At 60.5% G+C, this 113,706-nt stretch carries 103 protein-coding genes and 1 pseudogene (2 of these 104 cut by a window edge); 39 read left to right on the plus strand and 65 right to left on the minus strand.

What is annotated here, in order from left to right; genetic code table 11:
• Both IHQ43_RS14055 and IHQ43_RS14060 read left to right on the plus strand, forming a co-directional pair.
• Window positions 1-1,450, plus strand: partial view of a putative bifunctional diguanylate cyclase/phosphodiesterase gene (locus tag IHQ43_RS14055; RefSeq protein WP_192564851.1) — the 3' portion only. 632 nt of this gene lie to the left of the window's left edge; the window shows 1,450 of its 2,082 coding nt (coding positions 633-2,082); the start codon falls outside the window, past its left edge; its stop codon occupies window positions 1,448-1,450.
• An 85-nt stretch (window positions 1,451-1,535) separates the two neighbouring features.
• Window positions 1,536-2,282, plus strand: a complete 747-nt coding sequence (locus IHQ43_RS14060) for an SDR family oxidoreductase (RefSeq protein ID WP_192564852.1) — start codon at window positions 1,536-1,538, stop codon at window positions 2,280-2,282.
• A 149-nt stretch (window positions 2,283-2,431) separates the two neighbouring features.
• Here IHQ43_RS14060 and mapR read toward each other — a convergent pair whose 3' ends face one another.
• From mapR to IHQ43_RS14075, 3 genes are all read right to left on the minus strand, one after another.
• Complete coding sequence (gene mapR, locus IHQ43_RS14065) at window positions 2,432-3,841, minus strand: GntR family transcriptional regulator MpaR (protein ID WP_039772397.1); 1,410 nt, start codon at window positions 3,839-3,841, stop codon at window positions 2,432-2,434.
• Window positions 3,842-3,973: 132 nt separating this feature from the next.
• On the minus strand, window positions 3,974-5,404 hold the full coding sequence (gene ccoG / locus IHQ43_RS14070; protein WP_192564853.1) for a cytochrome c oxidase accessory protein CcoG: 1,431 nt from the start codon (window positions 5,402-5,404) through the stop codon (window positions 3,974-3,976).
• A gap of 195 nt (window positions 5,405-5,599) precedes the next feature.
• On the minus strand, window positions 5,600-5,848 hold the full coding sequence (locus IHQ43_RS14075) for a DUF3203 family protein (RefSeq protein WP_192564854.1): 249 nt from the start codon (window positions 5,846-5,848) through the stop codon (window positions 5,600-5,602).
• 123 nt (window positions 5,849-5,971) lie between these two features.
• Here IHQ43_RS14075 and IHQ43_RS14080 point away from each other — a divergent pair, with 123 nt between their 5' ends.
• Entirely contained in the window at window positions 5,972-6,478 is a 507-nt protein-coding gene (locus IHQ43_RS14080; protein ID WP_192564855.1) for an MgtC/SapB family protein, read from the plus strand.
• Here the strand turns inward: IHQ43_RS14080 and IHQ43_RS14085 are convergent, their stop codons facing one another.
• On the minus strand, window positions 6,479-6,637 hold the full coding sequence (locus IHQ43_RS14085; protein ID WP_173861372.1) for a hypothetical protein: 159 nt from the start codon (window positions 6,635-6,637) through the stop codon (window positions 6,479-6,481).
• Between the two features lie 218 nt (window positions 6,638-6,855).
• Here IHQ43_RS14085 and IHQ43_RS14090 point away from each other — a divergent pair, with 218 nt between their 5' ends.
• From IHQ43_RS14090 to glgB, 3 genes are all read left to right on the plus strand, one after another.
• The gene (locus IHQ43_RS14090) at window positions 6,856-8,853 is read left to right on the plus strand and encodes an alpha-1,4-glucan--maltose-1-phosphate maltosyltransferase (protein ID WP_192564856.1); all 1,998 of its coding nucleotides are present in this window, start codon (window positions 6,856-6,858) and stop codon (window positions 8,851-8,853) included.
• A gap of 183 nt (window positions 8,854-9,036) precedes the next feature.
• Entirely contained in the window at window positions 9,037-12,378 is a 3,342-nt protein-coding gene (treS, locus tag IHQ43_RS14095) for a maltose alpha-D-glucosyltransferase (RefSeq protein WP_192564857.1), read from the plus strand.
• Between the two features lie 2 nt (window positions 12,379-12,380).
• Window positions 12,381-14,612: a 1,4-alpha-glucan branching protein GlgB gene (gene glgB, locus IHQ43_RS14100; RefSeq protein ID WP_192564858.1), complete on the plus strand. Its 2,232-nt coding sequence runs from the start codon at window positions 12,381-12,383 to the stop codon at window positions 14,610-14,612.
• 139 nt (window positions 14,613-14,751) lie between these two features.
• Here glgB and IHQ43_RS14105 read toward each other — a convergent pair whose 3' ends face one another.
• From IHQ43_RS14105 to IHQ43_RS14195, 19 genes are all read right to left on the minus strand, one after another.
• Window positions 14,752-15,822 carry an autotransporter outer membrane beta-barrel domain-containing protein gene (locus tag IHQ43_RS14105; protein WP_192564859.1) on the minus strand — a complete coding sequence of 357 codons (1,071 nt, stop codon included), beginning with the start codon at window positions 15,820-15,822 and terminating at the stop codon, window positions 14,752-14,754.
• A 390-nt stretch (window positions 15,823-16,212) separates the two neighbouring features.
• The gene (locus IHQ43_RS14110; RefSeq protein ID WP_192564860.1) at window positions 16,213-16,995 is read right to left on the minus strand and encodes an endonuclease/exonuclease/phosphatase family protein; all 783 of its coding nucleotides are present in this window, start codon (window positions 16,993-16,995) and stop codon (window positions 16,213-16,215) included.
• A gap of 288 nt (window positions 16,996-17,283) precedes the next feature.
• Window positions 17,284-17,685, minus strand: coding sequence for a hypothetical protein (locus tag IHQ43_RS14115; RefSeq protein WP_192564861.1), 402 nt, complete (start codon window positions 17,683-17,685; stop codon window positions 17,284-17,286).
• Between the two features lie 266 nt (window positions 17,686-17,951).
• Window positions 17,952-18,710 carry a PIG-L deacetylase family protein gene (locus IHQ43_RS14120; protein ID WP_192564862.1) on the minus strand — a complete coding sequence of 253 codons (759 nt, stop codon included), beginning with the start codon at window positions 18,708-18,710 and terminating at the stop codon, window positions 17,952-17,954.
• Between the two features lie 183 nt (window positions 18,711-18,893).
• Window positions 18,894-19,553, minus strand: a complete 660-nt coding sequence (locus IHQ43_RS14125; RefSeq protein WP_192564863.1) for a glycosyltransferase family 2 protein — start codon at window positions 19,551-19,553, stop codon at window positions 18,894-18,896.
• Complete coding sequence (locus IHQ43_RS14130) at window positions 19,550-20,149, minus strand: class I SAM-dependent methyltransferase (protein WP_192564864.1); 600 nt, start codon at window positions 20,147-20,149, stop codon at window positions 19,550-19,552. The genes IHQ43_RS14125 and IHQ43_RS14130 overlap by 4 nt, the downstream gene beginning before the upstream one ends.
• Window positions 20,146-20,904, minus strand: coding sequence for a PIG-L deacetylase family protein (locus IHQ43_RS14135; protein ID WP_192564865.1), 759 nt, complete (start codon window positions 20,902-20,904; stop codon window positions 20,146-20,148). The genes IHQ43_RS14130 and IHQ43_RS14135 overlap by 4 nt, the downstream gene beginning before the upstream one ends.
• A complete protein-coding gene (locus tag IHQ43_RS14140) occupies window positions 20,901-21,899 on the minus strand; it encodes an acyl-CoA dehydrogenase family protein (RefSeq protein ID WP_192564866.1) in 999 nt (332 codons plus the stop codon). The genes IHQ43_RS14135 and IHQ43_RS14140 overlap by 4 nt, the downstream gene beginning before the upstream one ends.
• 1 nt (window position 21,900) lies before the next feature.
• Window positions 21,901-24,060 carry a glycogen debranching protein GlgX gene (gene glgX, locus IHQ43_RS14145; RefSeq protein ID WP_192564867.1) on the minus strand — a complete coding sequence of 720 codons (2,160 nt, stop codon included), beginning with the start codon at window positions 24,058-24,060 and terminating at the stop codon, window positions 21,901-21,903.
• A gap of 217 nt (window positions 24,061-24,277) precedes the next feature.
• The gene (locus IHQ43_RS14150; protein WP_192564868.1) at window positions 24,278-24,610 is read right to left on the minus strand and encodes a DUF2934 domain-containing protein; all 333 of its coding nucleotides are present in this window, start codon (window positions 24,608-24,610) and stop codon (window positions 24,278-24,280) included.
• A 29-nt stretch (window positions 24,611-24,639) separates the two neighbouring features.
• The gene (locus tag IHQ43_RS14155) at window positions 24,640-27,414 is read right to left on the minus strand and encodes a malto-oligosyltrehalose synthase (RefSeq protein WP_192564869.1); all 2,775 of its coding nucleotides are present in this window, start codon (window positions 27,412-27,414) and stop codon (window positions 24,640-24,642) included.
• Window positions 27,411-29,489, minus strand: a complete 2,079-nt coding sequence (malQ, locus tag IHQ43_RS14160; RefSeq protein ID WP_192564870.1) for a 4-alpha-glucanotransferase — start codon at window positions 29,487-29,489, stop codon at window positions 27,411-27,413. The genes IHQ43_RS14155 and malQ overlap by 4 nt, the downstream gene beginning before the upstream one ends.
• Window positions 29,486-31,288: a malto-oligosyltrehalose trehalohydrolase gene (gene treZ, locus IHQ43_RS14165; protein ID WP_192564871.1), complete on the minus strand. Its 1,803-nt coding sequence runs from the start codon at window positions 31,286-31,288 to the stop codon at window positions 29,486-29,488. The genes malQ and treZ overlap by 4 nt, the downstream gene beginning before the upstream one ends.
• Before the next feature lie 18 nt (window positions 31,289-31,306).
• Window positions 31,307-32,893, minus strand: a complete 1,587-nt coding sequence (gene glgA, locus IHQ43_RS14170; protein ID WP_192564872.1) for a glycogen synthase GlgA — start codon at window positions 32,891-32,893, stop codon at window positions 31,307-31,309.
• Between the two features lie 527 nt (window positions 32,894-33,420).
• Entirely contained in the window at window positions 33,421-34,374 is a 954-nt protein-coding gene (locus IHQ43_RS14175; protein WP_192564873.1) for a D-2-hydroxyacid dehydrogenase family protein, read from the minus strand.
• Between the two features lie 13 nt (window positions 34,375-34,387).
• Window positions 34,388-35,413, minus strand: a complete 1,026-nt coding sequence (locus IHQ43_RS14180) for an alpha/beta fold hydrolase (RefSeq protein ID WP_192564874.1) — start codon at window positions 35,411-35,413, stop codon at window positions 34,388-34,390.
• An 85-nt stretch (window positions 35,414-35,498) separates the two neighbouring features.
• Window positions 35,499-35,933, minus strand: a complete 435-nt coding sequence (locus IHQ43_RS14185; RefSeq protein WP_192564875.1) for a YqaA family protein — start codon at window positions 35,931-35,933, stop codon at window positions 35,499-35,501.
• On the minus strand, window positions 35,933-36,379 hold the full coding sequence (locus tag IHQ43_RS14190) for a DUF411 domain-containing protein (RefSeq protein WP_192564876.1): 447 nt from the start codon (window positions 36,377-36,379) through the stop codon (window positions 35,933-35,935). Before IHQ43_RS14190 ends, IHQ43_RS14185 begins: the two co-directional genes overlap by 1 nt.
• Before the next feature lie 164 nt (window positions 36,380-36,543).
• On the minus strand, window positions 36,544-38,535 hold the full coding sequence (locus IHQ43_RS14195; protein ID WP_192564877.1) for a methyl-accepting chemotaxis protein: 1,992 nt from the start codon (window positions 38,533-38,535) through the stop codon (window positions 36,544-36,546).
• A gap of 382 nt (window positions 38,536-38,917) precedes the next feature.
• On the opposite strand from IHQ43_RS14195, the gene IHQ43_RS14200 reads away from it, so the two are divergent.
• Entirely contained in the window at window positions 38,918-39,451 is a 534-nt protein-coding gene (locus IHQ43_RS14200; RefSeq protein WP_192564878.1) for a hypothetical protein, read from the plus strand.
• 40 nt (window positions 39,452-39,491) lie between these two features.
• Here IHQ43_RS14200 and IHQ43_RS14205 read toward each other — a convergent pair whose 3' ends face one another.
• The 6 genes from IHQ43_RS14205 to IHQ43_RS14230 all read right to left on the minus strand — a co-directional run bounded on the left by IHQ43_RS14205 (window position 39,492) and on the right by IHQ43_RS14230 (window position 46,913).
• Window positions 39,492-40,394 carry a GNAT family N-acetyltransferase gene (locus IHQ43_RS14205; protein ID WP_192564879.1) on the minus strand — a complete coding sequence of 301 codons (903 nt, stop codon included), beginning with the start codon at window positions 40,392-40,394 and terminating at the stop codon, window positions 39,492-39,494.
• Window positions 40,394-41,683, minus strand: coding sequence for a phenylacetate--CoA ligase family protein (locus IHQ43_RS14210; RefSeq protein ID WP_192564880.1), 1,290 nt, complete (start codon window positions 41,681-41,683; stop codon window positions 40,394-40,396). Before IHQ43_RS14210 ends, IHQ43_RS14205 begins: the two co-directional genes overlap by 1 nt.
• A 17-nt stretch (window positions 41,684-41,700) precedes the next feature.
• Window positions 41,701-44,118, minus strand: coding sequence for an aldehyde dehydrogenase family protein (locus IHQ43_RS14215; RefSeq protein WP_192564881.1), 2,418 nt, complete (start codon window positions 44,116-44,118; stop codon window positions 41,701-41,703).
• A gap of 1 nt (window position 44,119) precedes the next feature.
• On the minus strand, window positions 44,120-45,250 hold the full coding sequence (locus IHQ43_RS14220; protein ID WP_192564882.1) for a LuxE/PaaK family acyltransferase: 1,131 nt from the start codon (window positions 45,248-45,250) through the stop codon (window positions 44,120-44,122).
• The gene (locus IHQ43_RS14225; protein WP_192564883.1) at window positions 45,250-46,509 is read right to left on the minus strand and encodes an MFS transporter; all 1,260 of its coding nucleotides are present in this window, start codon (window positions 46,507-46,509) and stop codon (window positions 45,250-45,252) included. Before IHQ43_RS14225 ends, IHQ43_RS14220 begins: the two co-directional genes overlap by 1 nt.
• 263 nt (window positions 46,510-46,772) lie before the next feature.
• Window positions 46,773-46,913, minus strand: coding sequence for a hypothetical protein (locus tag IHQ43_RS14230; protein WP_178081266.1), 141 nt, complete (start codon window positions 46,911-46,913; stop codon window positions 46,773-46,775).
• A 157-nt stretch (window positions 46,914-47,070) separates the two neighbouring features.
• On the opposite strand from IHQ43_RS14230, the gene IHQ43_RS14235 reads away from it, so the two are divergent.
• Window positions 47,071-47,259 carry a hypothetical protein gene (locus IHQ43_RS14235; protein WP_039768149.1) on the plus strand — a complete coding sequence of 63 codons (189 nt, stop codon included), beginning with the start codon at window positions 47,071-47,073 and terminating at the stop codon, window positions 47,257-47,259.
• Between the two features lie 18 nt (window positions 47,260-47,277).
• On the opposite strand, the gene IHQ43_RS14240 is transcribed toward IHQ43_RS14235, so the two are convergent.
• Window positions 47,278-47,655 carry a fe2+ zn2+ uptake regulation protein gene (locus tag IHQ43_RS14240; RefSeq protein WP_192564884.1) on the minus strand — a complete coding sequence of 126 codons (378 nt, stop codon included), beginning with the start codon at window positions 47,653-47,655 and terminating at the stop codon, window positions 47,278-47,280.
• A 294-nt stretch (window positions 47,656-47,949) separates the two neighbouring features.
• Here IHQ43_RS14240 and pvdQ point away from each other — a divergent pair, with 294 nt between their 5' ends.
• Window positions 47,950-50,286, plus strand: a complete 2,337-nt coding sequence (gene pvdQ / locus IHQ43_RS14245; protein WP_192564885.1) for a bifunctional acylase PvdQ — start codon at window positions 47,950-47,952, stop codon at window positions 50,284-50,286.
• A 64-nt stretch (window positions 50,287-50,350) separates the two neighbouring features.
• On the opposite strand, the gene IHQ43_RS14250 is transcribed toward pvdQ, so the two are convergent.
• Window positions 50,351-51,352 (minus strand): FecR family protein, encoded by a 1,002-nt coding sequence (locus tag IHQ43_RS14250; RefSeq protein WP_192564886.1) that lies wholly within the window; start codon window positions 51,350-51,352, stop codon window positions 50,351-50,353.
• 154 nt (window positions 51,353-51,506) lie between these two features.
• On the opposite strand from IHQ43_RS14250, the gene IHQ43_RS14255 reads away from it, so the two are divergent.
• Entirely contained in the window at window positions 51,507-51,776 is a 270-nt protein-coding gene (locus IHQ43_RS14255; RefSeq protein ID WP_192564887.1) for a PepSY domain-containing protein, read from the plus strand.
• 59 nt (window positions 51,777-51,835) lie between these two features.
• Here IHQ43_RS14255 and IHQ43_RS14260 read toward each other — a convergent pair whose 3' ends face one another.
• Window positions 51,836-55,675: a dermonecrotic toxin domain-containing protein gene (locus IHQ43_RS14260; RefSeq protein ID WP_244142271.1), complete on the minus strand. Its 3,840-nt coding sequence runs from the start codon at window positions 55,673-55,675 to the stop codon at window positions 51,836-51,838.
• 9 nt (window positions 55,676-55,684) lie between these two features.
• Here IHQ43_RS14260 and IHQ43_RS29585 point away from each other — a divergent pair, with 9 nt between their 5' ends.
• From IHQ43_RS29585 to IHQ43_RS14265, 3 genes are all read left to right on the plus strand, one after another.
• Window positions 55,685-56,191 (plus strand): hypothetical protein, encoded by a 507-nt coding sequence (locus tag IHQ43_RS29585; protein ID WP_244142272.1) that lies wholly within the window; start codon window positions 55,685-55,687, stop codon window positions 56,189-56,191.
• 21 nt (window positions 56,192-56,212) lie between these two features.
• Complete coding sequence (locus IHQ43_RS29590; protein WP_244142273.1) at window positions 56,213-56,566, plus strand: hypothetical protein; 354 nt, start codon at window positions 56,213-56,215, stop codon at window positions 56,564-56,566.
• 251 nt (window positions 56,567-56,817) lie between these two features.
• On the plus strand, window positions 56,818-57,849 hold the full coding sequence (locus IHQ43_RS14265; protein ID WP_192564889.1) for an Ldh family oxidoreductase: 1,032 nt from the start codon (window positions 56,818-56,820) through the stop codon (window positions 57,847-57,849).
• 55 nt (window positions 57,850-57,904) lie between these two features.
• Here the strand turns inward: IHQ43_RS14265 and IHQ43_RS14270 are convergent, their stop codons facing one another.
• Entirely contained in the window at window positions 57,905-58,222 is a 318-nt protein-coding gene (locus tag IHQ43_RS14270; RefSeq protein WP_007957537.1) for an ElaB/YgaM/YqjD family protein, read from the minus strand.
• A 153-nt stretch (window positions 58,223-58,375) separates the two neighbouring features.
• Here IHQ43_RS14270 and IHQ43_RS14275 point away from each other — a divergent pair, with 153 nt between their 5' ends.
• Complete coding sequence (locus IHQ43_RS14275; RefSeq protein WP_007957535.1) at window positions 58,376-58,630, plus strand: hypothetical protein; 255 nt, start codon at window positions 58,376-58,378, stop codon at window positions 58,628-58,630.
• Here the strand turns inward: IHQ43_RS14275 and IHQ43_RS14280 are convergent, their stop codons facing one another.
• The gene (locus IHQ43_RS14280; RefSeq protein WP_192564890.1) at window positions 58,631-59,545 is read right to left on the minus strand and encodes a LysR family transcriptional regulator; all 915 of its coding nucleotides are present in this window, start codon (window positions 59,543-59,545) and stop codon (window positions 58,631-58,633) included.
• A gap of 84 nt (window positions 59,546-59,629) precedes the next feature.
• Here IHQ43_RS14280 and IHQ43_RS14285 point away from each other — a divergent pair, with 84 nt between their 5' ends.
• Window positions 59,630-60,553, plus strand: a complete 924-nt coding sequence (locus IHQ43_RS14285; RefSeq protein ID WP_192564891.1) for a carbon-nitrogen hydrolase family protein — start codon at window positions 59,630-59,632, stop codon at window positions 60,551-60,553.
• Between the two features lie 106 nt (window positions 60,554-60,659).
• Here the strand turns inward: IHQ43_RS14285 and IHQ43_RS14290 are convergent, their stop codons facing one another.
• From IHQ43_RS14290 to IHQ43_RS14300, 3 genes are all read right to left on the minus strand, one after another.
• Complete coding sequence (locus IHQ43_RS14290; RefSeq protein WP_115077842.1) at window positions 60,660-61,133, minus strand: LEA/WHy family protein; 474 nt, start codon at window positions 61,131-61,133, stop codon at window positions 60,660-60,662.
• Window positions 61,134-61,202: 69 nt separating this feature from the next.
• Complete coding sequence (locus IHQ43_RS14295) at window positions 61,203-62,669, minus strand: nucleobase:cation symporter-2 family protein (RefSeq protein ID WP_192564892.1); 1,467 nt, start codon at window positions 62,667-62,669, stop codon at window positions 61,203-61,205.
• A 140-nt stretch (window positions 62,670-62,809) separates the two neighbouring features.
• Complete coding sequence (locus IHQ43_RS14300) at window positions 62,810-63,709, minus strand: LysR family transcriptional regulator (protein ID WP_192564893.1); 900 nt, start codon at window positions 63,707-63,709, stop codon at window positions 62,810-62,812.
• Window positions 63,710-63,808: 99 nt separating this feature from the next.
• On the opposite strand from IHQ43_RS14300, the gene IHQ43_RS14305 reads away from it, so the two are divergent.
• The 7 genes from IHQ43_RS14305 (at window position 63,809) to IHQ43_RS14335 (ending at window position 69,421) form a co-directional block, all read left to right on the plus strand.
• A complete protein-coding gene (locus IHQ43_RS14305; protein WP_192564894.1) occupies window positions 63,809-64,900 on the plus strand; it encodes a polyamine ABC transporter substrate-binding protein in 1,092 nt (363 codons plus the stop codon).
• Between the two features lie 26 nt (window positions 64,901-64,926).
• The gene (gene speB / locus IHQ43_RS14310) at window positions 64,927-65,886 is read left to right on the plus strand and encodes an agmatinase (protein WP_192564895.1); all 960 of its coding nucleotides are present in this window, start codon (window positions 64,927-64,929) and stop codon (window positions 65,884-65,886) included.
• Between the two features lie 88 nt (window positions 65,887-65,974).
• The gene (locus IHQ43_RS14315; RefSeq protein ID WP_192564896.1) at window positions 65,975-66,691 is read left to right on the plus strand and encodes a helix-turn-helix transcriptional regulator; all 717 of its coding nucleotides are present in this window, start codon (window positions 65,975-65,977) and stop codon (window positions 66,689-66,691) included.
• Window positions 66,692-66,742: 51 nt separating this feature from the next.
• Entirely contained in the window at window positions 66,743-67,084 is a 342-nt protein-coding gene (locus IHQ43_RS14320; protein WP_007957516.1) for a nuclear transport factor 2 family protein, read from the plus strand.
• Window positions 67,085-67,106: 22 nt separating this feature from the next.
• Window positions 67,107-68,225 (plus strand): cell division protein ZapE, encoded by a 1,119-nt coding sequence (gene zapE, locus IHQ43_RS14325; protein ID WP_192564897.1) that lies wholly within the window; start codon window positions 67,107-67,109, stop codon window positions 68,223-68,225.
• 18 nt (window positions 68,226-68,243) lie between these two features.
• Complete coding sequence (locus IHQ43_RS14330) at window positions 68,244-68,825, plus strand: DinB family protein (protein WP_192564898.1); 582 nt, start codon at window positions 68,244-68,246, stop codon at window positions 68,823-68,825.
• Between the two features lie 98 nt (window positions 68,826-68,923).
• Window positions 68,924-69,421 carry a GNAT family N-acetyltransferase gene (locus IHQ43_RS14335; protein ID WP_192564899.1) on the plus strand — a complete coding sequence of 166 codons (498 nt, stop codon included), beginning with the start codon at window positions 68,924-68,926 and terminating at the stop codon, window positions 69,419-69,421.
• Between the two features lie 83 nt (window positions 69,422-69,504).
• On the opposite strand, the gene IHQ43_RS14340 is transcribed toward IHQ43_RS14335, so the two are convergent.
• From IHQ43_RS14340 to IHQ43_RS14355, 4 genes are all read right to left on the minus strand, one after another.
• Window positions 69,505-69,711, minus strand: coding sequence for a hypothetical protein (locus tag IHQ43_RS14340; RefSeq protein ID WP_007957512.1), 207 nt, complete (start codon window positions 69,709-69,711; stop codon window positions 69,505-69,507).
• A 184-nt stretch (window positions 69,712-69,895) separates the two neighbouring features.
• A complete protein-coding gene (locus IHQ43_RS14345; RefSeq protein WP_192564900.1) occupies window positions 69,896-72,142 on the minus strand; it encodes a TonB-dependent siderophore receptor in 2,247 nt (748 codons plus the stop codon).
• Between the two features lie 145 nt (window positions 72,143-72,287).
• Window positions 72,288-74,039 (minus strand): phosphoethanolamine transferase CptA, encoded by a 1,752-nt coding sequence (locus IHQ43_RS14350; RefSeq protein WP_192564901.1) that lies wholly within the window; start codon window positions 74,037-74,039, stop codon window positions 72,288-72,290.
• Between the two features lie 213 nt (window positions 74,040-74,252).
• Window positions 74,253-74,435 carry a DUF6026 family protein gene (locus IHQ43_RS14355; protein WP_007957508.1) on the minus strand — a complete coding sequence of 61 codons (183 nt, stop codon included), beginning with the start codon at window positions 74,433-74,435 and terminating at the stop codon, window positions 74,253-74,255.
• A 272-nt stretch (window positions 74,436-74,707) separates the two neighbouring features.
• Between IHQ43_RS14355 and gnd the strand changes: the two genes are divergently transcribed.
• From gnd to IHQ43_RS14370, 3 genes are read left to right on the plus strand one after another with little or no spacing between them, the layout of a single operon-like run.
• Window positions 74,708-75,688 (plus strand): phosphogluconate dehydrogenase (NAD(+)-dependent, decarboxylating), encoded by a 981-nt coding sequence (gene gnd, locus IHQ43_RS14360; RefSeq protein WP_085708172.1) that lies wholly within the window; start codon window positions 74,708-74,710, stop codon window positions 75,686-75,688.
• Window positions 75,685-77,208: a glucose-6-phosphate dehydrogenase gene (zwf, locus tag IHQ43_RS14365; RefSeq protein ID WP_192564902.1), complete on the plus strand. Its 1,524-nt coding sequence runs from the start codon at window positions 75,685-75,687 to the stop codon at window positions 77,206-77,208. The genes gnd and zwf overlap by 4 nt, the downstream gene beginning before the upstream one ends.
• Window positions 77,205-78,008, plus strand: coding sequence for an HAD family hydrolase (locus IHQ43_RS14370; protein ID WP_192564903.1), 804 nt, complete (start codon window positions 77,205-77,207; stop codon window positions 78,006-78,008). Before zwf ends, IHQ43_RS14370 begins: the two co-directional genes overlap by 4 nt.
• 44 nt (window positions 78,009-78,052) lie before the next feature.
• Here IHQ43_RS14370 and nhaB read toward each other — a convergent pair whose 3' ends face one another.
• The 3 genes from nhaB to IHQ43_RS14385 all read right to left on the minus strand — a co-directional run bounded on the left by nhaB (window position 78,053) and on the right by IHQ43_RS14385 (window position 81,470).
• Window positions 78,053-79,555 (minus strand): sodium/proton antiporter NhaB, encoded by a 1,503-nt coding sequence (gene nhaB, locus IHQ43_RS14375; RefSeq protein ID WP_192564904.1) that lies wholly within the window; start codon window positions 79,553-79,555, stop codon window positions 78,053-78,055.
• 74 nt (window positions 79,556-79,629) lie between these two features.
• Window positions 79,630-80,919 (minus strand): NHL repeat-containing protein, encoded by a 1,290-nt coding sequence (locus IHQ43_RS14380; RefSeq protein ID WP_192564905.1) that lies wholly within the window; start codon window positions 80,917-80,919, stop codon window positions 79,630-79,632.
• Window positions 80,920-81,203: 284 nt separating this feature from the next.
• Entirely contained in the window at window positions 81,204-81,470 is a 267-nt protein-coding gene (locus IHQ43_RS14385) for a hypothetical protein (protein ID WP_085683766.1), read from the minus strand.
• 344 nt (window positions 81,471-81,814) lie between these two features.
• Between IHQ43_RS14385 and IHQ43_RS14390 the strand changes: the two genes are divergently transcribed.
• Window positions 81,815-83,140 (plus strand): sigma-54 dependent transcriptional regulator, encoded by a 1,326-nt coding sequence (locus tag IHQ43_RS14390; protein WP_192564906.1) that lies wholly within the window; start codon window positions 81,815-81,817, stop codon window positions 83,138-83,140.
• An 82-nt stretch (window positions 83,141-83,222) separates the two neighbouring features.
• Here the strand turns inward: IHQ43_RS14390 and IHQ43_RS14395 are convergent, their stop codons facing one another.
• The 9 genes from IHQ43_RS14395 to IHQ43_RS14435 all read right to left on the minus strand — a co-directional run bounded on the left by IHQ43_RS14395 (window position 83,223) and on the right by IHQ43_RS14435 (window position 91,373).
• The gene (locus tag IHQ43_RS14395; RefSeq protein ID WP_192564907.1) at window positions 83,223-84,527 is read right to left on the minus strand and encodes a hypothetical protein; all 1,305 of its coding nucleotides are present in this window, start codon (window positions 84,525-84,527) and stop codon (window positions 83,223-83,225) included.
• A 45-nt stretch (window positions 84,528-84,572) separates the two neighbouring features.
• On the minus strand, window positions 84,573-85,319 hold the full coding sequence (locus IHQ43_RS14400; protein ID WP_192564908.1) for a hypothetical protein: 747 nt from the start codon (window positions 85,317-85,319) through the stop codon (window positions 84,573-84,575).
• A 43-nt stretch (window positions 85,320-85,362) separates the two neighbouring features.
• Entirely contained in the window at window positions 85,363-86,043 is a 681-nt protein-coding gene (locus IHQ43_RS14405) for a C39 family peptidase (RefSeq protein ID WP_007957477.1), read from the minus strand.
• Between the two features lie 63 nt (window positions 86,044-86,106).
• Complete coding sequence (locus IHQ43_RS14410) at window positions 86,107-87,123, minus strand: heme utilization protein (RefSeq protein WP_192564909.1); 1,017 nt, start codon at window positions 87,121-87,123, stop codon at window positions 86,107-86,109.
• 71 nt (window positions 87,124-87,194) lie between these two features.
• On the minus strand, window positions 87,195-87,767 hold the full coding sequence (locus IHQ43_RS14415; RefSeq protein ID WP_192564910.1) for an adhesin: 573 nt from the start codon (window positions 87,765-87,767) through the stop codon (window positions 87,195-87,197).
• Complete coding sequence (locus tag IHQ43_RS14420; protein ID WP_192564911.1) at window positions 87,768-88,217, minus strand: hypothetical protein; 450 nt, start codon at window positions 88,215-88,217, stop codon at window positions 87,768-87,770.
• Window positions 88,218-88,573: 356 nt separating this feature from the next.
• The gene (locus IHQ43_RS14425; RefSeq protein ID WP_192564912.1) at window positions 88,574-89,098 is read right to left on the minus strand and encodes an AAA family ATPase; all 525 of its coding nucleotides are present in this window, start codon (window positions 89,096-89,098) and stop codon (window positions 88,574-88,576) included.
• Window positions 89,095-89,658, minus strand: a complete 564-nt coding sequence (gene pnuC, locus IHQ43_RS14430; protein WP_192564913.1) for a nicotinamide riboside transporter PnuC — start codon at window positions 89,656-89,658, stop codon at window positions 89,095-89,097. Before pnuC ends, IHQ43_RS14425 begins: the two co-directional genes overlap by 4 nt.
• Window positions 89,659-89,738: 80 nt before the next feature.
• On the minus strand, window positions 89,739-91,373 hold the full coding sequence (locus IHQ43_RS14435) for a methyl-accepting chemotaxis protein (RefSeq protein WP_192564914.1): 1,635 nt from the start codon (window positions 91,371-91,373) through the stop codon (window positions 89,739-89,741).
• Between the two features lie 304 nt (window positions 91,374-91,677).
• Here IHQ43_RS14435 and IHQ43_RS14440 point away from each other — a divergent pair, with 304 nt between their 5' ends.
• A complete protein-coding gene (locus tag IHQ43_RS14440; RefSeq protein WP_192564915.1) occupies window positions 91,678-92,508 on the plus strand; it encodes an undecaprenyl-diphosphate phosphatase in 831 nt (276 codons plus the stop codon).
• Entirely contained in the window at window positions 92,505-92,933 is a 429-nt protein-coding gene (locus tag IHQ43_RS14445; protein WP_039768201.1) for a DUF1294 domain-containing protein, read from the plus strand. The genes IHQ43_RS14440 and IHQ43_RS14445 overlap by 4 nt, the downstream gene beginning before the upstream one ends.
• On the opposite strand, the gene IHQ43_RS14450 is transcribed toward IHQ43_RS14445, so the two are convergent.
• Both IHQ43_RS14450 and IHQ43_RS14455 read right to left on the minus strand, forming a co-directional pair.
• Window positions 92,930-93,289: an MmcQ/YjbR family DNA-binding protein gene (locus tag IHQ43_RS14450; RefSeq protein WP_064381756.1), complete on the minus strand. Its 360-nt coding sequence runs from the start codon at window positions 93,287-93,289 to the stop codon at window positions 92,930-92,932. The genes IHQ43_RS14445 and IHQ43_RS14450 overlap by 4 nt on opposite strands.
• On the minus strand, window positions 93,286-94,194 hold the full coding sequence (locus IHQ43_RS14455) for a LysR substrate-binding domain-containing protein (protein ID WP_127798053.1): 909 nt from the start codon (window positions 94,192-94,194) through the stop codon (window positions 93,286-93,288). The genes IHQ43_RS14450 and IHQ43_RS14455 overlap by 4 nt, the downstream gene beginning before the upstream one ends.
• 127 nt (window positions 94,195-94,321) lie before the next feature.
• Here IHQ43_RS14455 and IHQ43_RS14460 point away from each other — a divergent pair, with 127 nt between their 5' ends.
• Window positions 94,322-94,933, plus strand: coding sequence for an FMN-dependent NADH-azoreductase (locus IHQ43_RS14460; protein ID WP_192564916.1), 612 nt, complete (start codon window positions 94,322-94,324; stop codon window positions 94,931-94,933).
• Window positions 94,934-95,168: 235 nt separating this feature from the next.
• Window positions 95,169-96,206, plus strand: a complete 1,038-nt coding sequence (locus IHQ43_RS14465; protein WP_192564917.1) for an alpha/beta hydrolase family protein — start codon at window positions 95,169-95,171, stop codon at window positions 96,204-96,206.
• Window positions 96,207-96,210: 4 nt separating this feature from the next.
• On the opposite strand, the gene IHQ43_RS14470 is transcribed toward IHQ43_RS14465, so the two are convergent.
• Together IHQ43_RS14470 and IHQ43_RS14475 are read right to left on the minus strand one after the other, a co-directional pair.
• Window positions 96,211-97,398 carry an MFS transporter gene (locus IHQ43_RS14470; RefSeq protein WP_192564918.1) on the minus strand — a complete coding sequence of 396 codons (1,188 nt, stop codon included), beginning with the start codon at window positions 97,396-97,398 and terminating at the stop codon, window positions 96,211-96,213.
• Window positions 97,399-97,663: 265 nt separating this feature from the next.
• Entirely contained in the window at window positions 97,664-99,250 is a 1,587-nt protein-coding gene (locus IHQ43_RS14475; protein WP_039768209.1) for an ABC-F family ATPase, read from the minus strand.
• A gap of 390 nt (window positions 99,251-99,640) precedes the next feature.
• On the opposite strand from IHQ43_RS14475, the gene lpxO reads away from it, so the two are divergent.
• On the plus strand, window positions 99,641-100,540 hold the full coding sequence (lpxO, locus tag IHQ43_RS14480; RefSeq protein ID WP_192564919.1) for a lipid A hydroxylase LpxO: 900 nt from the start codon (window positions 99,641-99,643) through the stop codon (window positions 100,538-100,540).
• A gap of 42 nt (window positions 100,541-100,582) precedes the next feature.
• Here the strand turns inward: lpxO and ku are convergent, their stop codons facing one another.
• The gene (gene ku, locus IHQ43_RS14485; RefSeq protein WP_192564920.1) at window positions 100,583-101,443 is read right to left on the minus strand and encodes a non-homologous end joining protein Ku; all 861 of its coding nucleotides are present in this window, start codon (window positions 101,441-101,443) and stop codon (window positions 100,583-100,585) included.
• 206 nt (window positions 101,444-101,649) lie between these two features.
• Between ku and IHQ43_RS14490 the strand changes: the two genes are divergently transcribed.
• On the plus strand, window positions 101,650-101,991 hold the full coding sequence (locus IHQ43_RS14490) for a hypothetical protein (RefSeq protein ID WP_192564921.1): 342 nt from the start codon (window positions 101,650-101,652) through the stop codon (window positions 101,989-101,991).
• Between the two features lie 50 nt (window positions 101,992-102,041).
• Window positions 102,042-103,187: a PQQ-dependent sugar dehydrogenase gene (locus tag IHQ43_RS14495; RefSeq protein WP_192564922.1), complete on the plus strand. Its 1,146-nt coding sequence runs from the start codon at window positions 102,042-102,044 to the stop codon at window positions 103,185-103,187.
• Here IHQ43_RS14495 and IHQ43_RS14500 read toward each other — a convergent pair.
• Entirely contained in the window at window positions 103,180-104,280 is a 1,101-nt protein-coding gene (locus IHQ43_RS14500; RefSeq protein WP_192564923.1) for a GNAT family N-acetyltransferase/peptidase C39 family protein, read from the minus strand. The two genes, IHQ43_RS14495 and IHQ43_RS14500, sit on opposite strands and share 8 nt — an antisense overlap.
• 92 nt (window positions 104,281-104,372) lie before the next feature.
• Between IHQ43_RS14500 and IHQ43_RS14505 the strand changes: the two genes are divergently transcribed.
• The 3 genes and pseudogenes from IHQ43_RS14505 to ilvA all read left to right on the plus strand — a co-directional run.
• Entirely contained in the window at window positions 104,373-105,947 is a 1,575-nt protein-coding gene (locus IHQ43_RS14505) for a RimK family protein (protein ID WP_244142274.1), read from the plus strand.
• A 7-nt stretch (window positions 105,948-105,954) separates the two neighbouring features.
• Complete coding sequence (locus IHQ43_RS14510) at window positions 105,955-106,878, plus strand: magnesium transporter CorA family protein (protein ID WP_192564924.1); 924 nt, start codon at window positions 105,955-105,957, stop codon at window positions 106,876-106,878.
• Window positions 106,879-107,081: 203 nt separating this feature from the next.
• A pseudogene (gene ilvA / locus IHQ43_RS14515) lies at window positions 107,082-108,071 on the plus strand (threonine ammonia-lyase, biosynthetic); the annotation flags it as partial.
• A 26-nt stretch (window positions 108,072-108,097) separates the two neighbouring features.
• Here the strand turns inward: ilvA and eco are convergent.
• Window positions 108,098-108,583 (minus strand): serine protease inhibitor ecotin, encoded by a 486-nt coding sequence (gene eco, locus IHQ43_RS14520; protein WP_192564926.1) that lies wholly within the window; start codon window positions 108,581-108,583, stop codon window positions 108,098-108,100.
• 371 nt (window positions 108,584-108,954) lie between these two features.
• On the opposite strand from eco, the gene IHQ43_RS14525 reads away from it, so the two are divergent.
• On the plus strand, window positions 108,955-109,221 hold the full coding sequence (locus IHQ43_RS14525; RefSeq protein WP_192564927.1) for a DUF1652 domain-containing protein: 267 nt from the start codon (window positions 108,955-108,957) through the stop codon (window positions 109,219-109,221).
• Here the strand turns inward: IHQ43_RS14525 and IHQ43_RS14530 are convergent.
• The gene (locus tag IHQ43_RS14530; RefSeq protein WP_011334037.1) at window positions 109,218-109,616 is read right to left on the minus strand and encodes a hypothetical protein; all 399 of its coding nucleotides are present in this window, start codon (window positions 109,614-109,616) and stop codon (window positions 109,218-109,220) included. The two genes, IHQ43_RS14525 and IHQ43_RS14530, sit on opposite strands and share 4 nt — an antisense overlap.
• A gap of 90 nt (window positions 109,617-109,706) precedes the next feature.
• The gene (locus tag IHQ43_RS14535; protein ID WP_192564928.1) at window positions 109,707-109,967 is read right to left on the minus strand and encodes a DUF2790 domain-containing protein; all 261 of its coding nucleotides are present in this window, start codon (window positions 109,965-109,967) and stop codon (window positions 109,707-109,709) included.
• Here IHQ43_RS14535 and IHQ43_RS14540 point away from each other — a divergent pair.
• On the plus strand, window positions 109,960-110,097 hold the full coding sequence (locus IHQ43_RS14540; protein WP_192564929.1) for a hypothetical protein: 138 nt from the start codon (window positions 109,960-109,962) through the stop codon (window positions 110,095-110,097). The genes IHQ43_RS14535 and IHQ43_RS14540 overlap by 8 nt on opposite strands.
• A gap of 354 nt (window positions 110,098-110,451) precedes the next feature.
• Here IHQ43_RS14540 and IHQ43_RS14545 read toward each other — a convergent pair whose 3' ends face one another.
• On the minus strand, window positions 110,452-111,702 hold the full coding sequence (locus tag IHQ43_RS14545; RefSeq protein ID WP_192564930.1) for an IS256 family transposase: 1,251 nt from the start codon (window positions 111,700-111,702) through the stop codon (window positions 110,452-110,454).
• A gap of 130 nt (window positions 111,703-111,832) precedes the next feature.
• Between IHQ43_RS14545 and IHQ43_RS14550 the strand changes: the two genes are divergently transcribed.
• Window positions 111,833-112,129 (plus strand): hypothetical protein, encoded by a 297-nt coding sequence (locus tag IHQ43_RS14550; protein WP_025109577.1) that lies wholly within the window; start codon window positions 111,833-111,835, stop codon window positions 112,127-112,129.
• A gap of 38 nt (window positions 112,130-112,167) precedes the next feature.
• Here the strand turns inward: IHQ43_RS14550 and IHQ43_RS14555 are convergent, their stop codons facing one another.
• Both IHQ43_RS14555 and IHQ43_RS14560 read right to left on the minus strand, forming a co-directional pair.
• The gene (locus IHQ43_RS14555; protein ID WP_192564931.1) at window positions 112,168-112,680 is read right to left on the minus strand and encodes a DUF3304 domain-containing protein; all 513 of its coding nucleotides are present in this window, start codon (window positions 112,678-112,680) and stop codon (window positions 112,168-112,170) included.
• A 51-nt stretch (window positions 112,681-112,731) separates the two neighbouring features.
• Window positions 112,732-113,706, minus strand: the 3' portion of a protein-coding gene (locus tag IHQ43_RS14560) for a phospholipase effector Tle1 domain-containing protein (protein ID WP_064596413.1). 852 nt of this gene lie beyond the right edge of the window; only the last 975 of its 1,827 coding nucleotides appear in the window; the start codon falls outside the window, past its right edge; its stop codon occupies window positions 112,732-112,734.

Here is a 113,706-nt window from a genome sequence, read left to right on the forward strand (position 1 = left end):
GAACGGCAACGGGCTGGACAATCTGGTACTGATCACCACGCTGGCGGTGCTGGCCATCGCGCTATTGACCTCGATTCTCGACGCCCGTCTCGAAGCCCGTACCGCCGATCTGGCCCATTCGTTGACCGTCGCCAACCGCGAGCTCACCCAACTGGCTCTGCACGACACCCTGACCGGCCTGCCGAACCGCATGTTGCTGGACGACCGGATCAATCAGGCGATGAAAAAGGTCAACGAACAGGGCGGCTGTTTTGCGCTGATGTTCATCGACCTGGACGGCTTCAAGCCGGTCAACGACGCTTTCGGTCACCACATGGGCGACCAGTTGCTGCGCGAAGTGGCGGTGCGCCTGCGTGAAGACTTGCGCAGCCTGGATACCCTGGCGCGGATCGGCGGCGATGAGTTTGTCCTGCTGGTACGCCTGACCGAGCCCAACGATGCGCTGGGTCTGGCGGCGCGTCAGGTCGGCTTGATCGCGCAGTCGTTCCGGGTGGCCGAGCACGACCTGCAGATTTCCGCCAGCGTCGGCATCGCCCTGTACCCCGGCAACGGTGAGAACGCCCAGGAACTGCTGATGAACGCCGACGCCGCGATGTACCACGCCAAGGGCGGCGGCAAGAACGGTTACAGCTTCTTCGACGTTTCGATGAACAGCAACGCCCGCAAGCAATTGCAACTGTTGCAGGACCTGCGGGCAGCACTGGAGCACAGCGAGTTTTGCCTGCATTACCAACCCAAATTCCATGCCGCTGACGGTCACCCGGTCGGTGCCGAAGCGTTGCTGCGCTGGGAACATCCGGTCCACGGCATGCTGATGCCAGACAAATTCATCGATCTGGCGGAGAAGACCGGGCTGATCATTCCGATTGGTGAATGGGTGCTCAACGAAGCCTGCCGGCAGATGCGCGAGTGGTACGTGCTGGGCTACACCGACTGGCGGATCGCGGTGAACCTGTCGGCGTTGCAGTTCTGCCACGCAGGGCTGGTACGCAGCGTGGCCAAGGCGCTGGCCACCCACCATTTACCGGCCAACAGCCTGACCCTGGAAATCACCGAAACCACCGCCATGAGCGACGCCGATGCGAGCATGACGGTGTTGCAGGAACTGTCCGACATGGGCGTCGACCTGTCCATCGACGACTTTGGCACCGGTTATTCAAGCCTGATGTACCTCAAGCGCCTGCCGGCCAACGAGCTGAAGATTGATCGCGGTTTCGTTCGCGATCTGGAACACGACAGCGACGACGCCGCCATCGTCTCGGCGATCGTCGCCCTCGGTCAGGCTCTGGGTTTGCGCATCGTGGCTGAAGGCGTGGAAACCGGCGTGCAGCAAGACTTCCTCACGCAACTGGGCTGCGATTCGTTGCAAGGTTATCTGCTCGGTCACCCGATGCCGGCGGATCGGTTCCTGCAGGACATCGTATGCGGCAAACAATTGGCGGTGAGCTGAGTCGCTAATCGCAGGTCATGCAAAACCCTGCGATGACGGTTATTCTTGCCCCGACTGTTACGTGTGCATCGGGGGAAAAGCCAGCATGGATAAAGTCATTGTGATCACCGGCGGCGGTCGTGGAATCGGCGCCGCCACCGCGTTGTTGGCTGCCGAGCAAGGCTACCGGATCTGCATCAATTACCAGTCTGACGAACAGGCGGCTCATCACGTACTCGACCAGATCCGTGAGCGCGGCGCCACGGCCATCGCCGTCCGGGCCGACGTCAGTATCGAAGACGAAGTGATTGCGCTGTTTCACCGGGTCGACACCGAACTGGGTCGCGTCACTGCACTGGTGAACAACGCCGGCACCGTGGGGCAAAAATCCCGGGTCGACGAAATGTCCGAGTTCCGCATCCTCAAAATCATGAAAACCAACGTTTTGGCGCCGATCCTCTGCGCCAAGCACGCAATCCTGCGCATGTCGCCCAAACACGGCGGGCAGGGTGGCAGCATCGTCAACGTCTCTTCGGTCGCCGCGCGGCTGGGATCGCCTAACGAATACGTCGACTACGCGGCGTCCAAAGGCGCCCTCGACACGTTCACCATCGGTTTGTCCAAGGAAGTGGCGGGCGAGGGGATTCGGGTGAATGCAGTGCGTCCGGGTTACATCTATACCGATTTCCATGCGTTGAGCGGCGATCCGGATCGGGTCAGCAAGCTGGAGTCGGCGATTCCGATGGCTCGGGGCGGGCGGCCGGATGAAGTGGCGGAGGCGATTGTGTGGTTGTTGTCGGACAAGGCTTCGTATGCGACGGGGACTTTCGTCGATCTCGGCGGCGGGCGCTAATCCTCAGGACTTGCATTGCCTGAACTGGCCCCATCGCGAGCAAGCTCGCTCCCACAGTGATTTGTGTTGGCCACAGTCTTTGTGAACGACATCGGATTCTGTGGGAGCGAGCTTGCTCGCGAAGGGGTCAATGCAGAGTCATTAGTCTGTCAGAACGACCGCACTATCCGCCCCAACGTCTCCATCGCTTTCTCCGCGTCCTCGGTCCACGGGCTGCCGTAGTTCAACCGGATGCAATTCCTGAATCGCTGGGTCGGCGAAAATATCGGCCCCGGCGCAATGCTGATGCCCTGCGCCAGCGCCATCTGAAACAACTTCAACGAATCCATCTGCGGTGGCAGCTCCAGCCACAGGAAGTAGCCGCCGGCCGGTTGGCTGACGCGGGTCTGCGCCGGGAAATAACGGGCGATGGCGGCGAGCATCGCGCTTTGCTGTTCTTCCAGGGCGTAGCGCAGTTTGCGCAGGTGGCGGTCGTAGCCGCCGTGTTGCAGGTAGTCGGCAATGGCCGCTTGCGCGGGCATCGAGGCGCACAGCGAGGTCATCAGTTTCAGTCGTTCGATTTTCTGCGCGTAGCGGCCGGCGGCCACCCAGCCAATGCGGTAACCGGGGGCCAGGCTTTTGGCGAACGAGCCGCAATGCATCACCAGACCTTCGGTGTCGAAGGCCTTGGCCGGTTTCGGCGCCTGCTGGCCGTAATAGAGTTCGGCGTAGACGTCATCTTCGATCAGCGGCACCTGATGCTGTTTCAGCAGTTCCACCAGTTCCTGTTTCTTGGCCTCGGGCATGGTCGCGCCCATCGGGTTCTGGAAGCTGGTCATGCACCAGCAGGCCTTGATCGGGTGTCGCTCGAGCGTTTGGGCGAGCACGCCGAGGTCGATGCCGTCGCGCGGGTGCACGGGGATTTCCACGGCTTTGAGTTTCAGGCGCTCCAGCACTTGCAGGCTGGCGTAGAACGCCGGGGCTTCGATGGCGACCAGATCGCCCGGTTCGGTCACCGCTTGCAGGCACAGGTTCAGCGCTTCGAGGGCGCCGTTGGTGATCAGCAGTTCTTCCATCGGCAGCATCAGGCCGCCGACCATGTAGCGCAGGGCGATCTGCCGACGCAGTTGCGGATTGCCCGGCGACATGTCGGTGACCACCATGCGCGGGTCCATTTCCCGGGCGGCGCTGGCCAGTGAGCGGGACAGGCGTTGCAGCGGGAACAGGGTCGGGCTGGGAAACGCCGAGCCGAACGGCACGGTGCTCGGGTCCTTGATTGATTCCAGTACCGAAAACACCAGTTCGCTGACGTCGACCTTGGTGGACTCGTTGACCTGGCTGCTGATCACCGGCTCCGAGAACGGGCTCGGGGCGTGGGTGTTGACGAAGTAGCCGGAGCGCGGCCGTGCACGGATCAGGCCGCGACGTTCCAGCAGGTAATAGGCCTGGAACACCGTGGACGGGCTGACGCCGTAGGTCTGGCTCGCGTAGCGCACCGATGGCACCCGTTGACCGGGGCCGAGGACGCCGGAGCGGATCAGTTCAGCGATGTCGTCGGCGAATTTTTCGTAGCGTTTCATCTTGGGTCCGGATTGATTTCATTCTGATAGACCGTTTCGCCTTCATTCGCGAGCAAGCTCGCTCCCACAGTTGATCGCATTCCCCTGTGGGAGCGAGCTTGCTCGCGAATGGCTGCGCCGCAGTCTAAGGGATCAGCGATTCATCGGCGCAACAAACCGGCTCTTCGCCACGCTATAAACCTCGGGCTCATCACTGTCGGCAATCTTGAAGCTCAAGGTCTGCGAACTGCTGGCTGCACGTTCGGTGGTCATCGCCACCGACACCGGCACGTCGACGATCTCGCCCGGCGCCAGGCTCAGCTCGGTCTTGCCTTGCAGCTGGAAGCCGTCGCCGTCCACCAGTGTCAGGTTGTAATCCTGACGCTGCTGGGTCTTGTTGATGACCTTGAGGGTGTAGATGTTTTCAATCTGGCCCTGACCGTTCTCACGGAACAGGCCACGGTCCTTGGTCACGTCCAGCGACACCATCGGCCGCTCAACCAACGCGAGGGCGAGGGCGCCGATCATCACCACCAGCACCGCGACGTAGCCGATCAATCTCGGGCGCAGCAAATGCGTCTTGCCGCCCTGCAACTCACGCTCGGAGGTATAGCGGATCAGGCCACGGGCGTAATTCATCTTGTCCATGATCGAGTCGCAGGCGTCGATGCACGCCGCGCAGCCGATGCATTCCATTTGCAGGCCGTCGCGGATGTCGATGCCGGTCGGACAGACCTGCACGCACAACTGGCAGTCGATGCAATCGCCGAGGCCGGCTTCGGCCGGTTTTACTTCGCGTTTGCGCGGGCCACGGTTTTCGCCACGGGCCACGTCATAGGAAATCGCCAGGGTGTCCTTGTCGAACATCACGCTCTGGAACCGCGCATACGGGCACATGTGCATGCACACCGCTTCACGCAGCCAGCCGGCGTTGATGTAGGTCGCGGCGGTGAAGAACAGCACCCAGAACAGGCTGACACCACCGATCTGCAGAGTCAGCAGCTCCTCGGCCAGCGGCCGGATCGGGGTGAAGTAGCCGACGAAGGTCAAACCGGTCAGCACGCTGATCGCCAGCCACAGCGTGTGCTTGGCCGCACGTCGTGCCAGTTTGTTCAGGCTCCAGGGCGCCGCTTGCAGCTTGATCCGCTGGTTGCGTTCGCCTTCGGTGATCTTCTCGCACCACATGAAGATCCATGTCCACGAACTCTGCGGACAGGTGTAGCCACACCAGACCCGGCCGGCGAACACGGTAATGGCGAACAGGCCGAACGCGGCGATGATCAGCAGCGCCGACAGCAGAATGAAATCCTGCGGCCAGAAGGTCGCGCCAAAGATATGGAACTTGCTTTCGGAAAGGTCCCAGAGCACCGCCTGACGCCCGCCCCAGTTCAGCCACACCGTGCCGAAGAACAGCAGAAACAGAAACCCCGCGCCGCTCATGCGCAAGGTGCGGAACAGGCCGGTGAAGCTGCGGGTGAAGATCTGGTTGTCGCTGGTGGCGTGTTTCGCCTTCATTGGGCGCGCCGGTACTTTTTTTATCTGGGGAGATGCTTCTACGGTTCGGACGGGGATTCGTTCGCTCATGGTCGTTCGCTCATCAGCCTCCATCAGGCCAGGGAACTATGAGCGCCGATCTGTTTGCATAACAGACTCAGGTATTTCAATAAAAAGCGTATCAGATGGGTATCGCACCAGTGCCTGCGACAACTTGAAGCAGCTCGCAGGCCAAGGCGCAGACGCCTATCCCAGACGTCTGCGCCGGTTCTTGATCGAGGTCAGTCAAATCACCGAATCACTCTCATCGGCCTTCAGGTGTTTACGTCCATCCCGGGCGCCTGCGACGGTCAATGCGTCAGCTTCGGCTTCGGTGACGTAGATGCGCCGTCCCTCCACTTCGACGAACGACATGGATTTTTCGCTATCTGTTCTGACTTCCAGGGTGTCGCAGATCCGAATCTCTTCACCATTTTCAACGGTGAAAAAACAGACTTTCGATTCCGGATTGCTTTCATCGATACGAAGGGGCATGGGGCTGTCCTTTTTTCACGGGGGATCTGAACCGTTAGGGCCCGCGCTTGGCCGATCGTTCTACGCAACCGATTAATGGTCGGCGCTGTCCACCCTCTATCGCCCCTTCACAAGGACTGCACGATGAACGCCTGGTGGCATGAAGTGTGGGAAACCCTGCAAGCCGAATTCGCCGATATCGGCGATGCATCGCAACTGACGCGGATCACCGTGCGTCTGTTGATGGCGGCGATATTGGGCGGGATTCTCGGGTTCGAGCGTGAGCACAAAGGCAAGGCCGCCGGGGTGCGAACGCACATGCTGGTAGCTCTCGGCGCGGCGCTGTTTGTACTGGTGCCGCAATTGTCCGGGTCCCAGGCCGATGCCATGAGCCGGGTGGTGCAGGGGGTGATTGCCGGGATCGGTTTTCTCGGTGCCGGGACCATCCTGAAAAATCATGAAGGCGACGAAGGCCATGTCAAAGGCCTGACTACCGCCGCCGGCCTGTGGATGACTGCCGCCATCGGCGTCGCGGCCGGGTTGGGCCGCGAGGCGACGGCGCTGCTCAGTACGTTGTTGGCGTTGGGGATTTTCAACGTGATGCCAAGGATCGTGAAAATCTTTGAAAAAGATCACGACGACCCTAATTGATCAGACGATCACCGGCGGCATCGTCGTCGGCGGTTCCTCTTTGGGTGGTGGCGTGGTGCCAGGCGGTTCCTGTTCGGGGATCGGCTGCGGCTCGGTCTCGGGCAGGACCGGTTTGTCGATGTTCGGATCAGGGGTTTCGGCGGGAATCGGAATACTCATCGGGTGAACCTCCGTGTGGCACTTGGCGTGGGAAGTGCTTAAGTGGGTTGACCACTTCACTGCGAAATCGATCCGATTTTGTGGCGGGACAAATCCCTGTGAACTTTTTCCGGCGACGGCTGCTCGGAACCTGAGAGAGTTCATCACCGGGCGCAGGCCCGGCCGTGACCGCCAAACAGGCAAACGAGCGTCCTTGGGGCGTTAAGGAGAGATGCTCAATGACTGCTGAAAAACCCTCCGAACTGAGCTACAACCCGCACATACCGCTGTCGCAGGCCCTGCTGCTGCCGCGCATCGTCATTGAAGACACCGCACCGACCCTCGAAGGCGGACAGTTTGCGGTCAAGGCAATTGCCGGCCGGGAGATCGTAGTCACCAGCAAGGTGTTCGCCGACGGTCACGACAAACTGGCGGTACGCATCCGCTGGCGCGAAGAGGGCGATGAAACCTGGCAGACCGAAGTCATGACCGATCAGGGCAACAACGGCTGGCGCGGTGTGTTTCAGCCGCTGCGCATGGGCCGTTATCTGTTCCTGATCGAAGCGTGGATCGATCAGTTCGCCAGTTTTCAGTACGAACTGGAGAAAAAACACACCGCCGCCGTCCCGGTCAGTCTCGAGCTGCAAGAAGGGCGCACCATGGTGCAGCAGGCCGCCGAGCGCAGCGAAGGTCAGCTCAGCGAACAACTGGCCGGCTTGCATCACGAATTGTCCGGCCTGCTCGAAACCGAGCAGGTCGCGTTGTTTCTGCACTCGCGCAGTGCGCAACTGATGGCCGAGGCCGATCACCGCGCCTATCTGAGCCTCAGCCCGGAATTCCCGGTGGACGTCGAACGCGAACTGGCGGAATTCGCCAGTTGGTATGAACTGTTTCCCCGCTCGATCACCGACGATCCCGCCCGCCACGGCACTTTCAATGACGTGCACTCGCGCCTGCCGATGATTCAGGACATGGGCTTCGACGTGTTGTACTTCACGCCGATCCACCCGATTGGCCGCAGCCACCGCAAGGGCCGCAACAATTCCCTGACCGCCGGCCCGGACGATCCCGGCAGCCCGTATGCGATCGGCAGCGAGGAGGGCGGCCACGAAGCGATTCACTCGCAGCTCGGCACCCGCGAGGACTTCCGTCGGCTGGTGTCAGCCGCCGCTGACCATGGTCTGGAAATCGCCCTCGATTTCGCCATCCAGTGTTCCCAGGATCACCCTTGGCTCAAGCAGCATCCGGGCTGGTTCAACTGGCGGCCGGACGGCACGATCAAATACGCGGAGAACCCGCCGAAGAAATATCAGGACATCGTCAATGTCGATTTCTATGCGCCGGAAGCGATTCCGAGCCTGTGGGTCGAGTTGCGCGACATCGTGGTTGGCTGGGTGCAGGAGGGCGTGAAGATCTTTCGCGTCGACAACCCGCACACCAAGCCGCTGCCGTTCTGGCAATGGCTGATCGCCGATGTGCGCACGCTGTACCCGGAAGTGATCTTCCTTGCTGAAGCCTTCACTACGCCGGCGATGATGGCGCGGTTGGGCAAGGTCGGTTACACCCAGAGCTACACCTATTTCACCTGGCGCAACACCAAGGCCGAACTGGCGACCTACTTCAGCGAGCTCAATGAATCGCCGTGGCGCGAGTGCTACCGGCCGAATTTCTTCGTCAACACCCCGGACATCAACCCGGCTTTCCTGCATGAGTCGGGGCGTCCCGGTTTTCTCATCCGCGCGGCGCTGGCGACCATGGGTTCTGGCTTGTGGGGCATGTATTCGGGGTTCGAACTGTGCGAGTCGGCGCCGGTGCCGGGCAAGGAGGAATACCTCGATTCCGAGAAGTACGAGATCCGCGTCCGCGACTTCAACCAGCCCGGCAACATCATTGCCGAGATCGCCCAGCTCAACCGCATCCGCCGCCAGAACCCGGCGCTGCACAGCCATCTGGGCCTGAAGATCTACAACGCCTGGAACGACAACATTCTGTATTTCGGCAAGCGCAGCGCGGACGGCAGCAACTTCATTCTGGTGGCCGTCAGCCTCGATCCGCATAACGTGCAGGAGGCGAATTTCGAGTTGCCGTTGTGGGAAATGGGCCTGCCGGACGATGCCACTACCCATGGCGAAGACCTGATGAACGGCCATCGCTGGGACTGGCACGGCAAGTACCAGTTCATGCGGATCGACCCGGCATATCAGCCGTTCGGAATCTGGCGCATTACCTCTTCCTGATCGGTTCCTGATCGTTCCCACGCTCTGCGTGGGAATGCATACCGGGACGCTCCGCGTCCCAAAGCGGACGCAGAGCGCCCATGGCGGCATTCCCACGCGGACGGTTCGACGCCTCGACGTGGGAACGATCAGCGATCAGTGATCTGCGCAGGGCGCCCTTATTGAATTGAACAGGAGTTTCACATGGCGAAGAAACCCAAGGCAGCCACCTTCATCAAGGACCCGCTCTGGTACAAGGACGCGGTCATCTATCAAGTTCACGTCAAATCCTTTTTCGACTCCAACAATGACGGGATCGGCGACTTTCCCGGCCTGATCGCCAAACTCGACTACATCGCCGAACTCGGCGTCAACACCATCTGGCTGTTGCCGTTCTACCCCTCGCCACGCCGCGACGATGGTTATGACATCGCCGAATACCGGGGCGTACACAGCGATTACGGGACGATGGCTGACGCCAAGCGTTTTATTGCCGAGGCGCATAAACGTGGGTTGAGGGTGATTACCGAACTGGTCATCAACCACACCTCCGACCAGCACCCGTGGTTCCAGCGGGCGCGCAAGGCCAAGCCCGGTTCGGCGGCGCGGGACTTCTATGTGTGGTCGGATGACGACCAGAAATACGACGGCACCCGGATCATTTTTCTCGACACCGAAAAGTCCAACTGGACCTGGGACCCGGTGGCCGGCCAGTACTTCTGGCACCGTTTCTATTCGCACCAGCCGGACCTGAACTTCGACAACCCGCAAGTCATGAAAGCCGTGCTGTCGGTGATGCGTTACTGGCTGGACATGGGCATCGACGGCCTGCGGCTGGACGCGATTCCGTATCTGATCGAACGCGACGGCACCAACAACGAAAACCTCCCGGAAACCCACGACGTCCTCAAGCAGATCCGCGCCGAGATCGACGCCAATTACCCGGATCGCATGCTGCTGGCCGAAGCCAACCAATGGCCGGAAGACACCCAGCTGTACTTCGGCGACACCGACGCCGAGGGCGTGAATGGCGACGAATGCCACATGGCTTTCCACTTTCCGCTGATGCCGCGCATGTACATGGCGCTGGCCCAGGAAGATCGCTTCCCGATCACCGACATCCTGCGCCAGACCCCGGAAATTCCCGCCAACTGCCAATGGGCGATCTTCCTGCGCAACCACGATGAATTGACGCTGGAAATGGTCACCGACAAGGAACGCGACTACCTCTGGAATTACTACGCCGCCGACCGTCGCGCGCGGATCAACCTTGGCATTCGTCGGCGTCTGGCGCCGTTGATGGAGCGCGACCGCCGCCGCATCGAACTGCTTAACAGTCTGCTGCTGTCGATGCCCGGCACGCCGACCCTGTATTACGGCGATGAGATCGGCATGGGCGACAACATCTACCTCGGCGACCGCGACGGCGTGCGCACGCCCATGCAATGGTCAATCGACCGCAACGGCGGATTTTCCCGCGCCGATCCGGCCAGTCTGGTGCTGCCGCCGATCATGGACCCGCAATACGGCTATCAGTCGGTCAACGTCGAAACCCAGGCTGGCGATCCGCATTCGCTGCTGAACTGGACCCGGCGCCTGCTGACCGTGCGCAAGCAATCCAAGGCGTTCGGTCGCGGCACTTTGAAAATGCTGTCGCCGGCCAACCGCCGGGTTCTGGCCTACACCCGTGAATACACCGGCCCGGACGGCAAGCACGAAACCATTCTGTGCGTGGCCAACGTGTCTCGCAGCGCGCAAGCGGTGGAGCTCGACTTGTCGGCCTACGTCGGCATGGTGCCGGTGGAGATGCTCGGCGGTAACGCGTTCCCGCCCATCGGCCAGTTGAGTTTTCTGCTGACCTTGCCGCCCTACGGTTTCTACTGGTTCGGCCTGGCGGCGGAAAACCAGATGCCGAGCTGGCACGTCGAGCCGGCGCAGAGCCTGCCGGACTTCACCACGCTGGTGCTGAAAAAACGCATGGAAGAATTGCTCGAGGCGCCGTCCCGAGCCACGCTCGAACAGGCGATCCTGCCGAACTGGCTGCAGAACCGCCGCTGGTTCGCCGGCAAGGACGCTGCCATCGACCAGGTGAAACTGGCCTATGGCGTGCGCTTCGGCGATGCCCAGCATCCGGTGCTGTTCAGCGAAATCGAAGTGCAGAGCGGCGGGCAGACCAGTCGCTATCAACTGCCATTCGGCTTCATTGCCGAAGACCAGGTCGGGCCGGCATTGCCTCAGCAACTGGCCCTGGCGCGGGTGCGCCGGGTTCGTCAGGTCGGGTTGATCACCGATGCTTTCAGTCTTGAAGCGTTTATTCGCGCGGTGCTGCAAGGCATGCAGGGCGGTGCGGTGCTGGAATCCAGTGAGGGCGAAATCCGTTTCGAGGCAACGTCGCAACTTGAAAAACTCGGCCTGGGCGCGGAGTCCGAAGTGCGCTATCTGTCTGCCGAGCAATCCAACAGTTCGGTGGTGATCGGCAACAGTCTGGTGCTCAAGCTGATCCGCAAAGTCGCTTCCGGCGTACACCCGGAACTGGAGATGAGCGCTTACCTGACCGCTGCCGGATTTGCCAATATCTCTCCGCTGCTCGGTTCGGTGATTCGCCGTGACGGCAAGGGCGAAGACAACCTGCTGATGATTGCCCAAGGCTATCTGAGCAATCAGGGCGATGCCTGGGAATGGACGCAGAACAACCTCGAGCGGGCGTTGCGCGATGAGCTGGCGGACGCCATGTCCGAGCAGGCGCAACACTACAACGCCCTGGGTGAGCTGAAGGATTTTGCCGGCATGCTCGGCCAGCGTCTGGGGGAAATGCATCAGGTGCTGGCAGCGCCGAGCGACAACAAGGACTTCGCGCCGCAGGTCAGTTCGGCCAAGGATGCGCAGGCGACCGGCAAGGACGTCGGGGCGCAGGTCGAGCACGCACTGAAACTGCTCAAGCAGCATCAGGGCGAACTCGATGCAGCGGATCAGAAGCTGGTCGGTCGCTTGCTCGACAACAGGAAAACCATCCTCGCCCACGTGCAGGACCTGGCCAGGCAGTCCGCTGGCGGGCTGCGGATCCGCGTTCACGGCGATCTGCACCTGGGGCAGGTGCTGGTGATCAAGGGCGACGCATACCTGATCGACTTCGAAGGCGAGCCGGCGCGGCCACTGGCCGAGCGCCGAGGCAAGCACAGCCCGTACAAGGATGTCAGCGGTGTGCTGCGTTCCTTCGACTATGCCGCCGCCATGGCCCTGAATGTGCACAACGTCGACAACAGTCCCGAAGCCGAAACCGCGCGCCGGCGTGTCACGGAACGTTACCTGCGTGAAGCCCGGGAAGCATTTCTCCAGGCATATCGCCAAGCGGCAGCTAGTCTTGATCATGCCTGGCAAGATCCTGAAGGTGCCAACGCCGCACTGGCGTTGTTCGGTCTGGAGAAAGCGGCCTACGAAGTGGCCTATGAAGCCGAAAATCGCCCCACCTGGCTGCCCGTGCCGCTGCACGGTCTGTATGGGTTATTGACGGGGCTCAAACCCTTTTCCGATCTTGGTGGAGAGTAGTCATGAGTTTCTCGAACAAGGAACAGGGTCACGCTAATGAAAGATTGCTGCCCAAGGCGAAGGACATCGATGCCTTGGTGCGCGCGGAACACCACGACCCGTTTTCCATTCTGGGCCCCCACGGCGATGGCGCCGGCGGGCAGTTCATCCGGGCGTATCTGCCTGGCGCGTTGAACGTTTCGGTGCTGGACAAAAACAGTGGCGAAGAGCTCGGTCCGCTGGAAGCCACGGAAACGCCGGGGCTGTTTGTCGGCCATTTCGACGACGCACGGCCGTATCTGTTGCGCACCCGCTGGGCCGGTGGCGAACAGGTCGCGGAAGATCCTTACAGCTTCGGCCAGCTGCTCGGTGAGATGGACTTGTACCTGTTCGCCGAGGGCAATCACCGCGACCTCAGCAGTTGCCTCGGTGCGCAGCTGAAAACCGTCGATGGCATCGATGGTGTGCGCTTTGCCGTGTGGGCACCCAATGCCCGACGCGTTTCGGTAGTCGGCGATTTCAACGTCTGGGACGGGCGACGGCATCCAATGCGGTTGCGGCATCCGTCGGGCGTGTGGGAGTTGTTCATTCCGCGCCTGCAGGCGGGGGAACTGTACAAGTACGAAATTCTTGGCGCTCACGGCATTCTGCCGCTCAAGGCCGACCCGATGGCGCTGGCCACCAGCCTGCCGCCGGACACCGCGTCCAAAGTCGCCTCGCCGCTGCAGATCGACTGGCAGGATCAGGACTGGATGAGCAGCCGACGCGAGCGCCAGCAGCACAATGCACCGCTGTCGATCTATGAGCTGCACGCCGGTTCCTGGCAGTGCGAACTCGACGATCTCGGCGAAGTGGCCCGCCAGTACACCTGGCCGGAGCTGGCAGAGCGTTTGATTCCGTATGTGAAGGAACTGGGTTTCACCCACATCGAACTGATGCCGATCATGGAGCACCCGTTCGGCGGTTCCTGGGGTTATCAGTTGCTGTCGCAATTCGCCCCGAGCGCCCGTTACGGCACGCCGGACGAGTTCGCGGCGTTCATCAACGCCTGCCATCAGGCTGATATCGGGGTGATTCTCGACTGGGTGCCGGCGCATTTTCCGACCGATACCCATGGTCTGGCGCAGTTCGACGGCACGGCGCTGTATGAGTACGGCAACCCGCAAGAAGGTTTTCATCAGGATTGGGACACGCTGATCTACAACCTGGGCCGCACCGAAGTGCACGGCTACATGCTGGCCTCGGCGCTGCACTGGTTGAAGCATTTCCACGTCGACGGGCTGCGGGTCGATGCGGTCGCATCGATGCTGTATCGCGACTATTCGCGCAAGGCCGGCGAGTGGGTGCCGAACCGTCATGGCGGCCGGGAAAACCTGGAAGCTATCGACTTCCTGCGCCACTTGAACGACGTGGTGGCGCTGGAAGCACCGGGCGCGCTGGTGATCGCCGAGGAATCCACAGCCTGGCCGGGCGTCAGCCAGAGCACCCAGCAGGGCGGTCTCGGCTTTGCCTATAAATGGAACATGGGCTGGATGCACGATTCGCTGCATTACATTCAGCAGGATCCGGTGTACCGCGCTCATCACCACAACGAGCTGAGCTTTGGTCTGGTTTACGCCTGGTCCGAGCGTTTCATCCTGCCGATTTCCCACGACGAAGTGGTGCACGGCAAGCATTCGCTGATCGACAAGATGCCCGGCGACCGCTGGCAGAAATTCGCCAACCTGCGGGCCTATCTGAGCTTCATGTGGACCCATCCGGGCAAGAAGCTGCTGTTCATGGGCTGCGAGTTCGGTCAGTGGCGCGAGTGGAATCACGACCAGCAACTGGACTGGTATCTGCTGCAGTATTCGGAACACAAGGGCGTGCAGAAACTGGTCGGCGACCTGAATCGGCTCTACCGCGAAGAACCGGCGCTGCATGAGCAGGACGATGCGCCGCAAGGGTTTCAGTGGCTGATTGGCGACGATGCGATCAACAGCGTTTACGCCTGGCTGCGCTGGAGCAAGGACGGAACGCCGGTGCTGGTGGTGGCCAACTTCACGCCGGTGCCGCGCCAGTCGTACCGTGTCGGCGTGCCGTTTGCCGGGCGCTGGAGGGAATTGCTCAACAGTGACGCCGACACGTATGCCGGCTCCAATTATGGCAATGGTGGTGGGGCGTTCACCGAAGAGGTGGCCAGCCATGGGCAGGCGTTGTCACTGGAACTGAACCTGCCGCCGTTGGCGGTGTTGATCCTTAAACCCGAAGCCTGACCCCCTACGCAAGATCGTTCCCACGCTCCGCGTGGGAATGCCTCAAGGGACGCTCCGCGTTCCAGCTCTGGAAGGGACGCGGAGCGTCCCGGGCTGCATTCCCACGCAGAGCGTGGGAACGATCATCTGAGGCTCGTCCTTACCAGCGCATCCGGATGCCGAGGCTGCCAATCAACCCGTTCAGGTCGTTGTCGTCCACGTCGCTGCTGTAGTCGGCGCTCACGTACAGGCTGACCGTCGGCGTCATTTTTGCCACCAGCCCCAGTCCGACTTCCACGGTCGAGGATTTGCGACTACTGCTGATCTTGTCCACCTGATCCAGCGTCACCGTGTTGCCGGTGTACACCGTGTGCCACAAGTTCGTGCGCACGTAGGGTTCGACCGGCAAGCCGTTCAGATCGTAGCTACCTTTCAAGCGCGCACCGACCCGGCCGCTCCACGATGAAATATCACTGGAAGAAGCGTTGCCCGAACCGGCATAGGGCGTGTCCAGAGTGATGCGCTGGTTGATCAATTGCGCCTGCGGTTCAACCACCCAGTTTTCCCCCAGACCGATCGGAAAACCACCTTCCACCGACAACGTCATCGCGCTGCCTTCGGTGGCCAGGCGTGCACCTTGTTCGTTACGGCTGAAACCGCTGACCCGACCGCCACTGGCCGACAGATCGACGTGCCAGCCCTGCGGGCCGATCAGGCTGTAGTAAGCGCCCAGGCTCTGGCCTTGCAGGTTGAGGGTGTCGGTGGTCGGGTCGGCGAGGGCGCGGCTGGTGATCAGTCCGTTGCCATTGGCCTTGATCTGATTGATCCCGCCGATCAGGCCGACCTGCTGGGTGTGGCCGCTGCTGCTTTTCAGGGTCAGTACGGCGGGGCCCTTGAAGTCGCCGGTTCCGGGCGTGGCGAAGCCCGGGCTGAGGACGTCGGTTTGCGCCTGGCGGGACGTCTGTCCGTAGAGTTGATCCCAGGCCGAGGGGGCGAGGTCTTCGGTGATCAGGTTTGTTCCGCGCAGATCCGGTTGCGGGCTCAGGCGTTGCGGGCCTGGGGTCACGATCGTGGCGGGAAGGGTCATCACGGGAATGTCCTGGCGATACCAGGGTGTCGCCTCGTCCGCCACAGGACCTGCCTGCGCCTCCATGGACGAGCACAGCAAGATAGAACTTGAAACAGTGCAAAACGTGACTTTGATCTCTTGTGAGGTGAGTGAAGTTTTCATGGAGTTCTACCTTGCTATCGCACGCGGTATCTCGCCTTGGCGTCTCTCCTACCCCGAACGAGGGGCGACCGAATGGAGCGTGGCGAACCCGTGGACGCTCGTCTTGACGAGTGACCTGAGGCTCGCCCCGAGTAATGTTTCCGGGGGTAGTAAGGTAGAGCTAAGAAGACCCGAGCCGTTGCGTCAAGAAATTGAACGATGAGTGGTAGGGCCAAAACGGATGATGCAACGTTATGTTTTTGCGCATTTATCTAAGTTCTTGTTTGTAGGGCCAATCACTGCGAAAGCCGTGAGGCAGAGATGTATTGCAGCCGACAGTCGGTCCGCGGAACCGCGAAAGCTGACCGGTTCCGCATCGCTTGGTGGGTGAAGACAGCTGTCAGTATCGCGTTACAAATGCACCTCGACCGCCAGCGGCAGATGATCCGAGAGATGCGTCCACGGTTTGTTGCCGAGGATCTGCGGGTCGTGGCTGCTGGCATTGCGCAGGTAGATCCGGTCCAGTCGCAGCAGCGGGAAGCGCGCGGGGTAAGTCTTGGCCGGGCGGCCGTGATGGCGTTCGAAAGCTTCGTGCAGGTAGTCGCGGCGGGCGAGGGCGACGTTGCCCTGCAACTGCCAGTCATTGAAGTCACCGGCGATGATCACCGGGGCATCCTCGGGCAAGGATTCGAGCAACTGGCAGAGCAGTTGCAACTGCAACTGGCGATGACTTTCGAGCAGGCTCAGGTGCACGCAGATAGCATGCACTTCGGCATGCCCTGGTACATCCAGTACGCAGTGCAACAGCCCGCGCCGTTCGGGGCCGGTGATCGAGACATCGAGGTTGCGGTATTCGCGGATCGGGTATTTCGACAGCAGGGCGTTGCCGTGATGGCCATCGGGATAGACCGCATTGCGTCCGTAGGCAAAATCACTCCACATGCTGTCGGCAAGGAATTCGTACTGCGAGGTCTGCGGCCATTCGTTGTAGCGGCTGGAATGTCGCTCGTGTTCGCCGACCACTTCCTGCAGAAACACCAGATCGGCCGAGGTACTGCGCACCGCTTCACGCAGTTCCGGAAGGATGAAACGTCGATTGAGCGCGGTGAAACCCTTGTGTGTATTGACCGTCAGTACCCGCAGGCGGTGAATGACTGGCGCGTCGACGACATGACGCTTGGGATCGCTGGACACGTTCACTCCTCTGAATCCGGTATGCCTATGCATGCGACTGACGCGAGGCCCGACGGTTCCTTCTGATCCAGTATCCCTGCAGGAGCTGCCGCAGGCTGCGATCTTTTGACCTTGTCTTTTTCAATCAACTTCAAAGATCCAAATATCGCAGCCTCGGCTTACTCGATAAATACTGCACGTTATCAATTACAGAATCTGCTGGTTATAAACAGCGCTCTCTCGGTTGGGAAGTAGAAGTAAGCGCGCTGTCTCTGTTGGGTGCCACTGACAATTCGAAAACGCTGAAAATCATTGTTTACTCCAGCGCACGCGATTTATTACGGCTCGTCCGTGAGGGTCGTCATAGGGGATGATGATGTACGCAACAGGTGTATTCGAACGGAAGGTTACTGACCCATCTAAAAGTCTTTCAGTGCCGATAAGCTTGGCTGATTGATCATAGAACTCGATGTCTACACCTCCATAGGCGTCACCAGTAATCTCTACCTCGGTAGACAAAATACTTGGATCCAGGCGTGCTTTAGTTTCCCAAGATATTGTTAATTCTTTATCCAATAGAATTTGACCACCTTCCAGTTTGCGAAGGGTCAGGCCATTTTTAGTTGTATCAGACGCTTCATTAATTTCTCGCGGTTCTTCATTCTGGAAATCTTCAAAATACGATTGTGAGGTTTGGTTTGATTGACTCATGATCATTACTCCTGCGTTTTCGGGATAGTGCAGGCGAGATCTAAGCGCATAACAATGAAATGCACACCTGTCAGATATGACAGGTGCGGGCGTATTTTCGACGAATGGTCGCTTGATTTTAAAATTGTAGTTTTTGGCAGATTCTGCACGCTGAATGCCCCTGCCCGTGAAGGCATCAATACGGCGAACACCTTTGTTGGCTGACCTGCGCAATCGCTGGCAGGTCAGCTCCCAAAGGCATCTTGTGGCTCCTGACTTTTGTGCGATCAGACGAAGACGATTTCGTAGGGCAGTCGCATGCGTTCCAGAATCGACTTGGGCAGCAGCGGCGCGATACCGATCGCCGGTTCGCCGTTGAGCTGACTGGCGTAGGCATGGGTCGCGTGGCTCTTGCGCGCGACGGTCCAGGTGTCGAGGCGCAGCTTGCGCGCGCGATGCCACGGGATCTGCGCCTGGTCCCGTTCTGGCCAGTGCCAGGCCCAGACCGGCACATCGTGGTAGGTCGCGCCGACCTGTTGTGCCGCTTTGGCGCTGGCCCGGCCGACCACTTCATGATCGGCAGTGCCGTCTTCACGCCACGTGCTGAACACTACATCACCGGGGCGCAGGTAGCGGACGATGAAATCGGTCAGTTGGGTTTCCTGGTCGAGCAGGGCGTTGTCGGTGAAACCGCCGCGCACCCATTTCAGGCTGTGCATCGGCAAGCCCAGGCGGCGCAGGGCTTCGACACTTTCCTGGGGGCGGAACACGCTCAGGCGTTTTTCCGACCACTGGCGCGAGCCCGGATGACTGGCGCTGCCATCGGTGATCGACAGTAATTGCAAGGGATGTCCGAGGCTGGAAAGCAGTTGCAGCAGGCCGCCGCAGGTCACCACTTCATCGCCGGGGTGCGGGGCGATGACCACGGCGCGGGCGCCGGGCGGGACCAAAGTGTGGGTGTTGATGACGGGAATGTTGTCGAGCTGCGGGGCGCTGTTCCAGATCTGCGCCGGCAGGCCGCTCTCGCTGAGGGATAACGGTTTCATGAGTGATACGTCCTTGTTGTGTCTCGCCCTCAGTCGTACAAACGCTGGTCATTCCAGACGTGTTCGACCCGTGAAGGCTGGTGGATAGCCCTGCAGCGCTCCGAACCCTGGATTGCTGCGCAGCAGAGTATTGCTCAAGACGGGCGGTTCGTCGCGTCACAGATCAACCTGATCCGCTTTTTTTTATTCAGTCTGTGCCAACTGTCGCAGATAGTCGCCAAAACCACCGCGTGCGCGACTGTCCAGACGGGCGCTGGTGACGACTTGCGGACGATGGCTCCAGGCGATGCTGGCCCCCGAACGCTCCAGCTGACGCACCAGCTGCACATCCTCGTCGCACGCCAGGGGTTCGAAGCCACCGGCCCGCAGATAGGCCTGTGCGCTGACGCCCAGGTTGGCACCGTGGATGTGCCGGTGTCCTTCGCTCGCCTGGTAGTCTCGGTGATAACGAATCTGTGCGGCTTCATCGAACGACTCGTGCCAGTGTTCGACCGTGACGGTGCCGCATACGGCATCCGTGCCCAGCCCCAGTTGTTCCACCAGCCAGTCCTCGGCGACGCGGCTGTCGGCGTCCGAGCAGGATATCCAGCGTGCGCCGCGTTCGAGCAGTCGCTGCGCGCCCAACGCTCGGGCCTGCCCGACATTGCGGGCCTCGATGGTCATTGCCTGCACCGGGTATTGGCTGACGATCTGCGCCGAGCGGTCGGTGCAGCTATCGAGAATCACCAGCACTTCCACCGGCTCGCCGGCCAGACTTGTATGTCGGGCGGCCCGAAGCGCGGCGTGCAGGCAGTCATGAAGCCATGCTTCTTCGTTGTGTGCGGGAATCAGGATGCCAATCATCGCAACCCCTCCAACGCGGCCACCGAGCGCGGTTCGCGGCTCCAGACTTCAAGCAGGAAGTCCGCCTCCTGATGCAGGACCAGTCGCGGCAGGTGCAACTGTTCGTGAATCAGGTCATGAACCTGTCGGGCGTTGAGCGGGCAACCTTCGATGGGCGGGCGCCAGTGACAGGCCAGCAGTTGGCCGTCCACCGTCAATGAATCGCTGATGCGACGGATCACCTCTGTCAGATCCTGTCGATCAAGGTAGTAGCCGATTTCGCTGAAGACGATCAGGTCGAATTTTTCTGCGGGCCAGTCGCCCGGCAGGCGACCCTGACGCACCTCGGCGTGGTCGAACAGGCTCAGCCGGGTCCGCGCCAGATTGGCTGCGGCGGCGCTCGTGTCGCAGCACAACAGCCGATCGCAGCGTTCGGCCAGCGCCGCACTCAGTTCACCGTTGGCGCACCCCGGCTCGAAGATGGCCCGGTAGTGCGGGCGGGGCAGGGCCGCCAGGGTCACGAGGCGCTTGCGCTGCTCGTACCAGCGCTGGCGAAATCCCCAGGGGTCGTTATTGCCCGCGAACAGGCCTTCGAAGTAGCGATCCTCGACACTCATAGAAAGACCACCTCGAACGGTTGCAGCAGTCGATCAATGACATAGGGTTTGAGCACAGGAGCCAAGCCGGCTTCGGGATCGCCCTCCAACTGGCTGGCAAACGCATGCACCGCGTGACGCTTGCGCGCAACCTGTTCCGGGCTGAGCAGAATCTTGCGTGCCCGTTCCCAGGGCACGATGGCGTCTTCCGGGGTTGCCCAGTGCCAGGTCCAGACCGGCAGCTCGTGGCAGATCGCGCCCACACGGCGCGCCGCTTCGACGCTGGCGCGGCCAACGGCTTCGTGGTCGCTGTGGCCGTCCTCGCGCCAGGTGGTGAAGATCACGTCGTCGGGTTGCAGGTAGCGGGTCAGGTATTGGCACAGCATCGATTCGCGCGCGGCGACCTGGGTGTCGGGGAAACCGCCGCGCAGCCACTGCAACTGGTGCATGGGCAGGCCGAGACGGCGCAGGGCTTCGGCGGATTCCTGCGGGCGCACCACGCTCAGACGCTCCACCGGCCAGCGATCCGAACCCGGATGACTGGCGCTGCCATCGGTGACCGAGATCAATTGCAGGGAACGTCCCGCCGCCGCGAGCCGTTGCAACAGTCCGCCGCAACCGAGCACTTCATCGTCCGGATGCGGCGCAATCACTACCGCCCGCGATCCCGGCGGGACCAGATCGAGAATGTCGATGCTATCCACCGCTGCCAAATGCCGGGAGCCCTGCCATTCATGCAGGGAAGTTCCCTCGCCGACGATCGGATTGCGCTTCATAGGGCCCAGCACTCGCGCGGCTGCTGCGCGATCCGTTGGCCCAGTGCCGCCAGATCACGTTCAGCGTGGCTTTGGCGCAGATACACCGGCAAGTCGGCTGCCAGGCGGGCGAAGTGCGGGTCCTTGCAGAACGGCCCGGCGCCGAGTGCCCGACCGGTCTCGCGAATAACCTGTTCGGCGGTATCCTCGACCACGGCGCGTACGCGGCGGGCCAGTAGCTCGGCATTGGCGTGGGGATCGCTGTCAATGTCCAGTGCACTGACACGCAGCACTTGAGCGGCCGCGTGCAAGGCGCTGTCGACGGCGCCGAGACTGGCCAGTGCGTGGGGCTCTTCGCGGCGCGCACAATGCTGACGCAAGCGTTCGCCTAGCTCCCTTGCGCCGCCATACCAGCACGCGGCGATCCCGATCCCGCCATGCCAGAAACCCGGACGTTGCAGGTAGTCGCCCGGGTCGCCGATCGCCTGGGCCTCCACATCATCGAACAGCACTTCGACGCTGCCGGAAGTGGCCATGCCGACCGCTTGCCAGCCTTGATCGGTCACGGCCACGCCCGGTTGATCGAGGGCCACGGCCACCAGTTGCTGATGATCGTCCTCATCCCACGCCGTGAGCAGGGCATGGCTGAGCACCGTCGCCCCGGAGCACCACGCCTTGCGTCCGTTCAACCGTACCAGTTGCCCCGAACGGCTGACCCGAACCCGCGCTTGCGGTGGTTCGGCCGCCCACATGCCCCAGGTACTGCCCGGCGTCGGCGACCCGCCAAGTTGCTCGATAATCGCCAAAGCATCGGTATGACCTTCGTAGAGCTTGCACAGCCCCAGATCATGCCCGCCGACCTCGGACAGCCGTTGCCAGCGCTCCAGCGTACGGCCGCTGCCGGGCAATGGCAGATGGTCGAGGCCAGCCTCGACCATTTCCCGCAGACACCTGCCGAGCGCAGCCGTGTCGCGGTAATCCGGCGTGTGCCGTGAGAGATAGCCGGGCAAGTCCATGTCAGTCCTCTTCTTCGCGTTGCAGTTCAAACAGCAGCAGCGAGCGCCCGGTGACCGAGTATTCGTGACCGAACGTGAACCGTTCCTGTCCGCGGATCGAAGGCTGGTTGGTGTCGATCATGCAGGTCCAGAAACTGCCTTCAGGCACTTCCGGCAGGGTGAAATTGACGATGTCGTGATGGGCGTTGACCACCAGCAGCAACGTGGCGTCGGCACCCTTGCGGCGGATCCCGGTTTCCTGGGCGCGACCGTCGAGCAGCATGCCCATGCAGCGGTTGTGCGCGTCATGCCAGTGTTCGGTGGTCATCTCGGTGGCGTCCGGCGCGAGCCAGGTCACGTCCTTGACCCCGATGTCCTCGTTGTATTCACCGACCAGAAAACGCCCGCGTCGCAGGATCGGGTAGGCCAGGCGCAATTTGATCAGGCGTTTGACGAATTTCAGCAGCGCCTTGCCGTCCTCGCTCAGGTCCCAGTTGACCCAGCCGATCTCGCTGTCCTGGCAATAAGCGTTGTTGTTGCCGTCCTGGGTGCGGGCGAATTCGTCACCGGCCACCAGCATCGGCGTGCCTTGGGACAGCAGCAGGGTGGCGAAGAAATTGCGCATCTGCCGGTGGCGCAGTGCGTTGATTTCCGGATCGTCGGTAGGGCCCTCGACACCATGGTTCCAGGACAGGTTGTTGTTGCTGCCATCCTGATTGTTTTCGTCGTTGGCCTCGTTGTGCTTGTCGTTGTAGGACACCAGATCGTTGAGGGTGAAGCCGTCGTGAGCGGTGACGAAATTCACCGACGAATAAGGCCGGCGCCCGCGCTGGTTGAACATTTCCCCGGAGGCGGTCATGCGGCTGGCGAAGTCGGCGAGCTGGCCGTCGTCACCTTTCCAGAAGGCGCGCACGGTGTCGCGGAACTTGTCGTTCCACTCGACCCAGCCCGGCGGGAAATTGCCGACCTGATAACCGCCGGGACCGCAGTCCCAGGGCTCGGCGATCATTTTCACCTGACGCAGCACCGGGTCCTGTCGGCAGGCGACAAGGAAACTGTGACGTTCGTCGAAGCCGTCGTGATAACGACCGAGAATGGTCGCCAGATCGAAACGGAAGCCGTCGACGTGCATTTCGCTGGCCCAGTAACGCAGCGAGTCGGTGACCATTTGCAGCACGCAAGGATGGCTCAGGTCGAGGGTGTTGCCGGTGCCGGAATCGTTGATGTAGAAGCGCTTGTCATCCGGCATCAAGCGGTAGTACGAGGCGTTGTCGATCCCGCGCATCGACAGGGTCGGGCCTTGCTCGTTGCCCTCGGCGGTATGGTTGTAGACCACGTCGAGAATCACTTCGAGATTGGCTTCGTGCAGGTGCGCAACCATTTCCTTGAACTCGGCAATCTTGCCGCTGGCCAGGTAGCGCGGGTCCGGGGCGAAGAACGCGATGCTGTTGTAGCCCCAGTAATTGGTCATGCCTTTATGCAGCAGGTGCTGGTCGTTGACGAAGGCGTGGATCGGTAACAACTCGACAGTCGACACCCCTAGTTTGCGGATGTGTTCCAGTACATCGTCGACCATCAGCCCGGCAAACGTACCGCGCACGTTCTCCGGCACGGAAGGGTGGCGCATGCTGATGCCGCGCACGTGGGTTTCGTAAATGATGGTCTTGTCCCACGGCACGCTGACGCGCTGGTCGTGGCCCCAGGTGTGCGCCGGGTCGATGACTTTGCACTTGGGGACGAAGGGCGCACTGTCGCGTTCGTCGAAACTGAGGTCGGCGTCCGGATGGCCGATGGTGTAGCCGAACAGCGCCTCGGACCATTTCAACTGGCCGACCAGTTGTTTGGCATAAGGGTCGATCAGCAATTTGTTGTGGTTGAAGCGGTGGCCGTTGGCCGGGTCGTACGGGCCGTAGACGCGGTAGCCGTAGATCAGCCCCGGATGCGCATCGGGCAGGTAGCCGTGGTAGATCTCGTCGGTGTATTCCGGCAGCTCGATGCGTTCGAGTTCGACTTCGCCGGCATCGTCGAAAATGCACAGTTCGACCCGGGTGGCGTTGGCGGAAAACAGCGCAAAGTTCACCCCCAGACCATCCCAGGTCGCGCCGAGCGGGAAGGGCAGGCCTTCACGAATGCGCGAGGGTTCGGCGTGCGCGGCGGGCTCGGTTTTCTTTGGACGGGTCATAGGTGCTCCTGCAAAAAATCGGGGGTGGTCATCTTTCCCTGTGGGAGCGAGCTTGCTCGCGATTGCGGATGGACATCCAATATTGATGTCGACTGACACAACGCTATCGCGAGCAAGCTCGCTCCCACAGGGTTATTGGTGTTTCTTGAGGACGAGCGCGCCCTCAGTGGCGGGCTAACCCGCCACACGGTCGTTCAGTTCAACGGTTCGGGACGCGTCAGGCCGCTGGCGGCTTGCGCGGCGCGCGGGGCTTTTTCTCGGCGGCTTTTTCGCCCGGGGGAATAACCTTGGCGGCACTGGCAGGCTTGGCCTTGGCTGTCGTGGCCTTGGGTTTGGCCACAGCGTCCTTGCCGTCGACAGCTTTGCTGGTGGCGGTCTTGCCAGCGGTTTTACTGCCGGCAGCCTTGGGCGATTTTTTCGGTGCCAGCGCCTCGGCTTCGGCCAGTTTGCGCGCCATCTCCCAGTGGCGGGCATCCTGGCCTTCGGGTTTACCTTCGGATTCCCAGATCTGATAGGCGAATTCGCGAATGCGTTTATCGTCGGTACTCATCGCAATGCTCCTGAACTGAACTCATGCTGCTAGACGTGTTGGATAAGCAGATTGACCGGGAAATCCCCCAGCGCGGCGCTGACCTGCAGCTCCCTGTTTTTTGTGACTGCGCTGCTTGAAAAAAGTCCCTTCAGATTTTCGTCAGAGGCGTCGAACGGTAAAACCACCCGCGTATCGCCCCAGCGCAGCGCATCGACCATGGGTAGGGCACTGTTTTCCAGCAGTGTTGCGCAACGGATCGGCACGATCACGATGACCCGTTGCCCCCCATGCTCGCGGGCAAACGCGAGCACGTTGTGCGCCCGGCTGCCCAGCACCTCGAGGGCCTGGTACGAACCGCGGCGGAACAATTCGCTGTGTTCGGTGCGCAACCGCAGCACCTGGGCGATCAAGGCCTGCTTGATTCGCCCGTCCCGCCAACCCGACAACAGCTCCTCTGCGGGCGCCGCCGTCAGGGTCTGCTCGCGCAGGCGGTAGTCCACCGGCCGACGGTTGTCCGGATCGACCAGACTGAAGTCCCAGTACTCGTTGCCCTGGTACAGGTCCGGCACGCCCGGCACCGTCATGTGCAGCAAGGTTTGCGCCAGACCGTTGAGGGCGCCGGCCGCCGCGATGCTGTTGACGGTCTTGGCCAGCGCCCCACGCAGCAGTTCGCCTTCGGGGGCCAACAGCAATTGTTCGGTGAACGCCTGAGCCGCGTTTTCGTAAGCCTCGTTCGGCGCGCTCCAGCTGCTTTGCAGCTTGGCTTCGCGCAGGGCTTTCTGCTGCCACTGCCAGATACGCTTGGCGTAGTCGGCGAAACCGGCCTGATCGTCATCGCGCAGGTCCAGCGGCCAACTGCCGAGCAGCGCCTGATAAAGGATCAACTCGTCCGCCGACGACGGCAGTTGATCGTCATGGCGCAGCGGTCGGGCGAGGGCGCGCCACAACTCGATCTGTTCGGCGTACCAGTGGCTGCGTTCGCTGAGCACGGCCAGCCGCGCGCGGGTGTCTTCGCCGCGTTTGTGATCGTGGGTGGCGGTGGCCAGCAGGTTGTCGGGGAAGCTCGCCAGACGTTGCTGGTTCACCGCGTGAAAGTCGCTGACCGGCGCGCTGAACTGCTCGGTGTTGTAGCCGACGTCATTACGCGACAACAGCACCGCCGAGCGATACAGCGCGGTGTCTTCCACCGCTTTGGCGGCGGCCGGCGAAGTGAGCTGCTGAAAGCGCACGCAGGCATGTTTCAGGATTTTGCGTGAACGGCCACGGGGTTTGCGCCGCCACGGTTGGCCGCCGAGCCAGCCGGCTACGGAGTCCAGCACCGGCCAATCGGCTTCGCTCAATGTCTGCCGCGCACCGTCCATGGCCTGCTGGAAAAACACTTCGTCCCGCGCCGAGCGGCCCATCGGGGTGATGTAAGTGCGATAGACCGGGAAGTGCACGATCAGCGCCTGCAGCACCCGGCGGATGGAGCCGAGCGTGAGGTCGCGGGTCATCAGGTCGTCGCGCGACACTTGCAGCAGCGCCTGGGCAACGCTTTCGCAATCACTGGCCAGCGAGCCGTTGAGGATCTGCTGGCGCGCCAGTTGCGCTTCTTCGATAAACGCAGAGGGGCGTTCGGTGCGGCGTTTCCACAGATCGCCCAGCACATGTTCGCCGTCCGGGTCGTGTTGCAGCAGCGACAACTGGTTCATGAATTCGTAACCGGTGCTGCCGTCCACGGACCAGTCGGTGGGCAGGGTTTCGCCGTCGCCGAGGATCTTCTCGACGTAGATCGGCAAGTGCCGGCCCGGCGCCAGGTGGTCGAGACGACGGCGCAGTTTGCGGCAGTAGCTGCGCGGGTCGGCGAGGCCGTCGATGTGGTCGATGCGCAGGCCGTCGATCAGGCCTTCGCCGATCAACTGGAAGATCTTGCCGTGGGTCGCTTCGAACACCGCCGGACGTTCGACGCGCAAACCGCCGAGTTCGTTGATGTCGAAGAAACGCCGCCAGTTGATGTCATCCGCCGCCGTGCGCCAGCTCGCCAGACGATAGCTTTGCCGCTCCAGCAATTGGTGCAGGCGCTGAAAACCCTCTTCGGTCTTCGAGTCGTAGTGGGTCAAGTTGCGCTGGATGGCTTGCAGAACGCCGGGGTCGCTGGCCAGTTGCTGGAGTTCTTCCTTGAGCGGGATGGCCAGCGAGCGGGCATCGGTCTGATAACTGAGCGCGCTGAAGCGGTCGGCAAGGGCCTTGAGCGCGTCGTTCGGGGCGTCATCGGACTTGAGCAGTTCAGCGTAATTGCCGGGGCAGATCGGGAAGTGATGCTCGTAGTGCTCGACGTGGAAGGCGCCGCTCTCGGCGTTGAACACCAGCGGCAGGGTTGCGTCCTGTAGCGCGACGCCGTAATCGCTGCCGAGAAACGGCAACAGCAACTGGCCTTCCATCAACGGATCGGGCGAATGCCACTGAATGTCGAAGAATTCGCCGTAGGGGCTGAGCCGGCCCCATTCCAGCAGATCGAGCCACCACGGGTTGTCACCGCCACCGACGGCCATGTGATTGGAGACGATGTCGAGGATCAGCCCCATGCCGTGCTCGCGCAGGCTGGCGACCAGACGGCGCAAGGCTGGCTCGCCGCCGAGTTCCGGATTGACCCGGGTCGGGTCGACCACGTCGTAACCATGCATCGAGCCCGCGCGGGCGGCGAGCAGTGGCGAGGCATAGATGTGGCTGATACCGAGTCGGGCGAAGTACGGCACCAGCGGCACCGCCTGATCGAGAGTGAAACCGCGATGAAATTGCAGGCGGACCGTGGCGCGCAGTGTCTGGATAGGCAGTGCACTCATCGGTCACGCTCGGCTGCCTGAAGACGTGCGCAAGCCAGCAGTTCCAGGCGTCGTGCGGCGTCGACGCCGTCGAGCAGCGCCTCGCTGGTGCCCGGCAAGCGGCGCGACCAGTTCGGATGGGTGTCGATGGTGCCAGGCAGGTTGGCCTGTTCGTCGAGCCCCAGCGCATCTTCCAGTGGTAGCAGCACCAGCGGCGCGCGGGTGTGGCCAAGGAAACGCACCGCGGCGTCGACCACTTGATCGGCCTCGTGTGATTCCTCGCGAAAGTTTTGCGGGTCCTGGCTCAGGGCGCCGCGCAGGCCTTCACGCTCGCGTTCGCGGTAACGGCGCCAGTCGATTTCGCCGTTGGCGTCGATCAGCCCGAGCCGCGCGTTCCAGTCGATGTCGCGGCCATGCCACCAGCCGTTGAGTGTCGGCAGATCGTGGGTGCTGGTGGTGGCGAGGGCATTGTCCGGCCAGTCGAGGATCGGTTTGAAACGGGTGTTGTCCTGTTCGAACAACAACACGCGCATGCCGAGCATGGCCCGGGCGATGAGTTTTTCCCGCAGGCCATCAGGCACGGTGCCGAGGTCTTCACCGAGCACGATCGCTTGATGGCGATGGGATTCAAGGGTCAGCAGACGCAACAGGTCATCGACTGGGTAATACAGGTAGGCGCCGTCCGCCGGGAGTGCGCCGTTGGGGATTACCCACAGCCGTTGCAGGCCCATGACATGGTCGATGCGCAGCCCGCCGGCGTGGGCGAAGTTGGCGCGCAGCATGTCGATGAACGCACGGAAGCCGTTGCGCACCAGGCCTTCCGGGGAAAACGCGGAAATGCCCCAGCCCTGTCCGGAGCGATTGAGAATGTCCGGTGGCGCGCCGACGGTCAGCGAGGCGAGCAGTTCGTCCTGAAAACTCCAGGCCTGGCTGCCTGCACCATCGGCGCCTACCGCCAGGTCGGCGATCAGGCCGATGCCCATTCCAGCGCTGCGAGCGGTGGTCTGGGCGCGCTCCAGGCAGCGGTGGATCAACCATTGGCAGAACGCGAAGTAGCTGATGCGTTCGGCGTATTCTTCGGCAAACGCGCCAAGGGCGGCGCCGCGCGGGTCGTGCCAGTGCTCCGGCCATTGGCGCCAGTCGAGGTTTTCGCCACGGGCGGCGCGCATTTCCTGGATGGCTTCGAAGCGACAGTGGTTTTCCAGCGCTTCGCCGCCGGCATCGCGGAAACTGGAGAAGTCGGCGTGCAACGGGTGCTCGCCGCTGATGAAACCGTCGTACAAGGCTTGCAGCAGTTTCAGTTTGGCCTCGGCGGCTTTCGGCCAGTCGATCAGTTTCAGGTTTTCCAGTTGCTCGAACTGATCGTTCAGGCCGGCCGCGTCAATCGCATCGCGCAGGGCGCGCTCGCCGAGGATTGCCCCAGGAGCGGCGTACAGCGCATTGAGAAACAGCCGACTGGACGGCGAGTAGGGGCTGTAGCGCCCGGTGTCGGCGCTGAACATCGCGTGCAGCGGGCTGATCGCCAACGCATCGGCGCCGCGTTCGCCGGCCACCCGGGCCAGCTCTTCCAAAGCCTGGGTGTCGCCGAAACCGCCATCGCCGGGGCGACGCAAGCCGTAAAGCTGCACGCTCAGGCCCCAGACGCGAGGGATCGGACTGTCCACTGCATCACCCACGCTGAAGCAGCGTTCCGGTGCCACGGCCAGGGTGAATTGCTGATCGGCGATGTGCACTTGCTGATAGCCGACCGGAATCTCGCCGGGCAACACGGCCTCGGCATCCAGCTTGAGGCTCAGGCGCGAGCCGTCTTCAAGGTGAATCTCGCAAGGGGTTTCGGGTTCGAAATAGCGGGCCAGATCCAGGCCCACACCGACGTCTGCGGTGAGCAGCGGCGGCAGATGGCGATTTTCCTGCACTTGTTGCAGTTCAAGCAGGCTGGCGTCGATTTCCTGGGCCGTTCCGGCCGGGTGACCGAGGCCGGTCAGAACATTGCGCAGCACCGCCGGGGCGACTTTTTGCGGACGGCCGTTGGCGTCGATCCAGTCGACGGCAAGGCCGGCTCGGCTGGCGAGAATTTCCAGTTGCGCATCGCTCATAGGCGCTCTCCATCCAAGGGTGGCAAAGGGGTTGCGGCCGTGAGGCTGACGAGCGCGCAATACGGGGGCAGTTGCCCCTCATCCGATAGGCCGGCAGCAGACGGCTGACGGAACAGCCACACCGATTCGGCCTGTGGAAGGTTGACCACCGGCGTATCGCTGAGGTTCAGGTCGATTCGCAGCTCGCTGCCATCGCCCAGCCTCCAGCGCGCACTGACAGCGCCGGGCCCCAGCACCTGGGCGCCAAGCGCTTGTGTGCCGGACAAGTTGGGAATGATGTATTGATGGCGCAATTGCAGAAGCTGGCGATACAGCGCCAGTGTCGCCCGCTGCCGGGGTGTGCCGCTGCCGACCAGTCGCGGTTGTGAAGCGTGAAAGGTTTGCTCGGCGTTCGGGTCGGGAATCTGCTCGCGCTTGTGCGGATCGGAGAAAGCACTGAAAGCCGCAAACTCGTTCCGCCGACCTTCGCGCACCAGCTTCGCCAGTTCGCCATGGTGGCTGGTGAAAAACAGGAACGGCTGTTCGGCGGCGTACTCGTCGCCCATGAACATCAACGGAATCATCGGTGACAGCAACAGCAGCACGGTCGCTGCTTCCATCGCGCGAGGGTCGGCCAATTGATGCAGGCGCTCGCCAAAGGCGCGGTTGCCGATCTGGTCATGGTTCTGCAGGAACAGCACGAATGCGGTGGACGGCAGATGCTCGCTCGGTTCGCCACGGGGTTCGCCGTGGCGGGTGATATGACCCTGAAACACAAAACCCTGGCTCAGGCAGCGGGCCAGTTGCTCGGTGGGTTGCAGTGCATAGTCCGCGTAGTAGGCGTCCGTTTCGCCGGTCAACAACACGTGCAGAGCGTTATGGCCGTCGTCGTTCCACTGCGCGTCGTAGTTTTCCTCCAGCAGGCTGGACTGGTTGAGCTCATTCTCGATGGTCAGCCACACATGACGGGACGGGTCGATCTGCTGACGAATGCGCTGCGCCAGTTCCGGCAGGAAATCGGGGCTTTCGATGGCGTGCACGGCATCCAGACGCAGACCGTCGAAACGGTATTCCAGCAGCCACATCAAGGCGTTTTCGACGAAGAAGTCCCGCACCTCGCGACGCCGAAAGTCGATGGCCGCGCCCCACGGGGTGTGTTTGTCTTCGCGAAAAAAGCCTTTGGCGTAGCGATGCAGGTAATTGCCGTCGGGGCCGAAGTGGTTGTAGACCACGTCGAGAATCACCGCCAGGCCATAACCGTGGGCGCTATCGATCAAGTGTTTGAGTTGTTCAGGCGTGCCATAGCTGGCCTGCGGTGCGAAATGCAGCACGCCGTCGTAGCCCCAGTTGCGATCGCCGGGGAATTGCGCGATCGGCATCAGCTCGATGGCGGTGATACCCAGTCCGGCCAATCTCGCCAAGTGCTGCTCGATTTCGGCAAAACCGCCGAGAGCGCCGACATGCAATTCGTAGATCACCGCCTCGTTCCACGGCCGACCTTGCCAGGTCGTGTTTCTCCAAGAGTAGATATGCGGATCGACCACCACGCTGTGGCGGTCGAGATCACCGTCCTGCGCCCTGGAGGCCGGGTCGGGCACCTCCAGTTCGCCATCAATGTTGAAACGGTAGCGGCTGCCGGCGGGGCAGCGGGCTTTGATGACAAACCAGCCATCGCCCTGCGGGAGCATGGGCAGGGACTGGCCGTTGTCCAGCTCGACGCTGACGTAAAAAGCGTCCGGCGCCCACAGCGCAAACTGCGTGTGGTCGGCATCCAGCATGATCGCGCCGTGGGGCCAGCTTTCAGGTGTCCGTGACGGCATCGTTGAAAACCTCCCTGGTTATTTGTGGTGCGTTTTACCCAGCGCCTTGGCCACCAGTTGCTCGTAGAGTTCGGCGTAGGGCTCGACGGCCTTGCACCAGTTGAACGGTGCTGCCATCGCCCGGCAGCGCATGGCGTGGAGCAGATCCGGAAAAGCAAATACCTTGAACGCGCGGCTCAGTGCTTCGCGATAGCTGTCAGCGGTGGATTCGTTGAACAGGAACCCGGTGACACCGTTTTCGATAGTGTCGGCCAGACCTCCGGTATTGCGCGCCACCGGCAACGAGCCGAAACGCTGGGCGTACATCTGGCTCAGCCCGCACGGCTCATAACGCGACGGCATCAGCAGGAAATCGCTGCCGGCGAACATCCGTCGGGCGTCGGTTTCGTTGAAGCCGATACGCACGCCGATCTGGCCGGGGAAACGCAGCGCCAGTTCGCGCATGGCCTGTTCTTCTTCCGGCTCGCCACGGCCGATGATCGCGATCTGGCCACCGTTCTGGACGATGTATTCCGAGACCGCTTCGGTCAGGTCCAGGCCTTTTTGATAGACCAGACGCGAGACCACGGCAAACAGCGGGCCTTCGGAGTCTTGCAGACCGAACAGTTCGCGCACGTGGGCGGCGTTGACCGCTTTGCCTTCCCAGTCGCCGATGGCAAACGGTGCGAACAGATGCGGGTCGGTGGCGGCGTCCCAGCTCTCGTCAATGCCATTGGGAATGCCGCTGAGCAAACCTTGCTGGGTCTTGGCGGCGAGAAAACCGTCCAGACCGCAGCCGAAATCCGGGGTGGTGATTTCCTGGGCGTAAGTGGCACTGACCGTGGTGATGTGGCTCGAATAGGCCATGCCGGCCTTGAGGAACGACATCTTGCCGTAGAACTCCATGCCTTCCTGTTGCAGGGCGTGGGCGGGAATCCCGAGTTCCGGGCACGAGCCCAGGCTGGTCACGCCTTGATAGGCCAGGTTGTGAATGGTGAACAGGGTCGGCGTACGTTGCCCGCGCCAGTGCATGTAGGCAGGCGCCAGCCCGGCCGGCCAGTCGTGGGCGTGCACCAGATCCGGGCACCAGTGGATTTGTGCGAGGTTGGCGGCGATATCGGCAGCGGCCAGGCCCAGACGGGCGAAACGAATGTGGTTGTCCGGCCAGTCACGGCCATTGTTGGCACCATAAGGGCCGCCGTCACGGGCGTAGAGTTCAGGGCAGATCAACACATAAATGACCAGGCCGTCGGGCATGTCCATGCGCCCGATCTTGCAGGGCGGCAGCGCGGCGTGGCCACCCAGTTCGCCGATGATGTGGATTGGATTTTCGCTGTTCATCACCTGTGGGTAACCGGGGATCAGCACGCGGACGTCATGCAGGTGCGCCATGGCGCGGGGCAGTGCGGCAGAAACGTCTCCCAGACCGCCGGTTTTCACCAGATCGGCGATTTCCGAGGTCACGAACAGCACTTTCTTCTTGTTGGGGTTCTGACTGGCCACCGGCGTCAGCGTCTTGGTGCCCGGGACGCTGATCGATCGGCTGCCGGGAACGCTTACGGTGCTCGATTCACCCATCGGCTGATGAGCCCGTTCTCCCTGAATATCCAATGCCGCACTGATCATATGAATCTCCCGTCTTTTTGATCTGATTCTTGTCTTGAACAAGCGATGTCCATGGCCAGGTCCTGTGGCCGGGCGCAAACGCGCCACGCATCGGTGAGCAAACGCTACCCAACACGCGCAAGCAGAATGGGTGAGGGGGCCATTGCAAGAGTTGAACCAGTCGCTTTGGCCCTGCCTTTCAGATGACTCGTCGCGATCAGCAAAAGTTTCGATTAATTTTCTGCTTTGTGACCGGCCGGTTTTACCCCGCGAAAACCAGTCTAGGCCAGATCCTAGAGCGGGCCAGGCCAATCGGATGAATTGTTCGACAATCTGTTACAGGCTCACGAAATCCGTGGCTTCGGGAGAGGGTACGCCCCGACGAAGTGCATGTTTGGCGGGGGCGATGATGCAAGATGGTGACTGGTCGGTCACGATTTCGGGCGCCTGGAAAGTGCGGGCGCACTGTTGCGGTGCGGACAGTTGTGTTGGCGGGCGGACAGCCGGTGCTGCTTCGCGGGCAGGGTTGCCCGCGAAGGCTAGGCGGCTCAGTTGAGCAGGCGGACGGGTTCCCCGGCTGACCAGGCTTGAATGTCTTCGATCATCTGCGAAAAGAACAACTCATAGTTCTGACGGCTGACGTAACCGACATGGGGCGTGGCCAGCACATTGTCGAGGGTGCGAAACGGGTGCAGGGCCGGCAGCGGCTCCTGATCGAACACGTCGAGGGCCGCACCGCCGAGGCGCTGTTTCTGCAGGGCCTTGATCAACGCCGCCTCATCGACAATCGGCCCGCGCGCGGTGTTGACCAGCAGGGCGGTCGGCTTCATCCAGTCCAGCGCCTGGGCATCGACCAGCCCCCGGCTGCGCTCGCTGAGCACCAGATGCACCGACAACACGTCAGCCTGTTCAAACAATTGCTGCTTGCCGACATAAGTGACGCCGGCCTGCTCGGCGCGCTCGGCGGTGAGGTTTTCGCTCCAGGCGATGACGCGCATGCCGAACACCTGACCGAATTGCGCCACCCGTTGGCCGATGCTGCCCAGTCCGAGAATGCCCAAGGTCTTGCCGTGCAAGTCGCCGCCCAGACCTTGCTGCCACAGGCCGGCGCGCAGGGCGTTGGCCTCGTTCACCAGATTGCGGGTGGCGGCCATGATCAGCGCCCAGGTCAGCTCCGGCGCCGCGTGCTTGTAGCTGTCGGTGCCGCAGACCTTGATCCCGAGGCGGGCGGCGGCCGGCATGTCCAGCGCCGCGTTGCGCATGCCGCCGGTGACCAGCAGCTTCAGGTTCGGCAAGCGCTTGAGCAGGTCTTCATCGAAGCGCGTGCGTTCGCGCATCACGCAGATCACTTCGTATCGGCCCAGACGCCCGGCCAGCGCGGCGTTGTCCGCCGGGTATTCATGAACGAAGGTCACTTCGCCGAGACTGCCCAGCACCGACCAGTCGACCACGTCGCGAGCCACGTTCTGCCAGTCATCGATCACCGCAATCTGCATCGCCATCAGCGTTACCTCTTCAACGAACGGGATTGGTTTTGTCCAGCCAGCCCAGCAGCGCCTCGTGAAACTTCGCCGGCTCCTCCATCTGCGGGGCGTGGCCCATACCGGGGAATTCCACCAGCGTGGATTGAGGAATCAGTTTTGCCACCTGCTTGCCCAGCACTTCGTAGTGACCGATTTTGGCTTTCACTTCGGGCGGCGCGATGTCCTTGCCGATGGCGGTGGTGTCGGAGGTGCCGATCAGCAGCAGGGTCGGCATCTTCAGGTCCTTGAACTCGTAGTACACCGGCTGGGTGAAGATCATGTCGTAGATCAGCGCCGAGTTCCATGCGACCTGAGTCTTGCCAGGGCCATTGCTCAGGCCGGCGAGCATGTCGACCCAGCGGTCGAACTCGGGTTTCCAGCGGCCGTCGTAATAGGTCGTGCGTTCATAGTCGCGAATACCCTGGGCGGTGACTTTAAGTTCGCGCTGATACCACTGATCGACGCTGCGATACGGCACGCCGAGGGCTTTCCAGTCTTCCAGGCCGATCGGATTGACCAGTGCCAGTTGCTCGACCTGATCCGGGTATTGCAGCGCGTAGCGGGTGGCGAGCATGCCGCCGGTGGAGTGGCCGAGCAGGGTGGCCTTCTGGATGCCCAGCGTCTTGAGCAGTTGCTGGGTGTTGGCCGCCAGTTGCTGGAAGGTGTACTGGTAGTGATCGGGTTTGCTGGAGGTGCAGAAACCGATCTGATCCGGAGCGACCACCCGGTAGCCGGCTTCACTCAAGGCTTTGATTGAACTGTCCCAGGTCGCGCCGCAAAAATTCTTGCCGTGCATCAGCACCACGGTGCGCCCGTTGGCCTTGCCGTGGGCGGCGACGTCCATGTAACCCATCTGCAGCGACTTGCCCTGGGACTGAAAGGCAAAGTGCTTGAGGGTGTAGGGATACTCGAAACCTTGCAGCTGCGGGCCGTATTGCGGGCCTTCGGCATGAGCAAGCAGGGGCAGGGCGGCGGTCAACAACAGACCGGGCAGCCAGCGGGTCAGCGAAACAGACATAGGACAACTCCACAAGAAATCGGCCGATGCTGGAACGGCCGGATTAGGGCGACGTTAAACACAGGCAATCCTTGGGCCCGATCGTTCAACCGAGCCAGCCGAGGGTGAGCATCGCCAGCACCCCGTAGCGGGCGCCTTTGGCGAGGGTGACGATCAGCAGAAAGCGCCCGAGGGGTTCGCGCATGACGCCGGCGATCAGCGTCAGCGGATCGCCGATGACCGGCAACCAACTCAACAGCAGCGACCAGTGGCCATAACGTTGGTAGTGAAGGCGGGCGCGTGCCATGTGCCTGGGGCTGACCGGAAACCAGCGCCGGTCCTGAAACCGTTCCAGCCCGCGTCCCAGCCACCAGTTCACCAGCGAACCCAAAACGTTGCCTAGCGTGGCTACGGCCAGCAGGCCCCAAAGCCAGTAACGATCACTGACCAACAGTCCGACCAGCACGGCTTCCGATTGCAGCGGCAACAGGGTCGCTGCGCCAAACGAGGCCAGGAACAGCCCGAGATAACCCGCCGTCATCAATGGGCCGGGTAATCCGCCACCACCACATCGCCACCGTCCTTCTTCAGGCCGATCACTTGATAGGCATCGCTCATGCCGTCCATTTCCATGCCCGGCGAGCCCATCGGCATGCCCGGTGCGGCAACGCCCAGCAGGTCGTCACGTTTGCTCAGAGCCAACACTTGCTCGGCCGGGACATGGCCTTCGACGAATTTGCCTTTGATGATCGCGGTGTGGCAGGACGCCAGACGAGGTGGTACGCCGTGCTGCTGCTTGAAGCTGCTCATGTCGGTTTCGACGTGATCTTCAACCTTGAAGCCATTGGCCTCCAGATGGCTGATCCACTTTTTGCAGCAGCCACAGTTGGCGTCGCGATGAACTTCGATCGGGATAAGGTCGGCGGCTTGCGCCAGGGAGGAAATCAACAGGGCGCTCAGGGCGGCCAGACGCAGGTGGTTTCGCATGGAGGGCTCTCGGCTCGAAGGTGGAACGGTCAAAAAAGGAAGGCATTTTGACCGGTTTTTCCTGCCGGGCATCAACGGAGTGTTTCCAAGTGATACGAGGCAGGCCTGCCAACATGATCGTAGATCAAAGCTGACAGGCCACTGAGCGCAAGATGACAAAACTGTCAGCGAACCTTGAAGCGCCCCATGATTGCGCTCACCCGGCTGTTGGCTTCAAGCAACTGGCGGGTGTTGAGTTCGCTGGCCTGGCCGCTTTCCACCAGCTCATCGACCATGTGGCGTATCTGCACCATGCTGCGGTTGATCTCTTCGGTGACCGCGCTTTGCTGTTCGGCCGCGGTGGCGATCTGCGTGCTGAGGCTATTGATGTGGCTGACCGATCCGGCCATTTCATCGAGCCCGGCGTTGACCCGGGCCGTGGCATCGGCGGCCGACTGGCAACTGGCCTGGGTGTTTTCCATGGCGCTGACCGACGAGCTCACGCCTTGGGTCAGGCGGCTCAACATTTCGTTGATTTCCGAGGTGCTGGCCTGGGTGCGGGCGGCGAGGGCACGGACTTCGTCCGCCACCACCGCAAAACCACGACCCTGTTCACCGGCGCGCGCCGCTTCAATCGCTGCGTTGAGTGCCAGCAGGTTGGTCTGACCGGCAATGGCACCGATCACGCCGAGGATTTCGGTGATGCGCTGGGCATCCTGCTGCATGCTTTCGACCTTGTGGGTGGCGCTCGCCACTTCATCGATCAGCGCCACCACGCTGCCGGACGCTTCACCGACCACGACGCGGGATCGGTCGGCGTTTTCGTTGGCGCGCTGGGTGAAGGCGGCGGTTTCGGCGGCATTTTGCGCGACGCTTTCGGCGGTCGAGCTCATTTCGTTGATCGCGGTAACGGTCTGGTCGGTCTCTGAGGCGTGGCGCAGCAGAATCTGGCTGGTGTGCGCCGAGGTGCGTTGCAGGTTGTCGAGGCTGGAAGCCATGGCACCGGTGGCCTGGGTGACTTCGCCGATCATGTTCTGCAGGTAGGCGATGAAGGTGTTGACCGAATGCCCGATGGCGCCGAGTTCATCTTCAGCGCGGATGGTGATGCGCCGGGTCAGATCGGCATCGCCGCTGGACAGCGAATCGATGTTGGCTTTCAGCGCTTTCATGCGCGAGACCAGTTGGCGGATCGCGTAGACCTGCAACAGCACCAGCAGGATCACCAGCGGAATCTGCAACAGGCTCAGGCTGCTGAGCACGTCGTCACGTTGCGCGGTAAGCATTTTGGTCGGCAGCGCGGTGGCGAGAAACCACGGGGTGCCTTCGATCGGACGCATGAAGAACGTGCTGGCTTCACCGTTGTTGTCGAACTCGACACGCTGCGCCTGCTCGCGGTTTTGCAGTCCGGCCTTGACCTGGCTGGCGAAAGTCGAGCCGCCGGCCAGTTCGCTGATGTTTTTCAGCACGATCGGTCCGCTGATGCGCGAACTGTTGCTGATGATCTTGCCGTCGCCCTCGACGATCAGCATTTCGGCGTTGAGGTCTTTTTCCTTGCGCGCCACCAGGTCGTTGAAGAAGCCCAGGGTCACGTCGATGGTCGAGACGCCCCAGGCGCTGCCGTTTTTCTGGATGGCCATGGCGCAGTTGGTGCGCGGTTCGGCGCTGGCGTCATCTTTATAGGCTGCCGCCCAGGCGCATTGGCCACGCGGGGTCTGCATGCCGCCCTTGTACCAGCTCTGGTCGTAATAGTTGGGGGCTGCGTCGCTGTTCCAGAAGGTGTTCACCGCCAGTTTGCCGGAAGCATCCCGGTGCCAGAACGTGCTGAACTTGTTGCGCCCGGCCTCACGCTGGCCGGGCAACGGCCAGATACCGCCGCCGAATACTTTGAGTTCGCCGTATTGATCCACCAACCCCGGCAACACCGTGTCGATGGCAGCGCTGTCGAGCAGCGGGATGGTCTGGGTGATGCTGCGCTGTTGCGCCTGGACCTTGTTCAATTCGCCCTGGATCTGTTCGGCCACTTCAGCGATGCGGTTGAGCACCACCTGTTCTTCGGTATGGCGCAATTTTGGCGCGACCAACTGGCTGATGCCAACCACGGTCAGCACCGACAGCAACAGTATGAACAGAACCAGAAACAGCGTGTAGCGAGCCTGAATGGTGCGGAATGCGGGCATGGAAACCGGTCCTTGAGCAGGGATTCTTATTGTGGGCAGGGGAAAAACAGCGCGGGTTTCCTAGCGTATCGTCGAGACGTCGGGAAGCTTTAGGTACTTTCGTCCTAAAAGAGGCGAGCCCGACCAAAGGAACGTATCGGGACTGACACACAAGAACTAACCGTCCCGAACATTAGAGCAATGAACCCACTTTCATCTCATTGTCATAAACGCTCTAGTCCAGCATTTCCGGGCCTGTTGCCGGTTTGTATCGTGAATGTACAAGAATTGTAAAAAAATGCAGAAAGGAGTTGGTGCCACTAGTTTGCCGGACGATACTCCGGGCAACTCAAAAGTCGTTCAACAAGGAATTTTTCATGTCTTCCTCGCAAGGAGCCTGCTCATGACTATCGGCTATACCGGTGCCTGGCAACCCAAGACGGGTTTGCTGGTTCGAGACACAGGAAGCTCGAGCAAACCGGTTTCTCAAAGCGTGAAAGTCAAGCAGATGCTGGCTCTGGTCGGCAACGACCCCACCGCGATCAGTACCGCGGAGATGGACAAGCAGGGGCTGCACAAGAACATCAAGGGTTTCGATCCGACCAATGTTTCGGCCAAGCAATTGGGTAGTCTGAGTGCAATGCTGCGCAGCCGGGGGCTGATTTCCGAGATCACGTCCATGACCTTGCTCAACGCCGGCGACAAGTTTGATCGCTTCGGCGTACAGAAGGATCCGGACGCCAAGTTCAATGCGCTGGAGTACTTCGCGACGCAGCTGGATACCATCCAGAACAACAATCTCAAGGGCAACAAGTACGCGAATACGTTGATCCCCGAGTTCAAGAAAGCCATCTATGTGCTGCAGAACCTGCAGACCTACGGGCAGGGGGGCGAGCGCAAGCCTCCGACCGACAAAGGTGTCAGCGCCAAGGCGTGATCAGGCAGGCCCGCCCCGGCAACGGAGCGGGCCTCGTCGTTTATGGAGCCTTGATGTCGTCCTGCAGAAGCTGCATCCACGGACAGTGCAATGTGAGCGTTTTTGGCGGGAGTCCGCGATGAAACAGCGCCAGCCATCCTGCCCCTTTTTCATCGGGTGCCAATCCAGTGAACCTGAAACCGATGGTCGACAACTGATGCCAGGCGCTGTCGAAACCCTGCGCCAGTCTGAGCCTGAGCGAAATCAGCCAATGGTCCGGCAACTCCTGCAGTTGCTTGAGCAATCCGTCGTCAAGCGCCTCCAGTACGCCGTCATAGCGCCCCCAACGCTGATCCAGTTGTATGGGTTCGCCGATCCAGGGTGATGCGTTGTCCCGTGTTCCAAACCGGTCGACCATCTGCTGCATGAACTCGCGGCAGCCATCCGGCCATTCGAGTCTTGGCAACGGACGCTGGTATCCGTCGATCCGCAGATAACCGAGCACCAACGATTCCGGCACCGGTTCGCCAAAGGGTGATGGGGCATGGTCGGGTAGCAAGCCGATGTTGTGAAACCCCAGACGGGCGGCCATCCTCTGCGTGTAGGGATGATGGGTCATCTGTTTGATCGTCACGCCGCGACATCCAAGTGCCTGGGCATGAATCAACAATTGTCGGCCCAGTCGGGTGGCAACATTCTGTCCTCGACTCTGTGGATCCACCACGCTCAATGCAAGTTCGGCGATGCGTGATCCTTTGTCGTGAATCAGGGCCGCGTGCCCCAGTATTTGATCCTCCGACACCGCCACCATTGAATGCCAGCGACCGCCGGCATGGTTCTGCGTGATCATTCGCGGCAGGTAAACATGAGGCTGAGCGTATTGGTCGCCGTAGACGTTTCTGAACAGTCGGCTGACGGCACGGGCGTCGCTGTTACGGTAACTGCGCAGGATCAGCGTCTCCATCAACGGTCCTCCCGGTGCAGATTGTCGTAGACACGCCGATCGATTACACGCTGCTGTTTTCCTGACCGTGGATGGCGTGACAACGACTGAATCGTGCAGCGCCGGATCTGCAATTCGAGCAAATGCCCGGTGCTCAACGCTTCGATCAATGGATAGTCTTCGATCAACGCACGGTGCAGTAACCGGTCTACCTGTTCACCCTCCGCAGACAGGTCATCCGGTGCCCACCGCAGGCACAGGATATCCTTCGTGCCGTCCTGTTCGATCACCAGTTGCCAGTCGTCACTGCCGGTAATTCGCTGCACGGTCTGGCCGATGCTCTGCAGCAAAAGGGTCAGTATCCCCACGCGTACCCGCTGACTGTCGGCACAGCGTCCCATCAACGCGAATTTACGTCGTGGCGTGTTGCGGGGCTCTCGCCAACAGGCACGATCGCCGACCGGATAGCGAATCAACGGCATCAGTTGACGGGTCATGTTGGTCACCACCAGTCGCCCCACACGGTCGCACGCGTCAATCACCTCTCCGGTCTCCTCGTCGAGAATTTCCAGCACGCTTTGGCCTTCGGCCGCACAGTGTTCACCCAGGGCGCAGTCACGTTGACTGGCACCGATGAAACCGGCGTCGACACTGGCATAACCCAGAGAAGCAATACGTACGCCGGGAAAGACACGGCCCAGTCGTCGCCGTTGTGCCGGGAACAGACTTTCCCCGGCATAGAGCAGGGTGGTCACGTCCTCCAGAACCCGCCCGTGCTGTTCAAGCCAGGCGGCAAAGGTCAGCAAATGGGCGGGCAGACCGGCCAGCACATTGATCCGGTGCCGGACGATGGCATCGGCGAGGATCAGCGAATCGACATGACCGGTGAACGGAAATTCGACGACGTCCGTTTCCACCTGTGCCAGCGCATCGTGAGTGAAGATGAAACTGGCGTAGAGATCGCCAGCGAAAAACAGATTGGCGATACGGTCGCCCGCGCTCAACTGGCCACTGAGACTGCGGCCGAAATCCGCGACCAGCGTTTGCCACTCCTGGCGTCGGAAAACCGAAAATCTGCCGGTACTGGTGGTTCCTCCTGTCTTGAACACCAGTGCGTTTTCCATGGATCCGGTCAGTACGGGCCAGCGGTCGAGATCCTGGCTGCCTTCCCAATAGGCAGCGGGATCGATCACCGGCAGTTCAGCCAGCGAAGCGACGTGCTCGGGCACTTCAGCGAAGTGGTGTGCGTAAAAGCCTGAATGGCGACGTACAAACGCCACGAGGTCGTTCAACTCAATCCTTGTGTTCATGTTGCATTCCTTGCAAATCAGGGGGCGGGACTCTCGCTACGGTTGTCGATCACCCGCGGCGTCTTCCCGCTGTGTCTGTTTCGGGCGAACTGATCGACCGCACAGAGTTCTGCGTCCACTGTCAGCAGTCCCGTCCGGATGAGGGTCGCCAACGTTGGATAATCCTGCAGGCGGCGGTGGAGGTCGCGGCCGGACAGGGAGCTGCGAAACCGCATTCGCTCCAGCCCGTCGGGTGCGTGTTCGAGGATCAGCTGGAATTCGACTTGCAGATGCTGCGTCAGTGTTTCCAGACAGATGAAGTCAGTGCCGATGCGCAGCAGCCGGCCGTGACGCTGCAGCAACTCGAAGCGTGGAGCAGGCAGCCCGCATGCACAACGACCGGGAATCCAGCGTCCGCTGTCGCCAAGGTCATATCGCTGAACATCCTGACCTTGCCGTTCTATCGAGGTGAAAACCAGGCGCCCGGTTTCATCGCCGGTCACCGGCCGATCGGCTTCGAACGCGACTATTTCCAGGTGCTGAATATCGCTCATCAGATGGAATACGCCGTCGGGGGTCGCCGGGCAGGCATGGCCAAGCGGCCCGGCATCGACACTGCCGTAAATGGCCGAACGGATGAGCCCGACCCCGCAACTGCGCATCAACGCACGGCTCTGTTCGCCGGGGTGTTCACCACCGAGGAAGACCTTGTCGATGCCGCCATAGGCACGCAATCGGGCTTGTTCGTTGATAAACAGACGGTGGAGGGTGCTCGGCATGCCCACCAGCGTAGTGACACGCTGATCGATGATTATCCGGGCGATTTCGCGGTAATCGTCATCGGCTGGCGCCCCCATCGGCAGATGAGTGACACGCAGTAGCTCCAGCACTTTGGAAAAGCTGAAAAAACCGCCATACAGTCCACCGCTGAAGAACAGGTTCATCACCCGATCCCGGGCCGGATCAAGGCCCGCCGCGAACAAACCATCGGCGGTGGCACGCATTTGCCGATCAAAATCGCGGTAACTGAAACCCGACAACGCCGGGGCGCCGCTGCTGCCCCCGGAGCGGAAGTACAACCGGGCGGCCGGATTGATCGGGCGGGCGACAAACGTTTCCTTGGTCATGATCGGGCGACCTTCGATGGAAGGCGGCACCGGTAGCGGATCCAGCGTGGCACGGGTGGACAGCGTCGCCACGGGCAGGCTGACCGACACCCGCCGACTCAAGCGTTGCAAGGCATAGACACCGTCGTGGGGTTCGCCCTCGTAACCTTCGTGAATCGATTCGGTGGGGGCGATTCGCGTGACGCCCGCTGAGATCAACGCTTGCGATAGCTCTGGCGTCTGGTGTTCGGTGCAGATCAGGGCGCAGCTCTGCAACACGTTGCGCCAGGGCAACAGGGTCTCGGTGATTTGCGCGCGTGGCAGTGGTTTGAGCAGCACACTGCGAAACAGCGGCGCGGGAGCGAGTTGCCGGTCATGCGTCCAGATCACCCGCCAGCCCGGTGCCTCCCAGACTTGGCCAGTGGTGCCGCAAAAGCTGTGAGTCAGTCGTGCCATCGCTGTCACGGTGGTGATTTGCGAAGCCTCCTGAATCGAAGGCATCAGGGCCGGCCAGTGTTGGGCCCGACGCTCGAACGCCTCTGCCAGGGCATTGCCGATACCGCGCAGAATTTCCTCGTCATCGCTGTCCACCAGTAGCCATTGCGGGCTGGAGCAGGCCTGCTGGTCGAGACGACAGACTTCGTCGACCACCGCGTCCAGCGCCTCTGGCGAGCGTGCCTCGGGGGTCAGGTAAACGAAGCTGATCCGATGACCCCAGTCGATCCAGCGGCATCCGGCCGGGAGTTGTTGCCGGATGGATTGCAGAGCCGATTCACCGCCCCAGGCCGAAACGCCGTTGGCGCGTTGGCACAGTTGTCCGACTTGCGCAGTCGTTGCCGGAATGACCGCGACATGTCCTGCGATCTGACCGGTGGCGTCGCACTGTGTCAGTGCATGGAGCAACCGGGCTGTCAGTCCTTCGTCACTGCTGCTGGGACGCAGCCAGTTGACGTTGCCGGCCAGCAGGCTTTCGATGACCGCGCAGAATGCCAGCAGGGGCGCATTGCCAGGTGTGATGTGCACCACCAGACCCAGCGGGCTCCAGCGTTCGAAGCGCGATTGGCGGTAATCGATGCGGCGCAAGGTATCCGGTTGCTCACCCAGCTCGCGTACGAGTTTGCACTTCAACGCCTCTGGCTGGCAGAGCCCGATCAGGGATTGCCGGTGTTCGGGGTCGAGGGGCAGCGTGAGATCCGGATCATGCAGTCGTGCGGCGAATGCGGCCAGCGCATCGATGACTTTTTCATGCTTGAGGGCCGTGGCCAGGCGTTGTGGCAGGTCCAGGTCCAGTTGTTCCAGTGCATCGGCGAGCCGGTAGTCGGCATGCAGCTGTCCGTTGATCAGGTACATGTCAGTGCCTCCCCAGCAGTTCGGAAGCGGCCATGGCGCAGCTTCTGCCAGCCGTGGTCGCGGCGCGGCCATGCAGTTCGAACCAGTCTGCGGCCAGATCGCAGCCACAGCTGGCGCCTGGATGCAGGGTGGCGAGATCGCTCATGACCACGGCATGGGCCGGGCTCGATGAAATGTAGGGCGAGACGAAACTCAGCAAGCCCTGGCGGCCATACGGCAGAACCGTGAAGTCGGATGGATTGCGCACGAAGACCTTCGAATAGACGGGAACATGGAAATGATGATGTGCACATTCAAGGTAAGGCACCGGATGCTCGACCGCGCCGTAACCGTCACGGCAGCGGGTGGCTTCAAGGCCCAGTTGTCGGTGAATGCGCTCGTACAGTCGCTGGCGGGGAATCTCCTGCGCGGCATGGGTCTTCCAGCCGCCTCCAAAAAGTGCCAGCGAGTCTGGTGCCAGTTGCAACTCAGAAACGCCGGTGACACGCATGCGCTCCAAGGTCTGCCAGAGAAACGCGGGAAAGCCGAGAATTCGCACCGGAAGGCCTTCTTCGGCGAATGATTGCAGGGCTGCAATGACGCCGAAACTGTCGAACTCATGGCCGCCGCCGGTACGGCGAAGGGCGTAGGCCACTCGGTTGACCGGTGCGAATCGGCACAGGAACTGATCGGTAAAGGAGGTTCCCAGGCTGATCGCGCCCTCGGGTTCATAGCTCAGAAGCAAGTAGTTGCAGGGCGTGTGCGGAGTGCTCCAGCCATAATGGTGAAAAATGCGTTCGACCATGCACTGGGCTGCCCCCAGACTGCGTTCGTCATAGCGCATGCGGCTTTTCTGACCGCTGGTGCCCGAGGAGGTCAGCTCCAGCGCGTGGGTGCCGGTGGGGCTGAGCAATTGTTGCTGCTTGAAAAAACCGGCGAATATCGGTGGCAGACGCGACCAGTCGTCGAGGTTCTCCAGATCGTCCACCGCCAGTCCGTTGGCGTTCAGCCAGTGCTCGTAACCTGGGGTGTGCAGGCTGTGGAAACGGCTGATCTCGGCCATGGCCAGGTCGAACAGTCCGTCCGGCACGGATTCCGGGCAATAGGGTTGCGTCAACGCGCAGAGCGCGTCGCTGTGGGGGAACTGGAACATCAGACGTCCTTATCGTTAGGTTGAGCGGTCGGCACTGGCGGAGCAGGCAGAAACCGGTTGAGCAGGGGCAGGCTCAGCAGGCCGCCGAGTGCGGCCCACAGAGCAAAGAGGTCCAGACTCAGGCCGCCGCCGATAGCAGCAATCAACGACCCACCGACGCCCATCACGGCAATCGAAATCATGCCGATCGCGGCCGAGACCAGCCCTTTGCTGTCATCGCTGCAAAACAGCGCCAGCCGATACAGGGCAGCGTTGCTCATGCCCAGTCCCACGGCGTACAGCGCGAGGCTGGCAATCAGTGCGATGAGAGAGAGGCTTGTGACTGCGACTGCCAACAGCGTCAGCAGCCCGAGGCAATACGGCCATAGCGCCAGGCGAATCAATTGCGGCAATTCACGTGTGGGCAGCAATCGGTCAAGGATCAGATTGCCGAGAATGACCGCCGAGAAAACCGGAATCTGCCACAGGGCATATTCTCGCGTTGTCAGCCCCAGTGACTGGACCAGCAACAGCGGTGAAAGACCGATCCAGGCGATCAGTGGCAGGCTCATCAGGCCCAGTGCAACGCAGGTCCCGACAAAGTTTGAGTTGCGCGACAACGCAAGGTAGCGAGCACCGATCTGGCGAAAGGAAAAGGTTACAGGCACCTGCTGATTACCATCACGACGGACGACCCCGATGGTTTCAGGCATGCAGGCATACAGTCCGATCCATGCAAGTACGGCAACCATGGCCAGGCCGAAAAACAGTTCGCGCCAGTTGAGCCACTCCAGCAACAAACTGCCCAGCAGGGGACCGATCAGCGGCGAAAGCAGTGCAACATTGCCGAGCAGCGCCATCAGGCGCACGGCATCGGCTTCGCAGAATACTTCCTGAAGCGCGGGATAGCTGACAGCCACCACAAACCCGAGTCCCATGCCTTGCAGCAGCCGTAACGCATTGAAAACTTCAATGCCGGACGTGAAGACCGTCGCCGCACACGCAGCACTGAATAGTGCGCAACCTGCCAGCAGCAACGGTCGACGGCCGAACCGGTCGGACAACGGTCCGATCAGCCATTGCAGGCATACGCCGCCGATCAGGTAGAGATTAAAGGCGTTGGGGATATGACGGGCATCGGCGTCAAGGTCCCGAGTGACGGTCAGCATCGCCGGCATGACCATGTCGCTGGCCATGTAGGTCAGCCATTCGAACAGCATGATGGCGAGGCAGAAACCGACGGCCTGCCGGGGCGAGAGATTGATGAGAGTTCTTTGCATACGCTTCCACGAGATTCGAGAGAGAGCGCAAAGGGTAGAGGCGGGGTCAGACGGTTCCTACGTCATTGCTGTGACGCTCTATGACGGGGGTTTGCATGATGTTGCGCAGGGCGGGAAACCTACTCGCGAAGGCGAATTGCCTGACAGGATGGAAGATGGAATCTTGAGAAAAATGCCCACGATCCTGTGGGCATTTTTGTTGAAACTATATCCGTTGTTGCATTTGAACGAGAGGACGCCGGCGTCACCCTCGGTGTGATGATTTAACGATGGTAGTAGTAGCCCGGACCTTGCGGCGCGTAGTGGCGATGATCGCCATGCCAGCCGCCGTGGGGGAAGATGATGCAGCCGCTCAGGGTGAGCAGTGCAAGGACAGGAATCAGCCAGGTGATTCGACGCAGCATTTCGAAAATCCTCATGGTTAAAGCCGCCTGAAGCCAAAGCTCTTGATCGGCTGTAACATGAGACCCCGTTTGCAGCGACGTATCCCCGTGAAAGGGTATGCGCATGGCATCAACGCCGATACAAACCCGATACATTCCAACGGTTCAGGAACCTGTAATGACCCAGAAGCAACGCTTGAAATATTCGATTCTGATCGCCCTCGCCGTACTGCTGATCATGCTCGGCCTGTCCTGGCTGCAAAACGCCGGCAAGCTCAGCGAGCAAACGTTCCAGTACATCGCCATCGGTGTGGCAGTGGTGGTCGTAGTGATCAACGGCGTGATGCGCCGCAAGGTCAAGCCCTGACGGCGTCTGCCGCGCACTTCAATCGTTGTTGAGCACGGCGGCAGCCTGGGGATGGAGGCTGTAGCTCTTGTCGTCGTTGAACGTGATCACGCCTTCGGCGCACAGGCGCTTGAGCACTTCACGCACGCTGAGGAAGGACAACGGAATGTCCAGATCCAGCAACTGGCTATGCACGCCACGCACTCCCAGACGACGGTCGTCCTCGGCGGCAACCAGCAGGGTATCGATGACTTTGAGGCGAATCAGGCTGGTGCGCAGGCCGAAGCTCTTGAGCAACAGGCGGATACGTTCATTGCCGTGACGCTCGACCCGTTGCCCGAATACGTCAGCGTGCGAACCCATGGGCGCTCCTTTGGGGGTCTGGCTACCTTCCGATGGTAGTAGTGGGTTGTACATGCGATTACTCCTTTCAGAGCCTGATCAGGAAAGGTTTTTCGTGCTCTCTCTAAACAAGACGTTTCAGCCCGACAAATCATGAAGCGAAAAATGTAGAAAATTTGTCGTGGTTTTGTCTTTTCCCCGTGATTGCGGCACGAGAGGGGTGTTTGGCCGACTAAATTTTTTTTCCGCGGCTTCGTTTTCTGGACAGGCTCATTGCGCGTGGCGCGTGGGTGATTTCAGAGCGAGCCGGGCCCGACGTGTTCACGGTGGCGGGCGGTTCGCTCTTCGGCATTTCAATCAGGAGCGAGCGTGACTATTTCCAGGCAATTAACCGGACTGACCCTTGCCGGCCTGTTTCTCGGGCTGAGTCTGTCGGCGCATGCGTTCAGTCCGTCCACCCAGGCCGGTGCCGACATACGTCGCACGGGATTTGGCGTGCCGCATATCCGTGCGGAAAACGAACGCGGTCTCGGGTTCGGCATCGGTTACGCCTATGCGCAGGACAACCTGTGCCTGCTGGCCAACGAGATCGTGACGGTCAACGGCGAGCGGTCACGATACTTCGGGCCGGAGCAATTAACGGTCGAAGAGCGCGAGAACCGTGTCAGCGACGTCTTCTTCCAATGGCTCAATACCCCGCAGGCCGTGAGCGCTTTCTGGCAGGCGCAGCCCGTTGAAGTGCGTGACCTGGTGGAAGGTTACGCTGCCGGTTACAACCGTTATCTGGCGGAGCGTCGCCAGCAGGGGTTGCCGCAACAGTGCCAGGGTGAATGGGTGCGCGATATCGCCGTCGAAGACCTGGTGAAGCTGACGCGTCGTCTTCTGGTCGAAGGCGGTGTCGGTCAGTTCGCCGAAGCCCTGGCGGGTGCCGCACCGCCGCAGGCCACAGCGCAGATTGAAAACGCTGCGCGGGCTTATGAACTGGCGGACACGCGCCAGCAACGCTTCGCACTGGATCGTGGCAGCAACGCCGTGGCGGTGGGCAGCGAGCGTTCGTTCAATGGCCGCGGGATGTTGCTGGCCAACCCGCATTTCCCTTGGGTCGGCGGCATGCGCTTCTATCAGATGCATCTGACCATCCCCGGCAAACTCGACGTGATGGGCGCGGCGCTGCCGGGCCTGCCGATGATCAATATCGGTTTCAACCAGCATCTGGCCTGGACCCACACCGTCGATTCGTCCAAGCATTTCACCCTGTATCGCCTGCAGCTCGATCCGAAGGATCCGACCCGTTACCTGCTCGACGGCAAGTCCCTGCCGATGAACAAGCAGACCGTCACGGTGCAGGTCAAACAGGCGGACGGTCAGGTGATGCCGGTATCGCGGGATGTCTACAGTTCGCAGTTCGGCCCGGTGGTGCAGTGGCCCGGCAAGCTCGACTGGAACAACCAGTACGCCTACAGCCTGCGCGATGCCAACCTCGACAACGACCGGGTGCTGAAACAGTGGTACGCCATGAACCGCGCCGGCAATCTCAAGGATCTGCAGGATTCGGTGCACACGATCCAGGGCATCCCGTGGGTCAACACTCTGGCCGTGGATGACAAAGGCCAGACGGTGTACATGAACCTGTCGGTGGTGCCGAACGTCAGTGCCGACAAACTGGCCAAATGCAGCGACCCGCGCGCCGGTCTGAAAATGATCGTGCTCGACGGTTCCAACAGCGCCTGCGCCTGGGACAACGATCCGCAAGCCGCACAAAAGGGCATCTACGCCTCCAGCCAGTTGCCACAGCTGCTGCGCAAGGACTTCGTGCAGCACTCCAACGATTCGGCCTGGCTGGCCAACCCGGCGCAACCATTGACCGGCTTCTCGCCGCTGATCAGCCAGGACGGGCAGCCGCTGGGGCTGCGCTCGCGCTTTGCGCTGGATCGTCTGGCGACCCTGAGCAAGAAAGGCCCGGTGTCGGTGCAGGATCTGCAACACATGGTGATGGACGATCAGGTATTCCTGGCAACTCAGGTGGTACCGGATCTGTTGAAGTTCTGTGCTTCGCAGCCTGAAGCCGCGCTGAAATCGGTGTGCAGCAGCCTGAAGGCGTGGGACGGCCGGGCGAATCTGGAGTCGGGCGTCGGGCTGGTGCATTTCCAGAGCATCATGCAAGCCATGCAGCCATTGCCGCAGGCCTGGCGCGTGGCGTTCGATCCGAAGGATGCACAGCACACCCCGCGCGGGCTGGCCGTTGAAAAGCCTGAAGTGGCCAAAGCACTGCGCGAGGCCATGCTGGCGTCGGCCGAGACAGCGACAAAAATGGGCCTGAGCGCGAAAACCCGTTGGGGCGATGTGCAGGTGGTCAGCAGTGGCGGCCAGCAAACGCCGATCCATGGTGGCCCGGGTACGCTGGGCATTTACAACGCCATTCAGAGCGTGCCGCGCGAAGACGGCAAGCTGGAAGTGGTCAGCGGCACCAGTTACCTGCAAGTCGTGACGTTCGACGACAAGGGGCCGCATGCCCAGGGCCTGCTGGCGTTCTCGTTGTCCAGCGATCCGGCGTCGAAATATTCCCGGGATCAGACCGAGGCCTTCTCGAAGAAACAGTGGAGCGTGTTGCCGTTCACCGAACAGCAGATCAAGGCCGATCCGCAGTATCAGGTGCAGACCGTGCGCGATGACCTGGAAAAAGCGGGGAACGTCGCGGCTCAGTAACCAGATCGGTCTAGAACGCTGACAACCACAAAAGCAGAAGGCCGCTCCCTCACGGGAACGGCCTTCAGTTTTTTGGCGGTTGCTGCGGCATCGGGTTGATCACGGGGTTGCCGTCCTTGTTGCGGGTCAGGAAGACCGGCAACACTTTGGGCAGGGAACTGGCGAAGCTGTTCAGCTCCTTGATGTTGTAGATGCCGCCCACCCGGATCGAGCCGGTCGAGTTGTCGGCCAGCATCAGGGGTTTGGCCAGGTAGCGGTTGATCTGTGGCAACGCTTCGTTCAGCGACAGGTTGTCGAGTACGAGTTTGCCGCTGCGCCAGGCCAGGGAGTTGTCGTTGGCGTAGGTCTGGCTGATTTGCGGCATGTCATCGCCGTGTTTGTAGCGTGCCTGCATCGATGGGCCGAGACGCAAGCCATCACCGCCCAGTCGAGAGTTGCTGGTGACCAGGACGGAGCCTTCGATCAGATTCACCTTCACCTGATCCTCATACATCCAGACGTTGAAGCGGGTGCCGGTCACGCGAATCCTGCCTTCGGCGGCCCTGACGATGAACGGGTGGCTCAGGTCATGGCTGACTTCGAAGAAAGCCTCGCCCTTTTTCAGGGTAACGCGACGTTCGTCCTTGTAGTTGCTGTAGGTCAACTCGGAGTTGAGGTTCAGCTCGACCTGGCTGCCGTCACTCAAGGTGACATGGCGGACATTATCGGTGGCCGCGAAATGCTGATAACTGTTGGGCAGCCAGCCGAGGTTCCAGCCGGTCCAGGCTGCCAGCGGCAAGGCCAGCGCACAGACAGAAGCCGCTACGGCGTACTGGCGCCATGAGCTGACCGGTTGGCGAATCGGCACGACCGGCGCAGGCTCCGGACGCGGCAGGTGTTCGGCAACGTCCCAGATCTCCACCATCGCCTCGTACTCGAACGCGTGAAGCGGGTGTGCATCGCGCCATTGCTCGAACGCCTCGCGCTCTTCATCGGTGCAGTCGACGGCGTGCAGACGCATGCACCAATGCGCGGCGGCATCGGTGATCGCATCGTATTCGGCTTCCGAGAGGGTGTTCTGGGTCATTGACTCGTCCTGATTTCCCGCATTCTAACCTTGAGGGGAAGGCGCCGAGAACAACCGTCATGGCATTTACCCATCAAACATGGAACTTTTTTCGCTCAGACACCCCAAAAAACCAGGACGTCCCGCGAACATTAACCATAGATGGAGTGAAAAAATGATCAAAAGAACCTTGGCCGCTTTCGTCGCCACAGCCAGTCTTCTGAGTGCCGGTGTGGCGCTGGCGGACCGACCTGGTGCAGGATGGATCACGATCGAAAAGGCCATCGAAACTGCCAAGACCAAGGCCGGGTATGTCGAAGTCTATGAAATCGAGGCCGACAACGACGGTTATTGGAAAGGCGAAGGGCGCAAGGCTGACGGTGTGGTGTACGAATTCCGTATCGATGGCGCATCAGGCAATGTATTGCGCGATCAGAAGGACTGATTCCGAGCGCCACCATGCAGAATGCGCAGGCGATGAGCCTGCGCATTTTTTTGGCTGTTTCAGGGGGCCGGCGCCGGATCCAGCTGTCGGCCGACTTCGCAGATCAGGCGGGCTATCGAGTCGGCATTACGCAGAATGACATTGATGCGCGCGTCCGGAGATCGTTGGTCGAGGAACGCATCACGCGCCTCCCGAAGGTTCCGCGCGCCGGTCAAGCGCAGGATTTCTTTGTGAGTCAGTTCCATGCCCGGCACCTTGTCGACATCGACCCAGGTCTTGAACACGCTGTTCCATTCGGCGAACAACCGGACGCGGGGCGTGCTGAGCGACAGGGCTGAACGCTGATCGGCGTGCAGGTCGTTGTACAGCTTCGAACCGCCAGTGGTGATCCTCGAAATCAGGTCGCTGAAAGGTTCCCGTGCCCTGAGGGTGGTGATGTCCAGTGCCTTGCTGAATTGATGGGAAAACTCATGAATCAACGTTGACGCCTGCGCATGCCCATCTACATCGAACGGCTCGAGAAGAAAGGGTTTGTACTGATCCAGCTGTTGTCGGAAAAAATGCTCGGTGAAGTGCACCCGCTTCTGTGCATCGCCTTCAAGCACAAAAGCGATGACATCGTGCAGCCATTTGTTAGAGCCGACCACGAAGCGCTCGGTATCGAGCAACTCATCGGATGGGTCTACCAGCGCGTTGCAGATCGGCAGGATGGCGGCATTGATCCTGGAGAGAATCTCGGGTGTGATCGTCGGCACATTGAAAAAGTCCTCCAGGAAATGGCTCACCCGTGAATGGATGGGGCCGTTGGCGAGCGGGACCAGGTTATGCAGGCAATAGAAGGCATAGCGTCGGGCGAGATCGATCGCGTTTACCAGCGCCTGGGCTTTGAGAGGAAACCTCATGCGGATTTCCTCCATCCCCTGCGCTTCGATGTTGAGCATTGTGCGGCGCAGGGTTGTGATGCTGTGGCGTTCGACCAATCTGCCGAACACCTGTCCGTAGTGAACGGTCTGGTGATCGGCGACTCGCACCAGGCGAGGACCGTTTTTCTGGAAGAGCGGACCTTGCGGGACGCTGTTTGCCAGACGCCAGGCATTCCCGCTCTTGACGACTGGATACACCTTGCCCTCAACCGCTGCGAAATGGCGGTTGCGCGATACCTGAAGATAGGTGCCTTGACCCGGATCGAATTTCAGATCCTTGAGCGCGACGTCCATGGACTCGTACGATTGAAGCATCGTGCGTTGGGGCGCGGTCGGGTCAATGTCGGCCAGCTCTGCTGTTTCAGCCATGTCCTGGACCTCCTCGACAACGGCTTCTGCTTCGTCCGATGCCTGCGGTATCAACCCCACCATGATCATTTGTTCGGCGCCCCGGACAAAGGATTTAAGCGCCCGTTTCCAGTGGTGATTCTGCAGGGCTTCGGCAGAGCCCTTGAATTCGTCATAGGCTTTCCAGAGAACAGGAATGTAGCCAAGCTTGCCGGGCAGCAGATTGCTGAGCTGCCTTATTTCCTGACTGAACAGGATTTTTGCTGTCTCCCAATCGAATTGCGATTCGGAGTTTTTCTGGGCGTCCAACTGCTGTTCCAGAAGCACCAGATTGTCGTTGTAGAGGTGTTCCAGCAGATTGCCTTCAAATGCACTGATGGCCAGTTTCATCTCGCTGGGCTGACCGACGGAAGACACCAGCAGGTTGCGCAATATCGCTCGTTCGCTGCCCTGCAGCCGGCGCAGCAGCAGGTCTTGTAAACGACCGGGCATGTTGAGGGCTGAAATCAGCTCGTTTTCGTTCTCGAACTCCTGGAAAACCTGTTCGGCATATGGCGCATAGAGCACCAGAGGGCCCTTGTGCCTGCTGCCCGGAGTGAAAACATACATCCCCTGAACGGGCAGGGCAGTCGCGCCGGCCGTCTTGATCAGTGACAGCGGGCAGGCGATGGCGTGGGCGCCATGCACGGCTGCTCGTGCAAGGGCATCGGGCATGTCCAGCACCTGCTGAATCAGGCCGTAGGCGCTGCCTGAAAGATGTTGCTGCAGTTTTGCTGCGTGAGCATGCTGCAGCAGCTGCCAGGGCAATTGACGGAAAAAACGTTGCTTGCGTTTCTGGCTTTCGGGATCGCTTGCCGACAGCGCCTGTATGACTTTGCGGGCATAGGTGGTCGGTATCGCCAGTGACAGCAGCATTTGTGTTACGGCGCTTTGATTCAGTCCGGCCGGCAACGTCGCGGCGTTTTTCGAAGTGATTCTGAAACCGGTGCCCTGGGCGATGTTGATGTGATTGAGGGCAAACTCCACCAGGGACCGGGCGGGGCCGGCCAATGCCAGATTGGGGGTGATTTCAATCTCGCGCGGGTCCAGCCGACTGCCAGGGAAACGGCTGTCGAGCATTGATTTCAATGTCTGCTCGACATGACCCACCAGCGACGGCACGCCGGACAGGTAATCCTTGTCGTCAGTCACGCTCTGGTACCACTGCTCCAGGAGTTCGACATGGCGCTTCTGTTCCTGGACCGGTGCCATGCCCAGCCAGGCGGGAAGCGTTTGCCGGGTGGCAATAGCCTGGGCATGTGCGCTGGCCAAAGGCAGATTGGTGGACAGACCGGCACCGCGCAGCCCTGCCAGTGCCCTATCACGACGGGCGCTGTCCTTGATCCGCTCGCGCACATGTTGGCAACGAACCAGATAGTGCTCGATGGTGGACTGCATGCGCTCGTGCAACACGTTGCCATCGATGTATTGAAACGGCCCGAGGCTGTACCGCTGATGAGGCTGGTACTGCGAAGGCACGATATTTTCCAGCAGTAACAGGCGCCGGTCACTGTCGCTCAGGCGCCGCTTCAATACCTGCCGGGCAACCGCGACGTTATCGAAAACCTCCAGCCCGAGGGCCGGAGTCCACAACACGGCGCGTCCGGAGTGTTGCTCGTCGAGCCCGCCACGCTCGGTGATGAAGACGCAATGGGCAAGGGTGACTGGACTCGGCTGGATGGGACACTCAAGCGTCAACGCGTAGGCATCCGGTCGGAAGCCGTTGAGGGCGGAGCGCTGCGCCCGGCTCGGCTGATCGGCATTGATGACATTGCTGACAATGGCCTGCACTGAGGCGTTCAGGGAGCCACTGAGCAATCTGAGTCTGGCCTCGCCATTGACCCCGACGAACCAGGCTTGCGCCAGATCCGGTTTCAAACGCTCGAGCCAATAGCGCTGGATCGCCAGGTTCGCCATCGGCTGCGCCCTGAGCTGCTCAAGGACTGGCGCAGCCACCGAGTCAAATGTCTTGATCGCTGCAAGCGCCTTGTCCGCCAGCACCACGGACGGTTGCTGGTTGCCGGAAATCACCGGATGCGTGCTCCAGCGTCCCCCCATATCGATTGGCTGCAGTCGCTCGTGGATCATCGAGCGGATGTCCAGGCTCTTGTCGAACAGCGCATGCAGGTTCACGGCCCCATCGCTGTGGCGAAAGACTTGCAGTGCATATTCGATGTTCTGCCGTTGTTTGGTGATGATGGACTCGAACAGAATCCTGAAAATGTCACCGACAATCCGCTCGCCGGACACCTGCGGCTGCCCGAAACCGAGAAAACGATTGCGCTCGTCCAGGCTCAACAGGCCATAGAGCTCATCTTCATGGCCCTTGGCGATGAACTTTTCCTTCAGCGTATCCTTGAGGTCCTCGTAGTCCTTGAGCAGTTGCAAGCCGTGAGCGGGCGTGTAGAGGAAGGCGTGAGGCTCACTGATCATCAGCGAGCCCGCCAGCTCTACATAATTGGCTTCGCGCTCCCAAAGACGCACGTTTTCCACGACGGGAAAGCGCACGGCCTGAGTGACCGGTCGAATCAATTGCTGCAGCGTGTTGAATTGCCCGGCGTCGATGACACCGCTTTCGCGCTTGATCATCCATTCGCAATGCGCCTGATCTTCCAGTGCCTGGCCAAAGAAGGAACGTCGCGACAGTCCGAGGGCGGATGGCGCTTCCCAGTAACGCTCCAGGTGCTGGAACAACAGCGCAGGCAGTTTGCTCGCAGCCTGTTTGACAGCCTTTTCCCATTGCGCCTGATCATCGGTGGCCGGTGTCCTGCCCGGATTGGAAAAGCGGGGCGGTTGTTCGGTTGGCCAGTATTGATGGCGGTAATACATCAATACCGCATCACTCAGACTCAAGAGGTCGCTCATGTGTTGCCGTTCGCCACTGTTTCCGGTCGGTCGGTTGAAGCTGACTTGAGTGCGGCTTTGCGACAACGATCCGAAGTGAGACTGGAGCAGCTCATCGAGCACCGCACCCAGAAGCTGGGTCAGGGTCGGAAGCTTTTTCAGCTCCTGGCACATCATTTCGGCATTCATCAGCAGGCTCTGTCGAAAGTCTGCCAATTGCTCGGCGAAGACGTCGCCGGCAACGCTGGTGAACGTCATTGAAATACGCTCGGCGCCTTGTAATTGCTGGCGCTGGGGCAAGGCCAGGAATGGCAGCAGTGTGTCCTGCTCTTCGATATCGTTGAGCCGCCCTTCAAGCCGCTCTTTCAATTCGGCACGGTTGTGGAATTTCTGGATGCCCGCATACGGGGTATAGAGGATCAGCCCCTTGTCGTCCGGCGTTTCACCGATAACAAAGGCGCCAGCCAATGGCATGGGCGGCTCGCCAGTGATGTGGAGCAGAATTCGCTCGATAGCCATGGGCGGCTCCTGCTGGCGGCGCAGGGCGTCGGATGCCAGACTGGCATGGGCGAGCCATCTGAAATCCTTGTCACTCAAGCCATGGGCCTTGCCCAGTGCGGGCCAAAGGCCCGGTGAGTCGAACGTTTCGGGGAATAACAACGGTGGAGTGGCGGCTGACATCTCGAGTCTCGATAAGGGCGCTTGTACGCGTGGGTAGATCGAAACCCGAGGCTAAAAAAACGTTGCCCGGTGCCGGTGGTAAATACATATCGCGCGCGGGTCGATGCGCATGGCAGGGTTGACAGGCTGTCGGCCGCATGTGGTTAATCTGGTTGCGGGTTGTCCGTTCGCTGTTGTTCCCTCCAATAATTACTCTGGAGCTTCAGATGTCTGCGCCACACGATCATGCAATCTCCTCCACGGTGTCCCTGGATGAGCTGACTCAATTGCTGCAAACGATTTTCACCCGTCACGGCACCTCGGCCGAAGTTGCGCGAACGCTGGCCGCCAATTGCGCGAATGCCGAGCGGGACGGCGCTCACAGCCATGGGGTTTTCCGGATTCCCGGTTATGTTTCGACGCTCAACAGCGGCTGGGTCAACGGCAAGGCCGTGCCGAAGGTCGAGGACGTGGCTTCAGGGTTCGTCAGCGTCGATGCCGGCAATGGTTTTGCTCAACCTGCACTGGCGGCAGCACGTGCAATGCTCGTGGAAAAGGCCCGCAGTGCCGGGATCGCGGTGCTAGCGATCCGCAACTCCCATCACTTCGCCGCGTTGTGGCCGGACGTCGAGCCTTTCGCCGATGAAGGCCTGGTGGCGTTGAGCGTGGTCAACAGCATGACTTGCGTGGTGCCGCACGGCGCCGACCGGCCGTTGTTCGGCACCAATCCGATCGCCTTCGCCGCGCCACGGGCCGACGGTGCGCCGATCGTGTTCGACCTGGCCACCAGCGCCATCGCCCATGGCGACGTGCAGATCGCCGCGCGCCAGGGCGAGAAACTGCCGGCGGGCATGGGCGTCGACAGCCTCGGCCAGCCGACCTGCGACCCGAAAGCGATTCTGGAAGGCGGCGCCTTGCTGCCGTTTGGCGGGCACAAAGGTTCGGCGCTGTCGATGATGGTGGAGTTGCTTGCCGCCGCGCTGACCGGTGGCAACTTCTCGTTCGAATTCGACTGGAAGAATCATCCGGGGGCCAAGACCCCGTGGACCGGCCAGTTGCTGATCGTCATCGACCCGAGCAAGACCGCCGGGCAAAGCTTCGCCGAACGCAGTCAGGAACTCGTACGGCAGATGCACGGGGTAGGTCTCAAGCGCTTGCCGGGGGATCGGCGGCATTTGCAGCGGGCCAGATCATTGGCCAAGGGGATCGAGCTGGATCAACAGACCCTGGCGCAGTTGCGTGAACTGGCCGGCGAATGAGTGTTTGCCGGACATGAAAAAGGCGAGCCACATGGCTCGCCTTTTTTGTTCGCGCTCAGCGGCGACCGAGCAGCAATCCGACCACCAGACCGAAGCCGGCGGAGATCGCCACGGTCTGCCACGGGTGCCCGCCGATGTAGCTCTCGGTGGCATCCACCGCCGGTTTGGTGCGATCACGCACGCTGGTGACTGAATCCAGCGCCTGCTGCAATTTCTGGGCGATTTGCCCGCGCAGGGTTTCTGCTTCCTCGCCGACCAGCGAGGCACTGCTCTTGAGCAGTTTTTCCGACTCTTCGATCAGCGCCTGAAGTTCGCTGAAGGCCTGGTCCTTGATTTGGTCTTCGGCGGCTTGAACGGCGGTTTTCCGGGCCATTGGGTGACTCCTTGCAGGTGAATGGACAGTGAACAATGGAGTGCGGCGCGACTTGAAAAGTTGCAGCGATTTTCCATCCGGAGCAAAAACCAGCGTCAGAGGTTTCTGCCCAGCGTGTAAGATGTCGCCATTTCATGCAGCAGGTAATTCCCGATGAGTTTCAATCTGGCCGACAAATCCCTCGCAGAGCGCGCCGCGCTGGAAGATGAAAAATCCCGACTGTTCGAACTCTGGCAGAACAATCTGGGCAAAGCCAAGGGCGAAGCCGCGCGGTTGTTCGGCGAGCGCTCCAAGCGCAAGGGCAAATGGGCCGAATTCGTTCGCGCCGAACTGGACGGCATGTCGCCGCCGGAATTCGCCAACATGGTGCGCAGTGAAGTCAATCGCCTGATGGCGGCCAACAAGTAATCACTCGGCCCTGAAACTGGCGGCAATCGCTTCGCGCACCGCCAGCACCACCGGATCGATCTGGGTGCTGGTGCGCCAGCCCAGTTCGATCGGGTAACGCGGCAACGCGAGCGGGCAGGGCAGCAGTGCCAGCCCGCTCATTGAAGCAATCGCCTGCGCGGCGTGGGTCGGAATGGTGGCCACCGCATCGCTGCCCTTGAGCAGATGCGGCAACGCCGCGAAATGCGTGGTCGAGGCGCAGACCCGGCGACTGCGGCCCAGCGCCGCCAGCCCCTCATCGGTGATCCCGATAAAACCGCCCGACGACACCAGCAGGTGCTCACGGGTAACGAATTCCTCCAGTCCGATCTGCTGCTGGCCCGGCGCCAGACTCGCCGGATCCACCAGACACGCGTAACCCCCTTCACCCAACACCTGACGACTGAGCAGCCGCTCGGCGAACCCGCCGGCGGTGATCGCCAGATCAATGCTGCGCTCCATCAGCGCCCGGGCGACGATCTGGCTGTGGGTCTGACGGAAGATCAGCCGCAGTTTCGGCGCGCGGCGGGCGATTTCCTCGATCAGCCGGCGGCCATAAGCGATTTCGAAATCGTCCGAGAGGCCCACGGTGACCGAGCGTCCTTCGTAGTGGTTGGCGGTTGGATCGACCATGGCCAGGCTTTGCCGGCATTTGTTCAGCGCATCGCTCACGACCGGTTTCAACTGGTTGGCCTTGAGCGTCGGCGCCAATCCCCGGCCGGTGCGCACGAACAACTGATCGCCATACACCTCGCGCAACCGGCGCAGAGCCGCGCTGACCGCCGACTGGGTCACGCCCAGACGCAACGCTGCGCGGCTGGCGCTGGACTCTTCATGCAGGGCTTCGAAGACTTTGAGCAGGTTGAGGTCGACGGTTGCGATATTCATCTGGTTCATATCATTCAGCAGTGGATCGGTCTTTATTCATGATCCCGTGGCGCCGGAGAATGAGCAACACCTGAACCTCACGGAGTGACCGCCATGCCCAAATCAATCGTTGCCGCCCTGCAGATCGGCGCCTTGCCCGGTGGCAAGGCTGAAACCCTGGAACAGATCCTGAGCTGGGAAACCGCGATCAGCGAATCCGGCGCCTCGTTGGTCGTGATGCCCGAAGCCTTGCTCGGCGGTTACCCGAAAGGCGAGGGATTCGGCACGCAACTGGGTTATCGCTTGCCGGAAGGGCGCGAGGCCTACGCCCGTTATTTTGCCAACGCCATTGATGTGCCGGGCGCGGAAACCGAAGCGCTGGCCGGGCTGTCGGCGCGTACCGGGGCCAATCTGGTGATCGGCGTGATCGAACGGGCCGGCAGCACCTTGCATTGCACCGCGCTGTATTTCGATCCGCAGGCAGGCCTTGTGGCCAAGCACCGCAAACTGATGCCCACCGGCACAGAACGGCTGATCTGGGGCAAGGGCGACGGCTCGACGCTGCCGGTGCTCGACACTCAGGTCGGCAAGCTCGGCGCGGTGATCTGCTGGGAAAACATGATGCCGCTGCTACGCACGGCGATGTACGCCAAAGGCATTGAGGTCTGGTGTGCCCCGACCGTGGACGAGCGCGAGATGTGGCAGGTCAGCATGCGCCACATCGCCCATGAAGGGCGCTGCTTTGTGGTCAGCGCCTGTCAGGTGCAGGCCTCGCCGGATGAACTGGGCGTAGAGATCGCCAATTGGCCCGGGGATCGCCCGCTGATCGCCGGTGGAAGCGTGATCGTCGGGCCGATGGGCGACGTGCTGGCCGGGCCGTTGCGCGGCGAGGCCGGATTGCTCACCGCCGAGATCGACACCGATGAACTGGTGCGCGCCCGCTACGACTACGACGTGGTCGGCCACTATGCGCGGCCGGATGTGTTCGAGTTGAGCGTCGACGAGCGGGCGAAACCGGGGGTGCGTTTTCACACATAACCCTGTGTGAGCGAGCTTGCTCGCGAAGGCGGTGTATCAGCCCCCTTTGAGTCAACTGACACGGCCCTTTCGCGGGCAAGCTCGCTCCCACAATGGCTTTGGTGGATTACCAGGTGGCAGCACTGGCTCTGGGCAGACTGAGCTTGCCGGTATCGACAAATCGCATCGTGCCAAACAGCCCGCCCGCCAATTTGCCGCGCAGCACATAGGGCAGGTTGTCGAGGGTTTGGGTCTGGCTCAGGCCCAGGGTCTGGCGCAACACCGAGAACGCGGAAATGCTCACCGGGACGCTGACAATGGTTTCGGAGAACCGTGGAATCGAGCCGGTCTGATCGCTGACACCCGACGCCAGCGAGTGGCCGTTGACCTCCAGATCCAGCGCGATGCCGTTGTAGTCGATGGCGGTTTCGTTGGGATTCTGCACCCGCAGCTTGATCGCGAAGCGCACTTCCAGATCCTGGCTAGGCAGCGGTTCGAGGCCGACCACATTGATGTTTACCGGATCACGATTGGGAAACAACGCACAAGCGCTGAGGGAGAGCAGAAGCAGGGACAGGATGACGGCTTGGAGACGGCGCATTGATGCTCTCTCATTGAAAAAGGGCTGAACCGTGGCCGGTATCAGCCCTTTTTCAATGAGCGGACAGGATCAACGGTTCAACTGTGCGACAGCGGCCTTCGTTGCGGGTTCAGCTTTGGCCGGCAGCTCGGGGTTTTCCATGACCTGAAGGATAGAGGCTTCCGGGTCGAAGTCATCCTCTTCCAGCTCGATGAACTCTTCTGGCAGGAAGATATTCAGCACGATCGCACACAGCGCGCCGACGGTGATCGGCGACTCGAAAATATTGCGCAACGCTTGCGGCAGTTCGCGCAGCACTTCCGGCACGGCGGCGATGCCCAGGCCCATGCCGACGGAAATCGCCACGATCAGCATGTTGCGCCGATGCAGGCCGGCCTCGGCGAGGATCTTGATCCCGGCCACGGCCACGGTGCCGAACATCACCAGCTCCGCGCCGCCGAGCACCGGTTTCGGCATCAATTGCAGCACCGCACCGATCATCGGGAACAGACCCAGCAGCACCAACAGGCCGGCAATGAAGAACGCCACGTAGCGGCTGGCCACGCCGGTCAGCTGAATCACCCCGTTGTTCTGGGCGAAGGTCACCATCGGCATGCTGTTGAACACGGCGGCCATGGCCGAGTTGAGGCCGTCGGCCAGCAAACCCGACTTGATCCGGCGGATGTACAGCGGGCCTTTGACTGGCTGCCGGGAAATCATCGAGTTGGCGGTCAGGTCACCGGCGGCTTCCAGCGGCGACACCAGGAAAATCACCGCCACCGGCACAAATGCTACCCAGTCGAAGTTGAAACCGTACTTGAACGGCACCGGCACGCTGACCACCGGCACTTCGGGCAGGTTGGCAAAATCCACGGTGCCCATCAGCCACGCCACCACGTAGCCGAGGGTCAGGCCGATAACGATCGCGCCCAACCGCAGGAACGGCACATCCACCCGGTTCAACACCACAATGGTGCCCAGCACCAGCGCCGCCAGGAACACGTGGCTGGCCGCGCCCAGATCCGCCGCGCCGAAGCCGCCGGCAATGTCGGTCATCGCCACTTTGATCAGCGACAGGCCCATCAGCGTGATGATGGTGCCGGTCACCACCGGGGTGATCAGCATGCGCAATTTGCCGATGAACTGGCTCAAGACCACTTCGATGAAGGCGGCGAAGAAGCACACGCCGAAGATCGTCGACAGGATTTCATCGGTGCCGCCGCCCCGGGCCTTGACCATGAAACCGGCGCTGAGAATCACGCTGATAAAGGAAAAACTGGTGCCTTGCAGGCACAACAGCCCCGAACCGACCGGGCCAAAGCGCTTGGCCTGAACGAAGGTGCCGAGGCCCGAGACGAACAGCGCCATGCTGATCAGATACGGGATTTCGCTTTGCAGACCGAGGGCGCCGCCCATGATCAGGGTCGGGGTGATGATGCCGACGAAGCTGGCCAGCACGTGTTGCAGGGCGGCAAACACCGTTGCGGTGAAGTGCGGACGGTCGTTGAGGCCGTAGATCAGATCGTTGTTGCGCGGGGCTTTTTCAGAGACGGTCATGGTGGTTTGCGTGCCGCAATGCGGGGCCGGGTCGGAAAATGGGTGCGCAGGATGCCGTAAGCGAGGGGCGAGGGCAACGCATGATCGTTCCCACTCTGCGTGGGAATGCAGCCCGGGACGCTCCGCGTTCCAAAAAATGATCAGGTTCGACCAAAGGCTGACAGTAGATCCTCTTCAAACGCTTTCTGCGCGTCTCCCGGTACTTGGGCTCGATGGCGAGCAAGATGAAACGCCACGTCAAAGCTCAACTCGCCTTCGCGCACCGGTCGCAGCAGTCCCTTGTCCTGCCACTGGCGGGCGTAATGGTTGGGCAAATAACCGACGTGTTTGCCGGACAGAATGAAGGCGAGGGTGCCTTCGACCTGTTCCGAGCGGGCCGAGCAGACCTTGCCCTGAAACGGCTCGTCACTGCGCAGAAACCTGTACGGGTGATCGACCCGGTCACAGGCCTGCAACGCTGCATCATCGGGCGCCTCGTCGGTAAACAGCGGATGGCCGGGCGCGCAATACAGATGCTGGGTTTCACTGAACAGTTCGCGGTAGTCGAACGCGCTCTGCACCTGGGAGAAGTAACCGATGGCCAGGTCCAGCCGGTGTTGCAGCAGCAGACGCTCCATTTCACCGGGCATGGCGCTGATCAGCTCGATACGCACCGATTCGTCCCGCTCGCGAAAGCGCCGGATCGCATCCGCCACCCGTTGCAGAACCGACTGATCGACCGCTTCCGACAGGCCCAGCCGCACTTCGCCGATCAAGCGCCCGGCGACGCCGTTGGATTGATGGCGGAAGGTTTCGATCGAATCGAACAGCGCCCGCGCGGCAATAAGCAGTTGCTCGCCCTTGGGCGTCAGGCTGAATCCGCCCTTGCCACGGTTGCAAACCCGATAGCCGAGACGCGTCTCAAGCTTGGCCATTTGCTGGCTGATGCTCGACTGGCTCAGCCCCAGTTCACCTTGGGCGGCGCTGAATCCGTTGGATTCGACCACCCCGAGAAACAGCCGCAGAAGCTGAAGATCGATATCATGCAGCTGACCGAGCATCACATTACTCCGGAATAAAGTCAGGTTAACAAACTTGATATTTCTCGAATGTATCCGACGGCGCATCCTGCCACCACTTCCTTCGGTCAGGTGTTCGTCATGGCTCCCGTCTTCAAGCTGTGTTTGCCCGCTTTGTTGCTTACTGTCTCCATCGCCGCCCAGGCCGAAGAGAAAACCCTCAATCTCTATAGCTGGGCCGATTACGTGGCGCCGGAAACCTTGCAGCGTTTCGAAAAGGAAACCGGCATCCACGTGCGCTACGACACCTTCGATACGTCCGAGGTGCTGGAAACCAAACTGCTCACTGGCGGCAGCGGTTATGACGTGGTGGTGCCATCGTCCAGCGTGCTGGCCCGTGGGTTGGCGGCTGGCGCCTTGAAGGAAATCCCTCACGAAGGGCTCAAGGGCTACGCCAATCTCGATCCGGATCTGCTGGAAAAACTGGCGGCGGTCGATCCCGGCAACCGCTACGGCGTGCCTTACACCTGGGGCACCCTCGGCCTGGGCATGAACGTTGAAGCGGTCAAGCAACGGCTACCGGACGTGCCGCTCAACAGCCTCGATCTGCTGTTCAAGCCTGAATACGCCAGCAAACTCAAGGATTGCGGGATCGCCATTCTCGACTCGCCGCAGGAGGTGATCGGTCTGGCACTGCACTATCTCGGCAAAGATCCCTACAGCACCGACAAGGCCGATCTGGCCGCTGCCGAAGCCTTGTTGCAGACGTTGCAGCCCTCGGTGCTGTACGTCGCCACCGGCCGGCAGATCAGTGATCTGGCCAACGGCAGCGTCTGCCTGGCGCTGACCTACAACGGTGACGCGAGCATGGCCGCCGATCAGGCGCGCAAGGCCAACAAGCCGTTTGAAGTGGCTTACCGGATCCCCAAGGAAGGCACGCTGGTGTGGCAGGACAACCTCGCCATCCCGAAAGACGCGCCGCACCCCGAAGCCGCACGCACCTTCATCGAGTTCATGTTGCGCCCCGAATCCGTGGCGGCGCTGACCAATACGCTGTTCTTCGCCACCGCCAACCAGGCCGCCACGCCGCTGGTGGATGAAGCGGTGCGCAACGACCCGGACATCTACCCGAAACCCGATGTGCGCGAGCGGCTGTACGCCGACCACAGCATGAGCCTCAAGGACATGCGCCAGCGCACACGCCTGTGGACCACTTTCCGTAGCCGCCAATAGCCCTTCATAACAACAGGAACACACCGATGGACGTGCCCATGCAAAACGATCAGGCCCTGACCCGTGACAGCCTTTTCGGCACCGCTGCCGAAAGCACCTACGCCGGGATCACCAGTTTCATGCGCCGGCGCTACAGCCGTGACCTGCGCGGTGTGGACGTGGCCGTCAGCGGCGTGCCTTTCGACACCGCCACCAGTAACCGTCCCGGCGCCCGTTTCGGGCCGCGCGGGATTCGTGCGGCGTCCACCGGGATTGCCTGGGAACGGCACTGGCCGTGGGCGTTCGACCCGTTCGATCATCTGGCGGTGATCGATTACGGCGATTGCGACTTCGATTACGGCTCGCCGCACACCATCCCGGAAAGCATCGAGGCCCACGCCGAGCACATCCTCAGCTCCGGCAGCGCCATGCTCACGTTTGGCGGCGATCACTTCATCAGCTATCCGCTGCTCAAGGCCCACGCGCGCAAGCACGGCACGCTGTCGCTGATCCACTTCGATGCCCACAGCGACACCTGGCCGGACGAGGGAGGCAAACGGGTCGACCACGGCACCATGTTCTGGCACGCCGCGCGGGAAGGGCTGGTGGATCCGGCGCGTTCGGTGCAGATCGGTTTGCGCACCACCAATGACGATCATCAAGGCTTTCAGGTGCTGGACGCGCGGCAGGTGCATCGCCGGGGCTGCGAAGCGATTGTCGAGGCCATTCGTGCGCGGGTCGGGGACAACCCGGTGTACCTGACGTTCGACATCGATTGCCTGGATCCGGCCTTCGCACCCGGCACCGGCACCCCGGTGTGCGGCGGCCTGAGCACGGTGCAGGCGCTGGAAATCCTGGGCGGCCTGCGTGGGATCAATCTGGTGGGCATGGACGTGGTGGAAGTGGCGCCGGCCTACGACCATGCGGACGTCACCTCGCTGGCCGCCGCCACACTGGCCATGGAGATGCTTTGCCTGTACGCGGCCAGACACAAAGTCGACGTGTGATCCCCTCCGAGCCTGGTGAAAACTCCTGACAATTTCTGACACCAGGCTCTGCTAAGCTCCGGCAAATTTTCTGTCCAGAGCCTCCACCGTGTCGCGAACCACTCGTCTGTTGACCCTTCTGCAAGTGCTGCGCGGCAAGAAGCGCCCGGTGACCGCGGCGACGCTGGCGTCCGAGTTGGAAATCTCCGAACGCACGCTCTATCGCGACATCGCCGAACTGACTGCACTCGGTGCGCCGATCCACGGCGAGGCGGGCATCGGGTATGTGTTGCGCAGCGGTCTGTTTCTGCCGCCGCTGATGCTCAACGCCGACGAGACCGAAGCCATCGTGCTGGGCCTGCGTTATGTCGATCAGCGCGGCGACGAAGTCCTGAGCAAGGCTGCGGCGGATGCGCTAGCGAAAATCGCCGCGGTGCTGGACCCGCAGGCCCAGGAAGCGCTGCGCAATCCAACGGTGATGCCCGGGCCGCCGGGTTACGGTTTTCCGCAAAACGCGGTGCCCTTGAACGTTTTCCGCCACGCGATCCGCGACCAGGCCAAGCTGCACATCGATTACGCCGATGCGCAGCAGGTACAGAGCCAGCGCTTGATCTGGCCGCTGGCGCTGGGCTTTCTCAACGAGGTGCGGATCATTGTGGCGTGGTGTGAATTACGTGGCGCCTATCGCACGTTTCGCACCGACCGGATTGCCGCCGCCAGCCTGCAGGGCGAGTGCTATCCGGGGCGGCGCAGCGACCTGCTGCGCACCTGGCAACGGCAGATGCAACTGGACGAAAACGGCCGTTTCACTCCTGACAGGAATTGACGCAGGGCTGTTCTAGGATGGCGACAGAACCCGAAAAAAGGAGCTGTAATCATGTTCCATCCCACCTCGATCCTCGCCCCGGCCATCGTTGAGTACATCAACGCCGCCAATGCTCGCGATACGTCCCGGGTCGGCAGTTTTTTTGCCGAGGATGCCCATGTGTTCGATGAAGGTCATCATCAGGTCGGCCCGCAGGCCATTGCGAACTGGATGCAGGACACCGCCCAGCGTTATCAGCCGCGGGTCGAAGTGCTCGGCGTCCAGCAGCGCACCGGCAAGGTGCTGGTGCAAGGGCTGATCTCCGGAACGTTTCCCGGCAGCCCGCTGGAGCTGCGCTACACGTTCCGGCTCAACGAACAGGGCAAAATCGCTCGGCTGGATATTTCCCTGTAGCCATCGTGGCATACTGCCGCGCATGACTTTCGACTCCCCCCTGAGCGCCTGGCAATACGCCGTCGACCATAAGGGCTTCATCCAGGATGAAGCCCAGGAACACGCGGTCTGGGCCTTGCAAAAATGCCATGAAGCCCTGCACGCCAGTGCCCGTTCGGTCACCGGCGTTTACCTGTGGGGGCCGGTCGGGCGCGGCAAGACCTGGCTGATGGACCAGTTTCATCAGAGTTTGCGGGTGCCGGCGCGGCGGCAGCACTTTCATCACTTCATGGGCTGGGTGCACCAGCGTTCCTTTCAACTGACCGGGATTGCCGATCCATTGCGGGCGCTGGCCCGTGAGCTGGCGGCGGAGGTGCGGGTGTTGTGTTTCGACGAGCTGTTCGTCAATGACATCGGTGACGCAATTATTCTCGGGCGCCTGTTTCAGGTGATGTTCGACGAAGGCGTGGTGGTGGTCTGCACATCCAACCTGCCGCCGGATCAGCTGTATGCCGACGGATTCAACCGTGACCGCTTTTTGCCGGCGATCACTGCGATCAAGCAGCACATGCAAGTGGTCGCGGTGAACGGCGCCGAAGATCACCGCTTGCATCCCGGCGCTATCGAGCAACGCTATTGGGTTGCATCTGCGGAGCAGGGCGGCGCGCTGGGTCAGGTGTTCGAGGCGTTAGCCACCGGGCAAACCGTCAGTGCAGAACCGGTGCCGGTCGGTTATCGCGCCCTGAACGTGGTGCAGGCCAGCGATTCGGTGCTGTGGTGCCGTTACGCCGATCTGTGTGAGCAACCGTTCGCCGCCATGGACTTCATCGCGCTGTGCGACACCTACCGGGCTATCCTGTTGAGCGAGGTGCCGAACCTCAGTGCGAAAAAGCGCGAAGGGCGGATTGCCCGAGGCACCGAAGACGGGGCCGAACGGGTGGTGGCCGGTGATCGCGAATTGCCGCAACTGTCGGTGCACGACGACGGGGTGCGCCGCTTCATTGCGCTGGTCGACGAGTGCTACGACCGCAAGGTGCCGTTGTACATCGAGGCCGAAGTGCCGATGGATGCGCTGTACACCGAGGGCTACCTGGAATTTCCGTTCCGCCGGACCCTCAGCCGTTTGCAGGAGATGCAGCTGCAACGCTTCGCCGAGACCTGAAAACACGGAGGGCGCGACATGACTCAGCCACTGTCCCACCATTTGCTGACCATGGCCTATCAGAATGCCTGGGCCAACCATCGACTGGCCAAGGCCTGGAGCCAGCTCGACGACGCGGAGCTGGCGGCGCCACGGATCAGTTTCTTCCCGGGCATCCGCCTGACCCTCAACCACATCCTCACCTGCGACTGGTTTTACGTCGACGCGCTGGAACGCGAGTTGCGCGGTGACGAGCCGCATCCCGATTGCTACGTGTTCTTCACCACAGACGAACCCTTCACCGAAGCGCTGGCCTTGCGCCGTGAGCAGGCGCATGTCGACCGCCGCTTGATCGCCTATTGCGAGCAACTGCGCGATGCCGATCTGGGGCGCATGGTCACCATCGCCCGTGACACGCCGCAGCACGACAGCCGTCTGCGGATGATTTCCCATCTGTTCGAACACCAGATCCACCATCGTGGCCAGGTCCACGCGATGCTCAGCGCCACCTCGGTGAAACCGCCGCAACTGGATGAGTTTTTCTGTGCTGGCGAGTCCGGTTTGCGAGCCGAGGATTTCGCCGAACTGGGCTGGACCGAAGAACTTATCTGGGGACACTGAAAACGCCGGGTTGTGGCAGGGGCCCGCCTCGCGCTAAGGTCGTGGAGCCTATCAGTGCGTATCAAACGCGCCGGGGCTCCGTGCGATCGAGGAAGGAAATGGATTCCGCAGAAATTCTTGTGCTTCAAGCCAGTTACACCAATCCGGTGCATGCCGAGGCCATCGGTGTGGTGCTCAATCATTACGCCGAAGATCCGATGGGCGGCGGCCATCCCATTGCCCCCGAACTGTTGCAGCAACTGCCCACCGAATTGGCCAAGCGACCCCACGCGTTCAGCGTCCTGGCGTTTGTCGGCGGTGAGCCGGCAGGGCTGGTGAACTGTTTTGAAGGGTTTTCCACGTTTGCCTGCAAACCGCTGGTCAACGTGCATGACGTATCGGTGGTGACGAAGTTTCGCGGCCTTGGGCTGAGCCAGAAAATGCTGCGCAAGGTCGAGGACATCGCCCGCCAGCGCGGGTGCTGCAAGATCACCCTGGAAGTACTTGAAGGCAACGCCGTGGCGCAGAATTCCTACGCCAAATTCGGCTTCGCGCCAGGCATGTTCGACCCGAGTCACGGGCGCATGCTGTTCTGGATCAAGGATCTGCAGGCATAAAAAAAGGCGCCCGGAAAGGGCGCCCAACTGTCATCTGCGGGGCCAGAGCGGAGCCATCGCAGGTCCATCGGTAAAACGTTCGCTCAAGGGCGATAGGACTCGGTGACCTGGGCGGTCTGGTCGTCCGGAACCTTGAGTTCATTGGTCTTCGCGTCAGCCTGCTGACTTTGTGCGGAATGAACCGGGAAATTGGCCCAGTAATGTCTCATGCGCTCGGCGCCGCCTTCGGCGAATGCGCTGGCGGATGCGAGGGTGAGTAGACCGGCAAGAATTGCAGTCGTGGTTTTCATGGTGCCTCCTACGAAAAATGTCGGAGCCGTTCATCCATGAATCAGGGCCTCGGGGCGCAGTGTCCGCCGAGGGCATTAACAAAGGGTTAACGCTCGTTCAGTGTAGGTTTTACCGGGTGTTTCCACGGCGTATCGGACGAACGCTGCACGCGTGAATGACGCGTGCAGGTCGCGGGGAAGGGCGTCAGAGTTTCCAGTCGAGGCTCAGCGTGACGGTGCGAGGATCGCCCCAGAACACGCCGTTGTAGAAGCCGACGTTGTCGTAATACTTCTTGTCGAACAGGTTGTCGACATTGAGGGATGCCGACAGGTGTTTGTCGAACTCATAACGCGACATCAGCTTGACCACCGTGTAGGCGTCCTGACTGATTCGTGTCCGTTCGGTGATGATCCGGCCATTGGTACCGCGCCCGACCGGGCGGTTGGAGTTGCCGTAGACGTCGCTCTGCCAGTTCACCGCACCGCCCACGGTCAGGGCATTCCAGTTGCCCGGCAGGCGATAGGCCGTGGACAGGCGGAACAGGTTCAGCGGCTGGTTGGTGTTGGTGCGATTTTTCTCGCCGTTGACCGAGTGGGTGTAGGTGTAGCCGGCGGTCATGTTCCAGCCGTCGAGAACTTCGCCCGAAACTTCCGCTTCGAAACCGTTGACCTTGTTGCCCTTGCCACCCGATTTGTAGAACTCCTCCTGGGTCACCGGATCCGGTGGTACCGAGTCATCCACTTCGGCCACGTTGTCCTGCTTGCTCCAGAAAATGGCGGTGGCCAGGTTCAGGCGCTCGTCCAGCAGGCTGCCCTTGAGCCCAAGTTCATAGTTGCTGCCGACGATCGGCTCGATGAACTTGCGGTTGGCGTCGCGGTAGGTCTGTGGTTTGAAAATGTCGGTGTAGCTGGCGTAAACGGTGTACTCCGGCGTCAGGTCATAGAGCAGGCCGGCATAGGGCGTCCACATATCGTTGTGCTGCTGGCGGCTGGCATCGACGCTCTCCAGTTGCAGGTTGTCGTCGAAGGTGTTGGCTGTTTTTGATGCCTTCCAGCTGCCGTAGCGGGCGCCGAGCACGGCGTGCAAGTCGTCCGTCAGGCTCAGGCGGGTCGCCAGGTAGCCGGCTTTCTGTTGCGTGCTGTCTTTTGAACCGGTGAGCCCGGTCACGGTGTCCGGGAATCTGGCGATGTCGCCCATGTACTTCCAGTCGCGGATGGTGCTGTAGTTGCGCGCAACCGGACCGTCAACGGTATAGGGCGAGCTGGAGCTGCGTTCGGCTTCGCCATAGCCGATCATCATCTGATGTTCGCGCCCCAGCAGCGAGTAGGGGCCGGACAGGTTGAAGTCGTACGCCTTCATGCGCTGCGGGCCGATCATGTGCGAGGTGTAGGCGGTCATGCCACTGCGATCAGGCTCGGGGAAACCGGCGCCGGCGTAGTAGACCTTGCCGTCGGTGTCGCTCTTGCGGTGGGTGTAGGCGGCTTTCAGATGCCAGTCGCCCGCCAGGGCCTGATCGAGTGTGGCGAACGCGGTCTTGTCCCGCAGGGGCCAGGAGCTCCAGGAGGTTGCCATGTTGGTCGAACGCCCGAGGCTTGCCTTGCTGCCATCGGCGTTCCAGTACGGCAGGGTACCCCACGAGGAGCCTTGCACCTGTTTGTCCTGATAGTCGTAACCGACTGCCAGTACGGTGGAGTCGGTCAGGTCGGCTTCGAGGATGCCGTAACCTACTTCCCGTTGCAGGGCGTACTTGTCGCGAAACGATCCCTGGTCGCGGTAGGCCAGTACACTGCGTCCGCGCAGGCGTCCATCGAAGGCCAGCGGGCCGCCGACATCGACGTAACTGTAGTAATCGTCGTAGCTGCCGCCGCTGGCGCCGGCTTGAGCCTGCCATTGCGCGGTCGGGCGTTTACGCACCATGTTGATGGTCGCCGACGGGTCACCAGCGCCGGTGGTCAGGCCGGTGGCACCACGCACGACCTCGATGCGGTCGTAGATGATGGTGTCCGAATCGGACTTCATGTACTGGAAGGTGTTGAGCATCCCGTCGATCTGGAAGTTGTTGATCGAGTAGCCGCGGGACGAATAGCTGACCCGGTCCGAGTCGTTGTGCTGCACCACAATGCCGGTGGTCTGGCTCATGGCTTCGGACAATGTACCGAGCTTGAAATCATCCATCTGCTGACGGGTGACCACGGACAGCGATTGCGGGGTTTCCTTGATCGACAGGTTCAGCCGTGTGGCCGTGCTCATGGCGCCAGTGGTGTAGGCGTGGCTGTTTTCAGTGGTGTTGCCCAGGCCCTGGGCGGTGACGCTGGTGGAGGCCAGCTCCAGTGCCGGCGCAGCGGGGGGCGACTGTTTTTCTGTGTCGGTTTCAGCCAGCAGGTCCGGGCTCAATGCAACACTGCACAAGCCCAGGGTGAGGGTCATGGAACGGGTGATGGGCGCGAACATCGCAGCCGACTCCTTGTCTTCGAGGGAAAAATTCCGTTTGCTCAAAGACGAAAGCGGGCAGTGCGATTTAGTATCAAACGAGAAATATTGTTATTTGGAGATATTTCAGGTGTATGAAAAAAGGACCGTTTCCGGTCCTTTTTTGTTACTGCTGCTGAACGACTTCTGTGCTCGTCACCGCGGGCTTTTTCGGCCTCATCAGGCTGAAGTCGATCAGGGCCCGCTGTTCACGTTCGTAAGGATTGCCGATCAACAGCGGACGTGGCTTGAAGCTGTCGCTGACCAGGCTCTTGGTCCGATCCAGCTCATCGAAACTCAAACCGGCCAGATCCGCCCAGGTGTGGATCAGGTGCGAGCTGCTGTACGGCCGGCTCAGGTCCCCGGCGAAGCTCCAGTCGTGGGTTTCACGCCACTTTGGCGAGGCCCAGGCCATGAACGGAATGGTGTACATCGGCGACGTCGGCTTGTTTTCGTTGCGGCCCAAGGTGGTGTGGCCCACCGAGTCGAACACGTCTTCACCGTGGTCGGAGAGGTACAGCAAAAAGCCGTTCGGATCGGATTTTGCGTAGTCCTTGATCAGGCTTGAGACCACGAAATCGTTGTACAGCACCGCGTTGTCGTAGCTGTTGTAGGTCGGTACCTGATCGTCACGCACACCGGCCGGAACGCCGTTGCGATCCTGGAACTTGTCGAAGCTCGGCGGATAACGGTACTGGTAGCTCATGTGCGTACCGAGCAGATGCACGACGATCAATTTGCGCGGCGCCGCGTCGGCCAGGGCCTTGTTGAACGGTTCGATCACGTCACCGTCGTACTGCGCGGCGTTCTGGTTGCGGTTGTTGTTCAGGTACACCTGCTCGTCGGCCTGTTCGGAGAAGGTCGTGAGCATGGTGTTGCGCTTGGTCATGGTCTGCTGGTTGGTGATCCAGAAGGTCTTGTAGCCAGCCTGTTTCATCATGCTGACCAGTGACGGGGTGGACAGGTACAGGTCCGGGTTTTCTTCGTCGGCGAAGGTCAGCACCTGTTGCAGCGCTTCAATTGTGTACGGGCGCGGGGTGATGACATTGTCGAAGACCGACAGCTGATCCTTGAGCTTGTCCAGTTCCGGCGTGGTTTTACGCGGGTAGCCGTAGAGGCTCATGCGCTGGCGGTTGGTGGATTCGCCGATCACCAGCACCAGGGTCGCCGGCTGGTTGGCGCCCGAATCCTTGAGGTTTTTCAGCGGCGGGATCTTGCTCGCGCTATGCAGCATGCCCTGCATGTCGGCCAGGGTTTCCTGATAGCGGTGATAAGCCACGGCCATCTGCCACGGCACGGCTGGCTCGATGCGGGTTTCGAATTTCTCGAAGCCCTGGGCGAAGCTTCCGGTGCGCATTGTCTGCTTGACCAGCGGATAACCGATCACGGCGATGAGAATGGCCATGGCGGCGACGAATGCCCGGCCACGGGGCAGGTACACCGGGCGCAGGCGGGTCCACAGGAAATACGCGAACGCGGTATGCGCGAGGAACGCCGGGACCATCCACCAGGCAAAGTACTGGGTCATGTACTCGCCGGCTTCGGACACGTTCGACTCGAACATGATGAAGATCACGCTCTGGGAGAATTCCTGCTGGTAGATGAAGAAGTAACCCAGGCTGGCCATCGAGCAGGCCCACAGCACCACGCCGATCAGTGCGGCGAGCAAACGCGTGCGTTTGGGGAACAGCAGCATCGGCGCGAGCCACACGGCGCTCATCACGAAGGCCTGGCGAAAGCCCGTGAACCCTGAAGTGCCCGTCAACTGGATCAGCAGTTGGGTGATACCGGAGAAGTACCAGAAGAACACGAACAGCCAGAGAAAACCGGCCCAGTCGAAACCTGTCGCAGTCGTATTGCTGCGTTTGAACACCGCCATTCAGCACTCCAGCTCAGTCGTCACATCGACCGTCGGGCGCCTCATGCACCGGCGCATGAACCCGACGAACGGAGGCCATGCGCAGACACGCACGGCCAGAATGCGCCGGAGTATCAACAAGCGAATGTGAAAACTTTGTTAGTTGCCGATAAAGGCCAGAGGTGCAGCATGTCGGGAACGGCAAGGGCCGCTCCCGAAGCGGGGGCGGGGAGATCAGGCGTGGGGCGAGCGCTGTACACGCGGCAAGGGCTGTGGCTCGGCGCCCTGGGTCAGCAGGCGCAATTGCGCGAGTTCCTGCTTGAGCTGATCGCGTTCATCTTTCAACTGACGCAGTTCATCGCGACGGATGGTGACGTACAGGGTTTGTGGCGGCATTGCTGTGTGTACTGTGCCCATTGCTCACCTCGCAAATGGCGTGTCTCAACTGCAGATCAGCCCCGGTTTCGAGCCTTGACCTGCTATCGGCGCCGATTTTGATTTCTTTTGCTCGTGAATGGAACTTTTTTATTTTTCATGGTCGTTGTGTCTTCGGCACGTTTCCCGACGTTATCAGTCTGGATCGGGCACAATGCCCGGAAACTTCACACCGACGCTCTGGACTAACCTCCATGAGAGCGTTGGGCTATAACCTTTGACACACTTTTATTTGTAGTAAGGAGCATCAGCACATGCAACTCGGGATTATTGGACTGGGCCGCATGGGCGGCAATATTGCACGGCGTCTGATGCTCAACGGTCACACCACCGTTGTTTACGACCGCAATACCGCCTTTGTCGACACCCTGGCCGCCGAGGGCTCTACCGGCGTGGCCGATCTTCCTGCCCTGGTCGCAGGCCTGGCCAAGCCGCGTGCCGTGTGGGTCATGCTGCCGGCCGGCGCGCCAACAGAAGACACCATCGAAACCCTGAGCACGTTGCTCGAAGCGGGCGACACCATCATCGATGGCGGCAACACCAACTATAAGGACGATATCCGCCGGGCCAAGACCCTGGCCGAGAAGGGCCTGCACTACATCGACGTCGGCACCTCCGGCGGCGTCTGGGGTCTGGAGCGCGGCTACTGCATGATGATCGGCGGCGATGCCGAGACCGTGAAGCGTCTGGACCCGCTGTTCGCCGCGCTGGCGCCGGGCATGGGTGACATCCCGCGCACCAAGGACCGCAAGTCCGATGACCACCGTGCCGAGCACGGCTACATCCACGCAGGTCCCGCCGGTGCCGGTCACTTCGTCAAGATGATCCACAACGGGATCGAGTACGGCATGATGGCGGCCTTCGCCGAAGGCTTCGACATCCTCAAGACCAAGTCCAGCGAGCTTCTGCCGGAGGACCAGCGTTTCGACCTGAACGTGGCCGACATCGCCGAAGTCTGGCGTCGTGGCAGCGTTGTATCGTCCTGGCTGCTCGACCTGACCGCCGATGCCCTGGCGGTCGACCCGAAACTCGACGGTTTCTCCGGCTCCGTGGCCGACAGCGGCGAAGGTCAATGGACCATCGAAGCGGCCATGGAACAAAAGGTGCCGGTACCGGTGCTGTCCAACTCGCTGTTCTCGCGCTACCGCTCACGCGGCCAGGGCACTTTCGGCGACAAGATTCTTTCGGCCCAGCGCTTCGGCTTCGGCGGCCATGTGGAGACTGCCAAGAAATGACCCATACGATCCGCAGGAAATCCAAGGCAGAACCCGCGCCACCGACCACGCTGTTCCTGTTCGGCGCCCACGGTGATCTGGTCAAGCGCCTGCTCATGCCGGCGCTGTACAACCTGAGTCGCGACGGCCTGCTGGATGATGGCCTGCGGATCGTCGGCGTTGACCACAACGCCATCAGCGATGAAGCCTTCGCGCAAAAGCTCGAAGACTTCATCCGCACCGAAGTGGCAGCCAAGGTCGGCAAGGGCGATCAGATGCTTGATCCGGCCTTGTGGGCCAAGCTCGCCAAAGGCATCAGCTACGTCCAGGGCGACTTCCTGGACGACAGCACCTATTCAGCCCTGGCGGCGAAAATCGCCGACAGCGGCACTGGCAATGCGGTGTTCTACCTGGCCACCGCGCCGCGTTTCTTCAGCGAAGTGGTGCGCCGTCTCGGCAGCGCCGGGTTGCTCGAAGAAACCCCGGAAGCCTTCAGAAGGGTGGTGATCGAAAAACCGTTCGGCTCCGACCTGCAAACCGCCGAGGCGTTGAACGCCTGCCTGCTCAAGGTCATGTCGGAAAAGCAGATCTACCGGATCGATCACTATCTGGGCAAGGAAACCGTGCAGAACATTCTGGTCAGCCGGTTCTCCAACAGCCTGTTCGAAGCGTTCTGGAACAACCATTACATCGACCACGTGCAGATCACCGCCGCCGAAACCGTCGGCGTCGAAACCCGTGGCAGTTTCTACGAACACACCGGCGCCCTGCGGGACATGGTGCCCAACCACCTGTTCCAGTTGCTGGCGATGGTGGCGATGGAACCGCCGGCCGCGTTCGGCGCCGATGCGGTGCGGGGCGAGAAGGCCAAGGTGGTCGGCGCGATCCGGCCCTGGACCACCGAAGAGGCCCGGGAAAACTCGGTACGCGGTCAGTACAGCGCCGGTGACGTTGCTGGCAAACCGGTTGCCGGCTATCGCGATGAAAACAACGTCTCGCCCGAAAGCACCACGGAAACCTACGTGGCGCTGAAAGTGATGATCGACAACTGGCGTTGGGTCGGCGTGCCGTTCTACCTGCGCACCGGCAAACGCATGAGCGTGCGCGATACCGAGATCGTCATCTGCTTCAAGCCAGCGCCGTATGCACAGTTCCGGGATACCGAGGTCGACGAACTGCAGCCGACCTACCTGCGTATCCAGATCCAGCCCAACGAAGGCATGTGGTTCGACCTGCTGGCCAAACGACCGGGGCCGGCGCTGAACATGGCCAATATCGAGCTGGGTTTTGCCTACAAGGACTTCTTTGAAATGCAGCCGTCCACCGGCTACGAAACCCTGATCTACGACTGCCTGACCGGTGACCAGACGCTGTTCCAGCGCGCTGACAATATCGAGAACGGCTGGCGTGCGGTACAGCCGTTCCTCGACGCCTGGCAACAGGACGCGAGCGTGCAGCCCTACACCGCGGGCGAAGACGGGCCCAAAGCCGCCGATGACCTGCTGACTCGCGATGGTCGCGTCTGGCATGGTCTCGGATGAGCGAGCCGATCCGTTTTCTGTTGAGTGACATGGACGGCACGCTGTTGCTGCCCGATCACAGCCTGAGCCAGCGCACCATTGACGCAGTTCGTGCGCTGCGTGAGGCGGGCGTGCTGTTCAGTCTCGCTACCGGGCGTCCGCCCAAAGCCATGCTGCAGCAGATCGAAGCCTTGGGCGTCGATTTGCCGACCGCTGCGTTCAACGGTGGCACCATCGTCAACCCGGACGGCAGCATTCTGGTTGCTCATTATCTGCCGGCCACAGCAGCGCTGAGCGCTTTGGCGTTGTTCGCCGATCAGCCGGATGTCGAAATCTGGGTGTTCAGCGGCGGCGACTGGCTGCTCAAGGATCCGCATGGGCCGATGGTCCCTCGCGAGCAGCATGGCCTCGGTTATCCGCCGGTGGTGGTCGACAGTTTCGAGCCGTATCTGGAACGTATCGACAAGATTGTGGCGACCAGCAACAACACTGAGCTGTTGATCGAACTGGAGGCGCGGTTGCTGCCGAAGGTTGAAGGGCTGGCACAGGTGTCGCGTTCGCAACCGGTGTACCTGGACGTGACGGCGGTCGAGGCCAACAAGGGCTCGGCGCTGGTCACGCTGGCTGAACACCTGGGCGTGCCGCTGGCACAGACGGCGGCGATTGGCGATGGCGGCAACGATCCGGCGATGTTTCATGTCGCCGGCCTGTCCATCGCCATGGGCCAGGCAGAGGATGCGGTGAAGCGTCAGGCCGACGTGATAACCGGGCCGAACACCGAGGACGGTGTGGCGCAGGCCATCGAAAAGTACATTCTGTAAAACAATGTGGGAGCAAGCTCGCTCCCACATTTTTTATCTTGTTTCTACAGCCAGTAACTCACGGCATACCAGCCGAGCAATCCCATTACCACGGTGTAAGGCAACGCCATCCACACCATCCGCCCGTAGGACAACCGCACCAGTGGTGCAATCGCCGACGTCAGCAGAAACAGAAACGCCGCCTGACCATTGGGCGTCGCTACGCTCGGCAGGTTGGTGCCGGTGTTGATCGCAATCGCCAGCGTCTCGAAATGTTCGCGGCTCATGTGGCCGGACAGGAACGCCTGTTTCACTTCGGTGATGTAGATCGTCGCGACAAACACGTTGTCACTGATCGCCGACAGCAGGCCGTTGGCGATGAACAGCATCCCCGGCTGCTGATCGGCCGGCAATGCCAGTACCCACTGAATCAACGGGGCGAACAGTTGCTGGTCGTGAATCACCGCCACCACGGCGAAGAACACCACCAGCAGCGCGGTGAACGGCATGGCGTCCTTGAATGCGCTGCCCAGTCGGTGCTCGTCGGTGATCCCGGTGAATGCGGTAATCAGTACGATCACCATCAGACCGATCAGGCCGACTTCTGCGATGTGGAACGCCAGCCCGGCAATCAGGATCAGCGCAGCGCAACCTTGCACCAGCAGGGCGGCGCGTTGGCGCGGGGTGCGCTCGGCGTTGTCTTCGGCGGCGTAGGCGGCCAGCACGGCACGTACGTTATCCGGCAACAGCGTGCCGTAGCCAAACCAGCGCAGTTTCTCCAGCAGCAGGCAGGTCACCAGGCCCGCAACCAGAACTGGCAGTGAAACCGGTGCAACTTTTTGGAAGAATTCGGCGAAGTGCCAACCCATTTCGTGGCCGATCAGCAGGTTCTGCGGTTCACCCACCAAGGTGCAGACGCCGCCCAACGCGGTGCCGACGGCGCCGTGCATCAACAGGCTGCGCAGGAAAGCGCGGAACTGTTCCAGATCCTCGTGATGCAGCTGGGGCAGATGCTGGTCATCGCTGAATTCGCTGTCCTGGCGTGGATCGTTGCCGGACGCCACCCGGTGATAAACCGAGTAAAAGCCTACGGCGGCGCTGATGATCACTGCGGTTACGGTAAGGGCGTCGAGAAATGCCGAGAGAAACGCCGACAGAAAGCAGAACATCAGGGCCAGCAGCGCCTTCGAACGCACGCCCAGCAACAGACGCGAGAACAGAAACAGCAGCAGGTCTTTCATGAAGTAGATGCCGGCGACCATGAACATCAGCAGCAGAATCACCGGGAAGTTGTGCTGCAACTCTTCGTACAGCGCCTGCGGCGTGGTCATTTTCAACAGCAGCGCTTCGATCAGCAGCAAGCCGCCGGGCATCAGCGGGTAGCACTTGAGCGCCATGGCCAGAGTGAAAATGAACTCGATCACCAGCAGCCAGCCGGCGGCGACCGGGCCGACGGTCCACAGCACCAGGGCGTTGAGGATCAGGAACCCGACGATGCACGCCTTGTACCAGCGGGGCGAGTGCCCGAGAAAGTTGTGCGCGAACGCCTGAGCCATCGAACCGGACATCGGTTGCTCCTTGTATTAAGAAGCGCGCAAGTTGCCGTAAGCGATGAGCAAGATCAAGTGCAGGAAGGTTCACATCAGTGATTAAGATAGCGGGCGACCACCGCGCGGTAGTTGCCATCCAGCGAATAGCCGCCCACCAGAAACTTGCCATCAGGTTGGATCGCCACCGACGTGGCGGTATCGAGGCTGCGGCCCATCCGTGTGCGCAACCAGCCGTTACCGGAACCGAAGCTTCGATCAAGGCTGCCGTCGACCAGATAGCGGGCGACGATGAAGTCGGCCTCAACCCCGCCGATCGTCGCGCCTACCGCAACGATGCGCCCGTCCGGCATGGCCTGGGCGGCGCTCCACTGGCAGCCGCTGGGGCCGATATCCAGCAGATGCGGCTGGCCGCCATGGAAGTGCAGATCGGGGCGACCGTTGCCATGAATAGAGTGCGCCATGCATCGAATCGGATCGCGGCTACTGCCAAAACAATGCAGATGCTCCGCCGACTCGAGGACCTGGTTGACCAGTGCACTGCGCCCCTGGGCTTTGAAGGCCATGAAACCGTCCACTGCAAAGCGTTCGTCGAGCCGCCCGTCCGGCAGGTAACGGGCGAGCAGGCCTTCCTGGGGGAAATCGATGGAGCCGGCGACCACAATGCGTCCGTCTTCTTGCAACAGCAGACTGCCGAGCCAGGTATTGAGCAGCAAGTGGCGAACCATGACCAAGCCGCGACCGTTGAAGGATGGGTCCGGACTGCCGTTGGGTTTGAGACGGATCAGCATGCCGACGTGATCGGCCAGTTCGAAGTGATGGTTGGCGATCAGCAGGATATGCCCGTCTGGCTGCACCGCAAAATCGCAGGCTTCAGCGCCCGGAACGCCCGGCGGCAGCCACGCATCGCGCGTGCCCATGGACAGATCGCCAGGCAGACGGACGATTTGCCGGCCATTGTCACCGAAATCCGGGTCCGGTCGGCCCTGGGCATCGAACAGGGCCAGGGCGGGCAGGGTGCGATGGTCCGATTCGTAGTGCAGACCCGCCAGCAGAATCCGCCCGTCAGGCAAGACCTGAACCTTGCTGCCCGTGGCTTCAAAACCGGCGGCGAACTGACCGATCACGCTGCCCTGAGCGCCGAAACCCAGATCCGCCGAGCCGTCCTCGAGCAGGCGGGCCAGCCCGAAGCGGCTGCCTTGAGCTGTGCCGACCTTGGCGGCGACCAGAACACGACCTTGTGCATCGATTGCGACACTTTGGGTCAGGCTGGACGTGCTGCCCGCGAAGTAAACCTGAGCCACACCGTTGCTGGAAAAGGTCTTGTCGAGTTGACCGGGATTATTCGCTAGCGTCGGCAGCGCTATGGCCGTCTGGGTTGACATGCATGCTTCTCCTTGCGAGTTGACCGAAATCCGGGAGCCGGACAGGTAACTGCATGAGCGGAACATTCAATCCCTGAATACGCGCAAGTACAACTGATAGAAATAACAGGTGGAGGGTCGCACTGTGCCAGAACAGTGTCTTTTTGAACCAGTCGCAAGCCTGCCAAGCATCCAGGCGCGAAAGTATTGAGGAAAGTTGTAAAAAGAGGCCGAAGTTGAATAAAGATCTGCAACTAACAGAAGAGGGCGGATGACTTGAGCGTCATCCGCATTGCCCGGAAATATCAGTGAGGCATGGACCAGGATTGCAACGCATAGCCTTCTTCGCTCAGTTCGGCGCGGGCCTGTTGCAGCAGGTGTTCAAGTTGCGCCGGATCGGAGTAGGCGCTGCTCGGGATCTGGGTGCGACCGATGTGAGAGTTTGTGCGGTCGATTACAGTCAGGCTCAGTTCGCCATTGCCGTCTTGTGGGGCCCAGGCGACGCATTGGAAAGGTTTAAATGCGCGGTTGGCAATCAAAAGAGCTTCGTTGATACGGAGCGGGGCGGTCATGGGGTCTTCTCTCTATAGTGCCCAATCAAGTGATGTGCCGTCGGTTGGGCTTACCGTTCGGCGAGTTACTTGTACTGATGCACGCAACCCGCTGACAGGTCACACGGAATCTGAAGAAATTTCGACTTTCTTTCATACACTCATTATTCAGACAGGGATTGAAAGCCTGGCGAAAGAATAGAGTCGATAGCTAACTAATAAAACGGCTTCTTATAACTGTTTGACTTGTACACCTATAAGCAATCGATACAAGACGCCGTCAAATTCTTGCTAATGTAACAGTCAGGTTTGCCAAATGACTGTTTTTACGATCATTTCCTAAAATTTGGCGCCAAGGAACAGTCATGAACGAAGCGCCTGCATTACGACGTTTATTGGTCGTCGACCCGTGCGACGACTGTCACCGATTGTTGCCGGGTTTGCGTGCCGTGGGGTGGGACGTCGACAGTTGTAGCCTGGAGAATGCCGCCGACCGAACCTGCGACGTCGGCTTGTTGCGTTTACAACCTTTTCATCTGGAACGTCCTGAAGCGGTCAAAGAATTGATCAGTCGCAGCGGCACTGAGTGGATCGCTGTGCTGAATCAGGAAGTACTGCGATTGCAGAACGTCGGCGACTTCGTCTGCGAATGGTTTTTCGATTTCCATACCTTGCCGTTCGACGTGTCACGGGTGCAGGTCACCCTAGGGCGCGCGTTCGGCATGGCGCGCCTGCGGGGTCAGGGCACGATTCACGTCGATCAGCCGGAACATGAATTGCTGGGCGACAGTAAACCGATCCGCGAGTTGCGCAAACTGCTGAGCAAACTGGCGCCCACCGAGTCACCAGTATTGATCCGCGGCGAAAGCGGTACCGGCAAGGAATTGGTCGCTCGCACCTTGCACCGGCAGTCGCAACGCCACAGTAAACCCTTTGTGGCGATCAATTGCGGGGCGATTCCCGAACACTTGATCCAGTCCGAACTGTTCGGCCATGAAAAAGGCGCGTTCACCGGTGCCCATCAACGCAAGGTCGGGCGTATCGAGGCGGCCAATGGCGGCACGTTGTTCCTCGATGAAATCGGCGATCTGCCGCTGGAACTGCAAGCCAATCTGTTGCGCTTTCTTCAGGAAAAGCACATTGAACGGGTCGGCGGCAGTCAACCGATCCCGGTGGATGTGCGGGTGCTGGCGGCGACCCACGTCGACCTCGAAGCCGCCATCGAGAAGAAGCGCTTTCGCGAAGACTTGTACTATCGGCTCAATGTGCTGCAAGTGGTGACCGCGCCGTTACGCGAGCGCCACGGTGACCTGTCGATGCTGGCCAACCATTTTTCCCATTTCTACAGCCACGAAACCGGCCGTCGTCCGCGCAGCTTCAGCGAAGATGCGCTGATCGCCATGGGCAAGCACGACTGGCCAGGCAATGTCCGGGAGCTGGCCAACCGGGTGCGTCGGGGGTTGGTGCTGGCCGAAGGGCGACAGATCGAGGCCCGTGACCTGGGACTGATCAGCCAACAGTCGATCGCAGTACCGATGGGCACCCTTGAAGACTACAAGACTCGTGCCGAACGCCAGGCGCTGTGTGACGTATTGAACCGGCACAGCGACAACCTCAGTGTTGCGGCCAAAGTACTGGGCGTCTCCCGGCCGACCTTCTACCGTTTGCTGCACAAGCACCAGATCCGCTAGGGCGCGGCGCTTCCTGGCTTCAGGAAGCTGAAAAGGCCCGCTGCGATGCAAGTCGCAGCGGGCCTTTTCATGATGTTGCGGTTTAGAAGTAGTACGGGAATTTCAGGCTGAAGGAGAAGTCCGGGGCATCGTCCGTCATGCCGATGGACAGGTTGGGCACGATGGTCAGGTTGTCGGTGGCCGCAATGGTCATGCCGACGTTGAAGTAACCGGCGTTGGCGTCGCTGGACACCACCGATTCCCAATCCCCGCCATCCTGTTTCAGCTTGCTCTTGCGTTGCACCAGGTCAGAGACGGAGAACGACATACTCATCTTCTCGTTCAGTGCGAAGGCAACACCCGCGCCGATCTGGAAGCTGTCGCCGATGCGTACCTTGCCCGGGTTTTTCTGGTTGACGGTCGAACTGATGTCGTCGAACGACTCCTCGAGGTTGTGGGTGTAGGACAGGCTGCCGAACAGCACGGCCGGGTCGAATGTCTTGACCAGCGAGATGCCCGGGGTGATCGACCAGACGCCGTTGCCGGTTGGCAGGGTGTCAGGCACGAACAGGTTCGAGTTGGCATCGGTCTGGCGCAGCTTGATACCGAACGGATCCTTGCCTGTAGGTGCCTTGACCCGCAAGGAAACCACGGCGTCCGGTGTGTTGACCGACTCGTCCAGGAACTTGTAGGCAATACCGAAGTTGACATCGCCGATGGTCGGGTCACGACTTACGTCCTGTTCGGTGGTGACGTTGGAGGCGCCGCCGTTGCCGCCGCCGGACTGATAGGTCGATTCGCGGTAGACCACCGGCACGTTCAGGTCGAACTGCCAGCGGTTGTCGAAGTTGTAGCGGCCCGTCAGGTCCAGGGTCCAGGTATCGGCCTTGATCCGGTCGAGGTTGATGTTGCCGAGGAAAATCGAGTCCAGTGCAAGGAAACCGTTGAGAATCAGCTGGCGGGTGTCGTAGCGCGAGTAGGTCACGCCGGTTTCAAAGCTGAACTTGCCGCCGCCAAAGAAGCCGCTGGCTTCGTCGTACAGGTTGGACACGCTCTGCGCCGGTTGCGAATCGTCGGCCAGCGACTGGCCATAGGATGCGCCACTGCCCCCGGCGGCGCCCCCCGACGCTGCTGCGGCTCCCGTCCCGGCAGCCACCCGGTTGCCTTTCATGTCCGAAGGCGATTTGGCCAGGCGTTTTGGGGGCGGGGAGGCGGGTTGTTCTTCGACCTGGCGGACCCGTTGTTCGAGTACCGCCAGGGCTTTCTGTTGTACTTCGTAACGTTGTTTCAGCTCCAGAAGTTCCTGTTTCAGGGCTTCTACATCAGCGTCCGGTGCTGCTTGCAGCATTGCCGCAGGTAGAAGAGTACTCAAACATACAGCGGCACGCAGTGATACTGATCGATACATGAATAAGCCGTCCCTTTAAGCCCAATGATCGAGACTCAGCGTAGTTCAATATCCGATGTTGCGTAGTGCCCTGAGTTGAGTCAGGTTGCAGTCCAGTGCGCCGGCACTCATGCCGTTATTGTTAAGGACAACGTTGAGTTGTGTCAGGTTGTTGACTACGTTTGCATTGCCCAACAGGCGAGTGTTCTGCAGCAGTCCGCTCTGAGCGACCTGTTGCAGCGCAGTGCCCTGGTTACCGCTGGCCTGAATGGCCATCTGGACGCCGCCACCGGTGGCAGAGACGGCAACATTACCCGCGGCATTGCTGCCGGTGATGGTCTGGCCGGCTGTCAGGGCTTGCCCCTGGGCAGGCACCAGGGCCGGGGCCTGACTGGCCTCTTTGACGTTGATCGCAACGTTGTTGGAGGCGGTGTTGCCGTCGCCCGCTGCGCGCACGCTTTGCGTAACGCCTTGCGAGGTGTTCAGGGCTGCGCCACCAATGACACTGCCAGTCCCGAGTTCGGGGGTGCTGCCATTGCCGTGTTCCTTGATGGTCGAGACATAGAATTCGGGTTTGACCGTTGCTGCCTGGAGTTGCATCGAGGCGGCCGCCCCGATCAAGTCTCCACTGGCATTGCGCCAGGTACTGCTCATGACGATGCCGAAACTGATGATCCGGCCCGGCATCACGTAGCGACCGCGCAGCTCTGCGAGCTCCTGGTCCTTGATTTCGATGGGTTTGAATCCTGCATTGGCATAGCCTGATGCGCTCGCTGCCAGGCAGGCGGCGGCCAGCCAGTATGAGGTTTTCATCTGCTGCTCCCGGGACATCCAGCCCCACTCTTGTAATCGGCGATTAAAAGAAGTCGCTCTGTATGAACCCGAAGTCCATCAATTCAGCATCTTTGACAGGGTTGAAGGCATCCAGCTTGTTTTTGGCCGTCACCGGTACCGGAGGGCTGCGCAAGGCATTGGCCTTGTCATATCCGGGGCCGACGATGGCAAAGACAATGCCGTTCCAACCTTTGACAAAGTCATCATGGGAGTAGCGTTTGTGTCCTAAAACCGGGTCTCCGATGTAAACCCAATCCTTGTCCGCCCGCTGCATCACCACGAAATGCTTGTAGCCGCGAATTTCCATCAGTACCACCACCGGGATCGTGACTGCGTCGAGTTTTTCCGGTGGAATCTTGTAACCCCTGGCGCGCATGCCGATGCTTTCTATGTAGCGCTTCATGTCCAGCATGGAAAAACCCTGAGTACGAACAAGGTCCTGGTCAGCGTTGACCAGCATGCCTTTGATGATGTGCTCTTCATCGACGTCGAGCCAATAGGCCTGGCGCAATACCGTCGCCAGTGCGGCGGCGCCGCAGCTGAAGTCGGTTTTCTGTTCGACGATGTCGGCAAACTTGCGCTCACGGATGCTTTGCACGTTCTTGTAGACAAGCGTGCCGCCAGGCAAAGCAGCAACGGGCATCTGGGCGGCCTGGGTCAGGCCACAGAAGCAAAGCAGAGCGAGGAGGGCAGTCTTACGCATGATCGATACGCCTTTGCGGACTGAGGAAAAGCCCCGTTTCCGGGGCTTTCGTTTCGATCGCGATTACATGCAGGCTTTGCAACCTGCGGCGATGGACAGCGAGTTGCTTTGTTGGTTGCCAACACCAGCGGCGTTGTTGTAACCAGCGTTACCCGAGAAGTTGTTACCAACATTGGAGATAGTAGCGCTGTTGGTCACAGGGTTTTTCCAGCCATCAGGGGTCATCACTTGTTGAGTGGTCACACCTGCCAGACCGAAGACACCCACTGCTTCGAAGGTGGCTTTTTGATCTTTGCCGCCGCCGTTTCCGCCGTGGCCACGATCGTTGTTGCCATAACCGCCACCGCCGTGACCGTGATCGTCATCTTTGATGGTAGCTTCACCCACGGCGCCGAACACGCCGACGGCGGCAACAGTGCCAGTGAGAGTGTCTTTTTTCCAGGTTTGAGTGCCGTAGTTGGACACAGTCAGGCCAGTGGAGCTTTGGTTCGCAGCAGCAGCGGCGTTAGCTACACGACCACCCGATACAGCAATTGCCAGGTTGTTTTTCTGTTGGTTGAAGTTGCCGGCACTGTTGTTCACGCCAATGTTGCCGGAACCGCCGTTACCCACGTTGTTGAGGTTGGCGTTGTTGGTGGTGGAGTAGTTTGCAACAGCGTTGTTGTTGTTGACTTGAGTCGCGCTGGAAACCGACACCGCAGAGCCGAAGATGAAGCTTTCGTCGGCAGTTGCCAGAGCGGCGGCGTTGTCTTGCTGGTTGCCATCGCCGGCGGTGTTGTTCATGCCAACGTTGCCGTTGGTGCCATTGGCCGAGTTGTTGACGTTGGCATCATTTTTGGTGCCTTGGTTGCCGACCAGGTTGCCGTCGCTGTTTTGCGTGTCGAGCACTGCAGCCCCGGCGCCAGCGCCGATTTGCAGCAGTTGTTCCAGGGTTGGGCCTTTTGGTTCATGGTTGCCATGACCGTTGCCGTGCCCGTTACCATGACCGTGATCATCATCACGACCGCCTGCCTGTGCTGCGATTGCCATCACTGCTGCGAGTGCGAAAACCAGTGGTTTGAGGGCCATTGTAGGTTTCATGGTGTTTCTCCGTCGTGCTTATTAGTTGGTTAAGTGTTGGTACTTTCTAATTGCACTGCTTCTTGTTTGGGTCAGTCTGCGACCCGGATGCTCAGGGTGTTAGCCATTCGGTTCCCCACCCCGGCACTCTGGTTCACCTGGATTACCCCTCGGCTGCCGGTGAAGGCCTGATCACTTGTCGTGACCTGGCGACTGCCGGGTGAGGTACCAGTTGCTCCTGAGCTCGGTAACAACGCCACGTTCTGTTGGGAAAGGGCGCTATCGTCAACGCTCTGCGGGGCAGCACTGATGCTGACGCGCGTCACGTTGGCCATCTGGTTGTTGGCCCCGGCGCCCTGGTTCACGCCCAGGATCCCGTTGCCATTGGTGAAAGAGTTGCCGCCAATGTTGGCGCTGGCATTGCCAGTCCGGTCGGCGGGCGTATTGATGTGCTGGATGACACTGGTGGTCGCGCTGGCATGGGTGCCAATGGCGATCGCTTTGGTGTTGGTCTGTTGCATCTGGTCGCCGGCCGCCTGGTTGACGTTGTAGTTGCCGCGATACTGGATGCCGGTTTCCTGAATGTCCGCGTTGTTCACGGAACTGGGGTCGGCCATGGCGCTGGTGCAGCCGAGGAGGGCGAGCAGGAGCAGAGAACGATTCATTTATTGGCCTCCAGCCATGCGGGTCAGCGGAGCAAGACCGGAGCTCATCGCACGGTTGACGGTGTTGGAAATCGAGCCACCGGCACCACCGCCGTGACCACCTCCCATACCAGGCAAACCGTTCGGGTTAGTCACAGTGTTCATGCCCGGGATATTCGAAGTCGGGGTGGTGATGCTGCCGCGAATCGAGGACCCGCTGGCTACACTGGCAAATTCACCGTCGTTGAGTTCGGTGCTGGTCATCGCTTGATCGATGCGGCCCGAAGGGTTGGCGTTGACGGTGGTGGGGTAAGGGTCTTTACCGCCGCTGCGGCCGATCGGGATCGGCTGGACATCACGATTGAGCACGATCACGCCATTGCCTTCGGCCTGAACGTTGAAACTGAGAAAAGGGCTGGCGGCTGATCCGATCAGCAGAAGGCAGGTAAAGGCTGTTTTGAGATTCCCCACGGCGGCAATTCCTTCTTCAGTGGGCTGGGCCTGGTCAGCGTTGTGAAGGAGAGAGCGAAAGCTGTGCCGCTTTTGAATTGTCTTTGTATTTCAGCAGGTTAGGTTCGATTAGCGCAGGGCTGATACAAATACTGTTTCATCGTTGAAACAAGCCAGGGCCATCGCAACCCGTCAAAGCCATTGCAAAGCTCTGGGACAAGGGTTTGCGCGCAGGTGTTTCAGCGGCGTAACAAGTCCCATGACAAAGGGATGAAGGGCCTTGAGATGGGCCCTTTGCAGAGGAAAGAGTGTTTCAGGAACGGACACTTTCACCCCAAAAGAGGGGGAACGTCGGGTCAGGCGCCCCGCAAACCGGGTCAGTCCGCGAGCACGGCGCGAACCGCGTCGAAGCTTTGCTGCTGGCGTTCGCCCCAGTTGCCCCGAATGATCTGCAAGGGCTGATGATGGGTTTGCAGCCACGTCCGGGTAGCCTCAAAGAAAGCGAGTCGTTCACTCAAGTCGGGCTGGCAGCGCTGACCATCGTCCGTCCACTCGATCTGCTCGGGCGAAAGCAACAGATGCAGGTCGTAATGACGCGTCAGCAACTCGGTTTCAAGCCAGGGCGGGCAGTCGCCGAACAAGGTCTGGCTCCACAGAATGTTGCTCAACAGGTGCGTATCGAGAATCAGCAGTCTCGGCTGCTGCGCGCGTGCCTCGTCTTCCCACTGCAACTGGCCGCGCGCGATCTCGGGAATGTCGGCAAGGCAGGTGTCCCGTGGGTTCTGCTCGATAAACCAGCGCACATATTCGTCCACTCGCAAACCGCCGAACTGCTGTTGAATCCCGGCCGCCAGCCAGCTCTTGCCCGTGGATTCGGGGCCGGTCAGGACAATCACTTTCATCGTTGCAACGCCGGATCGGCACGCCATTCCCGCCAGCCTTGCACCGCGATCAGGGTGAACAGGGCATACAGCGCCGCCGTGAGGTACAGCCCTTTATAAAGGAAGAGGCCGACGAAGATCACATCCAGCACGAACCACAACGCCCAGCATTGCAGGCGTTTGTGAGCCATCCAGAATTGCGCGACCAGGCTGAAACCGGTCAGCGCCGCGTCGAGCCATGGTTGTGCAGCGTCGGTCCAGTGGGCCATGGCCGCGCCCAGCAACAGACTGCCCGTCGCGCCGATGGCCAGCCCCTGCACAATCGAACGGGTGTCGAGCCGGCTGACTTCGCGTCCGTCATGCATCGTCCCGGCCCGCGTCCATTGCCACCAGCCATAGACTTGCAGCCCGGCATAAATGACCTGGAGCAGCATGTCCGAATACAGCTTCACCTCGAAAAAGACCCAGGTGTAGAGCGACACCATGACCAGTCCGATCGGCCAGCACCACGGATTCTGTTTGACCGTGAGCCACACGGCGATTACACCGAGAGCGGCGGCAAACAGTTCGAGCCCGGACATGCAGGATCCTTGGGGGAGAGAAAAGGGAGCGGATTGTACCGAAAAACAGGTGGGAAACGAGTTCCCACCTGCAGGGGTTATCAGACGCGGAATTGACGCAGCAGCCCGTTCAGTTGTTCGCTGAGCTGACCGAGTTTCACGCTGGCCACGCTCGACTGCTCGGCCGCCAGCGCCGTGCTGTGGGACAACCCCGCCGCCTGGGTGACGTTCTGGTTGATGTCTTCGACCACATGCGCCTGCTGCAGCGTTGCGCTGGCAATCGAGGCGTTCAGGCCATTGAGGTTGCGCAGGGCCTGGCCGATGGCATTCAGGCTGGCACTGGCCAGGCCGGCCTGTTCGATGGTCAGTTGCGAGGCTTTGCTGCTGTCGCCGATCACCTTCACGGCGGCTTCGGAATGATTTTGCAGGCGCTCGATCATTGTCTGGATTTCCGCCGTGGACTTCTGCGTGCGTTGCGCCAGTAACCGAACTTCGTCGGCCACTACCGCAAAGCCACGACCCTGTTCGCCGGCGCGGGCCGCTTCAATGGCGGCGTTGAGTGCCAGCAGGTTGGTCTGCTCGGCAATGGAGCGAATCACTTCCAGCACGCTGCCGATCTGGGTGCTTTCGGTCGCCAGCGTGCGGATGACCTCGACGGCCTGATCGATGGTGCCGGACAGCTTGTCGATCTGCTGCAGGCTGCCGTCGATGTTGACCTGGCCTTGCTGGGCCTGAGCCTCTGCGTCACGCATTTCGCTGGCAGCATGTTCGGCGTTCTTCGCCACGTCCTGCACGCCGTAGGTCACTTCGTTGACGGCGGTGGCCACCAGCTCCATTTGCTGCGACTGCTGCTGGCTGCGTTGCTGAGCCTGCGCCGCATCATTGCCCAGTTCGCTGGAGGACTGGCCCAATGCGCTGGCAGACACCTGCAAGTCACCGATCACCCGACGCAGCTTGGTGGTGAAGGCATTGAAGTGATGGGCCAGCTGGGTGACTTCGTCCTGGCCGTGGGTATCGAGGCTGCGGGTCAGATCGCTTTCGCCGCTGGCAATGTTGGCCATGGCGTTCACGGTTTCCTGCAACGGACGGACGATGCTGCGGGCAATCAGAATCACCAGCAGCGCCATGATCACTGCGATGACCAGTCCCACCACAGATGCCTTGATCACCTGACCCTGGAACTCGGCCTGCACGTCATCGACGTACACGCCCGAACCAATGACCCAGCCCCACGGCTCGAACAGCTTCACATAGGAAGTCTTGGCCACCGGCTCACTGGCGCCGGGTTTGGGCCAACGATAATCGACCATGCCGGCGCCCTTGGCCTTGGCGATGGCGACCATTTCGTTGAACACCGCAAAGCCGTCCGGGTCGCGGATCGCCGAGAGGTTCTGGCCTTCAAGCTTGGGATTGGTCGGGTGCATGACCATCACGGGCGTGAGGTCGTTGATCCAGAAGTAATCGTTCTGGTCATAGCGCAGGCCACGGATCGCGGTCAGCGCCTGTTTCTGTGCCACATCACGGGTCAGGGTGCCTGCCGCTTCGAGGCCTTGGTAATAAGTCAGCAAACCGCTGGCGGTCTGCACCACATGCTGGGTTTTCTGGGCCTTGGCATGGTAAAGGTCATCATGGATCTGCTTGAGCATCAACACGCCCAACGTCAGCAGCATGACCACCGCCACAATCAAGATGAGCCACAAGCGTCGGCTGATCGACACACTGCGCAAGCTGTTCATAACGCTGTCACTCCGGATTCTTTTTCTTGTAATAAACCACCGCCAGCATCCAACCACGTTTCGGTGACCGGGCATACGCGACCCAAGTCGTAGAACGCGGCAGCGCTATTACGGCTTGTCTGTTAGGATTTCGGCGCCGCGCGTGAAAACCTGAATGCAAATTGATTTTTCACGGAATTTTGACTGTTTCGTGTGGATCCTTTGCGTGCGGAATCGGTACAGCTATAACCAGCTACGCTGAACGCAGTGAACGTAAAAAAATACTATCGGGGCATGCCGCCGGGCATCGCTCTTTGGGGGATTGATGGATCTTTGGACCGCCTTGCAGGCATTGATTCTAGGAGTTGTAGAGGGGCTGACGGAGTTTTTGCCCATTTCCAGTACCGGACACCAGATCATTGTCGCCGACTTGCTCGATTTCGCAGGCGAGCGGGCCATGGCGTTCAACATCATCATTCAGCTCGGCGCGATACTCGCGGTGGTCTGGGAATTCCGGCGCAAGATCCTCGACGTAGTCGTAGGCTTGCCGACCCAGCCGAGCGCACGGCGGTTCACCGCCAACCTGCTGATCGCCTTCCTGCCCGCCGTAGTCCTGGGCGTGATCTTCGCGGATTTGATTCACCAATACCTGTTCAATCCGATCACCGTGGCTGCTGCACTGGTGGTGGGCGGCATCGTGATGTTGTGGGCCGAGCAGCGCCAGCATGAAGTGCACGCCGAAACGGTCGACGAGATTCGCTGGACGGATGCGCTGAAAATCGGCTTCGCGCAATGCCTGGCGATGATCCCCGGCACCTCGCGCTCCGGCTCGACCATCATCGGCGGCCTGTTGTTCGGCCTGTCGCGCAAGACCGCCACCGAGTTCTCGTTCTTCCTGGCGATGCCGACCATGGTCGGTGCGGCGGTGTATTCGGGTTACAAGTATCGCGACCTGTTCGTGCCGGCAGACTTCCCGGTGTTCGCCATCGGTTTCGTCACGGCGTTCATCTTCGCCATGATCGCGGTGCGCGGCTTGCTCAAGTTCATCGGCAGCCACAGCTACGCGGCGTTCGCCTGGTATCGGATCGTCTTCGGTCTGGTGATTCTGGCGACCTGGCAGTTCGGCTGGGTTGACTGGACGGCGGCCAAGCCGTGAGTGATTCCCGCGCACGCCGCCCGGATCGCGGGCCTTCCGGTGGCAATATTCAGCATCTGAAATTGAAGCTGGTGGTGTTGCTGATCGTCTGCGCATTGCCGCTGTTCGGTTCGCTGTCGATGTGGCTGCGCGGGATTTCCCTGGTGCCGCTGACGGCTTACGGGCTGGTCAGCGTACTGGCGTTTTTCCTGTACTGGGCCGACAAGCGCAAGGCCCGCGCCGATGCCTGGCGCACACCGGAAAACATCCTGCACGCCGTGGAACTGGCCGGTGGCTGGCCAGGCGCGTTGATCGCCCAGCAGGTCTTCCGGCACAAGACGCGCAAGGTTTCGTTTCAGGTTCTGTTCTGGATGATCGTGGCGTTGCACCAGGTGTTCTGGATCGATCAACTGTTCCTCGGTTCAAACCTGCTGGCGCTGTTCTAGAGCAACAGCCCGACCTGCACGCGCTTGGGCAGCTTGCTCACCACCAGTTGATGGGAGCGCTGCAGCAACCCTTGCAGTTCCTCGGCGCCCAGCGGGTAGGGCGGGTGCATGATGATCCATTGCGCCCTTGCCAGATACGGCGCCGGATGAATGCCCGGCCGGTCGCAATGACCGAGAAACAGGTCCTTGTCGACCTTGAACGCCAGCGAATCACCGCGCAGCCCCTGCAAGGCGAACATCTTGTTGCCGGCAATCGAAAACACTCGCACGCCACCCCATTTGTAGTCTTCCCGGGCACCGGGCAAGGCCAGGCAAAACTCCGCAACATCCTTCTCGCTCATCTTCCCTTGTTTCATAACAGCCGTTCTCCACAGGCATTGAACGATTCGACCAGATGATCGATCCACGCGCGCACCGCCGGCATCACCCCGCGCCGATGCGGATACACCGCTTGCAGCCAGCCGCCGGGCAGTGACCAGTCCGGCAGCAACTGCACCAGCGTGCCGTTGTTCAGCTCCGTTTCGCAATACATCATCGGCAACAGGGTAAAACCCTGTCCGGCCAGCACACACGCCTTGCGCACGATGAAATCGTCGATGCCCAGCCTGGCTTCCAGCGCCAGGTCGCAACTCTTGCCGTGCTGATCGAGCAGGCGCACATGCACCATGCGATCGGCCTCCAGCGCGCCCAGCACCGGCAGGTTCTTCAAGTCCTGCGGATGATTGATTTCCACACCCTGTATAAAGGAAGGGCTCGCGACGACCACCATTTGCGCCTGACGCAGGCGGCGGGTCACCAGCATCGGTTCTTCATCACCGTGTTCGCGCACGCGCAGGGCCACGTCGATGCCTTCGGTAATCAGGTCGACCCGGCGATTGATCAGGGTCACTTCCAGTTGCACCTGGGGGTATTTGCCAAGGAAATTGCTGATCACCACCGGCAGCATTTCATGGGCCAGCCCCGTCGGGCTCGAAACCCGCAGACGCCCACGTGGCTCGCTGGACATGCTGGCGACCGTCTCGTCGGCCATTTCCGCTTCCAGCAGCATCGCCTGACAGTGGCGCAGATAACGTTCGCCGACCGCCGTCAGCTTCAATTGGCGAGTGGTGCGTTGCAGTAAACGTGCGCCGAGGCGTTCTTCCAGCTCGGCGATGCGCCGCGAGAGACGTGACTTGGGAATGCCCAGCAAGCGGCCGGCGGCGGCGAAACCGCCAGCCTCGACCACTTTGGCGAAATAGTAGAGATCGTTGAGGTCTTGCATAGGGAAATCCGACTGTTCTATCAGTGGGACAAACTATCGCATTGTTGCCGTCTAATCAGCTATTGGTTTCGTCGGTAGGATTGTCCCCATTCCGTCGCCACCGGCGATTCATTCCAGGAGATTCCACATGAAACTGCTGCACATCGATTCGAGCATTCTGGGCGACAACTCCGCTTCCCGTCAGCTGAGCAGTCAAGTGACTCAAGCCTGGCAAGCCGCCGAGCCAAGCGCTGTCGTGACCTACCGCGACCTGGCCGCCGACGCCATCAGCCACTTCTCGTCGACCACCCTGGTGGCCGCTGGCACCACCGCTGAACTGCGCAACGCCGCACAACAGCACGAAGCCGAACTGAGCGCCACCACCCTGGCTGAATTCATCGCCGCCGACGCCATCGTCGTCGCTGCACCGATGTATAACTTCACCGTGCCGACCCAGCTCAAGGCCTGGATCGACCGCATCGCCGTCGCCGGCCAGACCTTCCGTTACACCGAAGCCGGCCCTGAAGGCCTGTGCGGTGGCAAGAAAGTGGTGATCGTGTCCACCTCTGGCGGTATCCACGCCGGTCAGGCTTCGGGTGTGGCGCACGAGGACTACCTGAAACTGGTCTTCGGCTTCCTCGGCATCACCGACATCGAAGTCGTGCGTGCCGAAGGTCTGGCCTACGGCGAAGAAGTGCGCAACAACGCCATGACCGCCGCTCAAGCGAAGATCAGCGAGCAACTGTTCGCCGCCGCGTAAGGCTTGCGTAAAGAACAGCTGCTGTTCAGGCAATCTCAAAAAAACTCTGTATTCTGGTTCCGCAAGGGCCAGATACAGAGTTTTTTGTTTCTGACTGTTACATAATCTGGCCCGGGTTATGCAGTCTGATGATCAACGTCTGAGTGCAACGCCGCGCCGGATCACCGAACCTCGGAATTTCGGGCGTCGAACACAACGGATCTTTCGATTGAGTAACAACAGGGTGGGGCATCCCATGATGCGTCTTTGTGCAGCGTTACTGATTTGCCTGCTCGGCAGCCTGAATTCAGTGCACGCTGCGCCCGGGCAGCACCCGCGCTGGAGCGTCGGCTATCACGAGATGACGTTCCTCGATCCGCTCGACCTGCAACCGATGCGCGCCATCGCGTTCTATCCTTCCAGCGACCGCGAACACCTGAGCCTGCTCGAAGGCTATTCGGTCGAGGCCGGTGAAGACACCAAAGTCGCCATCGGTCGTTTCCCGATGCTGATGCTGTCCCACGGTAATACCGGCACGCCACTGGCGCTGCACGACCTGGCTACTTCACTGGCGCGCAAGGGGTTTGTGGTGGTGGCGGTGATTCACCCCGGCGACAACTCAAAGGACCACAGCCGCCTCGGGACGCTGAGCAATCTCTATGGCCGGCCGATCCAGATTTCCGAAGCCATTACCGCGACGTTGGGCGACCGCATGCTCGCGCCGTACGTGAACGCCGATCAGGTTGGCGTGATCGGTTATTCGGCGGGCGGCGAAACGGCGTTGATTCTGTCCGGCGCGCAGCCGGATCTGGATCGTCTGCGCCGTTACTGCCAGGAGCGCCCGGACGACCGTGACGCCTGCAATACCCAGGGTGAGTTGATTGTCGATCGCGACGATCTGCAACCGGTGGCCGATCCGCGCGTGCATGCGTTGCTGCTGATGGCGCCGCTGAGCCTCAAGTTTGGTCGTCATACCCTGGCCGATGTGCATGTCCCGGTGCTGCTCTACAGCGGCGACGGCGACAAACTGGTGGCCTTCGACAAAAACGCTGCGGCCCTGGCGCGCAAGCTGCCGACCGCACCGGACTTCAAACTGCTGGCCGGGGCAGGGCACTTCGTGTTCATGGCGCCGTGCACTGAAGAGCAGATCCTCGCCATGCCGGCGCTGTGTACCGATGCCGATGGCGTGGACCGCGAAGACATCCACCGCAACCTGATTTCCGAGGCCGGGCGGTTCTTCTCCCATGCCTTGGGCCGGCCGACCCGCGCGGGAATGCAGACGGCGGATCAGTGAGCGTTTACGCCATGGCCCGGCGCTTGAGCAGCAAGGTCAATCCCAGTCCGGTCACGGACAGCAGCGCCGCACTGAAGAAAATCCACGAATAACCCAGATTCAGCGCCACCGCGCCCATCAACGGCCCGGCAATCGCCAGCGCCAGATCAAAAAACACCGCATAGGCACTCAGCCCGGCACCGCGACTGGAGTTGGGCACTTGCTTGATCGCCTCGACACCCAGCGCCGGGTACACCAACGACAGGCCAAACCCGGCCAGACCAGCGCCAATCAAGGCGTAAGCGGTCGAGGGCGCCAGCCACAGCATGACCAGACCGACGGTTTCGATGGTCATGCAGGCAATCGCCGAGGTGAATCCACCGAAACGGCCGATGGCCGAAATGAACAGCAGCCGCGACAGAATGAAACACACGCCGAACACGGTCAGGCAATACGCTGCGCCGGTCCAGCCGCGATTGAGGTAATACAGGGTGATGAAGGTGGTCAGCGTGCCGTAGCCAATCGAGGCCAGGCTCAGGCTGGCGCCGAACGGTGCAATCCGCCCGAAGACCGCCCAGAACGGCAGACGCTCGCCGCGTACCACCGGCACCGATGGCTTGTTGCGGATCAAGAGCAAGGCGCCGGCCGCGAGCAGCGACAACGCAATGCCAAGGCTTTCGAAGCCATAGTCGGCGACCATCACCACGCCCAGCGGCGCGCCAATGGCAATCGCACCGTATGACGCGATGCCGTTCCAGGAAATCGAGCGTGCGGTGTGTTCGGCACCGACCTGGCCCATGCACCAACTGATGGTGCCGACGCCGATCAGGCCTTGGGCTATCCCCAGCAGCAGGCGACCGACGATCAGGATCGACAGGCTCAACAGCGGCAAGCTCTGCAGCAGCGTCGAAACCAGCGTCAGCACACCGCTGAGCACAATCCCCGACAAGCCATACACAATCGCCCGCTTGGTGCCGATGGTGTCCGACATGCGCCCGGCCATCGGCCGGCTGAGCAGGGTGGCCAGGTATTGCGAACCGATCACCAGCCCCGCGATTACCGCACTGAACCCCAACTGCTCGTGCACGTAACCGGGCAGCACCGCAATCGGCAGGCCGATGCAGAGGAAGGCAATAAAGGTATAGAAAACGATGGAGACGATCTGCAGGGTGATCGCCATGGAGCTTTGCGGTGGCTGTTGCTGCGCAGACATGGGGACTCGTTCGCGGGCGGCGGTGGGAGAGTCCGCATCATGGCTCGGCGCTGAAATAAAAGAAAGCAGGCTAACTATTTTCTGTCGCGATTGACGGCGTTCCCAATGCCGCCTTCGCGAGCAAGCTCGCTCCCACCTTGGAATGCATTCAACCTGTGGGAGCGAGCTTGCTCGCGAAGGTATTGGACTCAACGCAAATGTTGAGTCTGAAATGCAAAAAGCCCTGTCACAAGGACAGGGCTTTCTGTTTACCGCTCGATTCGACTCAGAACACTACGCCTTGGCTGCGCAGGTAATCGTCGTAGGTGCCGCTGAAGTCGGTCACGCCGTTCGGGCTCAGCTCGATGATGCGTGTGGCCAGGGACGATACGAACTCACGGTCGTGGCTGACGAAGATCAGCGTGCCCGGGTAGTTTTCCAGCGCCAGGTTCAGCGCCTCGATCGATTCCATGTCCAGGTGGTTGGTCGGTTCGTCCATTACCAGAACGTTCGGCTTTTGCAGGATCAGCTTGCCGAACAGCATGCGACCTTGCTCACCACCGGAAATCACCTTCACCGACTTGAGGATCTCGTCGTTGGAGAACAGCATGCGACCGAGGGTGCCACGGATCACTTGCTCGCCCTGAGTCCACTGACCCATCCAGTCGAACAGGCTGACATCGTCTTCGAAGTCGTGGGCGTGGTCCTGAGCGTAGTAGCCCAGCTCCGCGCTTTCAGTCCACTTCACTGAACCTGCGTCCGGGGTCAGTTCGCCCATCAGCGTGCGCAGCAGGGTAGTCTTGCCGATGCCGTTCGGGCCGATGATCGCCACGCGCTCGCCGGCTTCAACGGTGAAGCTGAAGTTCTTGAACAGGGTCTTGCCGTCGAAGCCCTTGGACATCTGCTCGATGGTTACGGCCTGGCGGTGCAGTTTCTTGGTCTGTTCGAAACGGATGAACGGGCTCACGCGGCTCGATGGCTTGACTTCGGCCAGCTGGATCTTGTCGATCTGCTTGGCACGGGAAGTGGCCTGTTTGGCTTTCGAGGCGTTAGCCGAGAAGCGGCTGACGAACGTTTGCAGTTCGGCGATCTGGGCTTTCTTCTTGGCGTTGTCCGACAGCAGTTGCTCGCGGGACTGGGTCGCCGCGGTCATGTACTCGTCGTAGTTGCCCGGGAACAGACGCAGTTCACCGTAGTCCAGGTCGGCCATGTGGGTGCAGACGCTGTTCAGGAAGTGACGGTCGTGGGAAATGATGATCATGGTGCTGTTACGCGCCGTCAAAATCGTTTCCAGCCAGCGGATGGTGTTGATGTCCAGGTGGTTGGTCGGTTCGTCGAGCAACAGCACTTCCGGATCGGAGAACAGTGCCTGGGCCAACAGAACACGCAGCTTCCAGCCTGGTGCGACTTCGGTCATCGGGCCGAAATGCTGTTCCAGCGGAATGCCCAGGCCCAGCAGCAATTCACCGGCGCGGGATTCGGCGGTGTAGCCGTCCATCTCGGCGAACTCGGTTTCCAGCTCGGCCACGGCCATGCCGTCTTCTTCGCTCATTTCCGGCAGCGAGTAGATGCGGTCGCGCTCGGCCTTGACCTTCCACAGCTCTTCGTGACCCATGATCACGGTGTCGATCACGGTGAATTCTTCGTAAGCGAACTGATCCTGGCGCAATTTACCCAGGCGTACGTTCGGCTCGAGCATGACCTGGCCACCGGACGGCTCGAGGTCGCCGCCGAGGATTTTCATGAAGGTCGACTTGCCGCAACCGTTGGCGCCGATCAGGCCGTAGCGGTTGCCGCCGTTGAATTTGACCGAAACGTTTTCAAACAGCGGCTTGGCGCCGAACTGCATGGTGATGTTAGCTGTAGAAATCAAAGGTTTTTCCTGCGAAGCGTGCTGAGTAGCGAGGGTGCAGCCGGAGCGCTTGGCCCGAGTCGAAGTGCGCTGAGGCGGGACAATCCCGTCATCAACCAAGGGGGGCGCGTAAAGTTTGGCGGCGATTGTACTGGTCTGGCTCTTTAAACGATAGGGCAGTGACATCCCGATTGCCGTTTGGTGCGATCGCGGGACAGTTTTTCACAGATGAGTGTTCACTATTGGTTACAAACTGTGGCTAAAATGCCATCCATTCACCCAATGCCTTGTACGGCATGGGCTCAAGGATGCGCCACCGGGACGCTTTTTGATTTCAGACCACTGCCACAGACCTTGGGCCACAGCCCTAAAGGCGCGCAGTTTGTTCACTTCTGACGTGTGACGATTTCCGTGAAACTCATCATTGCCGCTGTATATGTCATTTCCATTGCATACGTTCACCTGCGCGGTCGCGTGCGCCACAAAATCGGTCGTCAACTGAGCGATCACTCGACGTTTCTGGCGCCGATCAACTGCTTTCTTTATCTGTTCTCGAAAAAGCCCAACACGCCATACCTGGATCCGAAGGATTTCCCGGATCTGAGCCCGTTGCAGACGCACTGGGAAGAAATCCGTGAAGAAGGTCGCAACCTGCTGCGAGCCGGCGAGATCAAGCGCTCGAACCAGTACGACGACGTCGGTTTCAACTCGTTCTTCAAAACCGGCTGGAAGCGTTTCTACCTGAAGTGGTACGGCGACAGCCACCCGTCGGCACTGCAACTTTGCCCGCGCACCACTGAACTGGTGCAGAGCATCGGTTCGATCAAGGCCGCGATGTTCGCAGAATTGCCGCCGGGCTCGAAACTGGTGCGTCACCGTGATCCGTACGCCGGTTCTTACCGCTATCACCTGGGCCTGGAAACGCCGAATGACGCCGGTTGCTACATCAACGTCGATGGCGAGAGCTATCACTGGCGTGATGGCGAAGCGGTGATGTTCGACGAGACCTTCATTCATTACGCGGAAAACACCACTGACCAGAACCGCATCATCCTGTTCTGCGACGTCGAACGTCCGATGAAATATCGCTGGGCAGCAGCGTTCAACGGCTGGTTCAGCCGCACCGTGATGTCCGCGGCGGGTGCGCCGAACGATGCCGGCGACCGCACCGGTGGCATTAACCGTTTGTTTACCAAAATCTACAAGATTCGCCTGCGCGGCAAAGAGCTGAAAAAGCGCAATCGCAAGCTCTACTACATGGAAAAGTGGGCGATCTTCGGCGGTCTGCTGGCGATCTTCATTCTGATCTGACAAATCGGGCGACTGTTGAATGACAGTCGCCCGATTTCATTTTCACGAGGCTTTTCTGGTCTTCTTCGCCGCTGTTGTCTTGCTGGCGGTTTTCTTCGCCGGTTTGGCCGGGGCTTTCCCGCCGAGGCTTCGCTTGAGCAGTTCGGTCAGGTCGATAACATCCGCAGACTTGCGCTCTTCTTCGCCATCAACGGTCTCAACGTCCTCGATCTTGCCTTCATGGGCCTTCTTGTCCACCAGCGCCATGATCTTGTTTTCGAACTCGTCGCTGTAGTCCGCGGGCGTCCAGTCTGCCGTCATGTCTTCCACCAGCCGTTTGGCCATGTCCAGTTCGCCCTTGGCCAGCTGTGGTTTGGTCACTTCGCTGCCCAGCGCCAGTTCATCGAGGCTGCGCACTTCCTGCGGCCAGCGCAGCTTCACCAGCACCAGCGCCGATTCCAGGGGCATCAACGCCGCCAGATATTGGCGAGTGTGTAAAACCACTCGGGCGAGGGCGACCTTCTGGGTTTTGCTCAGGGTTTCACGCAGCAAGGCGTAGACCTTGCCGCCGCGCTTGTCCGGGGCCAGGTAATAGGGCGTGTCAATGTTCTGCAACGGGATCTGCTCGCTGTCGACGAAGGCGAATATGTCGATGGTCTGGGTCGACACCGGGTGCGCCGAACGGATCTCTTCCTCGCTGAGCACCACATAGCGGCCTTTTTCGAACTGCACGCCTTTGACGATGTGCTCTTTGGTAACTTCCTTGCCAGTGACCTTGTTGACCCTTTTATAGCCCACGGGGTCCATGCTGCGGCTGTCGAGCCAGTCGAAGTCCACGCCCTGGGACGACGTTGCTGAAACCAGCGCCACGGGGATGTGCACCAGACCGAAACTGATTGCGCCTTTCCAGATTGCCCGAGCCATGGTGCTGTTCTCCGAGTGATGTTCGGGTGACCCGTGGCCCGGCGTAAAAGTTTCCGTTGATTGCGCGATGCAGGTAAACGCCAGGTCAAGCCGTGTTACATCTTGTTTAGCGGTGACGGGTTAACAAATCCGAACCCTCGGCGTAGCGTGGACTCGAAGGCTCTAAGCCACACGCATCAAAACACGCGCATCAAGAGAGGCCGTTCATGAACCGTTTCCTGTTTGGCATTGCGTTGCTGGCCCTCAGTGGCGGGCTGGTTCACGCCGAGGGCGCCACCACGCATTCATCGCTGTTGCTGGCACAAAGTCCGACCGGTAACAGCAACAACCCCTACAACAGCCCGATCCGCCGGGCGAACCCCAACAGCATGCAGGGCACCCAGCCCAGCGCTCCACCCGTTCGCGGGCCGAACACGGTGCCGGTGCCACGGCCGCCGACCCTGGAAAATCGCGGTATCGGCAATGGCCAGCCGCTGCGCTCCGTTCCGAGCACGTCACCCACCTTCATTCCCAATCCTCCAGCCCGTGACAGCGGGAGCAACCGTTGAATGGCAGAAGCGCTTCTGTCAGCCCTTCAAACGAACAAAAGGAATCGTGCATGTTGCGTAAAACCCTTCTGGCCAGCCTGTGTGCCATTGCACTGATCGCCGCCCCGGCGTTCGCTGCCGCTCCCAAAGAACTGCAAAGCGAGCAGGGCACCCTTGAAGTCACGACGATTACCCAAGGCCTCGAGCATCCATGGGCCCTGGCCTTCCTGCCGGATCGCCAGGGCATGCTGGTGACCGAACGCCCAGGCAACCTGCGCGTGGTAGGCGCTGACGGCAAACTGTCCGCGCCGATCACCGGTGTGCCGGACGTCTGGGCCAAGGGGCAGGGCGGATTGCTCGATGTCGTCCTGTCACCGGATTTCAAACAGGACCGCCTTGTGTACCTGTCCTATGCCGAGGGCGGCGGAGCGGGTGACAAGGCCGGAACGGCGGTGGGGCGCGGGCGCCTGTCGGATGACCTGAAAACCCTGAAGGACTTCAACGTGATTTTCCGCCAGGAGCCGAAACTGTCGGTCGGCAACCACTTCGGTTCGCGGCTGGTGTTCGACCGGGACGGTTACCTGTTCATCACCCTGGGCGAAAACAACGACCGCCCGACCGCGCAGGATCTGGACAAGCTGCAAGGCAAGGTTGTGCGAATCTACCCCGACGGCAAGGTGCCGGACGACAATCCCTTTGTCGGCCAGTCCGGTGTACGTCCGGAGATCTGGTCCTACGGCCACCGCAATCCCCAGGGCGCCGCACTCAATCCGTGGACCGGCACCTTGTGGGAAAACGAACACGGCCCACGCGGCGGCGACGAGGTAAACATCATCGAGCGCGGCAAGAACTACGGCTGGCCGCTGGCAACACACGGCATCAATTACTCCATGCAGCCGATCCCGGAAGCCAAGGGCAAGACCGCCGAAGGCACGGTAGGGCCGCACCATGTCTGGGAAAAATCACCGGGCGTCACCGGCATGGCCTTCTACGATGCCGACCGCTTCAAGGCTTGGCAGCACAATCTGTTCATCGGTGCGCTGGTGACGCAGGAGCTGATTCGCTTGCAGTTCGATGGTGACAAGGTGGTGCATGAAGAACGCTTGCTGGGCGAACTGAAACAGCGGATCCGTGATGTGCGTCAGGGGCCGGATGGTTACCTGTATGTGCTGACGGATGAGTCCGACGGTTCGCTGTACAAGGTCGGAATCAAGTAGTCCGGGTGTAGAGCACCACCGCCGCCCGCAACTTGCCGCGTCCAAAGCGGCACATCTTCTCGAACTCCCCATGGCTGACCGGCACGTGCTGGCAGTCCATGGGCTGGCGATGCTGGCTGTGGTCGACATCCGGGTCGTGCAGGTAGACGAAGTCTTCATCGCAGTCGGTGACGATCACCCAGTGCGGCGACTTGGAGCGGGTCAGGCGATAGCTGCTGATGAGCACCAGAGGCTGTCCACCGTTGGCCAGCAACGTGGGTAAATCCATCGATACGCCGATGACTTGATCGACATCGGTGTCGCTCAATTGCGCCATGAACTCGTCGTGGACCAGGCGCATGACGTCTTTTTTATGCGCATCGCGAACGCCATCGAGAAACAGCGGCCCCGTCATGCTCAGTTGCAGACGCACCATGAAACCCCGGCGCCACGCCGCCAGTGCCAGGCCTTGCGGGCTGCAACCGCCATGGCCGGCCGTCATGAACACCGTGGTTGCCTCGCGCCACAACTGCAATTCCTCGCGCCGCTCCAGCAAACGATCGGCCTGCAACGCACCCATGGCCATCAGCAAGCAGGCCGGGCCGCAGGTGAAGTCGGTGGTTTGTCGGTAATAGGGGACCTTGATGTTGCGCGAATCGCGGTGCTGGAGAATGCGTTTTTCCAGGCGCAGCGCGTCGGCGTGATCCTCGTAGTAGTCATGGATCAGCGCAAAGCGCCGGTAACCGTTGCGCTCATACAAGGCGATGGCGGCGGGATTGTCGGTTCGTACTTCCAGCCGCAGGTAAGCGCAATCGTGTTCAAGCGCACAGGCTTCGATCCGTTGCAGCAACTGCTTGCCCAGCCCGCCACCGCGCGCCTCGGGGGCAATGGCAATGGAATACAGCCGGGCCAGCGAAGTGCCGCGATGAAACAGCACCAGCGCATAACCGGCGAGGTGGCCCTCACGCTCGGCCACCCACAATTGCCCGTGCGCCCGGGTAATCATCCATTGGAAACTGCGGCGGGTGAGCCGGTCCGTGGTGAAACAGTGCATCTCCAGCGTGAGCAACGCTGGCAAATCGTCAACGACCGCCAGGCGAAAAACAGCATTCATATGACCACCGTAAAAGTTGCGTAACGAAACGGGACTTTCGAAAAACTTCGTGCTTAATAGAAAAGGTCTTGTTCTCCAACGGATCAATTTCTATGTCAGCGGTACAGGGTCATTGGCGCGAAGTATCCAGTCAAAGTTTGCCATCGGCAACTTATTTAAAACCGCAGATCAGAACTTCCGGTCAAGTGTTGATCATTGTCGAACGCAAGGAAGACTGGGCCTCGTACTTCCCCAGTGAAGACATCCTGACGGCCCAGGAATACCTCGAACAACCTCCCGACAGCGAACCGGGAAAACGGGTGCAGGTGATCAATCTGTGCCGCAGCTACAAGTACCTGGGACACGGCTACTACTGCTCGCTGCTGGCTGAAGCCCGGGGCCACAAGGTGATTCCTTCGGTACGCACCATCAGCGAGCTGACCCGAAAATCCCTTTACGGTCTGGCACTCGATGACCTGGATAAAACCCTGGAAAAAGCCCTCAGCCATCATCTCTACAGCGACACTGAAGGTTTTACGCTGACACTTTATTTCGGCAGGACGCATATCGAGCCGTTGCAGGATCTGGCCCGACAATTGTTTGAGGTGTTCCCGTGCCCGATTCTGTTAGTTGAGTTTCGTCGAACTAACGGCTGGCACATTGAAGGTATAAAGTCCGGCGCCTTGCACAAGTTGCGCGACGATCAGGAAGATCAGTTCGCCAATGCGCTGGACGGCTTCAGCCGCAAGATCTGGCGTGTTCCGCGCTCGCCGCAAGTGGCGCGTTACGACCTGGCGATTCTGCATGATCCACAGGAGGCCTTGCCGCCGTCCAATGCCCGCGCACTGGAAAACTTTGTGCGGGTCGGCAAGGGCATGGGCATTGATGTCGAGCTGATCGAACGCAAGGATTACGCAAGGCTGGCCGAGTATGACGGCCTGCTGATCCGCGAGACCACCAGCGTCGACAACCACACTTACCGCTTCGCCAAGAAGGCCGAAAGCGAAGGGCTGGTGGTGATGGACGATCCGACGTCGATCCTGCGTTGCACCAACAAGGTCTACCTCACCGACCTGCTCAACAGCCACCAACTGGGCATGCCAGCCACGGAAATTCTCTACAAGGAGCGACCCGAAGACTTCGAACGGGTCGGCGAACGTCTCGGTTTTCCGCTGGTGCTGAAAATCCCTGATGGCTGTTTCTCCCGTGGCGTGATCAAGGTCGAGAGCCAACAGGCCTTGCTGGAGGCCACCGCCGAGCTGTTCGAACATTCGGTGCTGTTGCTGGCTCAGGAGTTTTTCTACACCGAGTACGACTGGCGCATCGGCGTGCTCAACCGCAAACCGATCTTTGCCTGCCAGTACTTCATGTCCAAGGGCCATTGGCAGATCTACAACCACAAGGCCAAGGGCCAGGACGTCAACGGCGAATGCCGCACGCTGGCGATCCACGAAGCGCCGCGCGCGGTGGTGGAACTGGCGGTGAAAACCGCCAACCTGATCGGCGACGGCTTGTACGGCGTTGACCTGAAACAGGCCGGCGACAAAGTGGTAGTGATCGAGGTCAACGACAACCCGAACCTCGACGCCGGCATCGAAGACGCTTACCTGCAGGACGATCTGTATTCGCTGGTGCTGGAAGAGTTCGTGCGGCGTCTCGAACTCAAGCGCCGCGGCCAGGCCTGGTAACCGGCCGATGATCAACAGCTTTGCACTCAAACACGGCGCCTTGCAGCGGGTCGAGCGGCTGGACGCCGAAGTGATGCTGTTCAGCGACCCCGACGCTGCCGAACGCGACTTGCTCCACAGTCACTTCAAGCTCGATGAGCACGCGCTGGCCTCGGCGCTGGATCCGGACGAGGTGTCGCGAATCGAGTTCCATCCCGATCACTTGTTTCTGATCTGGAAACGCCCGGAGAACTATTCCGGTGGCGGCAGCCTGGCGTTCGAGGTGTCGTCCTGCGGTTTGCTGTTCTCGCCGGGCCAGTTGCTGGTGATCGCCACCGACGACACGCCACTGCACGGTGTCGGTACACGCCAGCCATTGAACACGCCGCTGGATGTGTTGCTGGACCTGCTGTTCAACAACATCCATCACTACCTCGGGCACCTGAAGGTGATCAAACTGGTCGCCCGGGAGTTGCAGCAGAAATTCAACGCTTCAATGCAGAACCAGCATCTGGTGCAGATGTTCAACCTCAGCGAAAGCCTGATCTATTACATCAACGCCCTGCACAGCAACGGCGCGGTGCTCACGCGGTTGCGCAATCACGCGGAAAAACAGCATTTCGGCAGCGAAGCGATCGGCCTGATCGACGACCTGATCATCGAAAACAACCAGTGCTACAAACAGGCGGAAATCTATTCGACGGTGTTTTCCGGACTGATCGACGCCCGGGGCAACCTGATGAACAACAGCATGAATAACCTGCTGCGCAAACTGACGCTGATCAACGTGGTGTTCCTGCCGCTCAACCTGATTGCGAGCATTGGCGGCATGTCGGAATTCAGCATGATGACCGCCGGTACGCCGTGGTGGGTGTCGTACCCGTTGTTTCTGGCGGCGATGTTGTTGGGGGCGGGCGGGATGCTGTTCGGGCTCAGGCGTCTGGCGAAATGAAAGCAAAATTCGCCATTGACTTGCCGGCAGCGCCCGGGCTAATTTCGGCCCATGACTTCCACCGTATTGCGCTGCCAGCCAAGCATTATTACCGCCATTCCTCATTTGGCGGGCTAGCTCACGACTGCAGCACCCAACCCGCCCTAGAGGCGGGTTTTTTCTTTCTGTCTCCGGGGTTCTGAATAAAAAGTCAGGAGACGACCATGCGCCACAGCCCCGACCAGCAAGCCTTGCTTGAGCAATACGTAAAAAAGATCCTCGCCGCGCCGGTGTATGAACTGGCGGTGCGCACGCCGCTGCAACCCGCGCCGGCACTGTCCGAAGCGCTGGGCAACCGGATCCTGCTTAAGCGCGAAGACCTGCAACCGACTTTCTCCTTCAAGATCCGTGGTGCCTACAACAAACTGGTGCAGCTGAGTGATGAGCAGAAGACGCGCGGGGTAATTACGGCGTCGGCGGGCAATCATGCTCAAGGCGTAGCACTGGCGGCGCGTGAATTGGGCATTGCTGCGACTATCGTGATGCCGGCGACCACGCCTGAGTTGAAAGTGCTGGGCGTCAGTAGTCGTGGAGCTGAAGCGCTGCTGCATGGCGAAAGCTTTCCGTTCGCCCTGGCCCATGCACTGCAACTGGCTGAGCAGACCGGCCGGACTTTCGTCTCGCCGTTCGACGATCCCGATGTGATCGCCGGCCAGGGCACGGTTGCAATGGAGATTCTGCGCGAGCATCAGGGCGCGCTGGATGCGATCTTTGTCCCGGTGGGCGGTGGTGGTTTGATCGCCGGTATCGCGGCGTATGTGAAATACCTGCGGCCGGAGGTGCGGATCATCGGCGTGGAGTCGGAGCACTCGGCCTGTCTGAAGGCTGCTTTGCAAGCGGATGCGCGAGTGGTGCTGCCCGGCGTCGGCACTTTCGCTGACGGCGTGGCAGTGGCGCAGATCGGCGCCTATGGGTTCGAGATCTGTCGCTTCTGCGTCGATGAAGTGATCACCGTCAGCAACGATGAACTCTGCGCGGCGATCAAGAACATCTACGACGATACCCGCTCGATCACCGAGCCTTCCGGCGCATTGGCGGTCGCGGGCATCAAACAGTACGTGGCGCAAACCGGCGCACGGAATCAGACGCTGATCGCCATCGATTCCGGCGCCAATATCAACTTTGACAGCTTGCGCCACGTCGCCGAACGAGCGGCGGCGTGCGGCGTTGTGGCTTGAAGTTACTGTGGAATGGCCACGCCAACCTTGACCGAAGCGGACCAGATGCGATAGCGCACTTCGACATCCTTCGGTGCGTAAACCACGATGGGCAGTTTGCTGTTGTAGCGCACGGTGAAGCCGTCACCGATCACCGGGACAAAGGCGCGCTTTTTCTGGGTGCCGGGCGGGCAGGCCATCAGCGTGCTCATCGGGCCGCTGACTTTCTCGAGGCGGTAGAACGGATAGCCCCAGCCTTCGAGGTTTTTCTCTTCCAGGGTGCCGCCCAGGCGCTGGCGGTTGCAGTCCACCTCGAGGGTCTTGCCGGCAAGGATTTCGACTTTGAAGTTCTCTTCCTGGGCCTGCTGTGGCAGGTGAATGACCTGGCGGGTGAAGCCCGCTTCGGCCTTTGGATAAGGCGCAGTGTCTTCAAGTTTGGCGGCGTGGGTGAGGGTGGACAGGCTGGCGAGCATCAGGCCGGCGGTCGCATAAACTGTGAAATTTCCCATTGAAGCCTCCTGGCGGGTGTACGTTGGTTGACGGGCATTCTCACTGCCATGGGCGGTGAATGCAAACCGCCAGCCGGATGCAAATTGCAGTGTCTGCACGATCGAATCTTGCATTTTGCAACTGGCCAGTGGCCTGCCTTTTTCTCAAGCCATTGATTTGCAAGGAGGTGAAAGCGACCCGATGAAAGGCACGTTTTATGCGTTGATTTGGTGCGGCGCACCGAGTTTGGGCGCCTACACTCCAATGGGCATTTCGCAGTACAGCCGCTTGTCACACCCAAGGATTCAGCGGGGATACACCCGTGGGAAGCCGTGGCAACGGTCGACGTGAATACTTGATTGGCAGTCTCACAGTAAGGAGAGGTTTCGCCATGTTTCTGTCTGCCTTGGAACTCCGCAACATCATAGAAAGCAGCTTTCTACCGAAACGCTGCCAATGCACGCTGTCCCCGGATCTGTCGATGACCGTCAAGGTGTATGGCGATCACCAGACCGATCAGGTTGACCTGCTGGTGAGTGGCATTGATGCCAGTCACTTGAACAGCTGTCGCGAAATCAACGGCCTGATCGCCGGGTTGCGCTCGGATCTAGCGCAACACTCGGCAACTCATTCCGTGCCGCGATCCCGAGTCGTCTAACCGACTGTTTCACCCAGTTCGACCGTCACGCGCCGGGCCTGCAAGAAGCCAAGGCCCAGCGCGAACTCGACCAGCACCGCGAGCAGAATCCCGGGGCCGGCGTGGCCGTTGAGCCATTCAGCAAACCCCAGCACCGCCAGGCCAAAACAGCCGACGATAAAGCCGTTGCTCAGCGCATTGCGCGCGATCGACACCGGCGCGTTGCGCACCAGATAAAACATCACTCCTAACGCTGCAAACAGCACTGCGCTGCGCCGTGCGACGAATCCGGCTGCTTCCGAATACTCGATGCTCCAGATCGCCAGCAACATCTGTGGTGCCAGACCCCACGCCAAGGAAAGCAGAAAACACAGGGAGAAGGTGAGGGTCGAGAGCGTGCGGAACGACAACTGCATGGCGAATCCTTGCGGCAGTGAGGAGGGCCCCGAGCATACTCTTCGAGACCCGTGCTCGCCTACCGCAAAGCCGCAAATCAGAGCTTTCTGTCAGTTCTGGAAGCTGCACGCGTCAGATAATTTCCGGTAACTGATTTCTTCCGGTTTACCGGTGTTGTCGAGGTATTTCATGTCGGCGGTGATGACCTTGCACTCCTGCGTCGGCGGCTCCGTCAGGGAAACCACTTTGGCCACATGCAACGGCATGCCGTATTCATAGGGAACAGCCTTGGAGGTGTCATTGGCCTGGGCCAGCCCGGCAAATACAGTGCAGGCGAGGGCGGTGGTGAGCAGGAACGGACGAATGTTCATGAAGGACTCCGGTGCGACGGAAATGGAGTTCGGCGATCAGAACGCCAAACCTGCCGCACTCGGCGTCAGCTTGGGGCTGAGGGTGTGCGGTTCAGTAGAGTTTTTGACCACGGCGTTAAGCGATGGTTAACCGGGCTGAACGCCGGCTGTCTGGGCGGGGATTGTTTCGTGGGGGAGTCTCGGCGGATTCCTACAAGGGTGGATGCCTTGTCTGCTTTCGGCTGGTGGAGTGGGGCGGTTATGGTTTGGCGTCGCTGCAAAATCAGCGACTTAGGTTTGGTCACCTAACGTAATCACCTGTGCATGTGTGCCATTATTCGCCCGACGGACATTCGTGTCCGTGGAGTGCATTGCTGTGGCGGCTGTGTGCAGGGTCGCCTTCGGGCGAGCCGAGTCAGGTGGTTCTCGGTTGACCAAGCCTGTGGGACTGTCAGATATTTTGTGTGCGGGCCGGTAACGGCCTGCCGTCAGGCAGGCCGTGCTTTTACCAGGTTGGCCTGATAAATCGATCTCCGTACAGAATCGCAAATTGATTCATCGCACTTTTCCAGTCATGGGCCGCTGAGCCCCAGTTGGCGGTGATATTGCGCAGTCCAAGCCAGATCAGTTTTGTCGCCGCATCGTCGGTCGGGAAGTGGCCGCGCGTCTTGATGATTTTGCGCAATTGAGCGTTGATGCTCTCGATGGCGTTGGTCGTGTAGATCACTTTTCGGATCGCCGGCGGGAACACGAAAAATGGGATCACACGATCCCAAGCGCGGCGCCAGGCAGCCACTACCGTCGGATACTGCTTGCCCCACGGTCCGTTTTCAAAGGCGTCCAGCGCCTGCTCGGCCGCTTCGGCGGTCACCGCCTGATAGATCGGCTTAAGCGCCTTGGCCAGTTCGCGACGCTTGTCCCAGGCCGCGTAATCAAGACTGTTGCGGATCAGATGAACAATGCATGTTTGCAGTGTCGTGTCTGGGAATACGGCGCTGAGCGCTTCTGGCATGCCTTTCAGTCCATCGGTCACAGCAATCAACACGTCTTCGACGCCGCGTGTCTTGAGGTCGTTGAAAACCTTCATCCAGAACTTGGCGCCCTCGGTATTTTCAATCCAGATGCCGAGAATATCGCGTGTTCCGTCAGGCAAAACGCCCAGGGCCAAGTAGATCGCCTTGTTGCGAACCAGCCCCTCTTCACGGATTTTGACCCGTAGAGCATCGAAGAAAATAACCGGATACATCGGCTCCAAAGGCCGCTGTTGCCATGCACCGATCTCTGCCATGACCTCGTCGGTTACAGAGCTGATGAAGTCGGGAGAAACATCGGTACCGTACTGCTCGGAAAGAAACGCCCGGATCTCTCTGACCGTCATTCCACGGGCATACATGGCGATGATCTTGTCATCGAACCCGGTGTAGCGGCGCTCGTGTTTGGGAATCAGGATCGGGGAAAAACTGCCGTCCCGGTCGCGTGGAATATCCAGCCGTAGCGGGCCGTCACCGGTTAGAACCGTCTTGCCGCTCTTGCCATTGCGCTGGTTGGTTTCATCCTCTGGGCGCTGCGCGCCCGGCGGATAGCCCAAGTGGTGACCAAGCTCTGCACTCAGCGCTCGCTCGATCAAAGCCTTCTTGAACGCTGCTGACGCGTCCTCGATGGCTTCAGCGGTCATCGGTCCATCGGTGAATTGCTCGAGCAGCTCTTTCGGGATTTTCGGCAGCTCTCGCAACGCGGGTTTCTTTTTGGTTGGCATACATGCACCTCTTACTCATGTTATGCCCGAACACAAAATTTCTGACACCCCCAAGCCTGTACACAGTCCGCCTCCCCATCGTTTGGTCACGGTGCTGGCGGTTACTTTCAAGCTGCCTTGAGTAATTCCAATGCCAATCCTGAAATTAAGCTCCGCCCGTTATCTCCCGCTCAACAGCGGCGTCACTGACAGCGCACCGCTGGTCATCGACACCCAAGCCAACCCGAAGGACCTCTTCGAAGCCGCCGTGCAACGCATCCGCGCCGCTGCCGACCTGCTCGAAACCCTGCACTGCCTGTGCTTCAAGCACGCCGATGTCCAGGACATTCCCCACATCACCCATGCGCTGTACCTGCTGACGCAGGATGGCAGTGATTTACTTCAGGTTGCGCAGCAGAAAATGCTGAACTGGCAGGCGCCGGTTTGATGGTTTGAAAAGCGGCCTGGTATTCACGGGCAGAAGCATTATCTGCCCGTGATGCTGCTGGAGGATTGTGGCTCTTCATCCGGAACTGGATCAAACGGGCTGATCAAGTTGGGGCTCCATTTCAACTCGACGATATATTCCGGCAGAAAGCGTACATGCAGATAACGATCAGTACGTTTTTGTGGAGGTAGAGGCAATACTACCTCATGCTCTTCTCGCCTCATTCCTTGCCTGAACTGTTCGCCTGTCACGCTGACGATCCAAGAGACACGAACCGTTTTTCCCACAATTTTTTGGCAGCACGTAATCCCGCCGCTACTCATTGCGAATAGATTTCCACCCCAAAAATCATTTATCCAGAAGCTGAAAATCGGTCGATCTGTGTAGTTCTCCGAGGTCAGCATGACGCCGGGCGTCCGGAGCAGGCCAATGATTTTCGGGGCGGCATAGGTAAGCAGCAAAGCCAACACACCCAACGCTATTTGTCTTCGCCGCCAGGTCCGTCGGCGGCGCGCATCGGCAGAAACATCTATCAAATCAATGAAATCCATTTCGTATATTGAGATTGTCGGCGTGAGCCCCGCAGTAGATTTATCCTTGCTTCAGGTCGATGCGCCTGACGATTGTGTCGATGGCTTACGCATCGTCTGCTCCAGATAATCCGGTGCCATACCCTTTGTCTTATTCAGACTCGGTATGTCGAAGTCTCGCACGCGAAAATATTTGGGTAGCGGAGGATTCTGGGTCGGTGGCATCTGCTGGATCATGTATCGATCATTAACATAAAACTCAAGCAAGTCCTCGATATCAAAGTTCAAACTTTTTACTTCAGGATTGAACCAATCCTTCAATAAAGTTTTAACGGGCGCTGAAGCAAAAGCGGTGTTCAGTCGCCATGCCTCACGGTCCACATCTTCAAGCCAACCTAGATCATTGCGTAAGGCAGCCTTGTCTTGTTGGTTCTGCTTGATCGCCTGATCTCGCTTGGCAGCCTGGGCGCTTGTTTCATTTCCCATGCCAAAAAATTTAGCCATTGACCCTTGCTTACCAAGGATTGGACGTGCGAGACGGTCTTCCTGTTCGTCATACGCCTTATGCTGTTCGCGATAGATCTCCCACAATCCGCGCAGCCTCTGAATATACAAACGTCGGTGAGCAAGGAATGCTTCGGGGGAGACCTTCTGATTGCCTGCAAGACTTAGGTATTTTTTACTAACTTCAATGGCGCTTGCACCGTTGATGTGGTCATTCAATTGGAAGTATTTCGATACCAAGACCGCTTTGTCAGGAAGTGTTTGCATGGGGTAAAGCGGAACGCCTGCACGATAAGCAGCGTTATACATTTCATGCAGACTGACCATGTGGAGTTCACGACTATGAGGAGCATCAGTTTTAGCCAAGCCTCCTCCTACGTCATAGCTGGTTCCAGGTACGAGGCGCTCTTCCCAGCGAGGTGTCGATGGACCGGTACCAATCAATCGAGATCGGCGAGATTCTTGGCACTCATGTGCTGCAATTAAATGCAATGCGTTTTTTACAGGACCAGGAAGGCATTCACCGTCATCGACTTTGTTCTC

The organism is Pseudomonas gozinkensis (assembly GCF_014863585.1).
Taxonomy (GTDB): domain Bacteria; phylum Pseudomonadota; class Gammaproteobacteria; order Pseudomonadales; family Pseudomonadaceae; genus Aquipseudomonas; species Aquipseudomonas gozinkensis.

Bases quoted from the DNA above. Each gene is read 5' to 3' on its own strand.
- gnd (WP_085708172.1), top strand. From the start codon at position 74,708: ATGCAACTCGGGATTATTGGACTGGGCCGCATGGGCGGCAATATTGCA.
- IHQ43_RS14490 (WP_192564921.1), top strand. From the start codon at position 101,650: ATGAACCGTTTCCTGTTTGGCATTGCGTTGCTGGCCCTCAGTGGCGGG.
- IHQ43_RS14495 (WP_192564922.1), top strand. From the start codon at position 102,042: ATGTTGCGTAAAACCCTTCTGGCCAGCCTGTGTGCCATTGCACTGATC.
- IHQ43_RS14180 (WP_192564874.1), bottom strand. From the start codon at position 35,413: ATGTCTGTTTCGCTGACCCGCTGGCTGCCCGGTCTGTTGTTGACCGCC.
- glgB (WP_192564858.1), top strand. From the start codon at position 12,381: ATGAGTTTCTCGAACAAGGAACAGGGTCACGCTAATGAAAGATTGCTG.
- IHQ43_RS14080 (WP_192564855.1), top strand. From the start codon at position 5,972: ATGAACGCCTGGTGGCATGAAGTGTGGGAAACCCTGCAAGCCGAATTC.
- IHQ43_RS14465 (WP_192564917.1), top strand. From the start codon at position 95,169: ATGATGCGTCTTTGTGCAGCGTTACTGATTTGCCTGCTCGGCAGCCTG.
- IHQ43_RS14225 (WP_192564883.1), bottom strand. From the start codon at position 46,509: ATGCAAAGAACTCTCATCAATCTCTCGCCCCGGCAGGCCGTCGGTTTC.
- IHQ43_RS14275 (WP_007957535.1), top strand. From the start codon at position 58,376: ATGAGTTTCAATCTGGCCGACAAATCCCTCGCAGAGCGCGCCGCGCTG.
- IHQ43_RS14335 (WP_192564899.1), top strand. From the start codon at position 68,924: ATGGATTCCGCAGAAATTCTTGTGCTTCAAGCCAGTTACACCAATCCG.
- IHQ43_RS14510 (WP_192564924.1), top strand. From the start codon at position 105,955: ATGATCAACAGCTTTGCACTCAAACACGGCGCCTTGCAGCGGGTCGAG.
- IHQ43_RS14150 (WP_192564868.1), bottom strand. From the start codon at position 24,610: ATGAGTACCGACGATAAACGCATTCGCGAATTCGCCTATCAGATCTGG.
- zwf (WP_192564902.1), top strand. From the start codon at position 75,685: ATGACCCATACGATCCGCAGGAAATCCAAGGCAGAACCCGCGCCACCG.
- mapR (WP_039772397.1), bottom strand. From the start codon at position 3,841: ATGAAACGCTACGAAAAATTCGCCGACGACATCGCTGAACTGATCCGC.
- IHQ43_RS14060 (WP_192564852.1), top strand. From the start codon at position 1,536: ATGGATAAAGTCATTGTGATCACCGGCGGCGGTCGTGGAATCGGCGCC.
- IHQ43_RS14330 (WP_192564898.1), top strand. From the start codon at position 68,244: ATGACTCAGCCACTGTCCCACCATTTGCTGACCATGGCCTATCAGAAT.
- IHQ43_RS14185 (WP_192564875.1), bottom strand. From the start codon at position 35,933: ATGACGGCGGGTTATCTCGGGCTGTTCCTGGCCTCGTTTGGCGCAGCG.
- IHQ43_RS14215 (WP_192564881.1), bottom strand. From the start codon at position 44,118: ATGTACCTGATCAACGGACAGCTGCATGCCGACTACCGGCTCGCCGAT.
- IHQ43_RS14190 (WP_192564876.1), bottom strand. From the start codon at position 36,379: ATGCGAAACCACCTGCGTCTGGCCGCCCTGAGCGCCCTGTTGATTTCC.
- IHQ43_RS14155 (WP_192564869.1), bottom strand. From the start codon at position 27,414: ATGAGTGCACTGCCTATCCAGACACTGCGCGCCACGGTCCGCCTGCAA.
- IHQ43_RS14545 (WP_192564930.1), bottom strand. From the start codon at position 111,702: ATGCCAACCAAAAAGAAACCCGCGTTGCGAGAGCTGCCGAAAATCCCG.
- IHQ43_RS14550 (WP_025109577.1), top strand. From the start codon at position 111,833: ATGCCAATCCTGAAATTAAGCTCCGCCCGTTATCTCCCGCTCAACAGC.
- eco (WP_192564926.1), bottom strand. From the start codon at position 108,583: ATGGGAAATTTCACAGTTTATGCGACCGCCGGCCTGATGCTCGCCAGC.
- IHQ43_RS14295 (WP_192564892.1), bottom strand. From the start codon at position 62,669: ATGACCGTCTCTGAAAAAGCCCCGCGCAACAACGATCTGATCTACGGC.
- IHQ43_RS14085 (WP_173861372.1), bottom strand. From the start codon at position 6,637: ATGAGTATTCCGATTCCCGCCGAAACCCCTGATCCGAACATCGACAAA.
- ku (WP_192564920.1), bottom strand. From the start codon at position 101,443: ATGGCTCGGGCAATCTGGAAAGGCGCAATCAGTTTCGGTCTGGTGCAC.
- ccoG (WP_192564853.1), bottom strand. From the start codon at position 5,404: ATGAGCGAACGAATCCCCGTCCGAACCGTAGAAGCATCTCCCCAGATA.
- glgX (WP_192564867.1), bottom strand. From the start codon at position 24,060: ATGACCCGTCCAAAGAAAACCGAGCCCGCCGCGCACGCCGAACCCTCG.
- IHQ43_RS14370 (WP_192564903.1), top strand. From the start codon at position 77,205: ATGAGCGAGCCGATCCGTTTTCTGTTGAGTGACATGGACGGCACGCTG.
- IHQ43_RS14505 (WP_244142274.1), top strand. From the start codon at position 104,373: ATGTCAGCGGTACAGGGTCATTGGCGCGAAGTATCCAGTCAAAGTTTG.
- IHQ43_RS14350 (WP_192564901.1), bottom strand. From the start codon at position 74,039: ATGGCGGTGTTCAAACGCAGCAATACGACTGCGACAGGTTTCGACTGG.
- IHQ43_RS14460 (WP_192564916.1), top strand. From the start codon at position 94,322: ATGAAACTGCTGCACATCGATTCGAGCATTCTGGGCGACAACTCCGCT.
- IHQ43_RS14450 (WP_064381756.1), bottom strand. From the start codon at position 93,289: ATGAAACAAGGGAAGATGAGCGAGAAGGATGTTGCGGAGTTTTGCCTG.
- IHQ43_RS14415 (WP_192564910.1), bottom strand. From the start codon at position 87,767: ATGAATCGTTCTCTGCTCCTGCTCGCCCTCCTCGGCTGCACCAGCGCC.
- IHQ43_RS14400 (WP_192564908.1), bottom strand. From the start codon at position 85,319: ATGAAAACCTCATACTGGCTGGCCGCCGCCTGCCTGGCAGCGAGCGCA.
- IHQ43_RS14410 (WP_192564909.1), bottom strand. From the start codon at position 87,123: ATGAAACCTACAATGGCCCTCAAACCACTGGTTTTCGCACTCGCAGCA.
- IHQ43_RS14435 (WP_192564914.1), bottom strand. From the start codon at position 91,373: ATGAACAGCTTGCGCAGTGTGTCGATCAGCCGACGCTTGTGGCTCATC.
- IHQ43_RS29585 (WP_244142272.1), top strand. From the start codon at position 55,685: ATGCGCCTGATCTTCCAGTGCCTGGCCAAAGAAGGAACGTCGCGACAG.
- speB (WP_192564895.1), top strand. From the start codon at position 64,927: ATGGACGTGCCCATGCAAAACGATCAGGCCCTGACCCGTGACAGCCTT.
- IHQ43_RS14270 (WP_007957537.1), bottom strand. From the start codon at position 58,222: ATGGCCCGGAAAACCGCCGTTCAAGCCGCCGAAGACCAAATCAAGGAC.
- IHQ43_RS14320 (WP_007957516.1), top strand. From the start codon at position 66,743: ATGTTCCATCCCACCTCGATCCTCGCCCCGGCCATCGTTGAGTACATC.
- zapE (WP_192564897.1), top strand. From the start codon at position 67,107: ATGACTTTCGACTCCCCCCTGAGCGCCTGGCAATACGCCGTCGACCAT.
- IHQ43_RS14380 (WP_192564905.1), bottom strand. From the start codon at position 80,919: ATGTCAACCCAGACGGCCATAGCGCTGCCGACGCTAGCGAATAATCCC.
- IHQ43_RS14530 (WP_011334037.1), bottom strand. From the start codon at position 109,616: ATGCAGTTGTCGTTCCGCACGCTCTCGACCCTCACCTTCTCCCTGTGT.
- IHQ43_RS14300 (WP_192564893.1), bottom strand. From the start codon at position 63,709: ATGCTCGGTCAGCTGCATGATATCGATCTTCAGCTTCTGCGGCTGTTT.
- IHQ43_RS14260 (WP_244142271.1), bottom strand. From the start codon at position 55,675: ATGATCAAGCGCGAAAGCGGTGTCATCGACGCCGGGCAATTCAACACG.
- treZ (WP_192564871.1), bottom strand. From the start codon at position 31,288: ATGCCGTCACGGACACCTGAAAGCTGGCCCCACGGCGCGATCATGCTG.
- IHQ43_RS14265 (WP_192564889.1), top strand. From the start codon at position 56,818: ATGTCTGCGCCACACGATCATGCAATCTCCTCCACGGTGTCCCTGGAT.
- IHQ43_RS14540 (WP_192564929.1), top strand. From the start codon at position 109,960: ATGTTCATGAAGGACTCCGGTGCGACGGAAATGGAGTTCGGCGATCAG.
- treS (WP_192564857.1), top strand. From the start codon at position 9,037: ATGGCGAAGAAACCCAAGGCAGCCACCTTCATCAAGGACCCGCTCTGG.
- IHQ43_RS14500 (WP_192564923.1), bottom strand. From the start codon at position 104,280: ATGAATGCTGTTTTTCGCCTGGCGGTCGTTGACGATTTGCCAGCGTTG.
- nhaB (WP_192564904.1), bottom strand. From the start codon at position 79,555: ATGTCCGGTTCGATGGCTCAGGCGTTCGCGCACAACTTTCTCGGGCAC.
- IHQ43_RS14385 (WP_085683766.1), bottom strand. From the start codon at position 81,470: ATGACCGCCCCGCTCCGTATCAACGAAGCTCTTTTGATTGCCAACCGC.
- IHQ43_RS14140 (WP_192564866.1), bottom strand. From the start codon at position 21,899: ATGGACTTGCCCGGCTATCTCTCACGGCACACGCCGGATTACCGCGAC.
- IHQ43_RS14290 (WP_115077842.1), bottom strand. From the start codon at position 61,133: ATGCGCCGTCTCCAAGCCGTCATCCTGTCCCTGCTTCTGCTCTCCCTC.
- glgA (WP_192564872.1), bottom strand. From the start codon at position 32,893: ATGATCAGTGCGGCATTGGATATTCAGGGAGAACGGGCTCATCAGCCG.
- IHQ43_RS14175 (WP_192564873.1), bottom strand. From the start codon at position 34,374: ATGGCGATGCAGATTGCGGTGATCGATGACTGGCAGAACGTGGCTCGC.
- IHQ43_RS14200 (WP_192564878.1), top strand. From the start codon at position 38,918: ATGACTATCGGCTATACCGGTGCCTGGCAACCCAAGACGGGTTTGCTG.
- IHQ43_RS14405 (WP_007957477.1), bottom strand. From the start codon at position 86,043: ATGCGTAAGACTGCCCTCCTCGCTCTGCTTTGCTTCTGTGGCCTGACC.
- IHQ43_RS14135 (WP_192564865.1), bottom strand. From the start codon at position 20,904: ATGAAGCGCAATCCGATCGTCGGCGAGGGAACTTCCCTGCATGAATGG.
- IHQ43_RS14220 (WP_192564882.1), bottom strand. From the start codon at position 45,250: ATGTTCCAGTTCCCCCACAGCGACGCGCTCTGCGCGTTGACGCAACCC.
- IHQ43_RS14470 (WP_192564918.1), bottom strand. From the start codon at position 97,398: ATGTCTGCGCAGCAACAGCCACCGCAAAGCTCCATGGCGATCACCCTG.
- IHQ43_RS14235 (WP_039768149.1), top strand. From the start codon at position 47,071: ATGACCCAGAAGCAACGCTTGAAATATTCGATTCTGATCGCCCTCGCC.
- IHQ43_RS14120 (WP_192564862.1), bottom strand. From the start codon at position 18,710: ATGAAACCGTTATCCCTCAGCGAGAGCGGCCTGCCGGCGCAGATCTGG.
- IHQ43_RS14240 (WP_192564884.1), bottom strand. From the start codon at position 47,655: ATGTACAACCCACTACTACCATCGGAAGGTAGCCAGACCCCCAAAGGA.
- IHQ43_RS14555 (WP_192564931.1), bottom strand. From the start codon at position 112,680: ATGGATTTCATTGATTTGATAGATGTTTCTGCCGATGCGCGCCGCCGA.
- IHQ43_RS14250 (WP_192564886.1), bottom strand. From the start codon at position 51,352: ATGACCCAGAACACCCTCTCGGAAGCCGAATACGATGCGATCACCGAT.
- IHQ43_RS14205 (WP_192564879.1), bottom strand. From the start codon at position 40,394: ATGGAGACGCTGATCCTGCGCAGTTACCGTAACAGCGACGCCCGTGCC.
- IHQ43_RS14210 (WP_192564880.1), bottom strand. From the start codon at position 41,683: ATGAACACAAGGATTGAGTTGAACGACCTCGTGGCGTTTGTACGTCGC.
- IHQ43_RS14130 (WP_192564864.1), bottom strand. From the start codon at position 20,149: ATGAGTGTCGAGGATCGCTACTTCGAAGGCCTGTTCGCGGGCAATAAC.
- IHQ43_RS14285 (WP_192564891.1), top strand. From the start codon at position 59,630: ATGCCCAAATCAATCGTTGCCGCCCTGCAGATCGGCGCCTTGCCCGGT.
- IHQ43_RS14280 (WP_192564890.1), bottom strand. From the start codon at position 59,545: ATGAACCAGATGAATATCGCAACCGTCGACCTCAACCTGCTCAAAGTC.
- malQ (WP_192564870.1), bottom strand. From the start codon at position 29,489: ATGAGCGATGCGCAACTGGAAATTCTCGCCAGCCGAGCCGGCCTTGCC.
- IHQ43_RS14455 (WP_127798053.1), bottom strand. From the start codon at position 94,194: ATGCAAGACCTCAACGATCTCTACTATTTCGCCAAAGTGGTCGAGGCT.
- IHQ43_RS14230 (WP_178081266.1), bottom strand. From the start codon at position 46,913: ATGCTGCGTCGAATCACCTGGCTGATTCCTGTCCTTGCACTGCTCACC.
- IHQ43_RS14105 (WP_192564859.1), bottom strand. From the start codon at position 15,822: ATGAAAACTTCACTCACCTCACAAGAGATCAAAGTCACGTTTTGCACT.
- IHQ43_RS14395 (WP_192564907.1), bottom strand. From the start codon at position 84,527: ATGTATCGATCAGTATCACTGCGTGCCGCTGTATGTTTGAGTACTCTT.
- IHQ43_RS14425 (WP_192564912.1), bottom strand. From the start codon at position 89,098: ATGAAAGTGATTGTCCTGACCGGCCCCGAATCCACGGGCAAGAGCTGG.
- IHQ43_RS14305 (WP_192564894.1), top strand. From the start codon at position 63,809: ATGGCTCCCGTCTTCAAGCTGTGTTTGCCCGCTTTGTTGCTTACTGTC.
- IHQ43_RS14255 (WP_192564887.1), top strand. From the start codon at position 51,507: ATGATCAAAAGAACCTTGGCCGCTTTCGTCGCCACAGCCAGTCTTCTG.
- pnuC (WP_192564913.1), bottom strand. From the start codon at position 89,658: ATGTCCGGGCTCGAACTGTTTGCCGCCGCTCTCGGTGTAATCGCCGTG.
- IHQ43_RS14525 (WP_192564927.1), top strand. From the start codon at position 108,955: ATGTTTCTGTCTGCCTTGGAACTCCGCAACATCATAGAAAGCAGCTTT.
- IHQ43_RS14195 (WP_192564877.1), bottom strand. From the start codon at position 38,535: ATGCCCGCATTCCGCACCATTCAGGCTCGCTACACGCTGTTTCTGGTT.
- IHQ43_RS14090 (WP_192564856.1), top strand. From the start codon at position 6,856: ATGACTGCTGAAAAACCCTCCGAACTGAGCTACAACCCGCACATACCG.
- IHQ43_RS14125 (WP_192564863.1), bottom strand. From the start codon at position 19,553: ATGATTGGCATCCTGATTCCCGCACACAACGAAGAAGCATGGCTTCAT.
- IHQ43_RS14535 (WP_192564928.1), bottom strand. From the start codon at position 109,967: ATGAACATTCGTCCGTTCCTGCTCACCACCGCCCTCGCCTGCACTGTA.
- IHQ43_RS14075 (WP_192564854.1), bottom strand. From the start codon at position 5,848: ATGCCCCTTCGTATCGATGAAAGCAATCCGGAATCGAAAGTCTGTTTT.
- IHQ43_RS14115 (WP_192564861.1), bottom strand. From the start codon at position 17,685: ATGAGTCAATCAAACCAAACCTCACAATCGTATTTTGAAGATTTCCAG.
- IHQ43_RS14390 (WP_192564906.1), top strand. From the start codon at position 81,815: ATGAACGAAGCGCCTGCATTACGACGTTTATTGGTCGTCGACCCGTGC.
- IHQ43_RS14355 (WP_007957508.1), bottom strand. From the start codon at position 74,435: ATGGGCACAGTACACACAGCAATGCCGCCACAAACCCTGTACGTCACC.
- IHQ43_RS14345 (WP_192564900.1), bottom strand. From the start codon at position 72,142: ATGTTCGCGCCCATCACCCGTTCCATGACCCTCACCCTGGGCTTGTGC.
- IHQ43_RS14440 (WP_192564915.1), top strand. From the start codon at position 91,678: ATGGATCTTTGGACCGCCTTGCAGGCATTGATTCTAGGAGTTGTAGAG.
- IHQ43_RS14340 (WP_007957512.1), bottom strand. From the start codon at position 69,711: ATGAAAACCACGACTGCAATTCTTGCCGGTCTACTCACCCTCGCATCC.